Origin of the sequence: Streptomyces aurantiogriseus, from assembly GCF_014649375.1 — a bacterium.
In the GTDB taxonomy this organism is placed as follows: Bacteria; Actinomycetota; Actinomycetes; order Streptomycetales; family Streptomycetaceae; genus Streptomyces; species Streptomyces aurantiogriseus.
In genome coordinates this window covers 1-111,885 of record NZ_BMSX01000005.1, presented here as the reverse complement: position 1 = coordinate 111,885, position 111,885 = coordinate 1, and the positions used below count along the sequence as shown (strand labels likewise).

Genomic DNA, 111,885 nt, shown 5'->3' with positions numbered 1-111,885 from the left:
CCCTGGCCCGGCTGTTCGCCGGGGCACAGGGCGCCGCCGAGCCCCGCTGGGCGACCGGGGCCCGGGTGCCCCGCCTCATGAACCCCCTGGCATGGGTGGAGTGCGAGCCCTGGCGGGCGTACGACGGCGGTGACCACACCCTCGTCGTCGGCCGCGTCACCGACCTCGGCCACCGCGACGGCGACGCCCTCACCTACGCCTGGAGCCGCTTCGGCACCGCGGCCGAGTCCACCGACGGCATCGAACACCTCATCTGAACCCGACCCCGCTGATCACCTCCCCAGGAGAACCACCATGGCCGCACGCACCGGCAAGGAATACCTGGAGCGCCTCGCCGCCTCCCGCCCCACCGTCCACATCCAGGGCGAGACCGTCACGGGCGGCATCCAGGACCACCCCGCCTTCCGCAACGTCGTCCAGACCTACGCCGAACTGTTCGACCTCCAGCACTCGGACGAGCACAAGGACGTCCTCACCTACACCTCGCCCACGTCCGGCGAGCCGGTCGGCACGTCCTTCCTCACCCCGAAGACCCCGGACGACCTGGTCAAGCGCCGCAAGGCGTTCAAGGTGTGGGCCGACCACAGCAACGGCATGCTCGGCCGCACCGGCGACTACATGAACAGCTCCCTCATGGCGCTCGCCTCGGCCGCCGACTGGTTCGCCCAGGCGAACCCGGCCTTCGGCGAGAACATCCGCCGCTACTACGAGAAGGTCCGCGAAGAGGACCTGCTGTGCACGCACACGCTGATCCCGCCGCAGGTCAACCGGTCCGTGGCCGGCACCCAGCAGGCCGGCGGCAAGCTGGCCGCGCGGATCGTGAAGGAGGACGACAACGGCGTCGTCATCCGCGGTGCGCGCATGCTCGCCACCATCGCCCCGTTCGCCGACGAGATGCTGGTGTTCCCCTCGACCGTGCTGCGCGGCACTCCCGAGGACAAGCCGTACTCCTACGCCTTCGCCATCCCCAACGACACCCCCGGCCTGCGCTACATCGCTCGCGAGCCCCTCGACTACGACCGTCCGCGCCACGACCACCCCCTCGGCTCGCGCTTCGAGGAGTCGGACTGCGTGGTCGTCTTCGACGACGTCCACGTGCCCTACGAGCGGTGTTTCGCCCTCGGCGACGCCGAGCTGTGCAACGGCTTCTACTCGCAGACCTCGTCCGTGGTGCACATGACCCACCAGGTCGTCACCCGCACCACCGCCAAGACCGAGTACATCCTCGGCCTGGTCTCGCTGCTGACCGAGGCCATCGGTATCGAGCAGTTCCAGCACGTCCAGGAGGACATCGCCGAGATCATCACCACGCTGGAGATGCTGCGGGCCTTCCTGCGCGCGGCCGAGGCGGACGCCGAGGTCAACGAGTACGGAGTCCTCACCCCGGCTTTCGCCCCGCTCAACGCCGCCCGCAACCTCTACCCCAAGCTCTACCAGCGCTTTCCGCAGATCCTGCGCAAACTCGGCGCGTCCGGCCTGATGGCCACCCCGACCGAACTCGACATCCAGGGCCCCGCCGCCGCCGACATCGAGGCGTACCTGCAGTCGGCCACCCTGACCGGCCCCGAGCGCGTCAAGCTCTTCCGCCTGGTGTGGGACACCTGCATCTCGGCGTTCTCCAGCCGCCAGGCGCTGTACGAGTACTACTTCTTCGGTGACCCGGTGCGGATGGCCGGCGCGTATGTGAAGAGCTACGACCGTGAGCCGTACAAGGCCAGGGTCCAGGCCTTCCTCGACCGCGCCTGATCCCGGGCGGACGACATGACGCACCCGCTCGGAAACCCCCCGTCGAAGATCATCGCTCTGCATCTCAACTACCCCAGCCGCGCCAAGGAGCGCGGCCGGATCCCCGCCCATCCCTCCTACTTCCTCAAGCCACCCTCGTCGTTGGCGGGCACCAAGGAGGCGCTCGTCCGCCCCGAGGGATGCGAACTCCTCGGCTTCGAAGGCGAGATCGCCCTCGTCATCGGCTCGCGCGCGCAGCGAGTGAGGCCCGAGGACGGCTGGCAGTACGTGCGCTGGGTGACCGCAGCCAACGACGCGGGTGTGTACGACCTGCGGTACGCCGACCGCGGCTCCAACCTCCGCTCCAAGGGCGCAGACGGCTTCACACCGGTCGGGCCGCGACTGCTGGACGCACGCCGACTCGACCCGGCCGCCCTCCGGTTGCGGACCTGGGTCAATGGCGAACTGGTCCAGGACGACACCACGGACACCCTGCTGTTCCCGTTCGGCGAGCTGATCGCGGACCTGTCGAGGCAGGTCACCCTGGAGCCGGGGGACGTCATCCTCACCGGTACGCCGGCCGGAGCCTCCGTGGTCGCCCCCGGTGATGTGGTCGAGATCGAGGTGTCCGGCAACGGGCTGTCCACCGGACGCCTGCGCAATCCCGTCGCCGCCGGCCCCGCCCTGGAGCCGTACGGGGCGATGCCCAAGGCCGATCCGGCGGAGCGCGAGGCCGCGTACGGGACGGCGTACACTCCCGCGCCCCTGCTGGACAAGCGGGTTGAGGAGGGACTGCGCTCGGTCGCCGTCGCCACCCTCAGCGCACAACTCCGTGCTCGCGGCCTGCTGCACATGTCCATCGACGGCGTCCGCCCCACGCTGCCGGACCGGACCATGGTCGGCGTCGCGCACACCCTGCGCTACCTGCCGCTGCGCGAAGACCTCTTCAAGAGGTACGGCAACGGCATGAACGCCCAGAAGCGGGCGATCGAGGAGCTGCGGCCGGGCCACGTGCTCGTCATGGACGCCCGCCGCGACACCTCCGCGGGGACCCTCGGTGACATCCTCGCGCTGCGTGCCCAGATGCGTGGGGCGGTCGGGGTCGTCACCGACGGCGGCCTGCGCGACAGCGCCGCGGTCACCGAGCTCGGCCTGCCCGTCTACCACGGCGGGGAGCACCCCTCCGTCCTGGGCCGCCGCCACGTCCCGTGGGACACCGGCGTGCCCATCGCCTGCGGCGGCGCCCTGGTGCAGCCCGGCGACCTGATCGTCGGTGACGCGGACGGTGTCGTGGTCGTACCACCCGAGCTGGCCGAGGAGCTGATCGCCGACTGCCGGGAGCAGGAGCTGCGGGAGCGCTTCATCACCGAGCAGGTGAGTGCCGGGCACAGCGTCGACGGGCTGTATCCCCTCGGTCCCGACTGGCGCGAACCGTTCGAGCAGTGGCGCCGCAGCCAGGACCCCTCACAAGCCTCGCAAGGAGAATCCGCATGAAGTTCCGCAGTGACCCGTCCGCCATCCGCGGATCCATCGCCCCGGTCGTCACCCCGTTCACCGACGAGGGCGCCGTCGACCACGACAGCCTGCGCTCCCTGATCCGCTTCCAGCTGGACTCCGGTTCGCACGGCATCTCGCTCGGCGGTTCCACCGGCGAGCCCAGCGCGCAGACCGTCACCGAGCGGATCGCCGCGATGCGTACGGCCGTCGAGGAGATCGGCGACCGGGTGCCCTTCCTGCCCGGCACCGGTTCGCACAAGCTGAGCGAGACCCTCGAACTGACAGCCGCCGCCCAGGATCTGGGCGCGGACGCGGCCCTGGTGATCACCCCCTACTACGCGCGCCCCACCCAGGAGGCGCTGTACCAGTGGTATGCCACGGTGGCCCGGGAGTTCCCGGACCTGCCGATCGTCGCCTACAACGTGCCCTCCCGCACCGCGGTCGACATCGCCCCCGAGACGGTGAAGCGGCTGTTCACCGACTTCGACAACTTCGTCGGAGTCAAGGAGACCACCAAGGACTTCGAGCACTTCTCCCGCGTGCTGCACGCCTGCGGCCGCTCGCTTCTGGTGTGGTCCGGCATCGAGCTCCTGTGCCTGCCGCTGCTCGCCCTGGGCGGCGCCGGCTTCGTCAGCGCCGTGGCCAACCTGGCGCCGGGCGCCGTGGCCAGGATGTACGAGCTGTGGGAGGCGGGAGACGCCGAAAGCATGGCCGGCGCACGGGACCTGCACTACCGCCTGCACCCGCTGGTGGACCTGCTGTTCGTGGAGACCAACCCGGCCCCGGCGAAGTGGGTCCTCGCCCAGCAGGGACGGATCGCCTCGCCTCACGTACGGCCGCCGCTCATCACGCCCACCGCCCCGGGCCTGACCCGTATCCGCGCCCTCCTCGCCGACGGCGGGGACCTGACGCAGCAGCTCGGAACGCAGCAGCAGAACGGAGCCGACAAGTGAGCACCGCCCCCGAGGGCCTGCCCTCGACCATCCGGCACTGGATCGGTGGCGAACTCGTCGACGCGGCCGACGGCCGCACCTTCGACGTCACCGACCCGGTGTCCAACACCGTCTACACACAGGCCTCACGCGGTGCGCGGGACGACGTCCAGCGGGCCGTCGAGGCGGCGCAGGCCGCCTTCCCCGGCTGGTCGTCCATATCCAACCGTGAGCGCGCCCGCGTCCTGTACCGCATCGCCGACGCCGTCGAGGCCCGCCACGACCGCCTCGCCCGCTTCGAGTCGTACGACTCGGGGCTGCCGATCACCCAGGCCAAGGGCCAGGCCCGGCGCGCCGCGGAGAACTTCCGCTACTTCGCCGACGTCATCGTCGCACTCGGGGAGGAGGCCTTCCGGCAGGGCGAGGAGCAGTTCAGCTACGTCGTCCGCACCCCGGTCGGGGTCGCCGGCCTGATCACCCCGTGGAACACCCCGTTCATGCTGGAGAGCTGGAAACTCGCGCCGGCCCTCGCCTCCGGCTGCACGATCGTCCTCAAGCCCGCCGAGTGGACGCCCCTGTCGGCTTCGCTCTGGCCGGAGATCTTCGCCGAGGCGGGTGTGCCGGCCGGAGTCGTGAACATCGTCCACGGCATCGGTGAGGAGGCCGGGCAGGCCCTCGTCGACCACCCGGACGTGCCCCTGATCTCCTTCACGGGCTCGACCGACACGGGCCGCCACATCATCCGTTCCTCGGCCGAGCACCTCAAGACCACGTCGATGGAGCTGGGCGGCAAGTCCCCGGTCGTCGTCTTCGCCGACGCCGACCTCGAAGCGGCCCTGGACTCCGTGGTCTTCGGCGTGTTTTCGCTCAACGGCGAGCGCTGCACAGCGGGTTCCCGGGTGCTCGTCGAGCGCTCGCTGTACGAGGAGTTCACCCGCCGCCTCGCCGAGCGGGCCGAGCGGGTCAAGGTGGGCCCGCCCTCCGACCCCACCACCGAGGTGGGGGCACTGGTCCACACGGAGCACTACGAGCGCGTCCTGAACTACGTCGAGATCGGCCGGAAGGAGGCCCGGCTGGTGGCGGGTGGCGCCCGCCCTGACCACCTCACCGAGGGCAACTACCTCCAGCCGACCGTGTTCGCCGACGTGTCCCGTGACGCCCGTATCTTCCAGGAGGAGATCTTCGGCCCCGTCGTGGCCGTCGCGCCCTTCGACGACGAGGCCGAGGCGATCGAGTTGGCCAACGCCACCCAGTTCGGCCTGGCCGCCTACATCTGGACCTCGGACCTCAAGCGCGGCCACCGCATCGCGCACGCCGTCGAGTCCGGCATGGTCTGGGTCAACTCCCACAACGTCCGCGACCTGCGCACCCCCTTCGGGGGAGTCAAGGCCTCCGGCGTCGGCCGCGAGGGCGGCGCCCACAGCATCGACTTCTACACCGAGTCCAAGATCGTCCACGTCGCGCTCGGCGACGTCCACACCCCTCGATTCGGAGCCGCCTCATGAGCACCCCGGCACCCGACGTCGTCCGCTCCGCCTACGCCCAACTGGCCGTCACGGACCTGGCCAAGGCCCGCTGGTTCTGGGTGGACATGCTCGGATTCCACGTCCAGTACGAGAATGCCGACTCGCTCTACCTGCGTGGGACCGACGAGCTCACTCATCACTCCCTCGTGCTGCGCAAGGGTGACATCGCCGCGCTCGACCACCTCTCCTACCGCGTCCGCACCACGGAGGACGTCGACAAGGCGGAGAAGTTCTTCACCGAACTCGGCCGCCCCGTCAAGCGGTTGAAGAAGGGCGAGGGCACGGTCGGAGTCGGAGACGCCGTACGCGTCGTCGACCCGCTCGGCTTCCCGGTCGAGTTCTTCCACGAGATCGAGCGTGGTGAGCGCCTCATCCAGCGTTACGACCTCCACCGCGGCGCCCAGATCGCACGCCTCGACCACTTCAACATCTGCACCCCCGACATCCCCGCCGCATACGCCCACTACAGGTCCCTCGGCTTCGGCTGCTCGGAGACCATCGAGGGTGACGAGCACGAGCTGTACGCCGCCTGGATGTACCGCAAGCAGACCGTCCACGACGTGGCCTTCACCGGTGGCGCGGGCCCCCGCCTGCACCACCTCGGGGTGGCCACCCACGAGTCCCACCAGGTGCTGCGGACCGCCGACATCTTCGGCGCGCTGCACGAGGAGAAGCACATCGAGCGCGGGCCTGGCCGGCACGGCGTCTCCAACGCCTTCTACGTCTACCTGCGCGATCCCGACGGCCACCGGGTGGAGATCTACACCTCCGACTACTACACCGGCGACCCGGACCACGAGACGTACCGGTGGAACGTCCACGACGACCGCCGCCGCGACTTCTGGGGCAACGCGGTGATCGAATCCTGGTACAAGGAGGCGACCCCGGTTCTCGACCTCGACGGGCGGCAGCAGCCGGTGAGCAGCTCCCTGCTGGACGAGTCCGCCGTCCAGGTGGGGGCCGACGGACTCGGCTGACCGCGTGGAACATCAAGTCGAAGGCGCAGCGGCCTTTTTGGCCTACCGGTTCTCGCTGACCGCGATGTGGGACATGAGTTCCCACGCGGTGGGGGGCGAGTCCGGTAGTGCCACGTGGAGACGCGGAGCGATATCATAGTTTGGTCGGCGGGAAAGCCGTAGTTCGAACGAATTGCAGTGCCGAAAAGTCGGCTGCGGAGTCCGTCCCGTGTACACGGATCTTCGCTTATAATACCGCCATGATGATGAAGGGGGACGACAGGCAGAGCAAGGCGCGGCCGATGAGCGACAAGGCCTATGAGACGCTCCGCGAGGCCATCGTGAGCTGCGAACTGGCGCCGGGGGCATGGATCAAGGCGTCCGAGCTCGCGGAGTCGCTCGGCCTGGGCCGGACGCCGACGATGCAGGCGCTGCAGCGCCTGGAGGCGGCCGGGTTCGTCCGCCCGGTGAAGCGCAAGGGCTGGCAGGTCACGCCGATGACGCTGCAGAGCGTCCAGGACATCCTCGAAGCCTTCGAACTGACCGCCCCGTCGCTGGTGGTGTTGATCATCCGCAACGCCACTGACGAGCAGATCGCCACGTTGGGTGAAAAGGTGATCAGGTCGGCGCCGGGACGTCCCGCGACTGAAGTCAAGCCTGATTTGAAGGCAGCCCCGATCCGTTACCTCGTCCAGATTTGCGGCAATCCGGTAATGACGGAAATGGTGCTGCCCTTGGCGACGCATATGGAACGAGTTCTCAGTTTCGGACTGCTGCATGATGATAATTTCCTGGACCCCGCTTACGTCCGCTGGCGCAACGTCCTTTTGGACGCTATGGCGGCCCGCGATGAGAAACGTGCACGGGAGGCGGTCCTCAAAGTGATCCACGTCGGCGCGACGGAGATCAACCGGATTCTTCAGGGCGCACAGTCCATCCGGTCGGTTCCCCTGAACATCGAACGCGCCTCCTGATCAGATCGAGATCCCGCCGTCGACAGGCAGTACGACGCCGGTGACGTATCCCGCTTCCTGGGAGGCGAGGAAGCCCACCGCGGCGCACATCTCGGAAGCGTCGCCGAACCTGCCCAGCGGGATGCCTGAGGCCAGTTCGGCCTTCTTGTCCTCCGGGATGGAGGCGACCATCCGGGTCTCGGCGTTGGGGGAGATCGCGTTGACGGTGACTCCGAACCGGGCCAGTTCCTTGGCCGCGGTCCTGGTGAACCCGATGATGCCCGCCTTGGCGGTGGCGTAGTTCGCCTGACCGGTGTTGCCGTGCAGGCCCGTGTAGGAGGTGACGTTGACGACGCGGCCGTAGCCCCGGGCGCGGAAGTGCGGAACGCAGGCGCGGGTCAGTCGGAAGGTGCCGCCGGCGTGGACGGCCAGGACGCTCTCCCAGTCGTCGTCCGTGAGCTTCCACAGGACCTTGTCGCGCAGGATTCCGGCGTTGTTGACGATGATGTCGATCCGGCCGGTCTCGGCGATGACCTGCTCGACGGCCTGGTCGATGTCCGCGGTGCTGCTGACGTCACCGGGGATGGCTCGTGCTCCGACCTCGGCCGCGGCCTTGCGGACTTCCTCGCCGTCGTAGTCGATGAGGAAGACGTCGGCACCGGAGTCCGCGAAGAATCGGCCGAGTTCGAGACCGATACCTCGCGCACCGCCGGTCACGATCACGGACTGGCCGGTGAAGTCGAACGACAGGTTCATCGCGAGCTCTCTCCTGAGAACGGGTGAAGTGTCAAGGTCCGACTCACGGGGTATTCGGCGCGAACCGGCGGAGTTCGCGGCGCGCGAGGGACATCTTGTGGACCTCGTCGGGCCCGTCCGCGATACGCAGCATCCGCGCCTGGGCGTAGAGCTCGGCGAGGGGAAAGTCCTGGCTCACGCCACCGCCGCCGTGAGCCTGGATCGCGTGGTCGATGACCCAGGTCGCCATCCGCGGTGCGGCCACCTTGATGCCCGAGATCTCGATCGCCGCGCCGCGGTTGCCGACGGTGTCCATCAGCCAGGCCGTCTTCAGCACCAGCAGGCGGGTCGTCTCGATACGTATGCGTGCTTCCGCCACCCAGTCCTGGAAGATGCCCTGCTCGGCGAGCGGTTGACCGAAGGGGATGCGCTCGTGGGCTCGGGTGCACATCAGGTCGAAGGCACGTTCCGCCATGCCGACCAGGCGCATGGCGTGGTGGATCCGGCCGGGGCCGAGGCGCGCCTGGGCGATCGCGAAACCGCCGTGCAGCTCGCCCAGGAGGTTCCCCCGAGGGACCCGGACGTCGTCGTAGACGATCTCGGCGTGACCGCCGTGACCGCTGTCGGAGTATCCGAACACACTGGTCGATCGCAGGACTTCCACTCCGGGAGTGTCGAGCGGGACCACGACCATGCTGTGGGTGCGATGGCGTTCTCCGCCCGGGTTCGAGCGGCCCATCACGATGGCGACCTTGCAGGCGGGGCTCATCGCACCGCTGGACCACCATTTGCGGCCGTTGATCCGGAACCCGTCTTCGTCCTCGGTGATCCGGGTATCGATGTTGTTCGCGTCGGAACTGGCGACCTGGGGCTCGGTCATCGAGTAGACGGAGCGGATCTCACCGTCGAGCAGGGGCTCGAGCCACCGCTTGCGAACGGACGGCGTGGCGAACTGCGCGAGGATCTCCATGTTGCCGGTGTCGGGCGCGGAGCAGTTCAGCGCTTCCGGCATGATCCACGGGCTGCGGCCGGTGATCTCGGCGACATGCGCGTACTCGAGGTTGGTCAGGCCGGCGCCCCGCTCTCCGGGAAGGAAGAGGTTCCACAGACCACGGTCACGGGCGGCCTTCTTGAGCTCGGCCATGACCGGCGGGGTGTCCCACGGCCCGATCTCGGTCTTCTGCTGCGCGTAGACCGGTTCCGCGGGGATGACGAACTCGTCCAGGAATCGGGTGGCCCGTAGCTTGAGATCCCGGATCTTCTCGGTCTCCGTGAAGTCCATGGTTGCTCTGTCACGTCCTCTTGTCGGCGGGCTCAGGGCCCGTGCCTGCCTGTGGTGGGCTGTCGCGGAGTTGCCGCCGCAGGATCTTTCCCGTCGCGGTCTTGGGGAGCTCGTCGACGATCTCGACGAGGCGGGGGTACTTGTAGGCCGCCATGTTGTCCTTGGCGTACCGGATGAGTTCTTCCGGCGCCGCCGTCGCGCCGGGCTGCAGCGAGACGAAGGCTTTGACGGTCTCGCCGCGGTAGGAGTCGGGGACTCCCACCACGGCCACCTCCCGGATCGCCGGGTGGGTGTACAGCAGATCCTCGACTTCTCGTGGCCACACCTTGTACCCGGAGGCGTTGATCATGTCCTTCTTGCGGTCGACGAGGTAGAACCAGCCGTCCGCGTCCATGAAGCCCACGTCGCCGGTGCGCAGTTCGCCGCCGGGAAAGGCCGCCGCGGTTTCCTCGGGCCGATTCCAGTAACCGGGGACCACCTGGGGGCCGCTGATCGCGATCTCGCCGACCGCGCCGACCACGCATTCCTCGCCGTCGTCGTCCAGGACGCGGGCGACGGTGCCGAACAGCGGCACCCCGATGGACAGCGCACCCGACGTCGGGTCGACCGGCGCCTTGGCGCCGAGTGGTGTCCCGTGGGTCGGCGAGTTGGTCTCGGTCAGCCCGTAGATGTTGTGGATGTAGATCCCGGTCTTGGCCTGGAAGGCGTCATTGACGGCGGGCGCGATCGGCGCGCCACCGGAGTACACGATCCGCAACGACGAGAAGTCCTCTGCCGGCTTGTTCGACTCTTCGGCGAGCCGGGTGAGCGCGGTGATCGCGGCGACTGTGAAGGTCGGGCGGTGTTCGCGCAGCGCGTCCAGCATGACCGCGGGATGGAAACGATGGGTGAGCACAAGCGGGCAGGCCAGCAGCAGCGACAGACCGACATGGCCGACCAGACCGGTGATGTGGAACAGCGGGGCGATGCCGAGCACACTGTCGGCCGAGGTGAGGCCGAGCCACTCGCGGAAGTTGTAGCAGCCGTACACCATCGTGAGGTGGGTGTTCATCGCGCCCTTGGACCGGCCGGTGGTCCCCGACGTGTAGGTCAGCACCGCGATGTCATCCGGTTGCGGGGGCACCACGCCGGGGCGGCGTCCGTCATGGACCTCGATGAGTGACAGCAGGTCGAGCGTGCCGTCGGCGGCGGGCAGGCGTGGTGTCTGCAGCACTCGTTCGTCGTTGCGGGCCTGCCAGTCCAGTTCGGAGGTGGTGATCACCGTTTCGACGCTCGTCCGCCCGGCGGCGATGACATCCCGCGCGATATCCCGGTACAGGCTGTCCAGGCAAAGAAGTGCCTTCGCGCCGGAGTCGGCGAGCAGGTACTCCAGTTCCCGGGCCTTGTTCATCGGGTTGATGGCGACCGCGGCGCCGCCGGCCTTCCACGCCCCGAGCAGACCGATGACGAAGCCCGGATCGTTCTGCACGTAGACGGCCAGCCGGTCGCCGCGCTGGAAACCGCTCTCCAGGAGGACCAGCGCGAGCGCGTCGGACGCCTGGTCGAGTCGGCCGGTGGTGACCTCGCCGTCGAAGTAGCGGAGCGCGACCTGATCGGGTGCGCGCGCGACGGACGCGCGGAACAACTCGAGCATGGTGTGGTGCTCGGGCTCGATACTGGCCGGCTGACCTGGGCGGTAGTGGGCCAGCCACGGCAGGTCTTGGTATGTGTTCACCTGAGGCCCTCCGGGGCTACTGAGGTTTCAATACCGCTGAAGAGAGATGTCACCCGGTCGAGGTTGTCCTCAGATGTGCCGGGCGGCAGGCCTCGCGCCATATGGTCCTTTGGCGATGGGTCAGGCGGGACGGTCGGAGACGGAACGACTGCCGTGCTGGCGCGCGGCAGTCGCAGAATGCCGCTCCGCTCGCTGATCACCTTGGCCGCGGTTCACCGCGAGTCCTCCCGCGCTGCCACGACCTCGTTCCGGAGGATCCCGACCCCCGACACCTCGATCTCGGTCACGTCGCCGGGCGCAAGGAGACGCGGCGGGTTCGCGGCCAGTCCGATACCGCCCGGAGTTCCGGTGGCGATCACGTCGCCGGGAGCCAGGGAGGTGAACCCGGTGACATACCCCAGAATCGCCGTGAAATCGAAGACGAGTTGGTCCAGTGTGGCGTCCTGCCGCAGCTCGCCGTTGACCCGGGTGGTGAGCCGTACCGATCCGAGGTCGTCGAACTCGTCCATCGTGACCAGGTACGGACCGAAGGAACCGACGCCGCGGAAGTTCTTGCCGGGCAGCCACTGGCTGTTGTGCAACTGCCAGTCCCGTGCGCTCAGGTCGTTGTAGCACGACAGTCCCGCGATCGCCGCCCGTGCGTCGGCGTCCGTCTCGATCACCGACACATGACGTCCGATGACGATCGCGACCTCTCCCTCGTAGTCCAGCTGCCTCGTGTTCGGCGGATGGACTACGGGCTGTTCGTGTCCGACCTGGGTGTCGGCGAAGCGGCTGAAGACGGTGGGGTGCTCGGGCTTGTCGACGTGCCCCGTCTCCTCGCGGTGGTCGACGTAGTTGACGCCCACACAAAGGATCTTCGCCGGGTCCGGGACCGGCGGGAGGTACTCGATCTCGGCCAGCGAGTGGGTGGCCTCGCGGCCCGCGCTGAGCCGCTCCAGTCGGCCCGTGAGATCGCGTTCCAGGAGTTCTCGGATCGAGGTGGCCTCTCCGCCGAGTGTCTCGGCGCCGTCGATGACGCCGTCGGCCGCGAGGACGCCGAACGACACCTTGTCGCCGATGCGATACGTGAGCAGCTTCATCGGTGCTTCTCCTCATGGATTCCTGGCCGGAAGCGAGCGGGACGAGTCACGCCGAGTCGCGGCCTGATCAGGCGCTCTTGCCATGCGTGCGGACGTGATCCGCGTCAGGTGTCCGCCCGAGCCCGTGCTCTTCGACCGCGGCGCGCAACCGCGCCGTGTCGAGGCCGACGACTTCGACGTGGAACCGCCCTGAGTCGTCGGAGTCCTCCCGTGAGACCGGCCGGTCGGGGTCATCGGTGATACGGACGAACATCTGCGATTCTCCCTGCACTGTGAGCCGCGACGCGCTGTCAGCCGCGACCGACGCACCCAACGTCCGGCGAGGTTCAGGGCGTTCAAGCCGCGGCCGGCCCGGCGGCGGCCGTATAGCGGCGACGGTGGAACACCAGCGGTATCTCCCCCGGTACCGCATCGAGGTCGGCGACCTCACCGATGACGATGAAGTGGTCCCCGGCCTCGTGCAGGGTCGTGATCCGGCAGTCGATCCACGCCGCCACTCCCTCCAGCACCGGCGAGCCGGTCACCGGTGCCGGACGCCAGGACAGGCCGGCGAACTTGTCGGCGCCACTCGTGGCGAACGCCTGGGAAACGTGCTGCTGGTTCACGGTCAGCACGTTCGCGCAGAAGGCGCCGGCCTGTCGTATCCGTGGGAAGCTGGTCGACGTCGCCGCGGGCAGAAACCCGACCAGTGGTGGATTCAACGACACCGCGAGGAAGCTGCCGACGGCCAGCCCGACCGGCTCGCCGCGGTCCATGGCGGTCACCACGACAACGCTGGTGGGCACCGCGGAGAGGACCTCGCGGAAACGGGTGGCTTCCAGGGGCGCCTTGCTCCCGGCAGAGCGGCTCTGTGAGGCCGGCGATGATGTCCATGCCATTGTGGGTGTCCTTTTCCGGTCAGGCGGGGACCAGGTCGTCGCTGAAGGCGCGCACGGCAGGCAGCACCTCGGCGGCGAACAGTTCCCTGCTGCGGCCCAATTCGAGTGGGAGCCTCCTGGATCGGCTCTCGGCGGCCGGACCGCAGGTACCGCAGCCATGCGCGAACCGTCCGGCGACGTCCTTGGGGAGCCAATGTGAACGTAACATAGACATGTCTAACTTGAGAATAAACATTTCTATTGACAGTTGAGATCTGTCGTGTTGCGATCTGAAACATGGTTGCTCAGCGGTCAATCGGACGCCCGCGGGCCTGCCAGTCGGAGGACACCATGACCGAGTTCGATCCAGCCCGTACCGCCGTGATCAACATCCATTGGCAGTACGACATCGTGACGCCCGAGGGTGCTTTCGGACCGTTCTTCGCGGAGGGCGTGCAGCGGCACGGCGTCATCGCCAAGAACGGGCTGTTCACCCGGGCGGCCCGAGCGGCGGGAGCCTCCGTGATCCACATCCGGACGGCCTTCCGGCCCGGCTACACCGATCTGATCATCAACTGCCCTCTGCTGGCCCTGGTGGAAGAGCGCAAGGCCCTCGTCGACGGAACGCGCGGCGCTGATCTCATCGAGGAACTCAGCCCCGAGCCCGGCGAGTTGGTCATCACCCACACCCGCCTCACCGGCTTCCACGGCACCGACCTCGACGGGATCCTGCGCGGGAAGGGCATCGACACCGTCGTCCTCTCCGGGGTCGCCACCGACCACTCCGTCCAGGGCACCGCCCGCGAGGCGGTCAACCACGGCTACCGCAGCCTCATCGTCTCCGACGCGTGCTCGGCGGCCAACGACGAGGCGCACCAGGCCGCCCTGGACACCTTCACGCTGCTGGGCGAGAACGTCACCACCCAGGACGTCGTGGCCGCCTTCTCCCGATAAGCCGCGCACACCACGAGAACCAGAACCACACCAAGACGCAGGAGTAGGCCGATGTCGCCCGTCACACCGCCGACCCGCATGCAGTACATCCGCCCCTTCGACCCGGACCAGGCCATCGACACGGGGTTCCCCGGCTACCGCGCGCAGTTCCTCTCCCATCTGGAGAGCGCGATCCTGATCAACAGCCACATCGAGGAAGGCGGATGTGGCCCCGGTCTGCACTACCACCACGTCGACCAGCTTTACTACCTGGTCGAGGGAACCATGAACGTCCAGCTGGGGCACGAGGTCCAGCACATCAGTGCCGGCACCCTCGTGTTCATCCCGGCGGGGCTGGCACACCGCAACTGGAACGACGGGCCGGGCGCCGAGACCCACTTCGAGATGCTGATCCCCGCTCCCGGGCCGATGGCTCAGCTGGCGTACATGGTGGACTCTCCCGACGACGTACCGGCCTCCCACCGCACCGACCACCCCGGCTACACCCGGCGAGTCGATCCCGACACCCTGGACGAGCCGATGCCGGGTCTCAAGATGGTCGCTCTGGCCGGCCCCGCGACCGGCGCGCGGCACACCGTCGTCAACTACATGGAAGTCGCTCCCGGCGGGGCCGGGCCGGGCACCCACATCCACGCCTTCGACCAGTACTACCTGGTGCTGGAGGGGGAACTGACCGTCGAGGTCGCTCTGGAGAAGCATGTCGTCGGCCCCCGCACGCTGGTGGTGCTGCCCGCCGGCGTACCGCACCGGCAGTACAACGCGGGCACGGTGGCAGAGAAGCACATCTCGGTTCTCTCACCCGCGCCGGAGCCGGTGAAGCCCTGGGACAGCGGTGTGGACTTCAGCGCCAACGGCGACGACGCCACCGGCCCGCAGTCCGTCTTCGAGGAGATCGGAGCGCGGCGGTCATGACCGATCTGCACGGTGGGTACCGGCCGCGCCCGGAGCGCCTGGCGTTGAAGCGGGGCGCGGTGGACTTCTCCGACGACGCCGGTGTGGCTGCGATCATGAAGCTCGTCGCGGGCGCGGAGCTGCCGCCGGTGGCGGAGACCGCCGACGATCCCTTCGTGGGGATCACGACCGACGGGCAGCCCCTGACCGACCTCTTCACCCTGGCCGACGAGGGTGCCCCGACCGAGCAGGCGGTGCACAACGCACGGGGTTATCTGGATCAGCTCACGGCAGCGCAACAGGCGCTTGGCGTGCTGCCGGTCGACGCCACCGAATGGCGGATGTGGTCCAACGCGTTTCTGACGTTCCCCGAACACGGCCTTCTGTTGCAGGAGTTGCCCGGGACCGCGCGTGACGCGGCGCTGTCGGTGATCGAAGCCACCATCAGCCCCGAAGGCTACGAGCTGCTGCGCGAGGCGATGCGTCTCAACGCCGAACTGGGCAAGTTCGTCGGCAAGTACCCGGACACACTCACCGAGTACTGCTACCGGTTCACCCTGTTCGGCGAGCCGTCGCTCAAGCAGCCGTGGGGCTGGCAGCTGGCGGGTCACCACATCGATCTTCACGCGCTCTTCATCGGCGGCCAGTTGGTGCTCACACCGACCTTCCTCGGCGTGGAGTTCGGCGGTGAGGCCGTGTTCTCCGACCATCGCGAGCGCGCCCGGGAGTTCATGGACTCCCTGAGCGCGGCGCAGCGCGACCGGGCCCTGCTGTACGGCTCGATGCTGTCCGCGGACCTTCCCCCCGAACTGTCCGGCATCGTGGACGGCCGCCACCGCGCGGCAGCGGGCCGGGACAACCGTGTGCTCCCCTATGTCGGGTTGGAGGGCGACCGGCTGACCCCGGGCCAGCGGGAGCTGCTGTTGTCGCTCACCGACCCCTATCTGGAGACCCTGCCCCGAGAGCCTCGTGCGCACCGCCGCAACCAGATCGAGCGCTTCCTCGACGACACCCACCTGGGATGGATCGGGACGTGGGAGCCCGGCGCGCCCTTCTACTACCGGGTGCACAGTCCGGTCGTGCTGATCGAGTACGACAACCACGCCGGCATCTTCCTCGACAACGACGAACCGGAGCCGTACCACGTGCACACCATCGTGCGCACCCCCAACGGCGGCGACTACGGCAAGGACCTGCTGCGCCAGCACTACGCACACCAGCACCCCACCACGTGACGGAGTAACGCGTTACGGAAGGAGAACCGCCATGGACGTCGGTTTTCTGTTCAACATCCGCCGTCACCCCGAGGAACAGCGCAGCCTGCAGCAGGTCTACCAGGACCACATCGACGATGTCGTCCACGCCGAGCGGCTCGGATTCACCCACGCCTGGGCCGGCGAACACCACTTCGCCTGGGACCAGGCGACGCCCGGACTGTTCCCGGTGCTGGCCGCGGTGGCCCAACGGACCAGCCGGATCCGCATCGGCACCCATGTGACCGTGCTGCCCTACCACCATCCGCTCCGGGTCGCCGAGGACGCCGCGGTACTCGACATCCTCTCCGGGGGCCGATTCGAACTCACGGTCGGCGCCGGGTCGTTCTACGAGGAGTTCCGCTCCTACGACGTCGACGCAGCCGAACGTTTCGGCCGCCTCTACGAGGGGCTGGACATCATCCTCAAGTGCTTCACCGAGGACGAGTTCAGCCACGAGGGCAAGTACTTCACCTTCCCCGACGTGCGGATGACCACCAAACCGCTGCAGGAGAGGCTGCCCGTCTGGGTCGCCGCCAGCGGTCCCGTCGGAGTGAAGCGTGTCGCGCGCCGAGGACTGAACATCGCCGGCGCCTCCGCGTTCGGTCCGCAGCTCATGGAACTGTTCGACAGCGAGCTGCGCGCCCACGGGCACAACCCCGCCGACCACGGGTCAGGGCTCCTGTCCATGGTGCACGTCGCCGACGACGAGGACCGGGCGTGGGCCGAGGCCGCCCGCGGAGTCCACCACTGGCTCACCTTCCTCGCCGGCCATGAATGGGTCGGCCTGGAATTCACCGGCGGCAGACTCGACGTGCCCGAACCCGCCCCACTGCGCGACTGGGCCGCCAACTCACCGATCCCGTACCACGTCGGCACGCCCGACCAGGTGGCGGAATCCCTGCTCAAGCGGGTCCGGTCGGCGCGTAACACGAACCTCGCCCTGTCCTTCCGCCAGGTGTTCATGGACACGGCCGCGGTCCGCCGCTCCATGGACTTGTTCGCCGAACACGTCCTGCCCGAACTCCGGGCCTGGCAGCACCCCACGAACACCGCCGACCTTCAGGTAAATGATCAATGAGTTCAGGAGACATGCCATGCGTGCTGCAGTAGTGAACAGCTTCGGCGGACCCGAGGCCGTGGAGATCGTGGACACCGACGTTCCGGAGCCGACGGCGCGAGAAGTGCGGATCAAGGTGGCCGCGGCCGCGCTGAACCCGTGCGACGTCGCGGCGCGGTCCGGGGTCTACGGGGGAGAGGGGCAGCAGATAGGGCTCGGCTGGGACGTCGCCGGGACGATCGACGCGGTCGGCGAGCAGAGCGGCTGGAACGTCGGCGACAACGTCGTGGCGCTCCTCTTCGGCCTGGTCAAGCCGCTGGGCACCCATGCCGAATACGTCGTCGTACCCGCGGACGCCGTCGCCAAGGCGCCCACGACGGTGGACTCGGCGCACGCCGCGACTCTGCCGCTGAACACACTGACCGCGCTCCAGGCCCTGGACCTCCTGGAGTTGACGGAGGGGCAGTCGCTCCTGGTGACCGGCGCCGCGGGCGCGGTCGGCGCGTACGCCGTGCAACTCGCCGCCCGCCGCGGGCTCGTGGTGACGGGGCAGGCGCGGGAAGGTGACGAGGAGTTCGTACGGTCGCTCGGGGCGGCGCACGTCACGAGCGGGGAGCCGAAGAGCGTCGACGCGGTTCTCGACGCGGCGGTCCTCGGTGAGCAGGCCCTCGCATGGGTGCGGGACGGCGGCGCCTACGTCGGTCTCCTGCCGCCCCTGCTGCCGCCGGCGGAGCGTGGCGTGCGGACCAGCGCCATCGAGGTGAACGCCGACGGGGCGAGTCTGGCCGAGCTGGTCCGGCTCGCGGACGAGGGGGCGCTGACCCCTCGGGTGGCCGGGACCTACGTCCTGGAGGACGCGGTCAAGGCGCACGCCCGGTTCGCGGAGGGCGGGGTGCGGGGGCGGTTGGTGCTGCTGCCCTCGTAGGGCTTGGTCCTCCGCCCCCTTGATGGCCTGGCGGATCTCCTGCCCGGCCCGGGGATTCGCCCGCCGGGACACCGGCCGGGCACGTGTCTCAGATCGCATGACAGAAAGGTTCGGCCGAGCCGAACACAGCGCCGTTCCCACGGATCGAGGTTCCTATGACCACCATTTCTGACCTGTCTGACGTTGCCGGCGCCGACTCCGCCGCCGGCCGCGACCGGCTGCTCGCCGCCCTGGACGCGAGTGCCGACGCGCTCCAGGTCGAAGGCCCGGCGTGTGACGACGCAGGCATGCTCACGGATCGCACGATGGAGTTGCTGCGAGACAGTGGCCTCAGCTGGATGTATGTCAGCAAGGACCTGGGTGGCCTGGCGTTGACTCCCAGCGACTCAGCCCAGGTCCTCGAACGCTTCGCCTACATCGACGGGTCGATCAGCTGGACAGGAGGAATCTTCGCGGGCGTCGGCTACCTCACGGCGTTCTTCGACAAAGCCGTCGAGAAATCACTTCTGGCCGACGGGGTGCCGAACTTCTCCGCGACCGCCTACCCCAGCGGACGCGCCGTCCGGGTCGAGGGCGGCTACCGGCTCACCGCTTCCTACTCGTACTGCAGCGGGCTTCCGAACGCGGACTATGTGCTCTGCAACTCCCTGGTCTTCGATGGCGACCAGCCCGTCCCCGGCCCTCCGTTCATGTTCCTCGTACCGGCCTCGGCGACCACCCTCCGGGGCAACTGGGACACGATCGGGCTCCGCGGCACCGGCTCCGTCGACTTCACCGTGACCGACTACTTCGTTCCGGATCACCATGCCGTCCCGCTGTTTGGCGACACCGCAGCCGGCCTGCTGGCAGTGGTTCATCTCGGGCGCCAGACGTGGGCGTCCGGCACCACCCGTCGACTCCTCGACGAGATCGCCGCCTTCGCGAGCCGTGAACCCAAGCCGGGAGCGACCCGGCTCGCGGACAACCCGGTTTTCCGCACCGAGTACGCGGACTTCGAACTGGCCTACCGCTCCGCTCGCGCATTCGGGGCCGAAGTCTTCGCCGAGATGGACGCCACGGTGGCACGTGGGGAGCCCCTCAGCCGTCGGCAGACCACTCTGCTCGCCGGCGCCAGCGTGCACATGCACGACATCTGTCGGGATCTCGCCCTGTGGGCGTTCAACAAGGGCGGAGGCACCGCACTGCGCGCCGGAACGCTTCAGCGCGTCATCCGCGACGCCATGTCCGGTTGTCAGCACGCGGTGATCAGCCGCAGCCAGCTGCCGGACATCGGTCATGAACTCATCGGCGCGCCGCCGGAGCTGCAGTGGATGGGAACGGCACTTGTCCTGCCTCCCGGTCTGTGACAGCGCCCGTCCATGAAGTGGCGGCCTGATCAGTGACAGGACTGGCGACGTTCCGTACTCGACGTGCGGGCGTCGCCTTTTCTGATCGCGCGTGACGGTGCGTCGCGTGTCCGGCGCGATGTCACTGGAGCGCCCGGGGCCGTGCGCCGAAGTGGGCGGTTAGTTCGGGATCCCGAACTAACCGCCCACTTTCATGGCGCTATGGCGTGACTCACGGGGTGACGAGGGTGGCGTCCGGGGGAAGCTGGAAGTCCGATCCGCGAGCGAGGAAGTCCGCGATGAGGGCGGCCAGATCCTCGGCGCGGTCGCCCTGCACGTCGTGCGCGGCATCGTGAAGGAGGACGAAGCTGCAGTCGGGCATGAGACGGGCGAAAGTGCGTCCGTTCTGGGGCGGTATGAAGCCGTCCTTGTCGCCGAACACCACAAGGGTGCGAACGGAGCTTCCAGGCAGACGTTCGGTGATCTGCTGCGAGTAGTCGGGGTTCGCTCCCTCGAGCCTGGAGATCAACGCGAACATCCGAGCCTGGGATTCGGGGTGAGGCGGTTCGAAGACCGGGGGCCGCTCGGGGTGGACGCGAACCTTGCGCAGGGCTTCCTCAGGCGTGACGTCCGCCTGTGATGAAGGGTCGACACCTTCGCGGAAGGTACCGGGTGCCTCGAGGACCAGTGAGGCCACCCGTTCTGGGTGATCGAGGGCGATGTTGAGGGCAACGTCGCCGCCGAGCGTGCTTCCGAGCAGGTGGAAGCTTTTCAGTCCGAGGTCCTGGGTCGCCTGGTAGACGGTGTCGGCCAGTTCGCTGAGTGTTCGGTCGCGGCCGTCGTCGGGCTCGTCGCCCCATCCGGGTAGCGCGAACAGGATGACGTCGTACTTCTCGGCGAGGCGGTCCAGCATGGGGGAGAAGCGGAAGCCGGCGGCGCTGTGGATGACGACGAGGGTGTCGCCGTCACCAGCGCGGAAGTATCGAATGGGGTGGCCGTCGGCTTGGGCGATGCCTTCGGTGAAGGCGGAACCGTACTTTGCGGATGCGGATGTCATGGGGCCAACTTTCGATCACATGGAAGCTGGGTGATCCTGCTCGGGAATCCTCGGGGCCGGCCGTCGTCCCGACGACGGGTCCCCCCTGGAGTAGACGGCCTCAGAGGCCTCGTAGGCCTCATTGAGACATGTTTAAATGACCGTACGTAAATATTTCAATGCGTCTCTACAGGTGTCAAGCATCTGACGGGCTGCCGTGGCGGATCACAGGTCTGTTCTCTCGAAGACCCGCTGCGTCAGCCGTCCAGCCCTCCGCGCTTGACGAGCTGGCTCGCGATGACGTTGCGCTGGATCTCGTTCGTGCCCTCGCCGACGATCATCAACGGGGCGTCGCGGAAGTACCGTTCGACGTCGAACTCGGTGGAGTAGCCGTAACCGCCGTGGATGCGAACGGCGTTGAGCGCGATCTGCATCGCGGTCTCGGAGGCGAAGAGTTTGCTCATGCCCGCCTCCATGTCCACGCGGCGGCCCTCGTCCGCCTCCCGTGCCGCGTACAGGGTGAGTTGCCGCGCCGCGGTCAGTGAAGTCGCCATATCGGCCAGGTAGTTGCCGATCGTGATGCCCCCATGCGTGGCTCGGATGGCGGCGGAAGGGAGAACGTCTTGGACATCAAGCAGCTCAAGGCGATCGTCACGGTCGCCGAGGTGGGCAGCGTCACGCGCGCCGCGGAGCTGCTGCGCCTGGTGCAGCCCGCGGTCACCCGGCAGATCCGCACCCTGGAGCAGGAGCTGGGCGCCCCTCTCTGCGAACGGACAAGGACGGGCATGCGGCCCACCGAGGCCGGGGCGATCATGGTCGACCGGGCCCAGCGCGCCCTGAACGAGCTGGAGCGGGCCCGCGCCGAGGTGCAGCCGACCCCGGAGCCGCCGGCGACTTCAAGCACGTCAGCCTCGAACTCGGCGGCAAGTCCCCCAACATCGTCTTCGCCGACGCCGACCTCGACGCCGCGGTCAACGGCGCCGTCTCCGGCATCTTCGCCGCCACCGGGCAGACCTGCATCGCCGGTTCCCGGCTACTGGTGCAGGAGAGTGCGCACGACGAAGTGGTGGGCGGGCTCGTGGAGTTGGCGGGCACCGCGCGCATGGGCGATCCCATGGACGAGGCCACCCAGGTCGGCCCCATCACCACCCCCACCCAGTACGCCAAGGTCCTCGACTACATCGAGATCGCCCGGCAGGAGGGCGCCCGACTCGTCCTCGGCGGCAAGGCCGCCGACCGGGGCGGCTGGTTCGTCGAACCCACCGTCTTCACCGGCGTGAGCAACGGCATGCGCATCGCCCAGGAAGAGATCTTCGGCCCCGTCCTGTCCGTCATCCCCTTCAAGGACGAGGACGAGGCGGTGGAGATCGCCAACGACAGCCGCTACGGCCTCGGGGCCGGCGTGTGGACGAGCGACATCTCCCGTGCCTTCCGCATGGCCGACCGCATCCGCTCCGGCACCGTCTGGGTCAACACCTACGGCGCGGTCAGCTACCTGGCTTCCTTCGGCGGCTTCAAGGACTCCGGCATCGGACACGAGAACGGCATCGTCGCCCTCACCTCCTACCTGGAGGACAAGACCGTCTGGATCAACACCGGCGCGCCCGCCGGCAACCCCTTCGTCCTGCGCTGAGAGAACCTGCGGCGGCCGACAGGGACAGAAGGACAGACGCACAGAAGGACACACGGACGATGCAGCCCACTCCGCCCTCACTCGCCTCATACCTGGAGTCCTGGACTCCCGGGCCGGTCACCGACGAAGACCCCCTGCCCACCGGGCCGGTGGCCGCCCTCTCGGCGGTCCTGAACCTGCCCGACCCGGTCGCGAAGGCCGGGGATCCGCTCCCCCCCCCCGCTGTGGCACTGGCTGTACTTCCTCAGCTGGCCCGCCGGGCGGGATCTCGGCGCCGACGGCCACCCCCTCGACGGCCACTTCCTGCCGCCCGTCCCGCAGCGGCAGCGCATGTGGGCGGGCGGCCGCTGCGAGATCGCCCGGCCGCTGCTCCTGGGCGAGCCGGCCGAGCGGACCAGCAGCCTCGGCGCGGTGACCGCCAAGCAGGGCCGCACCGGAGATGCTGTTCGTCACCGAACGCCGTGAGTTCCGCCAGCACGGCCGTGTCTGCCTGGTGGAGGAACAGGACATGGTCTACCGGTCCGGGCGCACGGCGGGACAGCACCCGGCCGCCCTCGACGAATCCGCCTTCCCCCACCCCGACAGCCCGTGGCAGCTTCCGCTGCGCACGGATCCCGCCCTGCTGTTCCGGTTCAGCGCCCTGACCGCGAACGCCCACCGCATCCACTACGACGCCCCGTACTGCCGGGACGAGGAGGGCTACCCCGGAGTCGTCGTCCACGGCCCCCTGCTCGCCCTGCTCATGCTCGAGCTGCCCCGACGCCATGCCCCCGACCGGCCGTGGCGCTCACTGTCCTACCGGCTCCGGCGGCCGGTGTTCGCCGGCGAACACCTCATCGCCTGCGGCACTCCCGCGGGCGGCGGCGCCGAGCTGCACGTCGCCACCCACCGGGAACACCGGCACGCCACGGCCGAGGTGACCTTCGCATGACCGCGCCCCACGACCGGATCGCCACCGCGACCAGCCTCCTGTTCGTCCCGGGACACCGGCCCGACCGCTTCGACAAGGCGGCTTCCTCCGGTGCCGACCTGGTCGTCATCGACCTGGAGGACGCCGTCGCCCCCGAGGACAAGGACCGCGCCCGGGACAACGCCGCCGCCTGGCTCGCCCTCGGCAACCAGGCGGTCGTACGGATCAACCCGCCCGGCACCCCCTGGTCCGAGAGCGACCTCGCCGTGGCCGCCGACCACGGCTGCCCGGTGATGGTGCCCAAGGCCGAGGATCCGACGGTACTCACGGAACTCTCCGCCCGTACGGCCGGACGGTGCGCCCTCGTGCCGCTCATCGAGACGGCCCTCGGCGTCGGGCGGGCCCGCGAGGTATGCGCGGCACCCGGTGTCGTCCGGGCGGCCTTCGGCAACGTCGACCTCGCCGCCCAGCTCGGCGTCGCCCACGACGACCACGCGGCACTGACCTACGCCCGCTCCAGCCTGGTCCTCTCCTCGGCCGCCGCGGGCATCAGCCCGCCGATCGACGGCGTCACCACCGCTGTACGGGACAGGGAAGCCCTCGGCTCGGACATCGCCCACGCCCGACGCCTGGGCTTCACGGGCAAGCTCTGCGTCCACCCGTACCAGCTCCCGTACGTGACCGACGGATTCGCCCCCACCGCGGACGAACTGCACTGGGCCCGCGCCGTACTCCAGGCCGGTGACTCCGTCACGACTGTCGGCGGCCAGATGGTCGACAGGCCCGTCCTGGAACGCGCACGGCGCCTCCTGGCACTCGCCGCCCGCGCGTAGGGCGCGCACTCACTCGGCGCTTTGCCTGCGCTGCTCGATGAACGCCTGCAAGGTGTTCAGCCTGTGCTGCCGCGCGTAGCGCTCGACCTTGTCCGGTTCCGCACCCCGTTCGATGAGCGACAGCAACTCCTCGTGCTCCTCGACCGATTGGAGCGAGCGTGCCGGTACGAAGTCGAAGGGGGACCTTCTGATCCGGTCGAGGAGTTGCAGCTGCTTGCCGACCATGTTCAGCAGGTCGGTGTTCGGGCACCTGCTGCGCAGGATGGCGTGGAACTCGCCGTTCAGCCTGGCGAAGCTGACCGGGTCGAAGGATTCGCGGCTCCGGCGCATCTTCTCGTTCACCTCGCGGGCCGCCTCGAGGTCGTCCTCGGTGAGGTGCGGACCACTGAGCCCGACGGCGGCACCGTCGACCACCGCCAGCGCTTCCGCCGCCGTCTCGTACTGCGTCTCGTCGATCGCGACCCGGGCGCCGACGTTCCGCTCGAAGGTGACGTAGCCTTCGGCTTCCAGGAGCCGCACCGCCTCGCGTACCGGGACGGCGCTGACGGAGAACTCACGAGCCAGTTGTTCGAGGACCAGACGGTACCCCGGGCTGTAGGTGCCGTCCATGATGCGCTCGCGAAGTGCGCGGTAGACCAGCTGTGACTTCGACAGGCGAGTCGGTTGTGCATCGGGGGAAGGCATCGGTTCATCCTGCCGGTGGGTCTGGAACGTACAAGGGGCACAGCCGGCCGGGCGGGGCACCGGCATTCCTCAGCATGTCATCCCTCTGCGGGCACGGTGGACCGAGTCCGGCGGGACAGATGGTGATCGCTGTTCTTCGACTGTTCGTAATGGTCGATCAGCAGTGTGTGTCCCAGGTCGTTGTGATAGTCCCGCCAGACCGAGTGGATGTGATTGCCGCTGTCGATCGCGTTGTCGAACTCGATGAGCAACGTGTCGGTCTGGATCCGGTAGTAGTGCGACGTTCCGTGCTCGATCCCGCCCGCCCAACAGAAGAAGATCTTGTCGTCGTTCGTACCGTCGAGCGTGCGCAGATAGGTGTCGGCCAGTTCGTCGGGGATGCGGCCGACGTAGGTCCGGATGAGGTCCTTGACCAACGCGGACCCCCGGCTGTCCAGGTCGCATGCCGCCACCCCGCGCGGCCGGTCGGCCTCGAACTTGAGCGCCTCCCGATCCGCGTCCGAGATGCGGTAGCTGGGGATGCCCAGGTCGACGTAGTCGGGCAGCTCGACGCGGCCGATGCGCGGCACCTGCCGGGTGACGTAGTCGGCGGGAGCCACGTCGTGGATCACCGTCGCCTTGCGGTGTGCGTCCGACATGCCGTGCAGCAGTTCGAAGGCGAGTTCCTCGTCGTCCCTGAGCGGGTGGAAGACACCCGAGGGAACCGGCTGCGCACCCATGTTGCACGGTGTGACCGTCAGGTAGCGCTGACCGATGATCGTGTAGCTCAGGGAGAGGTGATGACCGAGGACTCGCCAGCCCCATGTGTCCTCGAAGCCGGGGCGGCCGAAGAACGAGAAGGAATAGTTGTCGGGATCGCGGAAGTCACCTGCGATGACGCCGAGGCCGCGCTCATGGACCTCCTTTTCGCGCAGCATGTTCTCCATGGCCATGATCTGCAGCGCTTGGCTGTAGCCCCGTGTGCTCAGGCCCGAAGCCAGCAGGTGCTGGGCCAGGGTTCGTTGGTGGCCGTGAAGCATCGACATCGCGATCCCGGTGCGATCGGGCTTCGGGATGAAGTCCCAGTCGAGGCGTCGGGGATCGGACATGGGATAAGAAGCGATGGCACGCTGCTCGGGCGTCAGTGAGTTCAAGAGCGCCCACGTGGTGAACAGCATCCGTTTGATGGTGTCGGGGGCCTCGTATGGCGCAGTCACCTGGGTGAGTCCTTGGCTTCTCTGGGTGGACATGGTGTCGATCCGGCAGTGCGGGCGACGGCTACCCGCGCGGGGTGGGGCCCGTGGCCTGAGGGGCAGGGTGCCCGTATGCCGCCGCCTTCGCGGCTGCGTCGGCCTGTGGAGCCGGCAGTAGCGATCCGACGCGGTAGTCGTCCTTGGCGATCGACGTGCGCAGGCGGCCGGTCGACGTTCGAGTTCCGTTCACGTGAGTGCCGGCCACTTCGACCTCGACCACATCCCCGGGCTGTGCGACGGAGGAGCCGGCTGGCGTGCCGGTCAGGATCACGTCACCCGGCTGCAGCGTCATGAACCGTGACAGATCCGCGATCAAGTAGGCGAAGTCGAACAGCATGTCGTCCGCGACTCGCGCGTCCTGCTCCAGCCGACCGTTCGCGTAGGTCTGGAGGTGCAGGCTCGAAGGGTCGAGCTGTGCCGCGTCCAGTATGGCCGGGCCGATCGGGGTGCATCCGTCGAGGCCCTTGGAGTGGACGTTCGACCCGGGGTCGGCATAGCGCAGGTCGTACAGGCCGAAGTCGTTCGCCGCCGTCACCCCGCTGACGTGTCGCCAGGCGGTGTCACGGCTGACGCGGTGCGCTTCGGCTCCGATGATGAGGGCGATCTCTCCCTCGAAGGCCAGGAGTTCACAGTCGGCGGGCACGCCGAGCACGGAATCGGAGGGCGCCAGGGTTGACGGCGCCTTGAGGAAGTACGACGGGAACGCGGGCGTCCTGCCGCGCTGATCGGCGCGACTTCGGTAGTTGAGGTGGACGGCCACCATCTTCGAAGGCCGATCGTGGAGTGGGTTGATCACCAGAGCGTCCTTTCGTCATCGCAGCGACTGAGGGTGGGCCGGTGGACCCGGTCCGCGCCTGACTCGCTGGCGTCATGCATGGTTTCATATCTGCAATCGTATATGATGTTACCTCACGATTGGCGGGAGGGTACATGCTCGAACATGCGCGCATCGAGGAGATCGCCGACGAGTTGGCCAAAGCGGGTCACAGCCGCACGGTGGTGCCTCTGCTGACGGCCCGCAACCCGGGAATGACGGTTGAGGATGCCTACGCCGTGCAGAGGCTGTGGTCGCGGCGGCGTGAAGAGGAAGGTCACACCGTTGTCGGACACAAGATCGGCCTGACGTCCCGGGTGATGCAGGAGGCGACCGGCATCGCCGAGCCTGACTACGGCGTCATCTTCGACGACATGGTTCTTGAGAGCGGTGCCGACGTCCCACACGACAATTTCTCCAACGTGCGAGTCGAAGTCGAACTGGCCTTCGTGCTGAGTCGGCCGCTCACGGGACCGCGCTGCACGGTCTTCGACGTTCTCGCCGCAACCCAGTACGTCGTACCGGCGATCGAGATCCTCAACTCCCACATCGAGCTCGCGGGACGAACAATCGTCGACACGATCAGCGACAACGCGGCCATGGGAGCCATGGTGGTCGGTGGTCGTCCCGTGCCCGTCGGCGACATCGACCTGCGGCGCGTCGGCACGCTCCTCTACCGCAACCAGACCATCGAGGAGACCGGCCTCGCCGCCGGCGTGCTGGGCAACCCCGCCAACGGAGTCGCGTGGCTGGCGAACAAGCTGTTCCAGCACGGCACGACGCTCAGCGCAGGCCACATCGTGCTCTCGGGATCCTTCACCCGTCCCCTGTGGGTCGAGCGCGGTGACACGATCCATGCCGACTACGGGAACCTGGGGGCGGTCACATGTCGCTTCGTCTAGACCCGACATTCGCTTCGGTGCTCGCCGACGCGGACCGGACACTGATCGGGATGTGGGTATGCAGCGGCAGCCCCCTTGTCGCCGAGATCTGCGCCGGCAGTGGCCTCGACTGGCTGCTCATCGACACGGAGCACAGCCCCGGCGACCTCATGACGCTGCAGAGCCAGCTGCAAGCAACCCACGCCTACCCGATCACCCCGGTGGTACGGCCCCCCAGTGCCGACCCGGTCATGATCAAGCAGTATCTCGACCTCGGCGTCCAGAACTTGCTGATTCCGATGATCGACGATGGTGCGCAGGCCAGGGAGGTGGCACGAGCCGTCACCTATCCACCGGAGGGGATCCGCGGGGTCGGCAGCGCGCTGGCTCGCGGGTCGCGCTGGAACCGGGTGCCGAACTACTTGGGACAGGCCCGGGAAACGCTCTCGGCGTATGTGCAGGTCGAGTCCGACACCGCGGTGAAGAACATCGCGGAGATCGCCACTACACCCGGCATCGACGGCGTCTTCGTCGGCCCGTCCGATCTGGCGGCATCCATGGGGTTGTTGGGCCAACAGGATCACCCGGATGTCATACACGCCGTCACCACCTGCATCACGGCCGCGAGGCGTGCCGGAAGGAAGGCCGGAGTGAACGCGTTCGCCCCCGCCCTCGCCCAGCGCTACATCGAAGCGGGTGCCGACTTCATCCTCGTCGGCGCCGACGTCGACCTGCTGGCGCGGGGCAGTGAGCGGTTGATGTCCGCCTACACGGGGGGAGGCACGTCGTGAACGGAGGAAACCGAGTCACGAAGGGCACCCGAGCCACGTTGGACGCCGAAGTGCGGGACAAGTTGAGGCACACTGCCGTTGCCACGATCAGCGCGGAACTGCGTCAGCGGGGCTACCCGGACATGTCGATCGACGGCGTTCACTCCCGCTTGCCGGGCAGCAAGCTCATCGGCCCTGCTCGAACGCTCCGCTTCGTCGCCTACCGGCCTGACCTCTCCGATGAGTACGGATCCGGTTACAACGCCCAGAAACAAGCCTTCGACGACCTCCGGGCCGGCGACGTGCTGGTGATCGAGGCACGCCAGGATCCCTCCACGGGGACGTTCGGCGATGCTCTCGCCCTTCGCGCCAAGGTGCTCGGCGCTTCCGGAATCGTCAGCGACGGTGGCGTTCGGGACTCGGTCGCTGTCGCTGACATCGGCCTTCCGACCTTCACCCAGTCGGTTCACCCCGCGGTCCTCGGCCGACGCCATGTCCCCTGGGAGAGGGACACAACGATCACGTGCGGGGGAGTGGCGGTCCAGCCCGGGGACATCGTGGTCGGAGACGACGACGGTGTCGTCGTCATCCCGGCACACCTCGTCGAAGAGGTGGCCGACGCCGCGGCCGACCAAGAGAAACAAGACGCCTGGGTGGCAGAGCGGATCGCGGAAGGGAATCCGGTCGAGGGACTGTTCCCTCCTACTGGTCGCTGGAAGCAGGGGTTCGACAAGTGGCGCGAGAGTCACTGACAATGCCGGGCAGCCTGCGACGCTGACTGTCCGTCCGGATCTGGTCGCTTCACAAGCGCTTCCGGCCCGCCATGGGGTGCGGGCCGGACGACGTGTTGTACGGCGGTGTCAGCCCTCGAAGTGGCGCTGGAGGCCGTTCCAGACCGCGTCGTAGTCCTCCTGAAGCGTCGGCAGCGCGAGGGCGGCGGCGGTCGGGATGATGGGCAGTCGGGTCTCGAACAGGAACGTGAGCCCGTTGTCGATCTTGCGCGGCTTGAGCTCCGCCGTGCTGGCGGTCTCGTAGGTCTCACGGTCGGGGCCGTGCGAGGCGAAGCAGTTGTGCAGGCTGGCGCCGCCGGGGAGGAAGCCTTCGGCCTTCGCGTCGTAGGTGCCGTGCACGAGTCCCACGAACTCGCTCATGACGTTGCGGTGGAACCACGGCGGACGGAAGGTGTTCTCGGCGACGAGCCAGCGGTCCGGGAAGATCGCGAAGTCGGCGTTCGCCGTCCCGGGGATTCCGCTGGGCGAGGTCAGCACGGTGTAGATCGACGGGTCCGGGTGGTCGAACGAGATCGTGCCGATCACCATGAAGTTGCTGAGGTTGTACTTGTAGGGCGCGAGGTTGCCGTGCCAGCCGACGACGTCGAGGGGGGAGTGGTCGTAGTCGGAGACCCACAGGTTGCCGAGGTACTTGTTGAAGACCTGTACCTCCTCGTCCCGGTCCTCGAAGGCCGCCGTCGGGTACTGGAAGTCCCGGTGGTTGGCCAGGCCGTTGGCGCCGATCGGGCCGAGCTCGGGCAGCCTGAAGATCTGGCCGTAGTTCTCCAGGATGTATCCGCGGGCCACGCCGTCGGGCAGCTCCACCTTGAAGCGGAGGCCGCGGGGAATGACGAGGATCTCGCCGGGAGAGACCGCGAGGACGCCGAGTTCCGTGGCGACGCGCAGACCGCCCTGCTGCGGGACGATCAGCATCTCGCCGTCGCTGTTGACGAAGTACTCGCGGTCCATCGACCTGGCCGCGGCGTACATGTGGATGGCGACGCCCGACTGTGCGCGCACATCGCCGTTGCCGCCGATGGTGAACAGCGACTCGACGAACGTCTTCGGCTCGGCCGGGAACTCGTAGGGGTCCCACCGCAGGCGGTTGGGGGCAGGGGCGGCGTTCGCGATCGGGCTCGCGGCCAGGCTGCCGGCATCCAGCTGCTGGAACGGGGAGTGCTTGGCGGAGGGGCGGATGCGGTAGACCCACGTACGAAGGTTGTCCTGGCGCGGCGCCGTGAACGAGGTGCCGCTCAGCTGCTCGGCGTAGAGGCCCAGCGGTGCCTTCTGCGGGCTGTTGCGGCCCTGTGGGAGGGCCCCCGGGACGGCTTCGGTGACGTGCTGGTTGCCGAAACCCGAGAGATACGCGAGGTCGCGCGCGGAAGCCGGTCCGGTGGTGTTGGTGACTGACGTGTCAACAGTGGTCATGAGTGTCTCCATGAGGTGTTCGGGGGCCTGGGGCGGGCTCAGGTCGCCTCCAGGACGCTGACGTAGTTGGCCACCGCGAGCCCGCCCATGTTGTGCACGGCGGCGCGACGCGCTCCCGGCAGCTGCATGTCACCGGCGGTGCCGGACAGTTGCATTGCCGCCATCACGTGCTGGGAGACCCCGGTGGCGCCGACCGGGTGGCCCTTGCTCTTCAACCCGCCGGAGAGGTTCACCGGCAGACTGCCGCCCCGGAACACGGTGCCCTCGTCGAGCGCGACGCGCCCCTTCCCTCGAGGTGCGATTCCGAGCACCTCGTACATCACCAACTCGGCGATCGTGAAGCAGTCGTGCAGTTCGATCAGGTCCAGGTCACCCAGTTCCACGCCGGCCATGCGTTTCGCGCGGTTCCAGGCTGCGGCGCTGCCGGCGAACTCGACGGGGTCGCGTTTGTCGGCGGGCAGGAAGTCGTTCGCCTGGCCGAAGCCGATCAGCCGGACGGGGCTCTGGGCCGCGCCGCGGCTCGGCGCGGTCGTGAGGACGAGGGCCGCCGCGCCGTCGGAGACCGGCGAGCAGTCGGTGCGCCGCAACGGACCGGCGACGACGGGGTTCTTGGGCGAGGTCGTCGCGCAGTACTCGGGGGTGAGCTCCTTGTGGAGGTGAGCCCACGGATTGGCCAGGCCGTTGCGGTGGTTCTTCGCGGCGATCCGCCCGAGAACGTCGTCCAGGCCGCCGTAACGCTCCTGATAGGCCTCGGCGACCGTGGCGAACAGCCCGGCGAAACCGGTGCGGGACTCCTGGCCGGCGAGCTCGTAGTCGGCCCCGAGCAGGGCGGCACCGACCTGCTCCGCCGGGGCGTGGGACATCTTCTCGGCGCCGATCACCAGGACGGTCCGAGCGGTGCCCGCGAGAAGGGACTTGACGCCGCCATGGACGGCCGCCGAGCCGGAGGCGCAGGCGTTCTCGACCCGGGTGGCGGGTACGCCGAACAAGTCGTCGGAGATCTGGAGTGCCAGGGACGAGGCGAAGGCGAGTGGCCAGAGGCCCGAGTTGAACTGGCCGAACCAGATCTCGTCGACGTCCCCGGCGTCGATCCCCGCGGCGGCGATCGCGTCGCCGGCGGCTGCGATGACGAGGTCTTCGAGGGACTGGTCACGCAGTGAGCCGAAGCGCGTGTGCCCCCAACCGGAGATGACGATGTCGGTTCCGAAGGTCTGGGCGAGAGTCATGCCGCCGCCTCGTATGCGGAGCCGACGGTGAACTCGGCCTCGGTGACGGCACGGAGCTCGTCGACCGTCACCCCGGGGGCGGTCCGGGCAAGCACCAGGCCGCCCTCGACGACGTCGAAGACGGCGAGGTCGGTGATGACACGGTCCACGACGCCGACACCGGTCAGCGGGAGGGTGCACTTGCGGACGATCTTGGAGGAGCCGTCCTTGGCGAGGTGGGTCGTCAGGGCGATCACGCGGCGTGCTCCCGCGACCAGATCCATGGCTCCGCCCATGCCTTTGACGACGGATCCCGGGATGCTCCAGTTGGCGAGGTCTCCGGAGCCCGACACCTGCATGGCTCCCAGGATCGTGAGGTCGACGTGCCCGCCGCGGATCATCGCGAAGGAGGCGGCCGAGTCGAAGATGCTGCCGCCGGGCAACACCGTGACGGTCTGCTTGCCCGCGTTGATCAAGTCGGCGTCCTCGTCCCCCTCGTAGGGGAACGGGCCCATGCCCAGAAGACCGTTCTCACTCTGGAGGGTGACCTTCACGCCCTCGGGGAGGTGGTTGGCGACCAGGGTGGGGATGCCGATGCCGAGGTTGACATAGGCGCCGTCTCTCAGTTCGGAGGCGGCGATGGCGGCCATCTCGTCACGCGACCATGTCATGACAACTCCTCTTCTTCACACGCGGCTCTTCTTGCTCGGCTTGTGCGGCACGCGCTCACGCGGACGTCTTGGCCCGCTGCCGCGTGGTGCGCTGCTCGATGTGCTTGAACCGGCTCGACGTCCGTATGACGCGCTGGACGTAGATGCTCGGCGTGACCACGTGGTCGGGATGGATCTCACCCTCGTCGACGACCTCGTCGACCTCGGCCACGGTGACCCGGCCGGCCGTCGCGACGACCGGGTTGAAGTTGCGGGCGGTGTAGCGGTAGACGAGGTTGCCGGCGGTGTCCGCGCGGTGGGCCCGCACCAGCGCGAGGTCGGCGACCAGGCCCCGTTCGAGCACGTACTCGACTCCGTCGAAGACCTCGGTCTGCTTGCCCGCCGCGACCTCGGTGCCCACCCCCGTGCGGGTGTAGAAGGCGGGGATCCCGGCGCCGCCCGCACGGAGCCGTTCGGCCAGGGTGCCCTGGGGGTTGAACTCCACCTCGAGCACTCCGTCGAGGTACTGCTGCGCGAAGAGCTTGTTCTCACCCACGTAGGAGGCGATGACCTTGCGGACCTGGCCGCCCTCGATGAGGACGCCGAGGCCGATCCCGTCCACCCCCATGTTGTTGGAGATGACGGTGAGGTCCCGGACGCCCGATGCGCGGACCGCCGCGATCAGGTCGTCGGGGATGCCGCTCAGGCCGAACCCGCCTACGGCCAGGGTCATCCCGTCGGACAGCAGTTCGTGCAGCGCCTCGGTGGCGGTGGGGTGAATGACAGCCATGTCGGTTCCTTTCACGGCCGGTTCGTCGGCAGAGCGGGAGGGGACGGGGAGTTGAGGATCGGCTTGGGCGAAGGGGGAGACGTCTCAGCGGTTCTGGCGAAGTCCGGCGCGGTACCGCGCCCCGTAAGGGGCGCGGGGCTGTATCGATATGCGGCTCCGCCGCGATGGGGGTCCCCCCCGCTCATGGGGGTCCCCCCGCTCGAGCGAAGCCGAGAGTGGGGGAGGAGCCGAGAGTGGGGAAGCGACCAGCCCCCACCGGCCCGCGGGTTTGTCACCGTTCATCCAGCGGAGCGCCTCAGTGCCGTTCGACGACCGGCTCGGACGCGAGCACCTCTCCCCGCAGGCACAGCTCCTCCACGAGCCCGAGGACCGCGCCTTGAGAGGTGGCCGTGCCATAGACGTAACGGTCCGGCCGGACGACCGCCCAGGAGATCCCCAGCTGGGAGGCCCAGTCCACGAGGGTGCCGTCGAGGTCGACCACCTCCGCGTCCGCCGTCCCGGTCGCCGTACGGCCGTTCTCGCCACCGGTCGATCTCCTGACAGCTACGTGCCGGGCACCGAGTGCTCGGCACGCGCTCTCGAAGAACCGTCCGGTGCCGTCGCCTGCGCAGGCCCGGGATTCGTCGTCGTTCTCGATGCTCACGACGGCGAACCAGTCGCCCAGTACCTCGTCGAGGCGGACCCGGTCACCGCCCGCGTCCCTCACCCACGGCTGAGGGAACTGGGTGCCCGCCGCCACGTTCGGCGGCGACGCGATCAGCCCTGCCGACAGCGGCGGTATGACCTGCTGCCGGGTGGGGTCCGGACGCAGTCGGCGTGCCTCGCGGAGCCGGGCGTCCCGAGCCCTCGCGCGGTCCGGATCGAGCTCGCCGATGATCTTGCCGAACTCCTTCGCGAGCCCGACGACCTCGCGCACGTGCGGACGCATTTCGGCCTCGTAGGTGTCCAACACGTCTTCAGGCCAGCCGCGCTTGGCGACGGCGTCGAGTTTCCAGGCGAGTCCGGCGGCATCCCGGATTCCGGAGCACATGCCCTGCCCGAGGAAGGGCGGCATCTGATGAGCCGCGTCGCCGGCGAGCAGGATGCGTCCGCGTCGCCAGTTGTCGGCGACCAGGGCGTGGAACCGGTAGACGGCGACCCGGGCGATCTCGACAGCGTCGACATCGACGAAATGGGACAGGACCCTTCTCAGCACGGCATCGTCTTTGAAGTCCTGGGGGTCTTCCGACGGAAGCACCTTGATCTCCCAGCGCCGGAGCGAGCCCGGTCCGATGATGAAGGAGCCCGGCCGGGAGGGCTGACAGTACTGCGTGGCCCTGGAGGGAAGGTCGGTGTCGGCGACGAGGTTGGCGTCGACGATCACCCACCACTCGTCGAAATCGAGGTCGGTGATCGTGGGCTCGACGAGTGAGCGGGTCCGGCTCCTCGCGCCGTCGCAACCGACCAGGAACTCCGCCTCGACGCGTTCCGTCTCTCCGTCGTGCTCAAGGACGACCACGACCGAGTCCGCGTTCTCGGCCGCGTCGACGAGCGAGGTCCCCGGTCGCTGTTCGACGTTCCCGTAGCGCTCCAGCTCCCGCCTCAACCGGGATTCGAGCCAGGGCTGGTAGAAGAGGAAGTTCGCTTCCCAACCCAGCGGGTTCGGAGGCGGAGCCGGGTAGAACGTCTTGATGAGTCGGCCGTCGACGCCGAGATAGTCCGATCCCGGATGAGGGATGCTCTCGCGTGCGACCTCATCGGCGATGCCGATGGCCTGGAAGGTTCTCATCACCTCGTGATCGGCGGTGATCGCCCGGGGCAGCGGATACACCTCGTGCGCGGGGTCCACGATCAGGACGCTCCACCCTCTGCGAGCGAGGAGATGGGCGAGAGTGACCCCGGTCGGGCCCATGCCCGCGATCACCGCGTCGTACCGCTTCATCGCCGCTCGCCCGCAGGCTCGCCCGTCTTGTTCATCGCCGTGATGCGGTGCTCGAGCGGGCCGAAGACCGACTCTCCGTCGGAGAAGGCCTCCATTTCGAGCACGTCGCCATGACGGAGCCAGGGGGTGCGTACGGCGCCGTAGGTCGAGGTCTCCCAGATGCGCACCTCGGCGAGACATCCGTGCCCGCTCTCGGCGCCCTCGTTGGAGACCGCGCCCGCGCCGAGGATGGTGCCGGCGGCGAGGTCTCGCGTACGAGCGGCGTGGGCGATGAACTGCGGGTACGTGAAGTACATGCCGGTGCCCGAGTCGGGTTCGCCGACGATCGATCCGTTGCGGCTGGTCCGCACCCGGAGGTGGACGCGCTCACCGTCCCACCGGCTGCCGAGCTCGTCGGGGGTCACCGCCGCGAGGGCGAAGCCGCTGGTCGGCTTCGCCTGGAGGAATCCGAAGCCCTTGGGAAGCTCGGTCTGCGTCAGGGTCCGCAGCGTGTAGTCGTTGAGCAGGACGAACAGCTTGATGTGGGCCCCCGCCTGCTCGACGGGGGTGCCCATCGGAACGTCGTCGAGCACGACCGCGATCTCGGCCTCGTAGTCGAGACCGAGCTCCTCGTCGGGGATCACCATCTCGTCCCGGGCCTTGAGGAAACGGTCGGACAGGCCCTGGTACATCAGGGGCTCCGTCTCCCAGTTCGGCGGCATTTCCGCCCCTCGAGCCGCTCGCGCCTTGCGCATGTGGTCGAGGTAGCCGGAGCCGTCGAGGAACTGGTGGCTCCTGGGAAGCGGACTCGCCATCTCGAGGTCGTCGACGCGCAGGGCGCCGGTCACGCCGTCCCCGTCGAGGGCCTCGCTCAGTTTCCGCAGCGGCTCCTCCACCTCGGTCCAGTTCTCGAGCGCGGCCTGGAGCGTCGACGCGATCCCGGTCGCCGGCACGGCACGGGTCAGTGTGCGATCGAGGACGACGAGAGTGCCGTCACGGCCTCCTTCAACCAAACTGCCCAGCTTCACTGTGCGGTCCTTCCCAGTCGGTCGGCTTTGCGTCACCCATTGAAGAGACCGTCCGCACAGCTGTCAGGAGAGGTTTCCGTTTATCGGAAAGACGGTTCTCCCTCCTCTTTCGTGCGGCCACTGGGCTGTTGCATGGGCTGCTCTTGACTTCGGAGGTCCAAGGGATCCACTATCCGGACCATGCCGCAGACAGGAGCCGTGGGCTCGCTCAAGCGTGGAGTCGTCGTACTGAAGGCTCTCGCGAGCGCCGGGCCCGGCGGTCTCGCGCTGACCCAGATCGCCGAGAGATGCGGCCTGCCCCACTCGTCCGCCCACCGAGTCCTGAGCCAGCTCCGCGAAGCTCATCTGGTGCGCCAGGACGCACCCGACGGCATGTACTCGCTCGGACCGCTCGCCTTCGAGCTCGGTGTCGCCGCCGCCCAGCAGTTCGACATCCGGAGCCGTAGCCGCCCTGCCCTGGTCACGCTCGCGACCGAATTGGGTGACACCGTCTTCCTCATGATGCGCAGCGGGTCGGAGGCCGTCTGTCTGGAAGTCGAAAGCGGCCCGGCGCCCATTCAGGTCGTCACCCTGCGCATCGGCAGCCGCCGTCCGCTCGGTGTGGGCGCCGCCGGTCTCGCCATCCTCGCGGCCATCGAGCAACCGGAACGCGACGACGTGCTGAGCGACGTCGTGGAGCCGCTCGAGCACGACTGGGGGATCACCGAACAGACCCTCGACGAGCTCATCGCCCAGACCCGACGCCAGGGCTTCGCCTACATCGAGGACCAGATCACTCCGGGCGTCGCCGCGGTGGGGATGCCGATCCTCGACCTGTTCGGGCAGCCGGCCGGCAGCGTCGGCGTCGCGGCACCGATCAGTCGCATGCCGACGGCCCGGGTGCGGGACGTGGCCGACGCCGTGGGACGCGCGGTCGGCCACATCCAGAATCGGCTCTTCGCGCACGGATCACGAGCTCGGCGAACCAGGTGATCGTGACCTCGTCGAGCGCGCACGTGCGCTGCTGCTCGATCTCGACGCCCCGCCCCTTCCGGGGACCTGCTCGCCGGCCACTGGGACGACCTGCCGCGTCGTGCCGGGTCGCTGAAGTACGGCCACGCCACCGGCGCATCGGCGCGGCTCGCGGCCGCCCGTGGCGCTGACGGCAGGTCAGCCGGGCGCGATGCGGAGGCCCTGCCCCTGCGGTGTGGCCGACGCCCGGCTCACCGGAACGCGTCGGGCAAGGTCGCCGCATGGCGGGAGTTGACCTGGCGACACTCCGCGCGGGGCCTCGGGTCTGCTCAGCAGTCGCTCTCGGGGGCGAGCGCCTCGCGCTGAGCCGTCTGGGCCACCCGCATGAGGAGATGGCGGAGTTGGCGGGCGTCGTCCTCGTCGAGGTCGGCGAGCAGGCGTGCCTCGGCGAGGGAGAGGCTGTGTTGGGCGCCGCCACGTCCGGCCCCTGGGTCCGCTGGGCCGCTCTGGTCGAGCGGCGCCCGCGAGTGCTGTCCCTGGTCGCACTGGTGGTGATGGTCACCCTCACCCTTCCCGTGTTCTCCCTGCGCCTGGGGTCGTCCGACGCGGGCAACAACCCGGCGTCCACCACCACCCGCAAGGCCTACGACCTGCTGGCCGACGGGTTCGGCCCCGGCTTCAACGGGCCGCTGCAGCTGGTCGCCGAGGCCCCCTCGGCCGCGGACAAGGCCGCCCTGACGGAACTGTCCGCCCGGCTGGAGAACGTCGAAGGGGTGGCGAGCGTCAACGCGATGCCCATCCGGCCCGGCTCCACGGTGGGCATCGTCCAGGTCGTCCCCACCACCTCCCCCCAGGACGAGGAGACCTCCGACCTGATCGACCGCCTGCGCGACGAGGTGATCCCCGCAGCCGAGAAGGGCACCGCGCTGAAGGTCCACGTCGGCGGACCGACCGCCATATTCGACGACTTCGCGACCGTGCTCACCGGCAAGCTGCCGCTGTTCATCGCGGTGATCGTCATCCTCGGCGGGCTGCTGCTCATGCTCGCTTTCCGCAGCCTGCTGATCCCGGCCGTCGCGGCGGTGATGAACCTGCTGGCCGCCGGAGCCTCTTTCGGCATCCTGATCGCGGTGTTCCAGTGGGGCTGGGGCTCGGCAGGGCGGGTCCGGTGGAAGCCTTCCTCCCCGTGATGATGATCTCCATCCTGTTCGGCCTGGCTATGGACTACCAGGTGTTCCTGGTCAGCCGGATGCACGAGGAATGGGTGCAGACCAAAGACAACGCCCGAGCGGTGCGCGTCGGCCAGGTGGAGACGGCGCGGGTCATCACCGCCGCCTCCGCCATCATGGTCTGCGTCTTCATCGCCTTCGTCTTCGGCGGCCAGCGCACGATCGCCGAGTTCGGTATCGGCCTGTCTGCCGCGGTCGCCCTGGACGCCTTCGTCCTGCGCACCATCCTGGTCCCGGCATCCATGCACCTGTTCGGCAAGGCCAACCGGTGGCTCCCGGCCTGGCTGGACCGCAGGATGCCCCACCTCCCCGTCGACCCGCCCGACGAACCCCTCCCGGCCCCTTCGCCGGACAGCCCCACCCCGGAACCCGAGCCATCCACCCGCCCCTGAAGACCGTTCCGCACAGCGAGGTGGACAAGGCACTTGTGTTCATCAACCTCCTCCATCAGGCCGCAGCGCGACCGCTCCCGTCCCGCGACCGCCCAAGCCACGTCCGTCGTCTGACCCCTACCTAGGTGAGTGTTATGACCAACCTGCTCATCCTCGGCGGCAGTGGCCGCACCGGAATCCATGTGCTCACTCAGGCCGCCGCACGCGGCCACCGGGTCCGCGCGCTGGTGCGCAACCCCGACACCGTCCAGGCTCCGGTCGGCGTCGAGCTGATCCAGGGCACGCCCTCGAACATCGACGACATCCGCAAGGCCGCCCAGGGCAGCGAGGCGGTGATCAGCGCGCTCAACAACTCCCGTGCATCCGACAACCCCTGGGCCAAGTCCGTCAGCCCACCCATGTTCATGACCGACGCCACCCGCAACACCCTGACCGTGATGGGCGAGCAGAACATCCGCCGGATCGTCCTCACCTCCACGCAGAACACCGGAGACGGCCGGGCCTCGGTCAACCCGGCCTTCAAGGCCCTCGTCAAGCTCTCCAACCTCAAGGCCACCTTCGACGACCACGACGGCGTGGACGAGGCCGTGCGCGCCTCCGACACCGACTGGACCCTCGTCCGGGCGGTCTTGCTCGCCGACAAGCCCGTCGTCACCCCGGTGCGGGCCGCCGAGGCCGGGACCGACAAGCCGGGCACGCGGATCAACCGCGCCGACCTCGCCGGCTTCCTCCTGGACACCGTCGAGCAGGGCACGTGGAGCCACAAGGCGCCGGTCGTCTGGAACGCATGAGGATGAACACCCCGCGCCCGTCATGTCTGCGATCGGAGGACGACCATGTCCTCCGATCGCTGCCTTGGACGCCGGCGCCGGCTGTGGGTCGGCGGACGGCACCTGGGAGCGGTTATTGGGTCAGGGACAGTCTGTAAGCTCCGGTCGGCCACCAGGATCATGATCGGGAATCGAGCCCGGGAGGCATCATGCGGAACAGTGGGGGACTGAGGCGGCGAGCGATCGGCGGTTTCAACGCCTGGGTCGTGAGACTCCGTTCGTCGCGTCGGTGGGGGAGGTGGGTCCGTCGCTATCTCACCGTCGTCACATACACGGGGCGGCGGTCGGGACGAACGTTCAGTACTCCGGTGGCCTACCAGCGCAAAGGCGACATCGTCACGATCGCCGTGGCCTTCCCTGACGCCAAGAACTGGTGGCGCAACTTCACGGGGGACGGGGGCCCGATATCGCTCCAGCTGGAAGGGTCGGATCGAGAAGGCCATGCCGTCGCCCAGCGAGGCGACAAGGGCCGCGTCCTCGTCACCGTACGGCTGAACGACACACCGCGACCATGAAACGGCCGCGGGTATCGCGGTGAAAACGTCATGCCCGAAGGCGAGTTGGTGGCCGTGCGGGCCCGGACGGCCGTGGAACGGCCGCGTGTCCGGTGTGCGGGACGCTGTCGGCTCGGGTGCACAGCCGGTACGCACGTCCGCTCGCCGACAGCGCGGTGCTGATCGAGTGACAGGTCCGGCGGTTCCGAGGCGGCGAACGTGCCTGTCAGCAGGCGGCGTTCGCGGAGCGGCAACGGCGACCGGCACGACGACGTCGCCGGCGCTCAGTCCATGCGGATGATTCCCCGGCCCAGTGCGGCGGTGACGGCGGCGGTCCGGTCGCCGACGTCGAGCTTGGCGTAGATGTGCAGCAGATGGGTCTTGACCGTGGCCTCGGACAGGCGCAGGGCGCGGGCGATCTGCTTGTTGCTCTGCCCGCGGGCCACGGCGGACAGGACTTCGAGTTCCCTGCCGGACAGGCCGGCGCCCTGGTCGCCGCGCATATGGGCGAGGACCTTGGCGGCCACCGAGGGCGACAGCGCCGCGCCTCCCCGGGCGGCGGTACGGACGGCCTCGCACAGCTCGTGCCGTCCGGTGTCCTTGAGCAGGTAGCCGACCGCGCCGGCGTCGACGGCGGCAGTGATGTCGGCGTCCGTGTCGTAGGTGGTCAGGACGAGCACCCGCACCTCGGGGTGGGCGGCGCGGATGGCGGCGGTCGCGGCGGTGCCGTCCATGCCGGGCATCTGCAGGTCCATCAGCACGACGTCGGGCGCGAGTGAGGCGGTCTGGTGCAGTGCCTCGGCACCGGTGGAGGCTTCGCCGACGACCGTGAGGTCGGGCTGGGTGGAGAGCATGGCGGCAAGCCCGTCGCGGACCACGGGATGGTCGTCGGCGAGGAGGACCCGGATCGTGGGACCGGTCGAAGCCCTCATGACGCCGGGGCCATCCGGTCGGTGCCCGACACGGCGGCTGAGGGTTCGGAGGACGGAGGCTCGGCCGGGAGCGGCACCGTGACGGCGACGGTCGTACCCTCGCCCGGGGTGCTTTCCACCGCGAACGTGCCGTGCAAGGCGGCGATGCGCTCCCGCATGGTGATCAGCCCGATGCCCGTATGCCGGGAAGCGGGTGCGAAACCGGTGCCGTCGTCCTGGATGTCGATCGCCAGGACATCACCGAGGTAGGAGAGCGTGACCGACACGCTCACCGGGCGGGCGTGGCGCCGGGCGTTGGTCAGTGCCTCCTGCACGACGCGCAGCAACTCGCCCTCGGTGCTGGGGGGCAGGGCGACGGGCCGGCCGGTGACGACCGTGTAGGCCTCGGTGCCGGTCTCCTCCGCCAGCCGGGCGGTGAGTTCGCGGACCGCGTCCGCCAGGTGCGTGCGGTCCAGCGGCGCGGGGCGCAGGGCGTGCACGAGGCGGCGGCTCTCGGCGAGGTTGTCCCGGGCCGTGCGCATGGCCTGCTCGACGCGACGGGCCGCAGGGGAGTCGGGGGGCAGGTCGTCACGTGCGGCGTCCAGCAGCATGGCGATGGACGCGAACCCCTGGGTCAGCGTGTCGTGGACCTCACGGGCCAGGCGCTGGCGTTCGGCCAGGGTGCCCGCCTGGCGTTCCGCCGCGGCTCGTTCTGCCTGGGTGGCGGTGAGCTCGTCCAGGAGCCGCTGACGCTTGTGGCTCTCGTGGTCGAGGGTGGCGACGTAGCAGGTGATGGTGACGGCCACCGCGGTGCCGAGCACGCAGCCTGTGAGCTCCCGTACGTCGACGGATCCGTCCGTGGTGAGGCTCTGCCACGACCAGGCGGCGCCCAGCACCAGCACTCCGCCGGCCGACCACCAGGCCCGCCGCAGCCAGTACGGGCTCAGTACCGCCACGGCGACCGGGAGGAACGCGGGGTCCACCACGGCCATGAACGCCCACCCGGCCAAGGCCCCGACGAGGTAGGGCAGCGGCGGGCGATCGGCTCCGCCGCGCAGCGCGATCCAGTACGCGTACCAAAGGGCGAGTCCCACCGCCGGGCCGATCCGCGACAGCGCCGCGCCGATCGTCATGTCCGCCCCGGCCAGCGCACCCGGCACGGACAGGGCGAGCACGGTGGCGAAGAAGGCGTGCTGCCCCACAGCCTTCCACCGCTCCCACTCCCACGCCTGTTGCAATGCCATGACCATCAGAGTAGGCGCAGCCGCGTAGCGGGAGAATCAGCCGGCCAGTGGGGGCGGGTCCACCGATCGGTGGACGAAGGGCGCGTCGATCGGTCGATGTGCGGGACGGGCGCGGGCGGCGACGATCAGCCCCGCGGCCGACGGCCTTCTCTCCACCGCACCTTGTGAGGAACCACCAGTGAACCTGGCCTTCATTCCCAGCCCGTCCATCAGTGAGGTCCACCTGGGGCCGCTGCCGCTGCGCGGCTACTCACTGATGCTGATCCTCGGCATCGCCGCCGCGGTGTGGCTGGGCGGCCGTCGCTGGGCCGCACGCGGCGGAGAGAAGACCGTCGTGACGGACATCGCCCTGTGGGCGGTCCCGTTCGGCGTGGTCGGCGCCCGCCTCTACCACGTGATCACGTCCAGCGAGCCGTACTTCGGCAAAGGCGGCGATCCCCTCAAAGCCCTGTTCGTCTGGGACGGAGGCATCGGCATCTGGGGTGCCATCGCCGGCGGGGCTCTCGGAGCCTGGATCGGCTGCCGCCGCAAGGGCGTTGCCCTGTCCGCGTTCGCCGACGCCGTCGCTCCCGGCATCGCGCTGGGCCAGGCCATCGGCCGCTGGGGCAACTGGTTCAACCAGGAACTGTACGGGCGGGCCACCACCCTCCCCTGGGCCCTGGAGATCGACCCCGCACACCGGCCGGAGGCCACCCCGGACCTGGCCACTTACCATCCCGCGTTCCTGTACGAGTCGTTGTGGTGTCTTGGGGTGGTCGCCCTGGTCGTGTGGGCGGATCGCCGCTTCCGCCTCGACCGGGGCCGGACGTTCGCCGTGTACGCCGCCGCGTACACCGTCGGCCGCTTCTGGATCGAGTACCTGCGGGTGGACGAGGCCCACCACATCCTCGGCCTGCGCCTGAACGACTGGACCGCCCTGCTGGTCTTCGCAGCTGCCGTCACCTATCTCCTGGCTGCGACACGGCGCGCAGCCGACAGGCGTACCGGCGTCAACGCCGGCCGTCTCCTTCAGCAAGTGGACGCCACCAGTAGCGCCAAGAACTGACCATGTTCCCTCTCACAATCTGGAGTTGCCATGTCCCCTGTCTCTGAGACGCTTCCCTCACGTCGGGGTCCGCTCGTGGTGGCGGGAGGTGTGGTCATCGCCATCCTGCTGTCCTCTTTGGTGAACGCGCTGATCGCGGTGCTGGCGCACGCGCTGGGTGCACCGGATGACTTCGACCCGTTGGAGCCCTCGTCGTACATCTTCCTGACCACGCTGGGAGTGCTGGGAGGAACCGTCGGATGGGCCGTCGTCCGCAGGTTTTCCCGCGATCCCGAACGGCTGCTCCGCCGGCTCGTCCCCTCGGTCGTCGTGGTCTCCTTCGTTCCGGACTTCTTCCAGTTCGGCGACGGCGAGGTGACCGGTGTGGTGGCACTGCTCCTGATGCACGTCGCGGTCGCGGCGATCGCGGTGCCGACGTACCGCAGGGTCATGCCACTGAGCTCGGTGCGCTGACCACGCGCCGGCCCGGCCACGTCCGCCCCGCTGGTCAGGCCGCCCGGCCACCTGTGCCAAGGCCCGCCTCCACCCGATCGTGTCAGAACTCCCCTCCCTCGTCGCCCGGTTGTCCCTCTCCCACCCGGAGCTCGCCATGCCCGCCCTGCTGGATCCCGTCCTCGACCTGCTGATGCTGCGCGGAACCGTCACGGCCACCGAGCCGATCGCCGCCCGCATGCGCCGGCTCCGTATCGAGGGCGACGCGCTCGCCGGGCTGGCGGTGCGGCCCGGACAGCAGGTGCGCGTACTGGTGGGCAACGGGCTGACCCGGCGTACGTACTCGGTGTGGCACTACGAACCCGCCGGTGCCGTCGAACTGTGCGTGCTGGATCATCCGGGCGCCGGGCCCGGCGCCCGGTGGGGGCGGACCGCCGAGGTGGGAGACCAGGTGCGGCTGAGCAGGCCGGAGGGCTCCTTCGTGCTGCGCCCGGACGCCACGCACCATGTCTTCGCCGGGGACGAGACTGCGGCCGTCGCTTTCGGGGCGATGCTGGCCGCGCTCCCCGAGGGCGCACGGGTCTCGGGCTGCGTGGAGACGGAGACGCCGGCGGACCGGCTGCCGCTTGCCCACGGCGCCCGCCTCGACTGGCTGGTCAGGGGCGATACATCGCTGCCGGCCTCGGTACGACGACTCGCTCCTCCGCCCGGCGGCGTCGCGTATGTCGCCGGGGAGGCGCGGACCGTGCAAGCGGTGCGGCAGGTGCTCGTGCGGGAGGCAGGCTGGGACCGGCGGTCGGTCCTCACCAAGCCGTTCTGGGCGCCGGGCAGGCGCGGGCTGGAATGACGACAGGACCCTACGTCACAAGGATCTCGGACCGCAGCATCGCGTCGATCAGTGGTGCGACCTCATCGACGATCCGGCCTCGGTGCTGGTCGTTCGACGTGCGGCGCGGCGGCGCAGCCAGCCCCTGGGCCGAGAGGTACTTGCGGACCGTCCTGCGGCCAAACCCCGTCTCCCTCGCCTTTCTTGGGTACTGCCATCGCCGACTCGGCAGGGCGGCGGGGCCCACCGCGCAGCCGGAGACCTCGGGACTCGGCAGGACACGCGGCGCGGGAATGCTCCCACTGCCCGGCCGTGGTACCGCAGTACCACGGCCGGGCCGTCATTGACCCCGCGGGTACCACCGTTTCCGATTCACCGACTCCTAGCGTGGCAGGAAAGCAAGCCAGGAGGGGATCGGTCCCCGGGCGCAGGGGGAAACAATGACAGGGCCGCAGAGCACTGAGTGGATCCAGACCGGCACGGACGACACACACCCGGCGCCGGCTGCTCGCAGCCCACTCGCCTCCTTCGCCTGGTTCGTCCTGTGCGGCGGCGGAGTCAGTCTCGCCGCCAGCGCCGCGGTGCCGTGGACGGCCGAGCTGTTGCCGTGGCCTGTGGCGAACGCGCTGATCACAGTCGTCACGACCCTGCTGTGCACGGAACTCCACGCACTCGTCACTTTCAGGACCGGACGGCGTGCAGGATGGCGCCGGCACCTGCAGTCCGCGGGGTCGGCCACGGCCGCATACGTGGTGACCACCGCCGCGGTGCTCACACTCGACGCGCTGCAACCGTCGGCCGGGATGTTCTGGCAGCAGGCCGTCTATCTCGGTGCCTCCGGGGCCGCCGGAATAGGACGCTTCCTGGTGCTGCGCCTGGTCGTCTTCGCCGACAGTCGGAACACCGCCGAAGTGCGGGCGCGGAGTCCGTTCCAACCGGAGGACGATCCCAGCAAGCCGACCGGCCTCGGCAGCGACGAGTCCCTCGCCGAAGCGGGCGCGCCGCCCACCCGGTCAGCCCGCTGGCACGGTGCGTCGGCCGACCAGTGGCGCGGTTCGGGTCAGTTGGCAGCGGCGAGAGCGATGAGTCCGGCCGCGAGCACACCTGGCGCCTCCTCCGGCGTGAGGTGTCCGGTGCCGGGCTGACCGCGGGGGCCGTGCCGGGGGTCCCCGCCGGCCGGTGCCAGGTGGTCGGCGACGGTGCGGCAGGCGGTGTGCAGTGATCACGGACCGGGGCCGGAAGACGGCGCTTGGCCGGCGCCGGCTCCTTGGTCGTCGTGCGATGCGGGCCCGGAGCAGTGTGTCGGTTCCCGCGATGACCACCAGTACCTGGTGTCGGTACGGGTGCGGAGGCATCGCAGGTGGTCACCGTCCGGCGTGCCCGCAGAGCACGGCCTCCGTGGCGGGACCTCGTCCGGTCACCGCGTAATGGGAGTCGCTCCGCCGCCGTTCCGCGCGCGGGAGGACGCACTGTCCCACTTCCCGACCACGGCAGGCGGCGACCAGACAAGTGCCGGGGCCGGTACGGACGTTCCACTCCAGGTGGTACCGCGGTACCACCGCGTCCGCGTCATTGCTCCCCTGGGTACCAAGATGCGCGGCTCCCGGACTCCTAGCGTTTCTGGTGAACGAAGCCCGGTAGGGGCCAATAGCCAGATGCGAGGTAGTGACCATGATCGAAGCACAGCAACTGACGAAGCGGTACGGCGAGAAGACGGCGGTCGACCGCCTGGACTTCGTCGTCAAGCCCGGTACCGTCACCGGATTCCTCGGCCCGAACGGGGCCGGCAAGTCCACCACCATGCGCATGATCGTCGGCCTGGACGCACCGTCCAGCGGCAGTGTGACGGTCAACGGCAAGCGCTATGACCGCCACTCCGCGCCGTTGCAGGAGATCGGCGCGCTTTTGGAGGCCAAGTCGATCCACCCGGGCCGGTCCGCGTTCGACCACCTGATGGTGCAGGCCCACACCCACGGCATTCCGCGCCGCCGGGTGGAGGAGGTCATCGAGATGACCGGGCTGCAGGCGGTGGCCAAGAAGCGCGCCGGTGCCTTCTCCCTCGGCATGGGGCAGCGGCTGGGCATCGCCGCGGCGCTGCTGGGCGATCCGGCCACCGTCATGCTCGACGAACCGGTCAACGGGCTGGACCCCGACGGCGTGCTGTGGATCCGCAACCTGCTGACCGGGCTTGCCGAAGAGGGCCGTACCGTCTTCGTCTCCTCCCACCTCATGAGCGAGATGGCACTGGTCGCCGATCACCTGATCATCGTCGGACGCGGACGTCTGCTGGCCGACACCACCGTGCAGGAACTGGTGCGCCAGTACGGCGGGGACGCCGTGACCGTGGCCTGCGACCAGCCCGCCCGTCTGCGGGAGGTTCTCTCCGGCCCCGGTGTCGAGATCACCGGCGAGGTCGGCTCCGATCATCTGCACGTGGCCGGCCTGTCCGCGCGTGCCATCGGCCTCAAGGCCGCCGAGCACGGCATCCCCCTGTTCGAGCTCAGCTCCAGGACCGTCTCCCTGGAGCAGGCGTTCATGGAACTGACCCACGACGCCGTCGAGTACCACGGCGCCTCCACCGTCGACACCCCTGGGAGGGCGGCATGACCACGATGACCGAGACCCACAACGCCACCACGACGTCCCCGTCCTCGCCCGAGGCCGCACAGCCGGCACGTCCGCGGTACAAGGTCACCGGACTGCGGGTGCTGCGCTCGGAGTGGGCCAAACTGTGGACCCTTCGTTCCACCTGGATCACCCTGGCCCTGGGCCTGGTGTTCCTGATCGCGTTCGGTGTCATCGCCGCCGCGCAGTACGGGTCCGGCAGCGGCCTCGACGACGGCGGACCGGGCGGGGACCTGAGCAACGCCGACGCGCTGGGCCTGTCCCTGTTCGGTATCTCCCTCGCGCAGATGGCGTTCGGCATTCTGGGCGTGATGGTCACCGCCGGCGAGTACTCCACCGGCATGATCCGCTCCACACTCGCCGCCGTCCCGCGCCGGCTGCCGGTGCTGTGGTCGAAGTCGGCGGTGTTCGGACTGGTCACTTTCGCCGTCGGCACCATCGGCGCCTTGGTCGCCTTCCTGATCGGGAACGAACTGGTCTCCGGCACCGCGGCGGAACTCTCGCTGTCCGACTCCGGCGTCGTCCGCAGCCTGCTGGGCGCGGGTGTGTACCTCGGCCTGATCGCCGTGATCGGCACCGCGCTGGGCGCGCTGTTCCGCTCCGTCGCGGGCGGCATCTCCGTCCTGGTCGGCACGCTGATGCTGGTACCCAATCTGACCTCGCTGCTGCCCAACTCGTGGGAGGACGACGTCAACAAGTACCTGCCCACCAACGCGGGTGAGTCGCTGTACTCGCTGACCCACGACGCGGCGAGCCTGTCGCCCACCGCCGGACTCCTGGTCCTGCTCGGCTGGAGCGCGCTCGCACTGGCCGGCGCCGCGTACCGTCTGGTGCGGAAAGATGCGTAACCCGGCCCTTCCTCTCGGGCGGTGCGGTACCGGCCTGGCCGGTACCGCACCGCCCGGCCGTTCTGAGCCACGATGGACAGGGGACACCCCATGAGCACCGACGACGCCACCCTGCCGGGGACGGCCTCCCACCCGTCACCGGGAGGAATCGAGGCCAGGTGGGACCACCCCCTGGTCAGGCGGGCGTCCTGTATCGGGCAGCGCTTGAGGGAGATCGACCGGAAGCGTCCGTGGCTGCTGGACGCCGGTCTGGTCGTCGTCCTGATTCCCATGCTGTGCTTGCCCGACCTGATCTCCCCGGAGCAGCCGGAGGAATTCGACGTCGACTTCACCCGCCTGCCCTGGCCGGGGACGGTCGCGCTGCAGGCGGGCCTGCTGCTGCCCCTGCTGTGGCGGCGCAGAAGGCCTGCCATGACCTTCGCCATGATCGCCGCGGTGTTCTTCGTCGTGTGCGCGCTGGGGGTCTGGCTACGCGCCGGGATGGCCGTGCTGATCGCCCTCTACAACCTTGCGCTGCACGGGCGGCCGCGCCATCTGCCCGTGGCCTGCGCCGCGCCGGTCCTCGCCATGGGGCTGGTCGCCGTGCGGCTGAGGGGCGAGGTGTCGATCGTGGACGGGATGTTCTTCCTGGGCACCACCGTCGTCGCCGCGGTCGCGCTGGGCCTCGCCGTACGCGTTCGACGCGCCCAGCTGGCGGCCCTGCACGACCGCGCGGCCCGTCTGGAGATCGAACGCGACCAGCGCAGCCAACTGGCCGCCGCCGCCGAACGCACCCGAGTCGCCCGCGAGATGCACGACATCGTCGGCCACAACCTCTCCGTCATCATCACCCTCGCGGACGGCGGCGCACGAGCGGCCGACCTCACCCCCGAACGCGGCAAACAGGCCCTGCTCATGATCGGAGACACCGGACGCCAGGCACTGGGTGAACTGCGCCGCACCCTCGGCGTCCTACGCGACCAGCACACCGCCGACACCGCCGAGCTCAGCCCGCAGCCCCGCCTCGCGGACATCGACGCCCTGTGCGCCCGTATCCGCGCCGCCGGTCCGCAGGTCGTCTACCGCACCAGCGGCGAGTTGGACAACCTCGACCGTGGTGTCCAGCTGACCGTCTACCGTATCGTCCAGGAAGCGCTTACCAACGCCCTCAAACACGCGGGCCGCGACACGCGAATCGACCTGACGGTGACCGCCCGGGACATGGAACTGCGCATCGACGTCCACGACACCGGCCCGGTTCAGGGAGCCGCCCGGCCGGAACCACCCCGCGACCAAGGACAAGGCCTGACCGGTATGAGAGAGCGCGCCGCCCTGTACAACGGGACTGTCACCGCAGGACCGGCTCCCGGCGGAGGCTGGGCGGTGCGGGCCGTCCTCGACCTCAGCCCGATCAGCGGTCTCCACCGTCCTGCCCACGCGGGTGGTGCCGAATGACGACCGTGCTCATCGTGGACGACCAGCCGCTGCAGCGCTTCGGCTTCCGCATGCTCCTGGAGAGTTCCCCCGGCACCGAGGTCGTCGGCGAGGCGGAGCACGGCGGTGAGGCCGTCCGCATGGCCGCCGAACTCCGTCCCGACGTGATCCTCATGGACGTCCGGATGCCCGGCATGGACGGTATCGAAGCCACCCGCCGCATCATCGCCTCCGGCGGTCGCTCCCGGGTCCTCGTCCTGACCACCTTCGACCTGGACGAGTACGCCCACGCGGCCCTGCGCGCGGGAGCCAGCGGCTTCCTCCTCAAGGACGCCCAACCCGATGAACTCCTGGCCGGGATCCGCGCGGTCGCGGGCGGCGACGCCGTCATCGCCCCGGCACTCACGCGCCGACTGCTGGACACCTACGCCCAGCACCTGCCCCAGGCCTCGCCCAGCCGCACACCGGACGACGACCCCAGGGTCCGCTCGCTGACCGAACGCGAACGCGAGATCTTCGTCGCCATCGGTCAGGGCTGGACCAATGGTGAGATCGCCGAGCGGCTGGTGCTGTCGGAGTCCACCGTGAAGACCTATGTCGGCCGTGTCCTGGCGAAGCTGGGAGCCCGCGACCGCATCCAGGCCGTCATCCTCGCCTACGACCTGGGCCTCGCCCGCCCGAGCGCCCCCGAGTGAGGAGCGAGGGACCTGTGGCGCTTGCCCGGCGCCGACGATGAGCGTCCGGCGTCACGCGCGTAGTCCCTCCTCCTCGACGTCCACCGGTTCGAAAGGCCTCCGAACTGCACGGACGCGCTCGGCTGACGTCAGAAGTCACGACAGGTTGCGCCTTCAGGAGGGCTGAATCGCCAAGGGCAGGAGCGACGAGGCCTATGGGACGCTCCGCGATGCATCGTGCGCTGCGAACTGGTGAGTGGCGCCGGGCAAGTGATCGGCAGCGAGTGGACGCCGGTCGAGCGCGACTTGACGAAACGGAAGTGCCGGCGCGTCTTGACGAACGTCGCGTTGAACCCCGTCACGCCACGCTCATGCCATGGGCATTGCCGGTGCGCCAAGTGCGGTCGTTCGACGTCACCCGCGGACGGCCCGTCGTGCGATGTGAGGTCCGGAGCAGTGCGTCGGTTCCCGCGATGACCACCAGTACCTGGTGTCGGTACCTGTGCGGAGGCAGGCGGAGGTCGTCGCCGAGCATGCGCTCCAGCCCGTCTCCAGCGCGACATGGGTCGATCGCACCGCGGCGCTCGTGTCCACCAGTGCGGGAGGAGGCACACGGCCGCGATGGCGCACTGCGGAGGACAGCGCGATCACGCAAGCCCAACGAAGGGCCGCACACCCGAGCTCGGTCCATGGTGAGCGTGTCCACGAGCACCTCAAGGCCGTCGACCAGGCTGGCAGGGGACTCCAGGTGGTACCGCGGTACCACCGCGTCCGCGTCATTGCTCTCCTGGGTACCAAGATTCGCGGTTCCCGGACGCCTAGCGTTTCTCGTGTACGAAGCCCGGTAGGGGCCAGTTGAGATAGCTCACACCAAGGAGAACTCCCGTGTCCAAAGTGATCGCTGTCTTCGGTGCCGGTACGGGCCTGGGCCTGTCCGTTGCCCGCCGGTTCGGCAGGGAAGGCTTCTGTGTTGCCCTGGTGGCCCGCCGCAAGGAGCGGCTCGACGCCCTGGTGGCACAACTCACCGACGAGGGCGTCGAGGCCGCCGCCTTCCCCGCCGACCTGTCCGATCCCGCGCGGGTTCCCGCCCTGGTGGACGCCGTACGCGACCACTTCGGCCGGATCGACGTCGTCGAGTACGGGCCGACCGGCGCCGACCAGGCATTCGCCCCGGCCGCCCAGCTGGACGCGGCCACCCTGGAAAGGATCTCCCGGGTGCTCCTCCTGACCCCGGTGGAGGTGTTCCGCGCCGTACTGCCGGAGATGACCGAACGCGGCGACGGCGCCCTCCTGATGACGACCGGCTACTCGGCCGTGCTGGGCGTGCCTCACCTCAGCGGCCCGGGCCCGGTGATGTCCGCCGCCCGCAACTACGTGTACTCGCTCAACGGCGAACTCGCCGGCACCGGCGTCTACGCCGGCACCCTCACCATCGCCGCCATGATCACCGGCAGCGAGGCGGCCGAGGCAACCGCCAAGGGCGACATCGAGCTTCCGGACACCGGCGTGGAGTTCCCTGTCGTCCACCCGGACGTACTCGCCGAGCACTACTGGGACATGTACACGCGGCGTGACCGAGTCGAGCAGGCCCACCCGGTGGAGTTGACCCCGCAGGCCGCTGTCCCCGCGTTCACCCCGCAGACCGGCGCCACCGCGTAACCACCGGGAACCGCACGCCAGTGGCCGCCCGGAGCCGCGCAAGCCATGGCTCCCGCGAGGCTCCCGGATTGATTGTGTGCCGAGGAACCCGGTCTCAGCAGCAGGACCAGCCCCCTCCATCGAACGGCTCACCTTCCATCCCTAACTGCAGTCAGCGGAAGTACGGAACAGTTTCGTTCACTTGTTAGCCGTGTGCATCTCTGTAGAACACCCCCACAAGGAGTGATCATGCGCAAGACCACCGTTGCGCGGCCGCCGTCGCCGCCGCGCTCATCGCCTCGCTCACCCTGGCCGCGGGAGGATCGGCCACCGCGACCACCGCCGCCGGCCCGGCCGCGGCGCACAGCACCACATCCAAGCAGGGGCTGAAGCAGACCAGTCTTCCGGTCGCCGTCGACCCCGCCGCGGACCTCGCCGCCGACCCCAACAAGCTCAACGAGTCCTGGTACCTGACCGCGCACGTGACCGCCGGAGGTCACCGGTACGGACTCCTGGCCCACTTTCTGAACACTGGCGACGCCAAGCAGGGGCGCGTCGTCTCAGCCATGTCGATCACCAATGAGGACACCGGCTGGTACGCCAAGTCGAATATCACTCTCCCTTCCCGGACGGGTCTGTCCGACAAGCAGGGCGTGGACATCCACACCGACAACATCACCTGGACCGGCGACACCAAGGAGCAGAAGCTGCGGGCCAAGGTCCCCGAGGGAACCTTCGACGTCACGCTCCGTCCCCAGGGGAACGTCCTCTACAACGCAGGGACGGGGTACTACCCCATGTTCGGCGACACGAAGTACCCGAACTACCAGTACGCCTTCCCCGCCGTGGACACCTCCGGGACGCTGACGCTCAACGGCCGCACCGAGAAGGTCCGCGGGCAGTCCTGGCTGGACCGCCAGTGGGGCCCCCTTCCCAACTTCGCCACGGTCAAAGCCTCGTGGACCTGGATGAACATCAACCTGTCCAACGGCGACAAGGTCAGCCTCTGGAAGACGGAGAGCGACAAGGAGAACACCTGGGCGACCGTCCAGAAGCCCGACGGCACCCAGACCGTCGGCGAGGCGATCGTCACGCCTGACGAGTCCACCCGCTGGACCAGCCCGGACTCCGGCAGGAGCTTCCCCACGCGCTGGAAGGTCACCATCCCGGGTGAGAACGCCAAGCTGAACGTCAAGGTCTACGCCGAGAACCAGGAACTGGTGCCGGGCCGCCTCGAAGGCAGCGCCGCCGTCACCGGCACCTACGGCCACCGCCCGGTCACCGGCTCCACCTACATCGAGGTCACCGGCCGCTGAACGACGGCGGGGCGAACCCTCCTGCCCGCCCCGCGCACAACTCCCGGCACTGCAACGAAGACCACGGCCGCGCAGGCGCTCTACCGGCGTCCGCGCGGCCGTGGTCCCGCATCCCCGCGGCCGACCGCCCCGAATTCCCGCCCGGCCGGCCGCGCGGCCAACATCCTGTCGGCCAGGGCCCAGTGAGGCACTCGATCTTCGACAGGTGGTGACCGGAGCCGCCATCGGCCAGCTCGCCAGGTGGGTCCCGGCGCCCCTTCGCTTCTTGACCAGATGCCGAATCCGACCTAGCTTTCTATTGGACCGTATTCTGGTTCACTGGTCCGAATTGCGGACCGCCTCTGCCTTCGGATTGGCGGTGCTCAACAGGAGCGATGAAAAGATGTTTCCACGAGGGAACCCATTGGAATTCAGGCCCTCGACCTGCTGGACCGCAACGTGGTCATGGACGAGGGGGCCGGCCCTGCCGCTCTCGAAGCGCTCGTCCGGACCACGATCGAGCGGGCCTGTGCCGTAGGCGGGGAAGCACCTGATCTCGCGGCCGCTCTCGATCAGGCCCTCACCCGGCTCGTCGAGGTGACCCGGACGATCCACACCGCCGACGTGCCCGCCGGCGTTCGCCTGGCCAACGCGTCGTTGTATCTGGAGGCCGCCGGGCATGCCGTCGTGGCCTGGATCTGGCTGGAGCAGCTCCTCGCCACCGGCGACGGCGACGATTCCCTCCGGCAGGGCAAGCGGAAGGCCTGCCACTACTTCTACCGCTATGAACTGCCCCGTACCGCAGCGCAGTTCGACCTCCTCGCGAGCCTGGACACGACGACGCTGGATGCCGATGCCACATGGTTGTGAAGGGACGAAACCGATGACATCACCGGTCCGTATCGAGTACGACACCGACGGCGACCTCGCGGTCGTCGTACTCGACAAGCCGCCGCTGAACCTCTTCGACGAGGCGGTGTTCACCGCATGGGAGCAGGTCGTCGACGAGCTTGCCGCCGTCACCGATCCGGCGCGCCCCGGTCGCGCCAGAGCGGTGCTGGTCGAGGCTCGGGGCAACGTCGTCTCCGGGGGCGTCGACGTGGCGGTGTTCGCCGCGATCGCGGAAAGCCCCGGTGCGGTGCAGGACGCCGAGACGCTGTTCAAGCGACTGCTGCGGATCGTCCAGGCGTTGGAGGATCTGCCGGTGCCGACGGTCTTCGCCGCCCACGGGCTGACCCTCACCGCGGCGTTCGAGATCGCTCTGGCCTGCGACATCCTGCTGGCCGCGAAGTCCGCGACCTTCGGGCTGGTGGAAACCGTCGTAGGGCTGACACCCTCGATGGGAGGGCCCCAGCGCCTGGCCGAGCGCGCCGGGCCGGCCAGAGCCCGTGAACTGATCTACACAGGGGAGCGCTATGCGGCGGCCACCCTGGAGCGCTGGAACGTGGTGAACCGCGTTCTTCCCGACGAAGGCTTCACCGAAGCCGCGCGGGAGTACGCGCGCCGCGTCGCCGCCGGCCCCACCTGCGCCCACGCGGCGACCAAGCGGCTGGTCGCGACGGCGGTCCGCGACGGTGTGCGGGCCGCGGACGACGCCGTTCCGGCGGTGTCCGGTGCCCTCTTCGCCACCGACGACCTGCGCGACGCGGTCGCCTCGTTCCTCCGCGACGGCCCCGGCAAGGCGACCTACAACGGCCGATGACCTGCCGATGATCAGCATCGGCAGGTCTCGAAAGCCGGTCCGGCACAAGCGTCGCGGGTACAACCTCGGGTCCTGGTGCGGCGGCCCGTGCTCCGCGGCAGTGCCTGCGCCGGTCCGCCGACCGCGCGTACGCCGACGAACTTGCCTGAGGCTCGATCGCGGTGGACGCGCGGAGCGCGATCGGTCGGCGATCCCGTCCGGTCGCGTGGCCCGGTTCCGCCCGCACGACCGGACGGTCATCCCCCCTGCGGCGGATCCACGAAGAGGTCGAGCTCCGGATCCTGACCCCCGCCGTACCGGGCGAGATCCGTGATGCCGGCTGCGGTCAGGACGTCGGCGTCGACGAGGGTCTGGCCGGTCTGTTCACGCGGTGGGCGGGAGAGCACGGCGAGGGCCGCGTCCGCCATGATCTCGGGGCCGCGTGACCGGGAGGCGAGGCTCTCGCCGCCGAGGACGTTGGCCACGGCGGCGGTCGCGATCATGGTCTGCGGCCACAGGCAGTTCGCGGCGATGCCGTGCTCCGCGAACTCGGCCGCCCAGCCGAGGGTGAGCAGCGTCATTCCGTACTTCGAGACGGTGTAGCCGGGATGGGCGCCGAGCCAGCGCGGGGCGAGGTTGAGCGGCGGCGACAGGGTCAGGACATGGGCGTGGTCGGACTGCTTCAGGTACGGCAGGCAGGCCCGGGTCAGCAGGAACGTGCCCCTGCTGTTGATCGACTGCATGAGGTCGAAGCGCTTGACGGGCAGTTCCTCGGTTCCCCGCACATCGAGGGCGCTGGCATTGTTGACGCAGATGTCGACGCCGCCGAACCGGTCGACCGCGGTGGCGACCGCGCGCTCGACGTCGGCCTCCTCGCGGACGTCGCCGACCACCGCGACGGCGGATCCGCCGGCTGCCTCGATCTCGGCGACCGCCGTGTGCACGGTGCCCGGCAGCCTCGGGTCGGGTGTGTCGGTCTTGGCCAGGAACACCGCGTTGGCGCCCTGGCGGGCCGCGGCGGTGAGTATGGCGAGTCCGATGCCACGGCTGCCGCCGGACATGACGATGGTCCGGCCCTTCAGTGATGTCCCCATGCCGGGGTGCTCCCGTCGTCGATCGTGCAGTGGGTGTCAGCAGCCGGTGAAGCGCGGGGGCCGCTTCTCCAGGAAGGCGAGGGCGCCTTCGCGGAGGTCGTTCGAGGTGCGGCAGCGGGCGACGGCCTCGATCGCGCGGCCCAGCGCGGCGCTGCCCGCCGCTTCGTCGCCCTCGCTCAGGCGGCGGACGGCTTGTACGGCCGCCTTGGCGGCGCGGACGGACAGGGGGGCGTTCGCCGCGATGGTGGCCGCGAGTTCGTCGACGACCTTGCCCAACTCGTCGGGTTCGACGACCCGGTCCACCAGGCCCACGGCGTACGCCTCGGCGGCCGGCAGCCGGCGTCCGGTGAACAGCAGGTCGCTCGCAACCGACGGCCCCACGGTCTGGACGAGCGCGGCGGTCTGCGCCAAGGGGTAGCCGACGCCCAGGCGGGCGGCCGGGATGGCCAGGACACTGCGGGTGTCCGCACAGCGCAGGTCCGCGCCCAGGGCGAGGGCCATACCCGCGCCCAGGCAGTAGCCGTGGATGCGGGCGATGACGGGCACCGAGAGCGCCGACAGCTGTGTGAACAGCGTCGTGGCCGCGTCGTCCGCCGCCTGCCGTGCAGCCTCGTCCTGGTGGCCCGGGAACTCGCTGATGTCCGCGCCGGAGACGAAGGCCTGTTCGCCGGCGCCGCGGAGGACGACCACGCGTACGTCCTGGTCCTCGTCCATCGCCCGGAGTGAGGCGGCGAGTTCGGTCATCATCGCCACGGACAGCGCGTTGCGCCGGGCCGGGTTGCTGATCTCCACGGTGCCGACCGCGTCCCGTACCTCGGTGCGGATCCGTGGCGAGGAGGTCTCGGTCACCGCGGTCATCCGGCCTTCTCCGCCACGAAGCGGTTGCGCAGCGCGCCGATCCCCTCGATGCGCACCTCGAACTCCGAGCCCTCGCGCAGGAGCACCTTCGGCTCGCGCACGAACCCCACCCCCGCCGGAGTGCCGGTGAGGATCAGGTCACCCGGCTCCAGAGTCATCACGGTGGTGATGTAGGCCACCAACTCCGGTACACCGAAGATGAGTCGGGAGGTGCGGTCGTCCTGGAGCACCTCCCCGTCGAGCGTGCCCCTGATGGCGAGGTCGGGGCGTGAGCCGCCGAGTCGGGCGGCGGGCACGACGACCGGGCCGAGGGGGGTGAGACCGTCCCAGGCCTTGCCGGCGACCCGCCCCGGCGTATGGAACTGGAAGTCACGGACGGAGACATCGTTGGCCGCGGTGTACCCGAAGATGATGCTCTCCGCGTCCTCGGCCGCGATCCGACGTCCGCGGGCGCCGATGACCACGGCGAGCTCGCTCTCGTAGTCGATCTGGTCCGACTCCGGTGGCAGGGCCACTTCGGCGAAGGGCGCGGCCAGTGAGGTGTGCCATTTCGGAAAGAGATCGGGGTGAGCCGGTCCCGTGTCCCGGCCGCCCTCGTGCACGTGTGCCAGGTAGTTCTGGCCGATGCAGATGACCTTGCCCGGGCGTCCGACCGGGCTCCGCAGCCGATGGTCCGGCGCGTCGATCACGGCGCCGGCCTCGATGGCCGCCGGGTCGCCCTGAGCCGCCTCCAACAGCGGGGGCAGGTCGTCGAAGACCTGGCCGTCCACGAGGGCGAGGCGCGCCTTCGCCGCCCCGTCCCGCCGCAGCGCGACCACGGGGCCACCGCCGTGCAGGACCCGGGCGAGGCCGAGTCCGTCCGTCCAGTCCGCCGGTGAAGCGGGCGTCGCAGTGGTCATGAAGGTGCCCTCCTGATTCATTTTCGCGTCTCGGCGCTGCGGGCGGCCGATGTGGTCGCATCCGTCCTCGCGTGAGCGGCGCCGGCCGTGGCCTCGTCGGCATCGTGCACGCCGACGACACCGACCTCGACCAGGGCGGCGATTTGCTCGTCGTCGTATCCCAACTCGGCCAGCACCGCGACGGTGTCCGCGCCCAGTTCGGGTGCGCGGCCACGGGCGCGCGGCGCCCCGTCGGCGACGATGGGGGTGTTCACGATCGTCGGCTCCGCGAAGCGCTCCTCGTCGTGCACGAACAGGCCGCGCGCGGCGAACTGTTCGTCGGAGAGGATGTCGCTGATGCCGTTGACCGGACCGCAGGGGACCCCTGCCGCACGCAGCGCGCCCATCCAGTGATTCCGGGGAGCCGTGGCGAAACGTGCCTGGATGATCTCCGCGAGGGGCGCCCGGTGCAGGAAGCGTTCGTACTCCGTGGCGAAGCGTGGATCGTCGCGCAGATCGAGCTCCAGGACGGCGCACAGCGCCTCCCACGCCCGGTCGACCGCACCGAGCACGAGAGTGGCGCCGTCCTGGCAGGTGAACGCCTCGTAGGGTGCGGCCAGGCGGTGGGCCGTGCCCAGCGGGGCCGGTTCCACCCCGGTCGCCACGTAGTCGGCGACCTCCCACAGCGACCAGGCGGCCACCGAATCCGCGAGCGCGACGTCGATGTACGCGCCGCCACCACCGGCGCGTGCGCGCAGCAGGGCGGCCAGGACGCCGATCGCTCCCCACATGCCGGTGCCCACGTCGGATATGGGGAAGCCTGCCTTGGCCAGTTGCCCGTCGATCGACCCGGTCACGGACATCAGCCCGCTGTAGGCCTGTGCGATCAGGTCGATGCCCTTCGCGTCGCGCATCGGGCCGAACTGCCCGAAGCCGGAGATGGAGCAGTAGACGAGGTCGGGGCACTCCGTCCGCAGATCCTCATAGCCCAGTCCGAGCCGCGCCATCGCGCCCACCCGGAAGTTCTCCACCAAAACGTCGCTGCGTCGAGCCAGGGAGCGCACGATGTCGGCGCCGGCGGGGGACTTCATGTCGACCGCGAGGCTCTGCTTGTCGCGGTGGGTCAGGTCGAAGGGGATCGACCTGCGCTCCGGGCCCATCCGCCGGGCGCGCATGCCGTCACCCTTGACCGGTTCGATCTTGAGAACGTCCGCGCCGAGGTCGGACAGGATGGTCGTGCAGTAGGGGCCGGCCAGTGCCCCGGTCACATCCAGGACGCGTACGCCTCGTAGGAAGGCCGGGCCAGGCTCGGCGGACTCCGTTGTCGCTGTCATGGCGCCCTTCGTTTCTTCGGTCCGCGATGTGGACCAGTGGACCGCAATAAGGACCTCCTGCAAACTTAGGCCCGGCATTCCAGAAGCGTCAAGCAGGATGCCCCTGGGGCCCGTCAGCCTGGGCCCTACGGCACCGCGGGCTCACCGCCAGGCGGAATCCGGTGCCCTGGCGCTCTGGGTGTGCTCGACGGCGAGGAACAGGCCCGCATCCGGTGATCCTGGGGCGGTCGAATCCGGCCAGTGGGTGGCGGCCTCGCTCCCGCGCCGGGGGCGGGCCTGCCCATTCGTGCCGTTTGCGTGCCTGAGGAGTGGTCGACTCGGGAACGAACAGTGCGTCTCGGCCGAAAGCGACTGCCCTCAGGATCGGGTGTCGACCCCGCTCGCGCCGAGTGGTGCAGGGATCGGACGACTTCGCTGCGGTGACCGCCTCCGCGTCAAGCGCCGTCGAGTTTCCTGGGGTGGTGTCGACGCCGTTCCGGGTCATGGGAGCGGCCTCTGCCCGAGAGCCGGCCCTGTCGACATGCTTCCAGAAGTTCCCCGTGCCCGGGCGGCTGGTTCGTCGGCCAGCGCGACGCCTCCACACCCCTCACGCGTCCCGACATCGGTCTCTTCGGGGGCGTATCCGGGGCGGAACGGGGGACCGTGCTCGTCGATGACCTCCTGTCCCGACTGTCCCCGCGCCGCGATCGCCACCTCGACAGTCTGACCGCCGACGGCCTCGTCGGGGCCGCCGTAATCGCACCCCTGTACAGGGAAGCACTGAGGAGCACCTCCCATGGCCATCGCCATCTCCGCCACCTGGACGGCCCAGCCCGGCAAGGAGGACGTCGTCCGCGAAGCCCTGGCCAAACTGGTCCCAGCCACTCGTGCCGAACCCGGATGCCAGGCGTACGTCGTTCACCAGGAGGCGCACGGCGAATACCCGCACTTCACGAAGTACGCGGTGGGCCAGGCTGCTCCCGTGTTGGCGGACCGCTCCCACGAGTTCACCACCGTGCTCGATTTCTGACGCGTAGCGCCGCGAGCCGGGTGTGATCCCGGAACTCCCGACGATCACGAAGGACCTGCCGAGGGCCTACGCCCAGCAAGGCCGTGCGGGGCGCGATCCGGCGCGAGACCGCTCGGGGGGCAGCCGCGCATAGGCCGCGCAGGTCCTTCGCCCGTCCGGTTCGCGCCGCCACGTTCTCGTGAACTGTCGCTTCGAGTATGGGCATGGCCTGAATTTCTCCGGGGGGTCGAGCCTGCGGTGTCGCAGTGCCCAGGTTCGCGGGCCTCAGAGGCATCCTTCCCACCTGCTTGACGCCTCTGGAACGGCGGGCCTAGGTTTGCCGGAGGTCCCTATCACGGTCCACTGGTCCATAATGCGGACCGCGCAAAACGAAGGGCGCAATGACAGCGACAACGGAGTCCGCCGAGCCCAGCCCAGCCTTCCTGCGAAACCTCGCGGTCGACATGAAGTCCCCCGCCCGCGCCGACATCGCGCGCTCCCCGGTACGAGGCAGCGACGTCCCGTACAGCGGCCTGAAGTCCGTCACCGGGACCACCGGCGGGCAACTCGCCGAGACAAGCTTCCCCGCACCCGACACGGGCACCGAATCGCTGCCGGCCGGCCTCGGGCCGGACCGCGACGCCGTTGACGACCTCGCCGAGCTGGGCGTCGTCGGAAGGAGTCATCATGCCGAAACCGCCTGAGACCGACGTGCAGCACGCCACGCGGTTCCGCCGCTACGTTCCCGCCCCCGACGACCCGCGCGTCGCCGGCCTGCACGAGCACACGGCTCGGACGTACGCCGACGCCCGGCTGAGCGTTCCGGTGCTCGCCGAGGTGGTACGCCAGTGGCGCGAGAGCGCGGACGAACCGTACGTCGGCATCACCACCGACGGCCGCGTCCGCCACGGCGTCTACGACCTCGGGGCGGTCCCCGACGCCGAACGCCCGCCCACCGGGGCGATGCTCCGCGCGGTCGAGGAGATCCGCCGCCACACCACGCAGGAGCAGTGGCAGCGGCTGACCTACCCGCTGGACGCCCCGCAGTGGCGGACCTGGAGCAACCCCGAGGTGCTGCTGTACGACAACGGCCTGCGCCTGGAGGAAGTGTCGGACCGGACTACGGATGCGCTGCTGGGGCTGGTGAGGGCGACCCTCAGTGAAGAGGGCTACACCGTGGTGCGCCATCTGATGAGGCTCAACGGTTTCCTCGGCGAGCTCACCGGCATGACCGGGGTCATGAATCCCGGCAGCTACCAGTTCGCCGTCTTCGGCGAACCGTCCCTGGACCAGCCGTGGGGATGGCACCTGTACGGGCACCATGTGTGTGTCAACGCGCTGGTGGCGGGGGACCGGATGGTGATCGGCCCGGTCTTCCTCGGTGCCGAGCCGGACAGCACCGACGTCGGCCCGGAGGCCGGCGTCCGACCGCTGGGTGTCCGGGAACAGGTCGGGCTGTCGTTCGTCAACAGCCTGACTCCCCGACAGCTCTCCCTGGCTCGCAGCTACCCGGACGTGCGTGATCCACGGATGCCGGAAGGACGGGTGCACCCGGTGGAGGAGCGGTTCCTCGCGGGCGCGTTCCAGGACAACCGTGTGATCCCGGTGGAGGGCATCCGCGCCACGGAACTCGACGGCGAACAGCAGCAGTTGCTGCTGGCCGTCATCGAGCAGTACAGCGACCTGCTGCCCGAAGGCCCACGGGCGGCCCGCATGCGCGAGGTGCGTGCGCACCTTCCGGAGACGTACCTGACCTGGATCGGCGGCGTCGACGACGAGCAGCCGTTCTACTACCGGGTGCAGAGCCCGGTGGTGCTCGTCGAGTTCGACCACCACGCCGGCATGTTTCTGACCAATCCGGTCCCGGCCCGCTTCCACATCCACACCATCCTGCGGCTGCCCAACGGCAACGACTACGGCCGTCTGCTGTGGAAGCCCGGTACCTGAGGAGACCGACTCCCACCTGAACCCTCGCCGACCGCCTGCCGCGCGCACCCGTCCGGACACCGCAGGCGTCGGCGGTCATTGAGCCGCACGTCACGCCAGCCCCGGGCCGCGGGGATCCCGTGACTCCCCATGCCACACCAGGAGCCGCTATGGACATCAATGTCGACGTCGCCATTGTCGGGTACGGGCCGGGAGGTGCCGTGCTGGCTTCCCTCCTGGGACAGCGAGGCCACAAGGTGGCCGTGCTGGAGAAGTTCCCGGCCCCCTACAACCTGCCCCGGATGAGCACGCTCGACGGCGAGATCGCCCGTGTCCTGCAACACGCCGCCGACCCCGCCGAAGCGCTCAAGGACTCCCTGCCCCAGGTGACCGGCAGCGTCTACGGTGCCGACGGCAAGCCGGTTCTCGTGGACGACTGGAGCAGGACGGTGTGCGGCCACCCTCTCCACCTCAGCCTCCACCAGCCCAACATCGAAACCGCCATGCACGCTCGCGTCGACGACTGCCCCTCCGCGCAGGTCTACTGGGGGGCGCCCGCCACTGGTGTCGAGGACCTCGGTGACCGGGTCGTCGTCACCGCCGCCAGGACCGCGGACGGTGAGCCGATCCGCGTGAACGCCCGCTACGCCGTCGGTATGGACGGGGGATCGAGTTTCGTCCGGCAGGCGGTCGGCATCAGCATGGACGTGATCCATCACCATGACGACGAGTGGCTGCTGACCGACTTCGACATCATCGATCCCGAGGTCGCCACCCCATCGACCGAGATCCACCTGGACTGCCCCCGCGCCTACTACTGGGGCCCGAACGGCGACCGGCGATGCCGCATCGACATGAGGCTGCTCCCCGACGACCCCGCCGAGGTCCGCACCGAGGAGCACGCACTGGGCTTCCTGCAGGACAAGACCGGCATCGGCCCGCAGTCGGTGCGCATCACGCGGCATGTCACCTACCGGTTCCGCTCCGAGATCGCCGACCGGATGCGGGTGGGCAACGTCTTCATCGGCGGTGACGCAGCCCATCTCATGACCCCCGGTATGGCGCAGGGATCGTGCAGCGCGATGCGGGATGCCATCAACCTCGCGTGGCGTCTCGACCTCGTGCTCGACGGCAAGGCCTGCGACTCGGTTCTCGACAGCTACGGCCCGGAGCGGCTCGCCCACGTCGCCCCCCTCATCCAGGGTTCGCTGATGACGTGGACCCTGACCACGGAATCCGACCCGGCCAAGGCCGCCGCCCGCGACGCCTTCCTGCGCTCCGGCGAGGTGCCACTCCCGCCGATGCCGACGCTCACGACCGGATTCCTTCAAGGTGTGGCCGAGGGCAGCCTGGCTCCGCTGGCCGGCTCACTGAGCCCGCAGGGACGCGTCCGTATCGGTGAGCGCAGCGGGCTGCTCGACGACCTCGTCGGCTTCGGCTTCCAGCTGGTCAGCCGGATCCCGGTCGCGGAGTCGCTCACGCCGGCCCAGACCGACCCGCTGGAGCGACTGGGCGTTCATGTCGTAGTCCTCGGTCCGGACCACGTCGAGGACGTCGACGGCACCTACCGAAGATTCCTGGACGACCACGGTCTGGTCGCCTACCTCAGCCGCCCGGACTTCTACCTCTTCGGCACCGCGGCGACGGCGGAGGACCTCCCCGCACTCATCGACGCCCTGGCCGCCGCGCTGACACAGACCGAACTACCTGCCTCTTCCGCCACACTGCCACCCGTCGTCCGGCGGCCCGGAGCCGCCTTCACCCGGGCGACGGTCCCGGTCGCCGGATTCACCCTCCACTACGCCGAAGCAGCCCCCGCGGCCCCCCTGGGCACCATCGTGTCACTGCCCGGTTCCGCCGGCCTGGAGATGTCCACCGCCAAGGACCGCCTGGCCGAGCGGTACCGGGTCGTGGAGATCAACCCCCCGGGCTGGGGGGACCGGACGGACGTGTCCCGGCCGATGCCCCAGAGCGAGATCGGGGCGTTGCTGGCCGAGGCGGTCGGGCATCTCGTCGACGGGCCGTTCGTCCTGCTGGCAACCTCCATGGGCGGCGCCAACGCGCTGCACATGGCCGCGAGGATCCCGGACCGGGTGCAGGGCATCATCCTCGAAGCGTCCATGGCGCCGAGCCGACCTGAAGACATGCGCCCCCTGCCGACAGGCGCTCCTGCCATACACCCCAACAAGCCCTGGGCGACGCCAGGCTACGTCACCCACCAGATGGCCAACCGGATGCGGATGATCCAGCAGACGCCCCCGGACACGGACGCCACCGAGGCGATCGCCGTCGTGCGTGAGCGTGGGATCCCGGTGCTGGGGCTGCTGGGCAGCGACGACGAGATCCTGAAGCCGTCCCAGGAGGAGACCTTCTGCACCGTCCTGCCCGAGGGGGAGTTCCGCCTGATTCCTGGCGGGTGGCATGACCTGCAGAACACCACACCAGAGAAATTCGTCGATCTCGTCGAGACCTTCATCGCAGACCGGGTCAGTTCTGCCATGAGTAATCGGTGAGGCCCTCGTATGCCGGACCAGCCGATCCGCCGCAAGCGAATGACGGCCGAGCGGTGGGTCGAACTGCTCACCACCGCCCTCGACGTGATGCGCGAGGTCGGCTACGAGGCCTTGACCATGGAGGCGGTGGCGGTCCGGGCCCGCTGTAGCAAGGCCACGCTGTACCGCATATGGCGCGGCAAGCCGCAGATGATCGTGGCGGCGCTGTACGCCACGCGGCGGGTGGACACAGGCGCGATCGACACCGGCACGTTGCGCGGTGACCTGCTGGCCCTGTGCGGTCAACTGGTGGCGGATGTGCAGCGGGACACCGAGTTGTTGGCGGCGCTCGCCCACGCCGTGCTCATCGACCCGGAACTCGCATCGGCCATGCGCACGTCGCTCGTCGAACCCGAGTCCGCCGCGCTGGACGGTTTCGTGGATCGGGCCGTCCAGCGCGGTGAACTGGCCGCCCGCCCGGCCGCCGCCGAGTTCCTGCCGCAGCTGATGTTCGTCGCGCTGATGGCCCGGCCGCTGACCGAGGGCGCCTTCCTCGACATGGACTACGCGACGCGCTACATCGACCTGGTGATCATGCCCGCACTGCTGACCAACTGCCCTGTTGTTCCTCCCTCTTTCGAGTCATGAGGCATGTCCCGACGAGTCGCACGGACGACGTTCGCCCGGCTGCGACGCCCGGCGCGCGCTGTCGCTCCACCGGCCGGAAGCCCCAGCACGTCCGGTACGCACCTGGCAGTCGTCGGGCTTCGTCAGCGGCGCGCGAGTTCCGCCGAGATCCGCGCAGTCGCCTCCATCACCAACTGTCCGTACGGCTCGTGGAGATCATCGGTGAGTCGGTAGCTGGGCAACGAGATCGACAGGGCGGCCACGGGCTGTCCCTGTCGATCGGTGATTGCCGAACCGATCGCGGAGACGTCCGGTCGCCACCGCCCCGGGTTGATGGCAAAGCCCCGTCCCGCGACGGCCTCAAGCTCGGCGAGAACCTCGTTGCGGGTAAGGCGTGTGCCGGTGGCCAGATCGACGACGGGCGGGATTCGGGCGACTCGCTCCGAAACCGGGAGGTGGGAGAGGTAGGCCCAGCCCGACGCCGTAAGGATCATGGGAACCCGCTCGCCGACCTGCGCGACCGTTTGAACGGGCCGGGTGGACGGCACCTTGTCGATCAGGACCAGCGACTCGCCGTCCGGGACGGACAGGTGGATGTTCTCGTCGGTTCGTCGGCCGAGATCTTCGAGGACGGGGCGGGCTCGTTCCCGGAGGTCGTCCTGAGTCATGACCCTTGCTCCGACCGCGAGCGCCCGGGCAGTCAGGACCCAGCGTTGTTCTCCCGGTGCTCCCTGCGGGGCCAGCCAGCCGGCCTCGCCGAGAGTGCGCAAGATCCTGTGGACCGTCGCCTTCGGGATTCCCAGCGACCTCGCGAGGGCGCTGATACCGACGGGCTGTGACAGGGCCACGGCCTCGAGGACATCGAGGGATCGCAGCACCGACTGCATTCCCTGCCGAGTGTCCGACGACTCACTCACGCTCTCTCCTTTGGTGGTGGACCCCCTGTCATCGTAGTGAGGGCGCCAGCTGGTCCGGCCGGCGCACGCGTCCTTCGACACCACTTCGGATTTTGGGCTCAAGTAGCTGAGCACGCCCTGGTACGGAACCTGCACGCTTCCTCCGCGCGGTCCGCCTGCAGACCATCAACGTCGACCACGAGGCGACCGCGCGAGATCCACAGGCGGCGAGCGGCCTTCCCGCGTCCGGAACCGGGTCAACCCGCTTGTCCTGCCGGGGAGAGAGCACTGCTCCCGCCCGAAGACGACCCCAGGAACACCGTTGTCCTCAATCGAGCGGATCCCTGAGAGGGGGTTTCCGGCGGTGCTCCCCGCCCACGATCGTGTTGCGGAGGATCCCGAGGCGCTCGACCTCGACCTCCACCACGTCGCCGGGCCGCAGCAGCCAGGGCGGTGTGCGGGCGTAGCCGACACCGGACGGGGTGCCGGTGGCCAGCAGGTCACCCGGGTGCAGCGTGACGGTGCGCGAGATGTGGGCCAGCGTCTCGCCCACCTGGTGGATCATCTGGCTGGTGGAGGCGTCCTGGACGGTCCTGCCGTTGACCCGCGTCCGCACTCGCAGCCCGTCCCGCAGGTCACCCACCTCGCCGGCGGGCACCATGGGGCCCAGCGGGCCGGAGCGGTCGGCGTTCTTCCCGAGGATCCACTGGGAGGTCAGTTTCTGCGCCCGCCGCGCGGTGACGTCGTTGAACGTCGAGTAGCCGACCACGGCCTCGAGCGCCTCGGCGGGGTCCGCGTCCGCCAGCCTCCGGCCCACCCAGGCCACGATCTCGCCCTCCCAGTCGAGACCGTCCTCGGTGGAGGGCACGGGTATCTCGGCCCCGCCGACCGTCAGCGACCGCGTCCACCGCGCGAACAGCGTGGGGTGCTCGGGCAGTTCCTGGTCCCGGTAGGACCCTTCGGCGGCGTGTTCGAGGTAGTTCAGACCGACGCACAGCATCTGTGCCTCCGGCAACACCGGCGGCACCAGGCGCGCCTCACCCACGGGCACCACCTCGCCGGTCGGCTGGCGGGCCAGCCATGTTTCGGGCTCGGCCCAGAACTCCCGCACTCCGGCCACCACGGTGAGCCTCTCACCGTCCGGCGACAGGTTCGCAACCCGCACCTCGTCGCCGTACGCCACTCCAACGATCTGCATCCGCACTTCTCCGCTCGGGGAAGACAGTAACGCCATAACTTCTAAAGGTTATAATCTTTATGATTGAATGCCGTTATGGTTACCGAGAACCGCGCCCTGCTGGCCGGCCTGAGCGCTCCCGGCGGCACACGGGCCGAACAACTCGCCGGCGCCCTCGAAGACCGCGTCCGCGGACTGAGTCCCGGCTCCGCGATCGGCACCATCGAGGAGGTCCGGCAGGAGTCGGGTCTGGCACGCGCCACGGTCAGCGAGGCCATCCGGCTCCTGCGTGACCGTGGGGTGCTCGAGATTCGCCCCGGTCGCGGCGGCGGACTGTTCGTCGCTGACCAGAGTCCGGTCGTGCGGCTGCGTCACACCCTGCTCAGCGTCGTGGGGGAGCCGGGAGCGGTCGCGGACGCCATCGAGCTCCGCAACCATCTGGAGGAGCTCGTCGCCGTCGGCGCCGCCCGGAGCGCGGGTGCGGGCGACATCTCGCCGCTGCGAGCCTGCCTGGACGACATGGCGGCCGCGCCGGACTGGGACGCCTTCATGCGGGCCAACTGGGCGCTGCACGAGCGCATCGCGCAACTGTGCCCCAACGCGATGGCCCGCGCGGTCTACGTCGGCACGCTCGGCCACCTCACGTCATCGACCGCGCGCACCGACGACCGGGACGCCGGCGCCTACCGGGCGAGGCGGCTGCGGATCCACGTCGACCTGGTGGAGGCGATCGCAGCCGGGGACGAGGACGCCGTTCGCGCGGCCGTCGCGCGCCACAACCACACCGACTGAACGTACGGGGTCAGGGGAGCCGTCATGCCATCAGCCGAGTACCGCACGTACCTCTACCCGTCCAACTCGCCGCGCCTGTCCTCGATCAGAGGCCTGGACGCCTACGCATACCGGGAGGCGGCCAAGGCGGACCCGTTCACCGGCGGGCTGATCCGTGGCTGGAAACCCCTGCAGCTCGCCGACTTCCGTGGAGTGAGCGAGGACGGCACGCCACGGCCCGAGGTGCACGCCTGGGAGCCGGCCCGCCCGGGTGAGGAGGCACCCGTCGCCGACATGGTCGCCGCGGCGCGGGACCTGCTGGCCGCGCTCGACGAGGACGCCCGTGCCAAGCTGTGCCACCCGGTGGACGGGGTCGAGTGGCAGACCTGGGCCAACCCGGAGTTCCTGCAGTTCGACACCGGTATCCGCCTGGAGTTCCAGCCACCGGAGGTCCGCAAGAAGGCCCTCGCCCTGGTGGAGGCCTCGCTGAGCCCCGACGGCTTCCGCCTGGTGCACGACATGATGCTGATCAACGGCTTCCTCGGCGAGGTCGTGGGTCTGCAGAGCATCCTCAACGAGTTCAGCTACAACTTCGCGCTCTACGGCAATCCCGACCCCACCGTCCCGTGGGGCTGGCAGCTGTTCGGCCACCACTGCGCCGTCCACTGCCTGGTCGTCGAGGGGCGCATGGTCGTCAGCCCCGTCTTCCTCGGCGCCGAACCCAACGAGATCGACGACGGTCCCCACGCCGGCAAGGTGGCCCTGACCGACCGGATCCGGCTCGGCACGGACCTGATGGCCGCGCTCCCGCAGGACCAGCGCGCCACCGCGACCGTGTACGAGCACATGGTCGACCCCGCCATGCCGCCCGGCCGCATCCACCCCGGCGACGAACGGCACCTCGCCGGGGCCTTCCAGGACAACCGGGTGATCCCCCTCGAGGGCCTGCGGGCCGCGGACATGCCCGAGCAGGCCCGGGAGATCCTCCTGGAGATCGCCGAGTCGTTCGTGTCCCTGCTGCCCGACGGTCCCCGCGCGGCCCGGGTGCGCGAGATCCGCGGCCACCTCGACGAGACCTGGTTCTGCTGGATCGGCGGGCACGAGGTGGGCGATGTCTTCTACTACCGACTTCAGTCGCCGGTGCTGATCGCCGAACTCGACCACCACTGCGGCGTCTTCCTCGACTACGACACCCCCAAGCCGTTCCACATCCACACCGTGCTGCGCACCCCGCACGGCAACGACTACGGCCGCGCCTACGTGCGCGCCTGGCAGGCACGGAACGCCTGAGGGGTCCTTGCACTCCGAGCGGAGAAAGGCGGTGCATCCTCGCCGCAGAGGCTTCTTTCGCTTCGGAACCGGAGGATCGGAACATGACGAGCCCATGGTTCCGACCCAAATCGGTGGCCGCGGTGCAGCATGAGGTCATGGGATGGGTCCGACGGTGCCGCGAGCCCTCCGGACTCACACCGAGCCGGGCTGTCCGTACGCGCGCGACCAGTACGCGGCAGGGGGGCGTAGAACGTGGGGGGCCGCCTTCGTCCCGACGGCACTCCGCGGCGGTTGACGTGCGTGCTCCCCAGCAGGAGCGAAGCCGGCGCTCGTTCGGCCTGGTGCTCGATACGACGTTGGAGTTGTTGGCGGCGAAGGTGTACGCCGACCAAGGTGTCCGTCGGCTCCGTCTGCACCCACGTCGATGGCAAGGACGACCTGTTGCGTGCCGCGCAGAGCAGGTTTCAGGAGCGGATGACGGCCGCGCACCGTAGCCTCATCGAGCCGGAGCGCTGGGAAGGCCTGCCGCTGGATGACAGGGCGGTCGCGGAGGTGGGCTGCCGGTTACACGGACCTGCGCGACCGCTTCATCGGGCTGTTGCCCAGCCCTCGGGGCGCGGAGATCCGGCACCCGGATCCCGTCCGTGCGGTCGGCTCCATCCAGGATCATGCGGTACTGGGCCACGTTCACCGGGCGGGGCGACCCCAACGGCCACGGCCAACCCGACTGGCCGACGTACCAGGGCGGTGGCAACAGCACCGTGCAGCTCAGCCCGGACAACGTCTCGACCATGCCGGACTACGCGGCCGAACACCACTGCGCCTTCTGGCGCACTCTTGGACGGGCATAGCTGAGCATGCCCGCGGCGACGCGCGGTCTCCGGCCCGGCGTTTCCGGCGGGCTGGGGCAGGGCTTGATCGCAAGCACCCTTGAGCGGTTTCGTTCGGGCCTTACGCCATGGTCTGGTCGAACTCGTCCTTGTCGAGAGCGCGATGCGGCAGGGGAGTCGGATGGTCCCGGTCGTGGCGCAGGCCGTCCAGGAGGAGGACGAGGTAGCGCCTCCACACGGCGGGGGCGACGGTTCGGCTGTGCTCGGTGACGGCTCCGAGCATGAGCTGGAGGAGGGGGAAGTCGGTGGATTCAAGGTCGCCGCGGAGCTGGCCGGCCTGCTGGGCGCGTGCGATGAGGGCGCTGACCGCGGGGATGAGGCGGTCCCGGGCTGCGGCCACACGGATCTTGCCATGCAAGCCCTCCAGGAAGGCTTCCCTCAGCCCGCGGTCTCCGGCGAAGTCCTCGGCGGTGGCCAGGAAGAACTGGACGAATCCGTCCCAGGGGTCTTCGTGGGTGAGCGCCTGTTCGGCCAGGGCGATGAGATGCTCCGCGCCCTCTTCGAAGACGGCTTCGACGAGTTGCTCGCGGTTGGCGAAGCGGCGGTAGGCGGTGCCGACGCCGACGCCTGCGTGACGCGCGATGTCGTCGATCGTGACATCGAGTCCACGTTGGGCGAAGACTTCCCGGGCGGCGACGAGGATGCGCAGCCGGTTGCGTTCCGCGTCGGCCCGAAGGGGGCTCGGGTGTGGCTCCGGGGATGGGGTGGGGTCGATCCTGCGGCTCATGGATCCACTGTATCCCGCATGTGGAGATGACTTCTCCAGTTTTGCTGCTAGGGTGGACCGCAACTGGAGATCGCTTCTCCAGTTTGGCGGTCGAGTCGCCGCGCGGCTCGACCGGGCGTTCGTCATGCGCCCCCCTCCCGTGCGGCAACGTTCCCTCCATCCGTATATCCAATGGGAGTACGAAACAGTTTCGTACATATCTGAGCCATACGTGCACCCGAGCAGGACACCTCCACAAGGAGCCTCCATGCGCAAGACCACCGTCGGCGCGACCGCCGTCGCCGCCGCGCTCATCGCCTCGCTCACCCTGGCCGCGGGAGGATCGGCCACCGCGACCACCGCCTCCGGGCAGGGGCTGAGGCAGACCGGTCTTCCGGTCGCCGTCGACCCCGCCGCGGACCTCACCGCCAACCCCGACCGGCTCAACGAGTCCTGGTACGTGACCGCGCACGTGACCGCCGGGGGTCACCGGTACGGATTCATGGCCAACCACCTGAATTCCGGTGACGCCAAGCAGGGGCGCACCTTCTCAACCGTGTCGATCATCGACGAGGACACCGGCTGGTACACCAAGTCGGAGATCGCTCTCCCGCCCCGAACCGGCCTTTCCGACAAGCAGGGCGTGGACATCCACACCGACAACATCACCTGGACCGGCGACGCCAAGGAGCAGAAGCTGCGCGCCAAGGTCCCCGAGGGGACCATCGACGTCACGTTCCGCCCGCAGGGGAACGTCCTCTACAACATGGGGACGGGGTACTTCCCCATGTTCGGCGACGCGAAGTACGCGAACTACGAGTACGCCTTCCCCACCATGGACACCTCCGGAACGCTGACCCTGCACGGCCGCACCGAGAAGGTCCGCGGGCAGGCCTGGCTGGACCACCAGTGGGGCCCCCTTCCCGACATCGCCTCGGGCAAGGCCTCGTGGTCCTGGATGAACCTCAACCTGTCCAACGGCGACAAGGTCAGCCTCTGGAAGACAAAGGAAAGCAAGGAGAACACCTGGGCGACCGTCCTGAAGCCCGACGGCACGCAGACCGTCGCCGAGGCGACCCTCACGCCTGACGAGTCCACCCTGTGGACCAGCCCGACCACCGGCAAGAAGTACCCCACGCGCTGGAAGGTCACCATCCCGGGCGAGCACGCCAAGCTCAACGTCAAGGTCTACGCCAACGACCAGGAACTGACGGTCCCCGGGCCCCGCTACGAAGGCAGCGCCGCCGTCACCGGCACCTACGACCACCGCCCGGTCACCGGCACCACCTACGTCGAGCTCACCGGCGGACAGTAGCCGTCCACGGCCGCTGCACAACGGCTCGGCCACAAAACCCTCCTGCCTGCCCCCGCACTGCCCAACCGCCCTATCCGTTCTTCCGGCTCTGGAGACTTCCTCATGCCTCGAACCCCCGTCGACACGACGGACGCGGCCACCGTGTCCGCCCTCCCGTCCGCCGACGCACCGCCTCCCCACCGCTGGTGGATCCTCGTCGTCATCGGCGTGGCCCAGCTGATGGTGGTGCTGGACGCGACGATCGTGAACATCGCCCTGCCCTCGGCCCAGAAGGACCTGGGCTTCTCCGACGGGGACCGGCAGTGGGTCGTCACCGCCTACGCCCTCGCCTTCGGCAGCCTGCTCCTGCTCGGCGGCCGCATAGCCGACCTGTTCGGCCGCAAGATGACCTTCCTGGTCGGCCTGGTCGGCTTCGCCGGCGCCTCGGCCCTGGGCGGCGCCGCCACCAGCTTCGAGATGCTCGTCGTCGCCCGCGCCGGGCAGGGCGTGTTCGGTGCCCTGCTCGCCCCGGCCGCCCTGTCCCTGTTGACCACGACCTTCACCGATGCCAAGGAACGCGCCAAGGCCTTCGGCGTGTTCGGCGCCATCGCCGGCGCCGGCGGAGCCATCGGGTTGCTGCTGGGCGGCGTGCTGACCGAGTACCTCGACTGGCGCTGGACCCTGTACGTCAACCTCGTCTTCGCGGCCGCCGCCTTCGTCGGCGGCGTGCTCCTGCTCCAGCGCACCACCCGCGACAAGTCCGCCACCCTCGACATCCCCGGCGCCATCCTGGTCGGCGGCGGCCTGTTCTGCCTGGTCTACGGCTTCTCCAATGCCGAGAGCCATGACTGGAGCTCCCCGCAGACCTGGGTCTTCCTCCTCGCCGGAGCCATCCTGCTCGCGGTCTTCACCTGGTGGCAGACTCGCGCCGCCCACCCCCTGCTGCCCCTGCGCGTCCTGCTCGACCGCAACCGCGGCGCCTCCTTCATCTCCGTTCTGATCACCGGCGCGGGCATGTTCGGCGTCTTCCTGTTCCTGACCTACTACCTCCAGCAGAGCCTGGGCTACACGCCCATCAAGACCGGCCTGGCCTTCCTGCCCATGGTCGCCGGCCTCATGGTCGCCTCCACCCTGGCCACCACCGCGCTGATCCCCCGCATAGGCCCCAAGGCGATCGTGCCGCTGGGTATGGGTCTCGCCGCCGCCGCCATGGTCTGGCTCACCACCCTCGACCTGAACAGCAGCTACGCCACCGACGTCATGCCCCCACTGGTCGTGGCGGGCCTCGGCCTCGGCCTGGTGATGGCCCCGGCCATGAGCCTGGCCGTCGCGGGTGTGGCCGCCGAGGACTCCGGCGTCGCCTCCGCCGCGGTCAACACCATGCAGCAGGTCGGCGGCTCCCTCGGCACCGCCCTGCTCAACACCCTCTTCTCCAGCGCCGTCACCGACTACCTCGACGGCAAGAACCCAGCGGACCCGGCCGTCCAGGCGCAGGCCGGCCTTGAGGGCTACTCCACCGCCTACTGGTGGTCAGCCGTCTTCTTCGCCGTCGGCCTGGTCATCAGCGTCGTCCTGTACCGCCGCGGCGTACCCACCCAGGACCCCGACGCAGCGCCCGTCGTCCACATGTAAGACCCCGACCGGCCCGCGACCGCCCCCACCCTCCGCGACGGCCCGCCGCAAACCCGGCGGGCCGCCTCGGCCCGGCGCCTCAAGCACCCTCGCCGATGACGTCGCATCTCTCACACCCGGCAAGGAGAACGACCGGCATGGCCTCCGTACTCATCGTCAACGACCAGTCCCTGCAGCGACTCGGCCTCCGAATGCTCCTGACCACCGAGCCCGACCTGACCGTCGTCGGCGAAGCAGCCGGCGGAGCCGAAGCGGTCCGCCTGAGCGCCGCACTCCGTCCCGACGTCGTCCTGTTGGCCACCCCTCCTCCCGACACGGCCGGTATCGAGACCATCCGACGCATCACCCGACCCGTACGCCTTCTCCCCGACGCCCCCGACTCCGCCAGAGCGGTCCGGCTTCCGCCCCGCGTCCTGGTGCTGGCCCCAACCAGCCACGAGGGACAGGCCTGCGCCGCGCTGCGCGCCGGAGCCGGCGGATTCCTCCTCGACAACGCCGACCCAGACCAACTCACCGCCGCCATCCGCATCGTCGCCGCCGGAGACGCCGTCATCACCCCCGGCCTGACCCGCGCACTCATCGACGCCGTCCGCCAACAGCGCACCCCCCACCCCCTTGAGCAGCACATCGGGCCCGACACCTTCACCGGACGCGAACGCGACGTCCTCCTCGCCGTCGCCTCGGGCTGGTCCAACGCCGAGATCGCCGCCCGGTTGTCCATCGCCCCGACCACCGTCAAGTCTCACGTCAGCCACATCCTCGCCAAGATCCAGGCCCACTCCCGCGTCCAGGCGGTTACCTACGCCTACGAGTCCGGCCTGGTACGGCCGGCAGCCTGACATGTGAATCGGCGCCGGGACCATCCCGTGCTCGGCCGGCGCATGAAGCACGACTTGGTTCCCTGGTGACGAGCTGAGCGGTCGGCACCCTCCGAACTGGTTCGCGCAGAGGGAGGGTGCCGTCGGCAGGGGTGCCCGAGGTTTCCTCAGTGGATGTGGGATCCGCCGTTGACGTCGTACGTCGCGCCGGTGAGATAGCCCGACTCGGGCCGTGCGAGGAAGGCGATGACGTCGGCCACGTCCTCGACACCTCCGATGCGGCGTACCGGAACGTCCGCGATCATGGCCGCCTTGCGCTCCTCGTCCAGCTTGCCCTGCGTGATGTCGGTGTCGATCAGGCCTGGAGCGACGGAGTTGACGGTGACTCCGGACGGGCCGAGTTCGCGGGCGAGGGCGCGGGCGAAGCCCAGGAGGGCGGCCTTGGCGGCCGAGTAGGCCACTCCGCCGAACACGCCGCCGCCGCGTTCGGCGGAGACGGACGACAGGAAGACGATGCGGCCGAAGCCGCGCTCGGCCATGCCGGCGGCCACGCGGTGGGTGACCAGGAAGCTCCCCCGGACGTTGACCTCGAAGAGCTTGTCCCACTCGGTGGGTGTGACGTCGAGGAAGCGGGTCGGGGACGTGATCCCCGCGTTGTTCACGAGGACACCGATCGGCGGGAGGGCGGCTTCGGCCTCCCCGATTGCTGCGTCGACGGCGTCGGCGTCAGTGACGTCCGCGGCAAGTCCCAGGGCTTGCACCCCGTGCCGGGCAGCGACTTCCCGGGCGGTGTCCTCGGCGGCCTCCTTGTCCAGGTCGAGGACGGCGATGTGGTAGCCGGCGGCGGCCAGAGCGTGCGCGGTGGCACGTCCGATGCCGCGACGGGAGCCCGCTCCGGTGACGACGGCCGTACGGGGGGTGTGCTCGGTGGACATGCGGTTCTCCTGAGGAGAGGGAAGAGGGAGGAACAGGGATCAGAGTTCGCGGCGGACGCGTTCCTTGATCGCGGCGACGGAGAGGCCGTAGCGGTCGTGGAGGGTGGGCAGTGCGCCCGCGGCGAGGAACTCGTCCGGGAGGCCGATCGGGACGATGCGTGCCGTCTGCTGGGCGAAGGCCAGGCAGGACGCCACGGACTCGGCGAGGCCTCCGACGACGCTGTGGTTTTCGAGGGTCACGACGAGGCGTCCCTGGGCGGTCTCCCGTAGCACCGTTTCGCGGTCGAACGGTTTGATCGTCGGTACGTGGAGGACGGCGACGTCCACGTGGTCGTGCGCGAGTTCCTGGGCCGCGGTCAGGGCACGGACGGTCATCAGGCCGGTGGAGATGAACAGCACGTCGCGTCCGCCGCGCAGTTCGGCGGCGCGTCCCAGGCGGAAGGTGTAGTCGTACTCGTCCAGGACGGTGGGGACGGCTCCGCGCAGCAGCCGCATGTAGGTGGGGCCGGGGTGGGCGGCCAGTGCGGGGACGGCCTGTTCGATGTCGACCGAGTCGGCGGGGTCCACAATCGTCAGACCGGGCATGCCACGCAGGATGGCCAGGTCCTCGGTCGCCTGGTGGCTGGGGCCGTAGCCGGTGGTCAGGCCAGGAAGGGCGCCGACGACGTTGACGTTCAGCTGCGGCTCGGCGATGTCGAGGCACAGGAAGTCGTAGGCGCGGCGGGTGGCGAAGACGGAGTAGGTGGAGGCGAACGGGGTCAGGCCCACCTCGGCCAGGCCCGCGGCCGCGCCGAGCATGACCTGTTCCGCCATGCCCATCTGGAAGAAGCGGTCGGGGTGGGCCTCGCGGAAGACGTGCATGTCGGTGTACTTGGCCAGATCCGCGGAGAGTCCGACCACGTCGGGGCGTTCGTCGGCGAGCCGGGCCAGCGCGTGACCGAAGGGGGCCTTGGAGGTGCGCTGCCCCTCTTCGGCGATCGAGGCGATCATCGCGGAGGTGGTGAGCTTGCGCTTCGGGGCCTGGGTGGGTGCTGAGGTGTTCATCGAACGGGTCCCTCTCCCTGCGTGGTTGCGTGGGCGGAGCCGGATTCCGCTCGGTGACGCTCCGTCAGCTGGTCGCGGGCGAGCTGCCATTCGTGTTCTTCGACGCGCATGAAGTGCGCCTTCTCCCGCGTCTCCAGCATCGGTACGCCGCATCCGATCCGGGTGTCGCAAATGAGCACGGCCGGCGATCCGCGGTGCTCGCGCAGGCTGTCGAAGGCCGCTACGAGCGCCTCGACGTCGTTGCCGTCGACCCGGATCGCGTGCCAGCCGAACGCCTCCCACTTGGCCGTGACCGGCTCGGTGCGCAGCACACCCTTGGTCGGGCCGTCCGCCTGGAGGGCGTTGACGTCGACGATGGCGGTGACGTTGTCCAGCCCGTGGTGAGCGCAGGCGAGCGCCGCCTCCCAGGTGGAGCCCTCGTCCAGTTCGCCGTCGGAGAGCAGGTTGTAGACGTGGGCGTCGCTGCCCTGGTGGCGCAGGCCGAGCGCCATGCCGGTGGCGACGCCCAGGCCGTGGCCCAGGGAGCCGCCTGAGATCTCCATGCCGGGTGTGTAGGAGGCCATGCCCGACATGGGCAGACGTGAGTCGTCGCTTCCGTAGGTGGCGAGTTCGCCGACGTCGAGCACGCCGGCCTCGGCGAGCGCCGCGTACAGGGCGATGGCGTAATGGCCGATCGACAGCAGGAACCGGTCGCGCTGCGGCCATTCCGGATCGTCGGCACGGTGGTTGAGGACGTCGTTGTAGACGACGGCCAGGATGTCGGCCACGCCCAGTGCCTGTCCGATGTAGCCCTGGCCCTGGGTTTCTCCCATGTCCAGCGCGTGTATGCGGATGCGGTAGGCGGAGTCCTTCAGGGCGCTGACGCGCCGGGCGAACGACACCCCTGTCTCGGGCGCCTGGGTGGACATCACGTTGATCCTCATCTCTTGACCAGTGGGCGGCGTCTCTCAGCGGGAGGCGGGGAGGGCGGGTTCGGCGGATGCGGTGACGGCTCGGTCGGCTTCACGGCGCTCGTGCTCGCCCCACGTCTCGCGTGTCACCAACGTCGCGACGAGGCCCAGCACCCCGTAGCAGCTGAAGAGAACCGCGGGACCGATCCATCCGGTGGCGGAGTAGAGCGCGGTGGCGATCATGGGAGTGAACCCGGAGACCACGGCGGAGAGCTGGTAGGCCAGGGAGGTTCCGGCGGTGCGGGTCCTGGTGGCGAACAGCTCGCAGAACCAGGCTCCTTGGACACCGGCCAGCGAGTTCTGGCAGACGGCGTAGCTGATCACGAAGGCGATCATGATGAGTGCCGCGGCTTCGGTGTTGACGAGGAGGAAGAGCGGGATGCCCCATACGACGCTCACCGCGCAGCCGAAAAGGTAGACCGGGCGGCGGCCGACCTGGTCCGACAGGCGGCCCCAGAGCGTGGTGGCGGCGATGCCGAGGGCGGCGGCGGTGACCAGGGCGGTCAGGCTGGTGGTGCCCGAGACGTCGGGAGCGTCGCCGTCGTCCAGGTAGGACAGGACGAAAGTGACCGAGACGGCGTACCCGGCAGTCTCCGTGATCCGCAGGCAGAACGCCCGCAGCACGTTGCGCCAGTCCTCCCGTATGACCTCCAGCAGCGGGTTCTTGACGACCTCGCCCGACTCCTTGAGCTCCTCGAACTGGGGCGACTCGTCGATCTTGAGCCGGATGAAGATGCCCACGGCGATGAGGACGGCACTGAGCAGGAACGGCACACGCCAGGCCCAGTTGTCGTCCAGGGTGTGCCGGCTGAGCAGGAAGGCGAGGTTGGCGAGCAGCAGCCCCACCGGGAATCCGGCCTGCGTGATGCCCGTGTACAGGCCGCGCCGTCGCCACGGGGCGTGCTCGAAAGTCATCAGGATGGCGCCGCCCCACTCGGCGCCGAACGCGAGCCCCTGGATCACGCGGACGACCACCAACAGGATCGGCGCCCAGATCCCGACCATCTGATAGGTCGGCAGACACCCGATCAGCACGGTCGCGATGCCCATCAGCAGAAGGGAACCGACCAGTACGGGCTTACGGCCGATCCGGTCCCCGAGGTGACCGGCGACGATGCCGCCCAGCGGCCGTGCGGCGAAGCCGATTCCTAGCGTCGCGAAGGACAGCAGGGTGGCCGACAGGGGGTCGGAGTCGGGGAAGAACACGTCGCCGAAGTAGAGGGCCGCGGCTGTTCCGAAGCCGATGAAGTCGTAGGTCTCGATGGTCGCGCCGACCCCGCATCCGACGGCGACTCGAAGACGCTCCGGCGACCCCTGCGCCGCCTGCTGCGGCGCCTTGAACTCAGCCATGCCGATCCTCCTTGATCGTAGGCGGGCCAGCCGTCCCGGGGCTGCCACTCTTGGCTGTCGACTGTTAACAGTCGAGAGTCGATGCTGAGCCCGGCGGCAAGACGTGTCAACCCGCACGGCGGGAATCGGTGCAGACTGCCGACTGTCAACAGATGGCCGCTGTGCGGGCTAAGATGATCGCTCTGTGATGTCGAAGGAGGGTTCGACCGTGTCCGGTCAGGCGCTTTCCAGTCTCACCCGCTCGAAGACCCTCCGGGAGCGCGCGCTCGTGGCCCTGCGGACGGCCATCACCACCGGCCAGTACCGCCCGGGCGACCACCTCGGCGAAGTGGAGATCGCCGAGCACCTGTCGGTGAGCCGTGGCACGGTGCGCGAAGCACTGCGCCACCTCCAGCAGGAAGGGCTCGTCACCGCGGGAGCACGCGGCATGCTGCGCGTGTCCCAGCTGACCCCCACCGAAGTGCGGGAACTCTTCCAGGTCCGGGAAGCGCTGGAGGGGCTCGCGGTGGCGCAGATCATCGCGTCACCGCGTAGGCAGGAAGCAGCCGAAGCCCTGCGCAAGGCCCTGGAAAAGCTCCACGACGCCTTCGAATCAGGCGCGGATCTGACTGCGAAGGTCGAGGCCGATCTCGGCTTCCATCTCCTGCTGTGTGAACTGTCCGGCAACTCGATACTCCTGAAGACCTGGCGGCAACTCGAAGGACCCATGCGCGTGGTCATCATGAGCGCCGCAGGCGAACGCCGTGATGTAGCCATGTCCGCGACCTCCCACGCGCCCATCGCCGACGCGATCGCACGCGGAGACGCGGCGGCGGCCAAGGAGATCCTGCACGCGCACATGACCTCGGCCATCGAGCAGCTGGGCATCGAACACGAAGGCACCCGTGAGACCGCCTGACCCTGGACTGACACCTGCCCCTGCTGGACTGACTCTGGACGACGTGACAGGACGTTGCAGTGTGTTGGTGCGTCCGGGGGAGCCGTCGGCCCGGCACGGTCTGCCCGTCGGCCGACGGTGATCGAGACGCGCGGCCGGGCGTCCGCGCACGCGGGCGACGATCGACCTCCCTGGCGAAGAGCCGTTCGTCGCGGCCCCGGCCCACCACACCTTCAGGGCGGCGGACCCAACGCGGTAGCCCACACCGGTTGCCGCCCCGACCTCGCGCCGGGTCGGCAACCGGGGCCCGTGGCGCAGTTCGGGCCGGCCAGGTACGTCCGGTGTGGATGATCAGGAACGAACTCGCGTCACGCGCGAGTCACCCCCGTGACCTCAGTCAGGAGCAGCGCGGGCCGATCGGAGGTCTGCGGCCAGAACGCCGCTGCGTTTGAGCGCGGTGATCACGAGCGTGGTGTCGACGGCTCTCGCTCGGGCCAGGGCCGGGGAGCGCGTGACGAACTCGTGCAGGGCTTGCCTGCTGGGCAGGATGATGTCGGCGATCACCTGGTATTCACCCATGATGGCCGCGGCGTACCGCACGCTGGAGTGGGACAGGAGCGCGTCACCGATCGTGTCGACGTCGCCTGGCGACGCCTTGATCCACATCACGGCTTCGACCGGCAGGCCGAGCTGCTGCGGCTCGACGACGGCCCGGATCGTCAGAGTGCCCGCCCGCCGCAGCGCCTCCACCCGGCGCCGGGCTGTGGCTTCCGACACTCCCACGGTCCGGCCCAGCCGGTCGTAGGACATGCGCCCGTCCGTTGCCAGGGCCCGCACGATGGCGCGGTCGTCGCTGCTCAATGGTGTGACGGGGTCGTCGGGTGACTGCGGGGGCGGCTGGAATTCCCGTAGGGCGGCGACTTGCTCGGCGGAGATCAGGTCGGGCTGCCACTGGAACCCGGTGCGGAAGTACTTCATGACGGGCAGCGTCGACATGGCCACCAGGCCCGGTGTCCCGGGCAGGTCGTCGTAGAGCAGGGCGGGCAGCGCGCCGGGTGCGGTGCGGATCTCGGTCACGCAGTCCACGGGGCCGGTGAGGGTGTAGGCGAAGGTGGTGTCCGGCCTGCGGGCCAGGGCCGAGGCGGTGATCTTCAGGGTCTGCGGCGTGCTGCGCACGCTGATGATCGAGGCCGCACCGGGTGTGTGCCATCCGGCGACCACGACAACTCCCGATTCCAGCAGGAGCGTTCCGCGGCGGCTGACCGTGCGCTCCGCCTCGCCGAGCACCTCGGCGATGCGGCGCCAGGACGCACGCCCCTCGACCTGTAGGGCACCGACGATGCGGCGGTCCATATCCTCTAGCATCGGCCAATCCTATGGCCAGATCCGTCACCTTCAAGGCATCCATTGCCTGATTCCTGCTGAGGGCTGGACTCTGTGTGCCACCCACCCGTCCCCTCAATGGGTGCGACTCGAGAGAGACGCCATGTGCAGCAGAACGACCATGTCGGCGCCTTGCCGCTTCGATCTTCGGAGGACCTCATGACGACGACCGAGGCGAGTACGGCGACATCCCCCAAGCCCACGCGGATCACCCGCATGCAACGGCGGGTCCTGGCCGGCGGCAGCGTCGGCCAGTTCGTCGAGTTCTACGACTTCACGCTCTACGGCCTGTCGGCCGTCACCCTCTCCCAGCTGTTCTTCCCCCGTGAGAGTGCCCTCGCGGGTCTGCTCGTCACCTTCGCCACCTTCGGCGTCGCGTTCGCGGTGCGGCCGCTCGGCGGGCTGTTCTTCGGTGCTCTGGGTGACAGGATCGGCCGCCGCAAGGTCCTGTACTTCACCTTGCTGTCCATCGGCATCGCCACGGCCGCGATCGGAGCGCTTCCCACGTACGCGTCCATCGGCGCGCTCGCTCCCACCCTCCTGGTGCTGTGCCGACTCGTGCAGGGCTTCTCCGCGGGCGGTGAGTCCGTGGGCGCACCGACCTTCGTGTTCGAGCACGCCCCGGTGCACCGCCGCGGCTGCTGGCTGAACATCACCCTCGCCGCTACCGCCCTGCCCTCCGTCGTGGCCGGCACCCTGATCCTGGTCCTCAGCAACTCCATGAGTGACGACGCGTTCATGTCGTGGGGCTGGCGCATCCCGTTCCTGCTCGCCCTTCCGGCGGCGTTCTTCGGCCTGTGGATCCGCCTGCGCACAGAAGAGAGCGAAGTCTTCCAGCGGATCAAGGCCGAGACGGCGGGCCGCAAGCGCACTCCGATCCGCCAGGCGTTCCGCGAGAACAAGGTCCGGATGCTTCAGGTCGTCTTCGTGCTCGGCCTGACCGCCATGGGCTTCTATTCGCTGGCCGGCTATTTCGTCACCTACGTCCAGACCGCGGGCGGTCTCAGCCGGGAACAGTCACTGCTGCTCAACGCGGCAGCCATGACGGCGTACACGGTGCTGCTGCCCATCGGCGGCGTGATCGGCGACAGGGTCGGCCGCAAGCCGATGCTGATCGCGGGTTCTGCCGCGCTGGCCGTGCTCTCCGTCCCGTGCTTCATGCTGGTCACCAGCGGATCCTTCCTGCTGGCCGGTCTGGGGCAGCTGCTCTTCGTCGTCCCGCTGTGCGTCTACGGCGGCGGCTGCTACGCGTTCTTCGTGGAGATCTTCGACACGGAGACGCGCTTCACCTCGGCCGCCATCAGCTACAACACCGCCTACGCGGCCTTCGGCGGAACAGCCCCGCTGGTCGGAACCGCCCTCGTGGGCGCCACCGGGGTCGCCGCGTCTCCCGGCTACTACCTGGCAGGGGCCGCCGTCGTCGTGCTCCTGCTGGTGACGCTGACCCGGCTCCCGGAGACCCGCGGCCGGAACGCCTGACCACGCCGAATCCCCTGGGCCCCGTCCCTGTGGCAGCGATCTGCCCGCACCCGGGACGCCGGACATCCATGTCCCGCATAGCAGCCGCCCGTTACAGGGAGCGAGGCTACAGGGGAGTTCGGCATTCATCCGACCTGACCTTTCCCCTCGCGGACACCAGCCGTACGGCCGACCGCTCCACCCAGGGCATGGGTGTGTCCGCGGTGTCCGCGAAACCCATCATGCGAAGGAGCGACCGAGCGTGAAGTGCAGCTCAAGGACCGGCATCGAACTCTGGGGGGCTCTGCCGACTCCCTTTCTCCCGTCCGGGGAAGTCGATGAATCCGGCCTGCGACGCAATGTGCACCACTGCATCGACGCGGGGCTCGACGGCGTCTACTGCAACGGTCTGATGGGTGAGGGCTGGGCCCTCAGCCACGACGAGCGCAGGCGCGTCGTCGAAGTCATCGTCGACGAGGCCGCCGGCCGCCTTCTGGTCACCCCCGTCACCTCGGCGCCCTCGCTCGACGAAACCATCGCCCTCAGTGCCCACGCCCAGCGGGTCGGCGCCGCCTACTCCGTGCTGGAGGTGCCCGCGGCCGCCGATTCGGACCAGGATGTGCTCGATCACTTCGACGCGGTCTTCGCAGCGGTCGACATGCCGTTCGTGATCTTCAACCCGGGTAAATCCGGTACACGCGAAAGCACGCTTTCCCTGAAGGCGTTCGCCGCACTGTGTGAGCGTCCGAACGTGAAAATCCTCAAGACAACGGCGGATCCCCACTCCAACAACCAGCTGCGGGACATCGCGAAAGGAACCGGCGTCCGCGTTTCGGATCCCCTGGAGGAACACTTCTTCGAGAACCTGCTCGAACACGGCCAGGCGCTGCTCTACTGCGACCCGGAAGGCTACCTGTACCAGTCAGCACACCACCGGCCGATCGAGGAGTACATACGCCTCTGCGGCGAGGGCCGCGTACAGCAGGCGAAGGAGGTCTTCGATTCGCTGTCGGCCGTCCGGCAGGTCTACCGGAAGTGGATCATCGGCCCGCTGGAGAACGGACACATGCCGAACGCGGCGCTGAAGAAGTGGTGTGAGCTGGTCGGCATGGCCGGCGGATCCGTCAGGCATCCGCTGAAGGAGCTCACCGCCGCCGAGTCCGCCGAGCTGGAGCACGATCTGAAGCAGGCGCTGGGGACCCGCCGTCCGGACTGACCCAGCGCCCACCCCGACATCTGCCTGCCTCCCTTCCACCCCGCTGCCGCCACATTCCAGTACCCCGACGTGACCTCGCGCGACTCGGCATGCCGTCTTCCACGTCCCCTGGCCGACCGGCCCACCACGCTCCGGTACTCAGCAGCCCCACGACCAGCCATCCCCTGCACCAAGGAACCCCACACCATGACCAACCACATCACGCACTGGATAGCCGGCCGGCCCTGGTCCGGCACCGCGGAACGACAGGGTGCCGTCCACGACCCGGCGACCGGCACGGTGACGGGTCAGGTGGACTACGCGTCGGTCGCCGAGGTCGACCAGGCCGTCAGCGCGGCGGCGGCCGCCTTCACCGGATGGCGCAGCACGTCCATCGCCAAGCGCACCCAGATCCTGTTCGCCTTCCGCGAGCTGCTGCACGCCCGCCGCGACGAACTGGCCGCGATCATCGTCGCCGAACACGGCAAGGTGCATTCCGACGCCCTCGGCGAAGTGGCACGCGGCATCGAGGTCGTGGAGTACGCCTGCGGCATCCCGCACCTTCTCAAGGGCGGATTCACCGAGCAGGCGTCCACCGGAGTCGACGTCTACTCCGTCCGCCAGCCGCTCGGCCCCGTCGCCGTCATCTCGCCCTTCAACTTCCCCGCCATGGTGCCGATGTGGTTCTTCCCCCTCGCCATCGCCGCCGGCGACACCGTCGTCCTCAAGCCGTCCGAGAAGGACCCCACGGCCGCGAACTTCCTGGCCGCCCTGTGGAAGGAGGCCGGGCTCCCCGACGGCGTCTTCAACGTCGTGCACGGCGACAAGGGCGCTGTCGACCGGCTCCTGCAGCACCCCGACATCAAGGCGATTTCCTTCGTCGGCTCCACGCCTGTCGCCCGTTACGTGTACGAGACCGGCACCCGGTACGGCAAGCGGGTCCAGGCTCTCGGCGGCGCCAAGAACCACATGCTGGTTCTGCCCGACGCCGACCTCGACGTCGCCGCCGATGCCGCTGTCAGCGCCGGTTTCGGCGCCGCGGGCGAGCGCTGCATGGCCGTCTCCGTCCTGGTGGCCGTCGACCCGGTCGGCGACGAACTGATCGAGAAGATCAAGGACCGGATGGCCCGCCTGAAGGTCGGCCCCGGGCGCCTGCCGAGCTCCGAGATGGGCCCGCTGATCACCGGCGCTCACCGCGACAAGGTCACCTCCTACCTCGACGCGGGCATCGCCGACGGTGCCACTCTCGCCGTCGACGGACGCGAGCACCCCGTAACGGGCGGCGACACCGCTGACGGCTTCTGGCTCGGCCCGACCCTTTTCGACAACGTCAAGCCCGGTATGTCCGTCTACGACGACGAGATCTTCGGCCCGGTCCTGTCCGTCGTCCGCGTCGCCTCATACGACGAGGGCCTGGAACTCATCAACGCCAACCCCTACGGCAACGGCACCGCCGTCTTCACCAACAGCGGCCGTGCCGCCCGCCGCTTCCAGAACGAGGTGGAAGTCGGCATGGTCGGCATCAACGTACCGATCCCGGTTCCGGTCGCCTACTACTCCTTCGGCGGGTGGAAGGCATCCCTCTTCGGCGACACCCATGCCTACGGCGAGGAAGGCGTGAAGTTCTTCACCCGCAGCAAGGCCGTCACCCAGCGATGGCCCGGCCCGACCCATGACGGCATCGACCTCGGTTTCCCCACCAACACCTGACGGCCGACGGGAGAGCCGCAGGCGGTCTGCGGCGGCACAACGGCGCACACGTCGCCGAACGTGATCGGGAAACCACCCGGAAGTCCGTTCAGAGGCTTCCGGGTACGGACGCCGCGCGCCCAACGGGCCTCGGGCGAAGGCGATCGGGGCGGACCCGGCGACGGCTCGGTCACCGCAGGCCCCCCCGCGACGAGCGACGGTCCGGGGGCCGCTCGGCTGCGCGCGGCGCGTCCTGCGGTCCGGGCTGTCCGTGCGCCTGGTTCAGGCGGCCGGTTCCGACCGGTCCACTCGACGGCCCGCCCGGTACACCGCCCGGACGTACCGTATCGCGGTGATGTCGTGTGCCGGATTGCCGCCGACGGCCAGCAGGTCGGCGTCGTATCCGGGTGCGAGCCGTCCCTTGCGGTGCCCCAGCCCGCAGGAGTCGGCCGCCAGTGAGGTCACGGAGACGAGCGCGGCGGTGTTCGTGGCGACCCGCGAGGCGAAGCAGGCGAGGTCCTTGGGTAGGACGTCGTGCGGTTTGAACGGGCCGACCCCGGCGTCGGTGCAGCAGACGACGCGCACGCCACGCGCGTGCATGGCCGCCATGTTCTCCCACATGGGTTCGAGGATCGCCAGCACCTCGGTGGGCATCCCGTCCATCGGTTCGACGACGGTGCAGCCGACGAAGACGCCCGCCTCGGCCATGGCGTCGATGGTTCTCGGATCAGGGCGCACCCCGGAGCGGGTGATGAAGGTGCAGTGTTCGATCCCGTCCACGCCAGCGGTGACCGCGTCGGCGATTCCGGCCGCGCTGTGGGCGTGCGCCGTGACGCGCAGACCGAGTTCGTGCGCGGTACGGGTGATCGCCTGCAGTTCGGCCAGGGTGTACTGCGCGCTGCCGGGGTCCGAGCCGGCCGTGGTCATGCCGCCGGTGGCCATCACCTTGATGAGATCGACTCCGTGCCGGGCCCGTTCCGTCACCGCGCGGGCGGCCTGCTCGGCGCCGTCCGCCTCGCCGCCGAGATACCAGCAGTGCCCGCCGGTGCGGGTGATGGGCGGTCCCGAGGCGACGATGTGCGGGCCATCCTCGTACTCCTGCCGCAGGCGCAGCGCCAGATACCCGCGGTCACCGAGGTCACGCACGGTGGTGACGCCCGCGCGCAGGGCCTGCCCGGCATGCGTGCGCATACGGGCCAGGACCGTCGCGTCGTCGTCGCCGAGCATCTGCTTCTCGGTGCGGCCCAGGGGGTCGAACGCCAGATGGCTGTGGGCGTCCACCATCCCGGGCAGCAAGGTGACGTCGCCCAGATCGGTCAGCGGCACCCCGTCGGGCGGGGCGGCGCCCGAAAGGTCGACGTCGGTGATCGCCCCGTCCTCGACGAGGACCATGACCGGGCCGTCGTGCACGGTGTGCCCGTCGAAGACGCGGTGGGCGCGGACTGCTGAGCGACGCTTCATGGGGGTCGGTCTTTCCCTTGGGCAGGTCGGCAAGGCCGAGAGCACGGGTGTCAGTGCTTGGTGTCGGTTGAAGCGGTCGGGGCGGGCCGGGGGGTATCGGCTCGCCCCGACCCAGCGGGGCACAGGGGGAGTTGAACCGCGGTGCGGTCCGTGCCCCGCGCCCATGGCGCTCGCACCGGTCACATGGCGAGCGTCTCCTTCGGCGCCGCGTCGTCCTCCTTGCGTCCGCCGGGGCGCCGGCCGAGCTTCTTCGCGACCTCGGCGCGCTTGTGCTCTCGCTTGGCCTTCGCCTCGTCCTTGCGGATCCGCTCGGCGGCCTCCTCCATGGCCTTCAGCTCGGCTCGTACGCCGTCGGCCGGGCGGCGCTCGAGGACGGCGTCGTAGCGCATGGCCAGCAGGTCCAGGGCCTGCGTGTCCCTCTCCGCGACCTCCGCCAGGATGGCCGTGCCACCGGGTGGGACGTGCTGGACGAAGGCGCCGACGGCAGTGGTGGTTTCCTCGGCCCGCTTGTAGTCGCGGCCTTGGCCGATCAGCGCGCCGACGCCCAGGCCCATCAGGACGCCGAGGGGTCCGCCGAGGATACCGACCAGCGAGCCGACCAGCCCGCCGACCGCCGTGTTGCGTCCCTCCTCGGTGTCCATTCCCTCCGGGACACGCACCGCGCCGTCCTCGAGGCGCTCGATCAGAACGGCGGCACGGACCTCCGTCGTGGCGGGGCTGAGGTGCTTCAGGTCACTGAGCGCCTGGTAGGCGGCGGCACGATCGGCGAATCGCAGGGTGACGGCGTTCTCGTTCACGGACATGAGCTCTCCTTCGGTCGGCGGACCCACACCGGGCCCAGGTCTGACGGTGGACGGCCACGGCACCGGCTTCGGCGGGACTTCCACCTCCATCTGTGAGACAGTATGTATCGAAGAGGAGTTGTGAGTCAATACGTCTCACAAGTTGCCGAGAAAGAGGTGTTCCGATGCCCCGGACCAACGACGACCCACGCGCTCTGCGCAGCCGCGCCGCCGCCCTGGCCGCCGCCACCGAACTCCTCGTCGAAGGCGGTCCCGAGAACGTCACCCACGCCACCGTCGCCCGACGAGCCGGAATCGGCCGTGCCACCGTCTACCGGCACTGGCCCGACCAACAGGCCCTCCTCATCGACGCACTCGCGGGCGACGTCCGCCCCCTGCTCGCCTTCGACGACAGCCCCGTCCGCGACCAGTTGGTGACCCAGGCGGAACAGATGGCCCATCGGCTCAACCAGCCAAGCGCCGTGTCGATCCTCGCCACCGTCATCCAGCGGGCCGAGCGGGACGAGGACGCGCGGCGCATCCGCGAGGAGATGTTCGGCCGGGCCGACGAAGACTTCACCCGCGTGCTGGCTGCCGCCGTCGAACGCGGTGAATTGCGCCCCGGTGCCCAGGAGCACGCCAGGGATCTCATCGCCCGCATCATCGGACCGCTGCTCTTCGAGCGCTTCCTGCACGGCGTACACCTCGAGAAGGACCTGGTGGTCAGCCTGGTCGACGCCGCACTCGCGCCCTGGCTGCCGAACGCGTGACCGTCCGACGCGGTCCGACGCCGTCAGCCGCCGAACCGCGCACCGCTTCCGCCGTCTCGCCCGAGGCCGCGGGGCCGGACTCCGTATGCCGTCGGCGCATGCTCGGCCCTGGGACAGTGCGTGCCGCGCACAAGGCACCGAATACCGTCCCCGGCCTCTCGCCCGTTTCGCCGGACCGCGCTCGGGGGGCGGTTCATCGACGGCATCGGCCGGAGCCGCTGCCTTCCGTGGCGACCAGTCGGCCGGCGTCGCAGCCGCAGCCGTCGGTGCGTTCGTACCGCGCCCGCCGTCCAGAGCCGTCGCGGGTCACCCTCGACGACGTCGGCCACACGTTCGCGGCGGCCGCGGTGACGCGCACGGTACTCGTGACCACCCGGGCCGCACGGAGCAGGCCTGGCGGCGACCACGGCCCGGAAGGCGAGCGAGTGCCGAGGGAACCCCCTGGGTGAATGCGGCGAGGGTGAGCCCGCATCAGGCCCACCCTCACCATGCGGGGCAGGGGGGAACTGCTCCGCGTCTGTGGCGCCCCGCCCGGCTACGCGGCGCTCATCTGCCTCAGCACCGCGACGCCGTCCGAGGACTTCCGCGCGGCTTCGGCGCGCTCCGCCGCGCCAGTCCGCCGCGCTTCTTCCTTCCCGGTGCTGTCGGCGGCCCTTTCCACCGCGTGCAGCCCACCGCGTACGGAGTCGGCCGGGAGGCGCTTCAGGGCTGCGCCGTACCACAGCGCCAGCATGTCCAGGGTGTCGGTGCCGGTTTCCCTGACCTCGGAGAGGATGACCGTGCCGTCAGCTGGGGCGTGTGCGATGCAGGCGTCGGCCGCTGCGTTCCGCCCCGCCACACCGTCCACGCCCTCGGTGACGCGCACCGCGCCGTCCTCCAGGCGCTCGATCAGTACGGCACCGAGGACCTCAGTGCTGGCGGCATTGAGGTGCCTCAGGCCGCTCAGCGCCTGGTAGGCGGCGGCGCGGTCGGTGAAGCGAAGAGTGATGACGTTCTCGTTCATGGGCATGAGCCGTCTCCTCGGACCCGGCGGCAGGCCCATGGCGGACCTGCGACTGACGGTGCTCGATCGGCAAGGCGGTTGTCCGACCAGCTGTGAGACAGTGTGTATCGAAGATGAGTGTGAGTCAAACCGTCTCACAGATTTCCTGGAAGAGGTGTTCCGATCCCCGGACCAACGACGACTCTTGCGCCCTCCGCACCCGCGCCGCCACCCTGGCCGCCGCCACCGAACTCCTCGCCGAAGGCGGCCCCGAGAACGTCACCCACGCCACCGTGACCCAACGAGCCGGAATCGGCCGTGCCACCGTCTACCGGCACTGGCCCGACCGGCAGACCCTCCTCATCGCCGCACTCGCGGGCGGCGTCCGCCCCCTGTTCGCCTTCGACGACAGCCCGTCCGCGACCAGCTGACGGCCCAGCTCCAACGGCAGACCGACTGGCTCAACCAACCGGCCTCCGCGTCCATCATGGCCACCGTCGTCGAACGAGCCGAGCGGGACGAGAACGCACGGCGCATCCGCGAGGACGTCGTCAGCCGCGTCGACCAGCACTTCACGGACGCGCTGAGCGCCGCCGCCCGACGCGGCGAACTCCGCCCCGGTGCCCAGGTACACGCCAGACAACTCATGGCCCGCATCGTCGGACCCTTGTTCTTCCGGCGCTCCATGCTCGGCGAACGGCTCGACAAGGACACCGTGGCGGGCGAGGTCGACAGCGCACTGGCCCCCTGGCTGCCGAACGCGCGACAGAGCGGCAGAAGGCCATCACCTGGTTCGCCGTCCGGAACACCGACGCCGGGGTACCGTCGGTCACCCGCACCGGTCCGGCCTCGCCCAGACCGCCCGGACACAGCTGAGTGAGCCTCCCGTCGGCGGCCGGCGCCGCCGGCACACCACAAGCGCGTTGGCAACGGTCGTCCTCGCTCGGGTGGCGCGAAGGCGCTCATCCCACCCCTCACGTACGCGCGGGCGGAGGTCTCGACGACACCCCCACGGCCTGCACCCCTGCCACTCTCACCTTCGTACGTACGGCTGGGCTGACGCGCCGCGTCACGGCGGCACCCCGCGCCAGGCCCACACAGGACTCGGGAGAAGCTTGGGGTCAACGGCGTCTCACATCCCCCAACGTCGAAGGAGAGACCCGAAGATGAAGAACCGTCCGACGCGTCGGCATCCGTCCCGCAGGACCCTGATGAGCGGGACCGTGCTGAGCAGCCTCGCCCTGGCCGCGGGAACAACTGGCACCGCGCGAGCGGCGTCTGCCGCATTGCCCGCCCGCACCGGCCGAGCGGCAACCCCCGAGTCGTACACCGCGATACCCGTCGCCCCCGGTGGCGGCCCCACCCCCACCGACCGTGTGCACGTCCTCAGGATCGGCCCCAGGGACGCGGCCACCGTGCTGGTGCTGGTGCCGGGGATGTTCGGGGCCGCCAATGACTTCCGGCTGATGGCGAGGGATCTGGTCGCGGCCGTGCCCGGGTTGCAGGTGTGGGCGTTCGACCGGCGGGAGGAGAACCTGGCGGATCGGGCCGGGTTCGGCGGCTCCGACCCCGCCGGCTACTACCTCGACGGTCACTACCGATCCCAGGACCCCGCGGCCTCCGCCTTCGCCGCCGGGTGGGGGCTCTCGCTCACTCTCTGCGACCTCCGCGCGATCGTGCTGGCCGCCCGGGCCGGCGGCACCCGGCGCGTGGTGCTCGGTGGGCACTCCTGGGGTGCGACCACCGCACTGGCGTACGCCGCCTGGGACTTCGCGGGGCGCCCAGGGTTCCGGGAGCTGGCCGGGCTCGCTGTGATCGACGGTGGGGTGCTCGGGGCGTTCGACGGGACCGGTACGCCCGTGCAGGACTCGCCGGAGGAGGTTCGGCAGCGGCTCGCGGCGATCGAGGGCGGGGCTGTGTTCGACATGACCCTGAGCAGAGTCGGGCTGGGCAGCCGGGCCGAGAGCACCCAGATCTGGTACCAGCTCGCCGGATGGTACGCCCACCAGGACCCGGGCGGCCGTTCCATACTCCAGCCCCGGCTGCCGGCCGCGCTGCTGCCCTCGTTCCCGGTGAGCAACGCGGCCCTGCTCGGCCTCCTCGTCGACGCCGGGTTCGGCTGGCCCAACGACATCACCGTCCACTCCGGGCACTTCGCCGAGAGCGCGGACAGCGATGGCGTACGGGGGTGGGTCGATGACGGGATCACGCCCATCTCGCGGGTCGCCGAGGCGTACGCCGGTCCGGTGCCCGGTGTCTGGGAGTGGTACTGGCCCGCCCGGCTCTCCGTGGACCTCGACGTCACCGACGTCTACGCCGACACCGACCTCGCCCGCTCCCTGGACCTGCGGCTGTACCACGGCGCCGGCATCGACGTACCGCTCTACGCCTTCGGGACCAGCTACTCCAAGGGCACGGTGGTGGAGGGGGCCCGCAAGGTCGCGGCCGGCTCCAGGGTGCCGTACGGCGTCTACGAGTCGGACAACGGCATGAACCACCTGGACCCGCTGTTCGCTGCGACGGACCGCAACACGGCTACGCACAGCCTCGCGGAGTTCCTGCGCAAGGTGCCCTCCGCGACCCGCTGAGGCGAGCCGAACCGAGGCGACGCGGATCTTCCGCTTCCCTCACCTGTGCGCTCCACCAGGCACACACACCTCGGACACCCGGCACGTTCCGTCACTCTTCTCAACGTCACGGCCGCGAGAAGAGGCGGACCGTCGCCGAGTCGGTGGGCACGTGGTGCACCACCATCGCACCTTGTCCGGCGGACATGTCAGGGATGCCGGCGGCTAGCAACTTTTGTCGGCGCCCTGCCTGTTCCAGCGCCCTGCCTATGCGGAACGAGTCGCTTTCACCAGCCAGGTGGTGCTGCGCAGGCGGACCCCGTCGGGCGTCTCGAAGGGGCCGGCTGTTGCCCTGAGCGCGGACCGCGCGGTTTCCACGGTCCGGCTTCGGTCTCGTCGACGGGTCCGCGGAAGGCGCCCCAGGCGAGGATGAACTCTGCGGCAGCGGCGGCGCCCAGATACACCCCACGCACCTATCTCTCCGCGTCCTTGGCCCCTTGTTCCTCCGGCGCTTGATGCTCGCGGAACGGCTCGGCAAGGACACCGTCGTAGGCGAGATCGACACCGCACTCGCCCCCTCGCTGCCGAACACGTGACACGGTGGCGTCTCTGGGGGTGCATGGCAAAGGACCGGGTCGCAGACCCGGCCCTTTGCGTTGGGTGGGGCCGAGAGTCCGAGCAACGACCCGCTCGCGCCAGCTGCCTTCGAAGAGGGTGGGCACCGCGGCATGGCTCGCCGCCGTCTCGGGCCGTGACCACCCCGGACCCCGAGCGGGATGCCAAACTGGACCGGATCGAGGAAGTGCTCGCCTTCCTGCACGGCGACCGGGCCAGTCGCCTCCTCCAGCAGGGCGGCCTGTGGCCACAGTGGTGCCAGGACGCGGTGCTCTTCGAGTGCGGGCATGCGCAGGTAGTCGTAGAAGATGCCGGGACCACCGGAGTGCGCCACGCATACCGGGCCGCGGCCGTGGACGTGATAGCGCTGGACGATTCCGCCCATCCGGTTGGAGCGGGTGCCGGGGGAGAGGGGGTCGGTGTGGGCGGTGGATGTGCTCATCGGGATCTCCGTAGGTCCGCAGGGGCAGTGACACCGACAAGACGCTCCGGAAACCGAGAAGTTTTATCGCCGTAATGTGATCTGGGTCATGTTGGCGGGGTGTGGAGCTGGCCCCGGGACTCAGGCCGCGGCAGGCGCAGGCGGCGGCTCCGGGCGTGCCGCGTGGTAGAGGGAGACCCGGTCGAAGCGGCCGCTGTCCAGCGACATGATCCAGGCGACACCGGGCGGGCAGTGATCCGGGTCGTCGGGTGGGCTGACCAGCTGCATCTCCCAGACGACCAGCGACCGCCCGGCCACCACGTGCAACGGACGCTGGCGCACCCCCGCCGAGGGATCTCCGTACACCTGTCGTTCTCACCGCGCTCTCTGCCGTGGCGCTGATCGGTGTCACGGCAGGCACGTCGCAGGCCGCGACCCGGCCGGGATGGGCGGACACGTCCTCGCTGTCCGTCCGTGTGCACGGTCTGGCCTCGGGCGCGGGGCAGCGCTACGCGACGGTGATTCTCACCCACAAGACCCACAAGACCGTCCGGACCGAGGGATACGTGGGGCTGCAACTCCTCAACTCCCATGGCAAGGACGTGCCCACGCGTGTGGTCCGCGACCTGGTCGGGCCGAGCTGATCACCCTCAAGCCGGGGCAGAGCGCCTACACCCGGTTGCACTGGGGAGATGTGCCGGCTGCGGGTGAACCGACCAAGGCGGAGCAGAACCCCACCCGCCTGGAAGTCACCCCACCCGACTCCGTCCACCATCTCAACACTGCGTGGAAGCTGGGTGAGGTCCTCCAGAAGGGCCGCATCGACATCACTCCTTTGGCGAAGGGTACCGGCCCGACGTTCTGATGGCGCACATCGCCTGGTCACGTGGTCAGCGTTCGCCCATCGCCTCATGCGGCCGCGGTGAGGCCTGGAGAGGCCTGCACCGGGTGCAGGCCGTAAGGTGGCGGTGCCGGTGGCAAGGCAGCCCCGCTGCCGCCGAGCCCGCGCAAGCGCCGCCCGGGACGTGCGGCAGAGGCTTCAGCCGTGGACGCACGACCGACCGCTACGGCACTCGGGGCGGCTCGTGGCGTTCGCAGCGCCCGTGATGATCCTCAAGGCGGCCGCGGCGCGCCGGGCCGACATCCCCAGCCCTCGCAAGATCACCTCGTGGATCATGCGACCCCGGGAGACGCTCACCGAAAGCCAGGACGAGCGACTCCTTCAAGTCCGGCTCGCATGCCCGGACATCACCCGGGCCTGCGATCTCGCCCGGGCCTTCGCCGACCTGCTCCGCCACCAGCGCGGATACCTGCTGCTGGAGTGGATCCGCCAGGCCGAGCAGGACGCACCGAAGGCCATGAAGGGCTTCGCCGGCTTCCTCCGCCAGGACCTCGACGCCGTCACCGCCGGCCTCACCCTCCCCTGGAGTTCCGGCGTCGTCGAAGGACACGTGAAGCGGGTTAAAAACGCTCAAACGAGCCATGTATGGCCGAGCCTCGTTCGCCCTCCTCCGGACCCGGATTCTCACCCAGCCAGGAGGGCTGTAACTCATGCTCGCCTCATGCGACGAGCCTGGTGGCAAAGGCCGCTATCAGGGTGTCCGCCCTCAGCAGCAGCTCAGGGTTGGAAGTTCCCGCCACGCGGACAGAAACCTCATTGCCACCCACGGCCTGCGCGAGGTGCACTTTGAGGCGATGGTCCGATCCGACGAGTGGATAGCTGTACCAACAATCCGGGTGCTCATCATCGGTGGCCTCAAGGCCGAGTTCGACCGCCTGCCAGTCGGCGCCATCGAAGTCGCAGCCGGCGTAACGCGCCAAGAGAGCCAAGAAGGGCTGGACGTTCTCGATCCAGATCCAGCCCTCCACCGCGCGTTCCCGGTCGCTCTGTGCCATCCAGTCAGAGTGCCACATGCGGCACGTTCGCTCCCCGCCATATGTCCGTTCACGGAACTGCAGACAGAGCCTTGAAAACGGCCGGGGTCGCTCCTCGCCTCGCTTCGTTGGCCCTTGAAGTGAGTGGGGAGAGTGGGGAGCGAAGAGCAGGTCTTGATCGCCTGCGGATAGGTTCGGGCCATGACTGGTGACTGGCGGATGGACCGGATCGGGGCTGCTCTGCGGGGCGAGAACCCGACCGTGCTGCGGCGGCTTGAGTCAGGATTTGCGGTGATCGGCGACGTTCAGTTCCTGCCGGGCTACTCGGTTCTCCTCGTGGATGAACTGAATGCTCAGCGGCTGTCTGACCTGCCGAGGGCCAAGCGGCTGTCGTTTCTGTCCGACATGGACCGACTCGGAGAAGCGGTTGAGCGGGCCTGTCGACAGCTGGACCCTGACTTCCGCCGGGTCAACCTGGAGATCCTGGGGAACACTGATCCGTTCTTGCATGCCCATGTCTGGCCGCGCTTCGAGTGGGAGCCAGCCGAGCTGGTGGGCAAGCCAGTGTGGCTGTATCCGCGTGAGCGGTGGAGTCACGAGCGGTTCAGACTTGGCCCGCAGCACGATGTGCTGCGGGACGCGATCGGTAGCGAACTGGACCGGTTGCGTTCGATGAACTGACGGTGTGGGCCCGCCGACCGTCAGGTCGGCGGGCCCGTGATCAGTGACGGTCGGTGGACGTCATGGAGTCCTTCGCAGCGGAACGATGTCGGGGATGGCCGTGGGGACAGAGGGGCGGGCGGCTTCCGGGGTCGCCAGAAGCGCGACATGGGCGGCGACCCCCGGCCGCTGAAGGAGTTCCGTGACTGGGAGGCCGAGCACGACCGCCTGGCCGCGAGCGACCTCACCTCCACCTCCACGGACTCCGAGGTGGAGGCCTGGGCCGACCGAGAGGAGGAGAGCGGGCCCTGCAGACGGCGACCGCCGCCTTCCGCCGAGCGATCAGCGAGCCCGGCGTCATGGACGCCTTCGATGCTGAGTTCGGCGGACTGCCTCCCGTCGCGCACGACACCTCGCGGGCGGCCTGACCTGTGCCTCCCGTCGTGCACGTCGACTACCGGTGGTTCCTCGAGCGCCAGGAAGAGATCCTCCGGGACGACCTGACCGTCAACGACTTCTCTGTGCTCGTCGGCATGGCCCAGCGCCACCGGGTCGACCCGCCCCGGCATGATCAGCACCATCCCGACGCCTTCTGGCGGGCTGCGGTCATGCTGGAGGAGTGCGTGCTGCTGCGGCCGCTCCCGGCCCGCAATGAGGTTTACGGATATGGCGTCGCCATCGCCTACATCGAGGCCTCCGGAGAACGCGTGGACACGAAGTTCGAGCTCTGGCGGGAACTGATCTACGACATCCGGGGGCTGCGGATGGACTCGTACGGCATCGCCGAGAGGCTGCGTTCCTGGCGCCAGGCCTAACCCCGGCCAGGAACTGTACGAGCAGCTTGTGCGCGATGCGCGCGAGCGGCACGAGGATCCGACCGTGTATGCCGGACGCGTCTTGGCCCAGGAGCTCGACGAGGCGCGGTTCCTCGAAGGCAGTGCTCTCTTCCTCAGCACGCCCGGTGTCCGCGAGGAGTTCGCCAGCCGGTTCGCCCGCAGCCCGGCGCGGCCGCGGCGTAGTGGGTCTCTCGGTAATGCCGTCCAGACCCTAAGCTCCGTCCGGTGGAGACGCTGCTGATCATCACGGCTGCCGCCTTGTGGGGCTGCGGCGCGGGCCTGCTCATATCCCGTCCCGTATCCCGTCCCGCGGACCGGTTCTCTGTGCCGCCCGAGGAACCGTGGCGGTCGGCTTGCCCGGCCGGCCATCCCCTCACCGGCACCGGCGGCGGCTGGCTGGGGCGTGCTCGCTGCGCCGCCGGGGACACCTACGGGCCGAGCACGCTCTCCGTCGCCTCCGTCACGGCCGTGGTCTGCGCGCTGCTGGCGGCCGCCACCGGGGCCCGCCCCGAGCTGGTGGTCTGGCTGCTGCTCGCCTCGGCCGCCGTGCTGCTCGCCACCGTCGACTTCGCGGCACATCGGCTGCCCGACGTGCTCACCCTGCCGCTCGCCGCGGCCGCGCTCGCCTTGCTGGGCATCGCCGCGGTGCTGCCCGCCGCCGGCGGCAGCTGGACGTCCGCACTGCTCGGCTCCCTCACCCTGGGCGCCTGCTACTGCGTGCTCTTCCTCCTCAGCAAGGGCTTCGGGTTCGGCGACGTGAAACTCGCCCTCGCCCTGGGCGCTGTCCTGGGCTGGTACGGCTGGGCGATCGTCCTGGTCGGGACGTCGCCGGGTACCTGTTCGGCGCGCTGTACGGCATCGGCCTGATGCTCGCGGGCCGGGCCGACCGTGCGAGCAGGATCCCGTTCGGCCCGTTCCTGCTCGCCGGGACGCTGGCCGCCGTGCTCTTGGGCTCCCACGCTTCCCCCGCCAAGGCGGATCCCAGCAAGCGGGGGAGAAGGTCGTCGACGAGCTTGACGCAGCGGGGTGCTCCGATGCGGCGGGCCAAGAGCAGGGACCGGGTGGCGGGTGACGGTGATCTCGCTGGTGAGTGTATCCCGGTGTCATGCGGTATCCCGATGGGGGTGGCTTGACCGCGAAGCAGCGGGCCCGGCGGGAGCAAGCGGTTCGAGGCTGCCGAGTTATTCGCGCAAGGGGTGACACCGCCGCAGGTCGCGCGGCAGTTACGGGTCTCACGGAAGTCTGCCTGTGCCTGGCATGCCCTGGCGAGAGGACGTTGAGGGGCTGCGGTCCAAGGGGCCGTCCGGGCGTCCATCACGGATGAAGCCCGAGTGGCGGCCTGGCTGGGGTTGCGTCCATGGAGGTGGTGTACGGGTTCGACCTGATCCGGGGGTTTGCTCCGGCGTCGGGATGATGCCCGCAGAGATGAACGGCCACCGGCTGATCTTCGAGGTGTCGAAGCCCGAAGGCGACCAGCACGATGACCGCACCCGACACTCTGCCCCTGAGGTCCGGCAGTTACTTCCCGCACTGGCTTCTCGAACGACGACGGCGGGCCGAACAGGCCCTCATCTCGGTGGTCGCCACCGCCTACCTGCTGGGTGTCTCGACCCGCCGCGCCGAGAAGCTCGCCGAGTCGCTCAGTGTCACGCAGCTGTCGAAGTCGCAGGTCTCGGCGATGGCCCGGCACCTGGACGAGCAGGTCGCAGCGTTTCGCAACCGGCCCTTGGACGCCGGACCGTATGCCTTCGTCTGGGTGGACGCGCTGATCCAGAAGCTCCGCGAGGGCGGCCACATCATCAACGTCCACGCCCTGATCGCGGTCGGCGCCGACGCCGACGGCCAACGCGAGATCCTCGGCCTCGACGTCGCCACCGTCGAGGACGGCGCCGGCTGGCTGGCCTTCCCGCGCTCATTGATCGCCCGTGGCCTGTCCGGCGACCAGCTGGTCATCTCCGGCGCCCACGCCGGCCTCGTCGACGCCATCGGGGAGGTGCTGAGCCGGGCGGAGCAGACTGCCGTCGGCCGGCTACCGGCTGGCGCCACGGATACCCGCGACGGATCTGTGAACCGCAGGGCCGCGCACTCACTCACCGTTGATTCCGGGTTCGTTCCTGCTTGCAGTATGCGTCCAGGACGTCCTGGCGGAGCAGGAAACCGAAGCCCGCAGACTCCAGCCGTAGGCCCAGTTGAGCTTCATCGATACCCAAGTCGGCTGCGGCGTCCGCCAGATGCCAGCCCATGGCTGCCAATCGGCTGAGAAGGTGGCCGCGACGGACCTGATTCTCCGACAGTCGAAACGTCTTGAGGTAGGCGATTCTGCCCCTGTCGTCGGTGATGGCCTCACCGATGTGGTTCTCCTGCTTGGGACGGAACGCCGGCAGGAAGCGGGAGAGGGTGAAGCGTCCCATCCGGTAGACCGTCTGCCAGGTGTACATGTGCTCCAACAGGCCCGTGGCCATGGTCGTGTCGTGAAAATGCGTCCAGGCGCGTTCCTGGTCGGCGACTGCCGTGCGCAGATGGGCCAGGGAGCGGATCTGCGCGTCAGGGATGCGCGCCTGGAACTCCTGCACCGGGGGCATCAGCGTGGCGTAGTGGTGGATCAGCTCGCCGTACAGGTCCTGCAGGAGGGTCGGGTGGAGTGCGCGGTAGTCGTCGGGATGCGGGACCGCGAACACGGCCGCGAGTGCGTCGGCTACGTAGAGCATCACGCCGCACTGGTTGGGATGGATCTCGAAGATGCGCAGTGCGTCGCCGAGTCCGTGTACTTCGGTACCCACGTACGCTTCTTCGACGCGAGGGGAGAGCCCTTGCCGGATAGCGCGCTGCGACCACTCCTCCCAGGCGATCGAGGGGCCGCCGAAGTGCAGTGCCAGGTAGCCTTCCAGTGCCAGGTGCATGGGGAGGAACCGCAGCCGGTCCTTGGCCTGGCGGCGGGCCATTCTGTGGTGGAAACGCAGGCCCATCGTGGCAGCGGGAGCCGAGTTGCCGTCGGCGGACATCTGGGTGCCGTAGGCGGCTGCCGGCGTACCGTCATGGGTCCACGTGGCGACGAATCCGTGCGGGATGTAAGAGACGTAGGCCTGGCGTGGGCCGACCTCGACCAGACCTGCCGCGTCGCCGTAGAGCTGCGGGCGCAGACGGAGATCGTCGACAGGTTCGTCACGCACGAGCGGCACCAGACGGACGGCGCCCCAGACCTGGGAGGGGATGGTGTCCAGTCCGGTGAGGTCCAGCGTGGTCATCGCGCCTGCCCTTGGTTGTGGCCGCTCAACATTCGGGCCGCACGGGTGTCCAAGTAAGTGATCAGTTCGGCCAGGCCGGTCCGGCCTTCCGTGAACTGGGCGAGTTCCACCAGCGCGGGAAGGTCCTCGGCGTCACGGATGCCCGCGGTGGGCACCGTCACGGACAGTCGGCGCACGTCGAAGTCGACCGCGTCGTAGACGGGGTTGACGTGCACGATGCTGGTGCGACGCTCGGGGTCGAGCCGGGTCCGCCAGATGCGCAGCACTTCGGCCGCCAGGCCGGGGGGTGCGTTGTCCCATCCGTCGGAGACGATCACCAGCCTGGACGGGGTGGTGTCCAGCGCGTCGAGGATCCGCCGACCCAGAGGCGTCGGCCCGTACGGATAGGTCAGCAGCACGTCGGTCCGCCCCGATGTCCACAGCCCGGTGTAGTCGCCGGCAAGGGCTGCGAGCAGGTAGTGGCAGGCAAGGGCCACGGCCAGCGGTCGACGACGCTTGTGGGCTGAGCCGAAGGCGGAGAAGCTGTCGTCCAGGACGGCTGTGACCTTGCCCCAGCTCCCCCTGTGTGAGCCGGCCACCCGATCTGCGGCCGACTCCAGGGCATGGGTCAGCTCATGACGTCGGCGCAGGCGGTCTTCGACCGGTAGCGACAGCACATAGGCGGCCAGCCTGGTCAGGGGCATTCGGGTCAGGTCTGCTTGTACACCTCTGGCCCCGCGCTTGTGCGCGGACTCCTGCAGCCGCAGGGTCTCCAGGCGGGTCATGCGTGGGGCTATGCGCTGCAGGAAGACATCCCGGGGGATGCCGTGCTTGGCGGCGAAGCCCTCGGCAGCCGTGAAGGGCAGCTCGTACAGCGCAGCCTTCTCGTAGTGCGCGCGGCGCCATGTCTCCAGGAGGGGTGTCGCATAGCGCTTACGGGTCAGCGGCGCGAAGACGAACGGTCCCAGCTCTTCGGCGGCGGGGGCCAGGTGTGCGTGGCGAAGCGCCCGCTTGAGTCCGCTGCGGTATTTCACGGCATCGAACGCCAGGTCCGGGCGGGCGGACAGCCAGTCACGCATGATCGCGCGGGTGCGGCGGTTGTTCACCCTGGCCCGGCGCAGTGCGTCGAACAGCCCGTACACGCGTTGCGGCGGCAGCATCGCCAGACGGCACGCGATCAGACGGCCCTCGCTGCGACGCTGGTCGGCAGTGGCCTCATGGGTGGTCTCCAGCAGACGCCGGATGATGAGGACCGCGTTGTAGTCGTTGATGTCGAGCGCAAGGACTCCAGCGTAGAGGTCACGGTAGTTGCCCAGCATGTACGCATGAAGAAAGTCCAAGGACAGCCGCTGCTCGCCCGCGTCGCTGCGGAACTCACGCTGGCCGGTGGAGGTGATCGCCGCGTTGACGAAGAGCAGGACATCGTCGGCCGCGATGAGGTCCCCGTACGAATCCATCCGAAACTTCCTCATGGGTGCGGGTGCCGGCCGGGGAATGGGGGCACGAGCTGCGAATCGTTGCTTCAGAGGCAGGTTCCGGAAGTCGCACCGGAGTCCCGCGGCCGGCATCAGGACCGTAACAGAGCGGGCGACAAGCCCTCTACTGACTTCCGTCACCGCGCCGGCATGGGGCGATTCCCGGTCGCGACAGCGTGCGAGGACCGTGGCATGGCTCAACTTCATCGAGTTCACTCCCGATCTCATGCCGGGCCCCTCGCTCAGCGACCGGTCGATCGGCCGCCTCCAGCAGCCGGACCCGATTGCGGGCCGCGTCGGACCGCTCCGTGACCGGAGAGGGCAAGCCGGACGTCGCTTCCTGCTCCTGGGGCAGCCGTGCGTCGGCGCACGGGGATGAGGTCATGCCGGTCCCACGCGCTCTCGGGCTTCCCGGCTGCGTGAGGAACTGCGTCCTGGCCTTCTGTGTTGCGATGGATCGGTGTTCCCGCCCCGGTCAGCGGGACGCCCGTCCCGCCGTGCCGGGCCGCGGAACGGCTGGCACCACCACGTCACCCTCGTCTCCGCCGCCCACGCCTTCTGCACCCTGCAACGAGTGGCCCAAGACCCAAGAGACGCGGCGCAGGACTGAGCCTCTACCAAGTAGTCCGCGAACCGCAGACACTCCTCGCCCTCTGGGCCGACGCCTGCCCCACCTGCCGCCGCCACATACCCACACCACTACGAACCTGACCACCCTACTGGTCCGGCAGGCTCGCGAGCTCCGACGCCCACCGCCGCATCCCTGGGTTCTCCGCAACGTCGGCATAGCGCTCGAACTGATCTCGGCATTGCCGCCGAAGGATGCCGCCGGCGATGGTCGGGACTCGGGTGAACTCCTCCCTGGGCCGCAGCGGCTGCCATACGGCCCCGACGTTGGCTGCGCCATCGCTCGGGGATTCGAGTCCGAACCAGACCTCCGAGACCCCCATCGCAAGAGCGGCTCCAAGGCACATCAGGCACGGTTCCAGGGTTACGGCAAGAACCAGCGGGTCGGAACGCTCTCGCCACCCCAATCGCTGATCAGCATCGATCATTGCCAGCAGATCGGCGTGGATCAGCCGCCGGTCAGGCGTCTGTTCCTGTGTGTATGCCCGCCCAACGACTTCACCCCCCATGGCCACGACCGCGCCGATCGGCAGCTCGCCCGCCGTCAAGCCTTCCTCGGCGACCTCGATGGCCAGGCCGACCAACTGTTGGGGGGTCATACTGCGCGGCTCCAGAGGGTGATCCATTTGTCAGTTCCCAGCTCGAGGTTTCTCCCTCACCGCATCGGCAGATCGATCAACATGCATCACATCCATGCGGTTCAAGAACCGTCCTGACGAGCCGGGTTCAGGGCCGGCCAGCGGCAGGGGCAGGCGTGAGGTGACCCCATCGCGGGGATCACCTCACGCGGGGTGTTCCAGCTCAGCGGCTCAGCACGGTCTCCTGCTCCACGCCAGCTTCGCGGGGTTGCGTACGTAATAGAACCCGGTGATGAGGCCGTCCTCGATCCGCATCGCCACGACGCTGTCGATCTCCCCGTTGCGCCGCACCACAAGTCCTGGCCAACCGTTGATCTGGACCGGCTCGACGGAAGCGTCTGCGCCGAGCCGGGTCAAGCCGATGCCCAGCAGCGCAGCCACGTTGTCGGCCCCCAAGACCGGGTGCAGCGTGGCCCGTTTGGCTCCGCCGCCGTCACCCAGGTAGACGACATCCGGCGCGAGGAGGTCGAGCAGGTTCTGCAGATCGCCCGTTTCGACCGCCTGTTGGAAGGCCCGTATCGCGGCTCGGTTGTCGGCCGGGGAGACGGTGGCGCGCGGCCGGCGCGCGGCGACATGCGCCCGTGCCCGATGGGCGACCTGACGGACCGCGGCGGGGCTCTTGTCGACGACTTGAGCGATCTCGTCGTAGCCGAAGTCGAAGACCTCACGCAGTACGAACACCGCCCGCTCGGTCGGCGCGAGCGTCTCCAGCACCAGCAGCATCGCCATCGAGACGCTTTCGGCCAGTTCGACGTCCTCGGCCACGTCGGGCGCGGTCAGCAGCGGCTCGGGCAGCCACGGGCCGACATAGGACTCTCTGCGTCGGCTGAGCGTGCGCAACCGGTCCAGCGCCTTCCGCGTGGCGATCCGCACCAGGAACGCACGCTGATCCCGCACCGAGCCGAGATCGACGCCCACCCAGCGCAGCCAGGTCTCCTGCAGGACGTCCTCGGCGTCGGCGGCTGAGCCGAGCATCTCGTAGGCGACGGTGAACAGCAGGTTGCGGTGGGTGACAAATGCCTGGGTGACCGAGTCGAGCTCGCCGCCGCGAGCGGAGCGAACCGCGCTGCCCGTCGTCCGTTCCCTGCACTCACTCATCGTCGGCTCCTGCCTGTGTGTTCTCCACTGCGCTGCCCACACAAGACGCCGGTGGCCGCCGCTTTGTGACACCCATGAGCAATGGCCCAGGTCACACGCATGCGTTGTCACAGGGTCCGGGTCGCCGGCGTCTGGTGGGCATCAGGACGCCGCGCAAACGATCCGCGCGGCAGGCAGCACCACAAGTGAGGACGAAGTCATGGCACATATGAAGGCGCAGGCCCCGGCAGCCGACTCGCGCCGCTGGGCCGCGCTGTTCTTCATCGGGCTGGCCCAGCTCATGATCGTTCTGGATGGCACGGTCGTGAATATCGCGCTGCCGTCGCTCCAGCGGGATCTGGCGATCTCCGACGGCGACCGGCAGTGGGTCATCACCGGGTACACGCTGGCGTTCGGCAGCCTGCTGCTGCTCGGCGGCCGGATCGCCGACTACACCGGCCGAAAGCGGGCCTTCCTGATCGGACTGCTCGGCTTCGCCGGCGCGTCGGCGCTCGGCGGCACGGCGGACAACTTCGAGATGCTGCTGACCGCCCGTGCCCTTCAGGGCGGGTTCGCCGCGCTGCTCGGGCCGTCCGCGTTGTCGCTGCTGACCGTGACGTTCACCCAGCCCAAGGAGCGCGCCAAGGCGTTCGGGATCTGGGGAGCCATCACCGCCATGGCCGGCGGGGCGTTGACCGACTATCTGGACTGGCGCTGGTGCCTGTACATCAGCGTCCCGATCGCCCTGATCGCGGCGGTCGGCGGGTACATGATGCTGGCCGAGTCGCGGCGCGAGGGCAGGTCCCGGTTCGACGTCCCCGGTGTGTTGCTGGTGACCGGCGGGCTGGTCGCCATCGTCTACGGCACCAGCCGAGCCGAGTCCGACGGCTGGGGCTCCACGACGGTCATCGCTCTGCTGGCCGCCGGCGCGGTCCTGCTCGCCGCGTTCGCCTTCGTCGAGGGCCGGGTGGCGCAGCCGCTGCTGCCGATGCGCCTGATCGTCAACCGCACCCGCGGCGGCGCCTACCTGAGCGCGGGACTGGCCATGGTCGGCATGTTCGGGGCGTTCCTGTTCATGACCTACTACCTTCAGATCATCAAGGGATACTCGCCGATCAGGACGGGCGTGGCCTTCCTCCCGATGACCGTGGCGGTCCTGCTGTCGGCCGGCGGGCTCGCCACCCGGCTGTTGCCCAAGGTCCCGCCGCGGGTGCTGATCGTGCCGGGCATGCTCCTCGTCTCCTGCGGCATGCTGTGGTTCCTCACCATGGAGACCGACACCGCCTACGTCGAGGGCGTGCTGGTGGCGGGACTCCTGCTCGGCTTCGGAGCGGGCATGATCATGCCGGTCGCCTTCAACTACGCCACTCACGGCGCCGACCAGGGCGACGCGGGCGTTGCCTCGGCCGGCGTCAACACCGCGCAGCACGTCGGTAGCTCGATCGGAACCGCGCTGCTCAACACCATCGCGGCCGGCAAGACAGCGGACTACCTGACCTCGCATGCCTCGCAGGGCAGGAGCCCGGCCATCGCCAAGCAGGCATTGCTGGAAGGCTTCGAGACGGCCAGTACGTGGGCCGCAGGGATCCTCCTGGCCGGCGCGCTGATCGTCGCCGTCCTGATGAACACCCCGCGCCCCGAACTCCCGGCCGCCACCGAGGACGTCGAAAGCCCGGATGGCGCCGAGGACGCCAAGAGTGCCGAGCCGGCGCTGCCACATCCCTGACCCCTCCGGGAGAGGCCCAATGCCGGAACGGGCCCCGAGGGAACTACGCGCGCAAGGACGACCCACCCGCAGACCGGCGCGCCCTGGTCATCCGGACCAACCTCGAAATCAACAGCTGACGGACGATCTGCACCACAGACAACCGCCTATCATCAGCATGAGCCACAGCCCGCCGTCAGCACACTGATCAGCAACTGCCTGATGGCGCAGCTTCATTGACCTGCTTCTGCCTGGCACTACGCGACACGCGAGTCCGAGAATCTGCGATCCGGCCCGGCTTCACCCGACCGAGAGAGGCCCAAAGGGTTGCGGCATGTGTTGCGCTAGCTGTTGCGCCAAGGTGAAGCGGTAGCCGTTGCGTGAACCTGAGGGAACCCGTCCGTACCGGGTTCCCTCAGGGAACCTGATGGAGCGTCGAAGGAGCCTGCCATGCCCACCGCCCCGCACATTGCACTCGACTCGGCCGGAGCCGCGGCCGTCGACGGCCGCCACATCCGGGCCCTGACCTTCCAGTCCGTACGAATGGAGTACCTACGGCGGGTGCTCGGGGAGCTGAGCCTCGCGGCGGCCGGCAGCCGGGCGCTCGTCGTCGGCAGCGGGCGCGGCCTTCTGGCCCGCAGCCTCGCCCAGCTCGGTTTCGAGGTCGTCGCCGCCGATTCGTCCCCTGCCGCGACGGCCCTGGCCCTGGACGCGGACGACGGGTCGGGCGTCACGTACCTGACGACGCCCGCGGAGAAGCTCGACCTCCCGGACGCCTCCTTCGACCTCGTGTACTGCGCCGACACCCTCGAGATCACCGAACGGCCGGACGCGGTCCTCGTGGAGGCGGCGCGCGTGCTGCGCCCCGGCGCGGCCTTCGTCTACGACACGGTGAACCGCACCCCCGTGTCCCGCCTCATCTACCTCGGTGCCTTCCAAGCCTTCCCGGGTACACGGATCATGCCCCGGGGCCGTAACGCCGCGCGCCGGCTGCGCCGCCCGGAGGAGCTTGCCGAGTCCCTCGACCGGGCGGGGCTGTCCGCGAAGGACATCTCGGCGTTCAAGCCGCGCGACGTACGCAGTCTGGTGCGCGCGACGCGCGGGCGCAGGCGTGGCACGCTGACGGACGATCAGCTGCCGGAGCTCGTCGACATGGTGCTCGAGCCGGAGAGCAGCCCGGTGGTGACGTACCTGGGGTATGCGGTTCGCCGAGCATGAGCCACGCTCCGGGCCCCGGACCGGCCATTCCGGGCGCACCCCTTCCAGTCGGGATCCACGGTGGCGAGTTGTGCGGCCCGGAGTGCGGCGCGCTCAGGTTCTTGCGGAGGCCGCTCTTCGTGCGGAGGTTGGTCATGTGCTGCCCGATGAGCACCATCGTCTCGCCCTGGCCTCATACCGCGTCCTGTCGGGGTGCAAGGTGTCCAGCGGCCCGCTGGTATGAGCACAGCGCGGCGAGCTTGGCTTCCCAGGCTTCCTCACCGGGCTCCCACACCATCCCGGCCCTGGGCAAGTCAAGCAGTTCCTTGCGCCGTGGCTCCCGTTCCCCGGCCCGCAGCGCCGTGCGCTGCTGGTGCACCCACCTGCCCGGTGGAGACGCTTTCATCGTGCCCACGGTGGTCTCAACGTCGTAGGGAACGGCACGCAGGCCGGTGATCTCGTTCTCCGCGTTCGGCCGCAGAACGCCGGTCCTCAGGCAGGACATGTCCGCATATCCTTCGGACATGGTTGATCAATGCTCGGTCGACGTTGGCGGGGTCCGGCTGGCCTATCAGATGTCGGGTCCGCCGGATGCTCCGCCGCTTGTCCTGTTGCACGCGCTGGGCGAGGACGCCACCGACTGGGAGGCTGTTGCGCCCGCCCTGGCCCGGAGTCGACGGGTGTATGCCCTCGATCTTCGCGGTCACGGCCGAAGCGACTGGCCGGGGGAGTACTCGCTCGAGCTCATGCAGGCCGATGTGCTCCGGTTCCTGGAGGCGCTGGGACTTGGCCCAGTGGATTTGATCGGGCACTCCATGGGTGGGATTGTGGCCTACCTGCTCGCGGAGGACCATCCGCTGCGGGTGAGCCGGCTCATCCTGGAGGACGTTCCGCTCCCGCGTCCCCGGGAGCCAGCCACCCCGACCAGGCCGGACAGTGCCCTGCCCTTCGACTGGGGGATGGTGCTGGCGGTCAGGCGGCAGATCGACGTGCCTGACCCCAGGTGGCTGGAGCGACTCAGCCAGATCACCGCCAAGACCCTCGTGCTCGCCGGCGGCCCGCACAGCCATGTTCCCCAGGATGGCGTCGCCGAGTTGGCCCGCCGCATCCCCGGCGGGCAAGTGGTCACCGTTCCGGTGGGACACCTGATCCACCGCGCAGCGCCGGAGGCGTTCATGGAGTCGGTTTCGGCGTTCTTGGAGGGATGACTTCCGTCCTGCCCTCCACCCGACTCGGGACACTCCGACGGCTCCATCGGCGCCGGGGCGGTTCCTCGTCGGATGCGGTCAGGACTGGGGAGGGTTGCGGCACAGGCAGAACGGATGCCCGGCCGGGTCGAGGTAGACCTGCCAGCCGTAGCCGGACTCGCCGACGAAGCTCTTTTGGAGGGTGGCGCCCAGCTTGATCACCCGGCGCTGCTCGGGCTCGAACTCGTCCACTTCGAAGTCGAGGTGGAACTGTTGCGGATGCTCCTGGCCCGGCCAGCTGGGCCGCTGATAGTTCTCCACCCGCTGAAACGACAGCTCGACGCCGTCGTTGCGCAGGTTGACCCAGTCCTTGGTGCTGATATCGGTGTTGATCTCCCAGCTCAGCAGCTCGGCGTAGAACTCGGCCAGCTTCCAGGGGTCGGGGCAGTCGAGGATGACATCGGTGAACGTCAGCATCCGATCATCATAAATCGCGGCGATCAGTCGGCGCAGTGCTGGGCAGTTTTCAGGGGCTGTGTCCGCGTCGTTTGCGGTGGCTGATGCGGGCCTGATGCTGGTGTCGTCGGCCCAGTGTGACCAGCGCAGGATGTCCTCGGCCGGCGTCGGGCGCCGAGCTTTGAGGCGGGTGATCAAGCGTCTGATCGCGGCGAGGCCGGGGTGGATGAGTTGGGAGGATCCGTTTCCGCTTTCCCCATGTCCGGCTGGCGGGCCCGCAGGACGGTCAGGCAGGCGTGGGCGGCCATGGCCAGGGTCATGTGGCGGTGCCTTCCGCACGACTTCGCTCCGTGGGAGACGGTCTACCGCTACTTCGCCGCCTGGCAGAAGGAAGGAGTCTTCGACCAGCTCAATGGCCTGCTGCGGCGACTGGTGCGCGAGGCCGAAGGCCGGGATGCCATGTCGTTCCGTGCGCGTCCTGTGGCCCGCCCCACGCGTTGAACGCGTCCCGCAGTCCATCCGAGGCGTCCTCCGGCAGACCGCGGTCCTCGGTCAGCGGCCGGAAACCGAAGGAGTTGCGGACGCCGAAGAGGCAGGCGAGGGCGTCATAGACGTTGCCGGTGTTGAGGAGGAAACGGTCAATGGCGGCGTGCCATACCGCGTCCTCGTCGTCCTCTCCCCAAATCCGGGCCAAGGGTCTGCACTCGATCATTCCGCTCACGTCGGTGGACATGTCCGCAGTCTGCCGAGAGGGGACAAGGCTCGTCGCCTGGATTTCGATGCAGAACCTGACCGGTGGGCCGGGGTGGGGCGACCTCGTAGAGTCGGCCGTCGTGGATCAGGGCCCACAGGACGTTGACTCTGCGGCGGGCGAGGGCGATCACGGCCTGGGTATGGCGTTTGCCCTAGGCGCGCTTGCGGTCGTAAAACGCCCGGGAGTTGGGGGCGTAGCGCACGCTCGTCAGGGCGGACATGTAGAAGACGCGCTGGAGCCCCCGGTGGTAGTGGCGGCCGGTGCAGGTTGCCGTTCCGCTTCCGGAATCGTGCGGTGCCGAAGCCAGACCGGCGAACGCCGCGAGCCCCCGGCGCCCAGGACGGCCATGAGCCGCGGACCCAACGCGACATGCTGCACGACCATCTCGCAGGGAGGCCAGGTCCCGGAGCTGAGTCGGGTCACGTCGAAGGTTCGCCGAGCAGGAGCCGGGGGTTTCAGGCGAAGCCGCTGTCGGCACGTCGACCGGTGGTGTCAGCGGATGTGGTGCTGTTTCCAGAAGGGCCCGAGGTCTTTGCCAGTGGCCGATTGGGCGGCCTTCTTGAACGCGGTGGTGGTGGAGACGCCGTACCAGTGGTCCTGTGCGTACCGCTTGAGGAGTCGCGCCATTGCGGCGGCCCCGATGGTGCGTTCCAGGTCCGCGAGCGCGCAGGAACCGGCCGTATAGACGAGATGGTACTGGTCACGGTGCGCGGCCCAGTAGGCCATCGAGTCGGTGAGCGCGGTTCGGTCGTTCGGCCAGTAGACGTCGGACCAGCACCCGCGGGTGTCCCAGCCGTAGAACCGCGCGTTGGCGTACTGGGCGAAGCTTTCGTCCAGCCATGGCGCGCTGTACTGGTCGTTGCCCACGATGCCGTACCACCACTGGTGCGCCACCTCGTGGACGACGGCGCTGCCCTCGTCGGTGGTGCCGAGGAGGACCAGGCCGGGGTACTCCATTCCGCCGCCGAACTTCTCGGTCATCACGAGGTCGATCTCGCCGTAGGGATAGCGGCCGAACTCCTTGCTGAACCGGTCGATGGCATTGACGCCGTCCCTGCGGGTCAGGCGTACTCCAGCGGCGGGCGTGTTCGGTGCCCAGTACGACTTCACGCGTACGCCCCCGGCGGAGGTCTCACTCGCCGTGCGAAACGGGCCGGCCGCCCAAGCGAAGTCCCGTACCTGGTGCGCGATGCTGTGTGTGATGGCGCGTCCGGGTTCTCCGGCCTGAGTCCAACTGCGGCCGGTCGCAGGGACCTTGAGCGTCGACGGGTGGTCGATGCGAACCTGGAAGTCACTGGCCAGGCTGTAGAAGCTCTCGCCGATCGGCGCATAAGGGTCGAGGTGCCACCCCTTCGCGTCGTGCACAGCGAGTACGGGCAGGGCGTTGCCCAGGAAGCGGAACGCGCCCTCACGGCCGAAGCGGTCGTTGCGCTCGGGCACCGTGATGGATACGTCGAAGGCGATGCTCGCCCGCTTTCCGCGCGTCAGCGGTTTCGGCAAGGTGATGCGCAGTGCCGTGCACTTCACGGTGAGGCGGCCCGGATCGCCGCCGCGCACGTTGGACACTCTGACAGGAGACGGTCTTCCGGGCGTACCGCACCCGTCGACTCCGTTTCCCCACAGCCGCAAGTACACCTCGCGCAGGGGTCGTTCGGTGGCGTTGCGGAACGACACCCGCTGCCGGCCACTCCAGTGGGAGCCGTCGGCGTCGCCGCGCACGGTCACGTCGTAACGCAGGCGATCGGGAGTCGCGGTCTCGGGGGGCCGCGCCTCGCCCCGGGGCTCTGTGACAGCTCCGGCGGCAGTGGCACCCGCCGTCATGAGCACTACCAGAAGAACAACCAGCAGACGGCGAACGGCTGTTAAGGACCACACAGGTAGGGACGACATGTGAGCCGATCGTGCCACATCGCATGGACAGTACGTCCCCGTCTGCTAGAACCGAGGGGACACGCTCCGCTTCGGCGGGTGTCACTCCTGGAGCGGCTACCTCTTCCGTACGGCGGGCATGCTGGTGAAGAGCGCGCGGGCAGCCGGTGTCCGCCCAGTGGAGGTGACCGCCGATGGCGGGCGCGACATTGAGGAAGGGGCCGTTCAGGAGTGACGACACCCGGACGGGGAGTCAGCTGGCCGAGCTCCCGCCCGGGCTCCGGGGCACGGCGTCTCTATGAGGTCGAAGACCTCTTGTAGGCACCGCAAACCGGGGGATTGATGAAGCTGTTGTACGTGCAGACCCGGATGTATATGTACCGGTTCTCGGCCACGTTCGGGCGGCACGTGATGGATACGCCGTAGCTCAGGAAGGTGGCGCTGGCCAAGCCGCCATTGGTTGCAGTTGTGTCGGCGGTTGCTGTGCCGACTTCAGCGAACGTGATGGCTGACGTTGCTGCGGCAACTACGGCGAAACTCCTGATGCGTCGCACTCCGGGCCTCCAGTGGCGTTGCGCTGGAATGAATCAGGCGGGGACATGCCGTGCAAAATAGAAACAGAGTCAAAGGTTAAAAGGTTGTCTCACGTGGCAAGTTTCGCGAGCTTCTTGTAGCAGGTCAGGGCGGCGGCCATGGCCAGGCCTCGGCTCTGCCAGTCGTTGCGGACCACGTACGGGATCTTGAGACCACGAGCAGCCCATGGCAGGCTCATGCCGCATGATCGATGAATTCGCGAAAGACAACCTGCACGGAAGACTGCGGCGGGACCGCAAGGCGCTGCTCTGGAAACTCGACGGCTTGTCCGAATACGACGCCCGCCGGCCTTTGACAGCGACCGGGACCAACCTCCTCGGCCTGGTCAAACACGTGGCCACCGTCGAGGCCAGGTACTTCGGCGAGGTCTTCGACCGCCCTTCCCCGGAACCGCTGCCCCGGTGGCAGGACTCCAACGGCAGCGATCTGTGGGCGACCGGGGACGAGACCCGCGATCAGATCATCGGGTTCTACCGGCGTACGTGGGAACACTCGGACGCGACGATCAACGAGCTTCCCCTCGACGCCCCCGGCCACGTGCCGTGGTGGCCGGAGCCTTATGCCGACACGAACCTGTTCGCCATCATGGTCCATGTCCTCGGCGAGTCCATCCGGCATGCCGGGCACGCCGATATCCTGCGCGAGGGCCTCGACGGCCGGACCGGGTTGCGCGCCGAACACGAGAAGCAGATCGACGAGGAAGCCCGTGCAGCCCACTGCGCGAAGATCGAGCAGGCCGCCAGGTCGGCCGCACCAATCAAGGCTTAGAGGTCCTAACAAAGGCGTTGGACATGGCGGTGGGTGATCAGGCAGACGGCGA

At 69.2% G+C, this 111,885-nt stretch carries 106 protein-coding genes and 10 pseudogenes (1 of these 116 only partly in view); 69 read left to right on the top strand and 47 right to left on the bottom strand.

Annotated features, from left to right (window positions below; translation table 11 throughout):
- The 7 genes from IE263_RS12880 to IE263_RS12850 all read left to right on the top strand — a co-directional run.
- Positions 1-257 carry the 3' portion of a flavin reductase family protein gene (locus IE263_RS12880; protein ID WP_189935588.1) on the top strand. The gene continues 247 nt to the left of window position 1, outside the view, so the window shows 257 of its 504 coding nt (coding positions 248-504); its start codon lies beyond the left edge, outside the window; it ends in the stop codon at positions 255-257.
- Between the two features lie 37 nt (positions 258-294).
- On the top strand, positions 295-1,746 hold the full coding sequence (gene hpaB, locus IE263_RS12875) for a 4-hydroxyphenylacetate 3-monooxygenase, oxygenase component (RefSeq protein WP_189935586.1): 1,452 nt from the start codon (positions 295-297) through the stop codon (positions 1,744-1,746).
- Positions 1,747-1,761: 15 nt separating this feature from the next.
- Positions 1,762-3,219 carry a fumarylacetoacetate hydrolase family protein gene (locus IE263_RS12870; protein WP_189935583.1) on the top strand — a complete coding sequence of 486 codons (1,458 nt, stop codon included), beginning with the start codon at positions 1,762-1,764 and terminating at the stop codon, positions 3,217-3,219.
- Positions 3,216-4,175, top strand: a complete 960-nt coding sequence (gene dapA / locus IE263_RS12865) for a 4-hydroxy-tetrahydrodipicolinate synthase (protein WP_189935581.1) — start codon at positions 3,216-3,218, stop codon at positions 4,173-4,175. The genes IE263_RS12870 and dapA overlap by 4 nt, the downstream gene beginning before the upstream one ends.
- Positions 4,172-5,659, top strand: coding sequence for a 5-carboxymethyl-2-hydroxymuconate semialdehyde dehydrogenase (hpaE, locus tag IE263_RS12860; protein ID WP_189935579.1), 1,488 nt, complete (start codon positions 4,172-4,174; stop codon positions 5,657-5,659). The genes dapA and hpaE overlap by 4 nt, the downstream gene beginning before the upstream one ends.
- Positions 5,656-6,657 (top strand): 3,4-dihydroxyphenylacetate 2,3-dioxygenase, encoded by a 1,002-nt coding sequence (gene hpaD, locus IE263_RS12855; protein WP_189935577.1) that lies wholly within the window; start codon positions 5,656-5,658, stop codon positions 6,655-6,657. Before hpaE ends, hpaD begins: the two co-directional genes overlap by 4 nt.
- Before the next feature lie 239 nt (positions 6,658-6,896).
- Entirely contained in the window at positions 6,897-7,610 is a 714-nt protein-coding gene (locus IE263_RS12850; protein ID WP_189935574.1) for a GntR family transcriptional regulator, read from the top strand.
- Here IE263_RS12850 and IE263_RS12845 read toward each other — a convergent pair whose 3' ends face one another.
- The 6 genes from IE263_RS12845 to IE263_RS12820 form a co-directional block, all read right to left on the bottom strand.
- Complete coding sequence (locus tag IE263_RS12845; protein WP_189935572.1) at positions 7,611-8,345, bottom strand: SDR family NAD(P)-dependent oxidoreductase; 735 nt, start codon at positions 8,343-8,345, stop codon at positions 7,611-7,613.
- 43 nt (positions 8,346-8,388) lie between these two features.
- Positions 8,389-9,606, bottom strand: a complete 1,218-nt coding sequence (locus IE263_RS12840) for an acyl-CoA dehydrogenase family protein (RefSeq protein WP_189935570.1) — start codon at positions 9,604-9,606, stop codon at positions 8,389-8,391.
- A gap of 10 nt (positions 9,607-9,616) precedes the next feature.
- The gene (locus IE263_RS12835; RefSeq protein WP_229910946.1) at positions 9,617-11,320 is read right to left on the bottom strand and encodes a class I adenylate-forming enzyme family protein; all 1,704 of its coding nucleotides are present in this window, start codon (positions 11,318-11,320) and stop codon (positions 9,617-9,619) included.
- Between the two features lie 212 nt (positions 11,321-11,532).
- On the bottom strand, positions 11,533-12,402 hold the full coding sequence (locus IE263_RS12830; RefSeq protein WP_189935568.1) for a fumarylacetoacetate hydrolase family protein: 870 nt from the start codon (positions 12,400-12,402) through the stop codon (positions 11,533-11,535).
- 67 nt (positions 12,403-12,469) lie between these two features.
- The gene (locus IE263_RS12825) at positions 12,470-12,655 is read right to left on the bottom strand and encodes a hypothetical protein (RefSeq protein ID WP_189935566.1); all 186 of its coding nucleotides are present in this window, start codon (positions 12,653-12,655) and stop codon (positions 12,470-12,472) included.
- 82 nt (positions 12,656-12,737) lie between these two features.
- On the bottom strand, positions 12,738-13,280 hold the full coding sequence (locus tag IE263_RS12820) for a flavin reductase family protein (protein ID WP_189935565.1): 543 nt from the start codon (positions 13,278-13,280) through the stop codon (positions 12,738-12,740).
- A gap of 330 nt (positions 13,281-13,610) precedes the next feature.
- On the opposite strand from IE263_RS12820, the gene IE263_RS12815 reads away from it, so the two are divergent.
- From IE263_RS12815 to IE263_RS12790, 6 genes are all read left to right on the top strand, one after another.
- Positions 13,611-14,213: a cysteine hydrolase family protein gene (locus IE263_RS12815; protein WP_189935563.1), complete on the top strand. Its 603-nt coding sequence runs from the start codon at positions 13,611-13,613 to the stop codon at positions 14,211-14,213.
- Positions 14,214-14,264: 51 nt separating this feature from the next.
- On the top strand, positions 14,265-15,125 hold the full coding sequence (locus IE263_RS12810; RefSeq protein WP_189935561.1) for a cupin domain-containing protein: 861 nt from the start codon (positions 14,265-14,267) through the stop codon (positions 15,123-15,125).
- The gene (locus IE263_RS12805; RefSeq protein WP_189935559.1) at positions 15,122-16,339 is read left to right on the top strand and encodes a DUF3500 domain-containing protein; all 1,218 of its coding nucleotides are present in this window, start codon (positions 15,122-15,124) and stop codon (positions 16,337-16,339) included. The genes IE263_RS12810 and IE263_RS12805 overlap by 4 nt, the downstream gene beginning before the upstream one ends.
- Before the next feature lie 31 nt (positions 16,340-16,370).
- A complete protein-coding gene (locus IE263_RS12800) occupies positions 16,371-17,438 on the top strand; it encodes an LLM class flavin-dependent oxidoreductase (protein ID WP_189935557.1) in 1,068 nt (355 codons plus the stop codon).
- 16 nt (positions 17,439-17,454) lie between these two features.
- Positions 17,455-18,342 carry an NADP-dependent oxidoreductase gene (locus IE263_RS12795; protein WP_189935555.1) on the top strand — a complete coding sequence of 296 codons (888 nt, stop codon included), beginning with the start codon at positions 17,455-17,457 and terminating at the stop codon, positions 18,340-18,342.
- A 155-nt stretch (positions 18,343-18,497) separates the two neighbouring features.
- Positions 18,498-19,688: an acyl-CoA dehydrogenase family protein gene (locus IE263_RS12790; protein ID WP_189935553.1), complete on the top strand. Its 1,191-nt coding sequence runs from the start codon at positions 18,498-18,500 to the stop codon at positions 19,686-19,688.
- A gap of 211 nt (positions 19,689-19,899) precedes the next feature.
- On the opposite strand, the gene IE263_RS12785 is transcribed toward IE263_RS12790, so the two are convergent.
- Both IE263_RS12785 and IE263_RS12780 read right to left on the bottom strand, forming a co-directional pair.
- Positions 19,900-20,724, bottom strand: coding sequence for an alpha/beta fold hydrolase (locus tag IE263_RS12785; RefSeq protein WP_189935551.1), 825 nt, complete (start codon positions 20,722-20,724; stop codon positions 19,900-19,902).
- Between the two features lie 236 nt (positions 20,725-20,960).
- Positions 20,961-21,281, bottom strand: a pseudogene (locus IE263_RS12780) (acyl-CoA dehydrogenase family protein); the annotation flags it as partial.
- A gap of 9 nt (positions 21,282-21,290) precedes the next feature.
- Here IE263_RS12780 and IE263_RS48420 point away from each other — a divergent pair.
- The 5 genes and pseudogenes from IE263_RS48420 to IE263_RS12760 all read left to right on the top strand — a co-directional run.
- Positions 21,291-21,497, top strand: a pseudogene (locus IE263_RS48420) (LysR family transcriptional regulator); the annotation flags it as partial.
- Positions 21,467-22,336: an aldehyde dehydrogenase family protein gene (locus IE263_RS12770; protein ID WP_189936265.1), complete on the top strand. Its 870-nt coding sequence runs from the start codon at positions 21,467-21,469 to the stop codon at positions 22,334-22,336. The pseudogene IE263_RS48420 and the gene IE263_RS12770, both read left to right, overlap by 31 nt.
- Positions 22,337-22,540: 204 nt before the next feature.
- Complete coding sequence (locus IE263_RS50395; RefSeq protein WP_506005094.1) at positions 22,541-22,801, top strand: hypothetical protein; 261 nt, start codon at positions 22,541-22,543, stop codon at positions 22,799-22,801.
- Complete coding sequence (locus IE263_RS48415) at positions 22,776-23,267, top strand: HTD2 family dehydratase (protein WP_229910945.1); 492 nt, start codon at positions 22,776-22,778, stop codon at positions 23,265-23,267. The genes IE263_RS50395 and IE263_RS48415 overlap by 26 nt, the downstream gene beginning before the upstream one ends.
- Positions 23,264-24,079 carry an HpcH/HpaI aldolase/citrate lyase family protein gene (locus IE263_RS12760; protein ID WP_189935549.1) on the top strand — a complete coding sequence of 272 codons (816 nt, stop codon included), beginning with the start codon at positions 23,264-23,266 and terminating at the stop codon, positions 24,077-24,079. The genes IE263_RS48415 and IE263_RS12760 overlap by 4 nt, the downstream gene beginning before the upstream one ends.
- A 9-nt stretch (positions 24,080-24,088) precedes the next feature.
- Here the strand turns inward: IE263_RS12760 and IE263_RS12755 are convergent, their stop codons facing one another.
- The 3 genes from IE263_RS12755 to IE263_RS12745 all read right to left on the bottom strand — a co-directional run bounded on the left by IE263_RS12755 (position 24,089) and on the right by IE263_RS12745 (position 26,791).
- A complete protein-coding gene (locus tag IE263_RS12755) occupies positions 24,089-24,763 on the bottom strand; it encodes a GntR family transcriptional regulator (RefSeq protein ID WP_189935547.1) in 675 nt (224 codons plus the stop codon).
- 77 nt (positions 24,764-24,840) lie between these two features.
- Positions 24,841-25,959: a DUF3500 domain-containing protein gene (locus tag IE263_RS12750; RefSeq protein ID WP_189935545.1), complete on the bottom strand. Its 1,119-nt coding sequence runs from the start codon at positions 25,957-25,959 to the stop codon at positions 24,841-24,843.
- Positions 25,960-26,020: 61 nt separating this feature from the next.
- Entirely contained in the window at positions 26,021-26,791 is a 771-nt protein-coding gene (locus IE263_RS12745; RefSeq protein ID WP_229910944.1) for a fumarylacetoacetate hydrolase family protein, read from the bottom strand.
- A gap of 134 nt (positions 26,792-26,925) precedes the next feature.
- Here IE263_RS12745 and IE263_RS12740 point away from each other — a divergent pair, with 134 nt between their 5' ends.
- From IE263_RS12740 to IE263_RS12730, 3 genes are read left to right on the top strand one after another with little or no spacing between them, the layout of a single operon-like run.
- The gene (locus tag IE263_RS12740) at positions 26,926-27,711 is read left to right on the top strand and encodes a 2-keto-4-pentenoate hydratase (RefSeq protein ID WP_189935543.1); all 786 of its coding nucleotides are present in this window, start codon (positions 26,926-26,928) and stop codon (positions 27,709-27,711) included.
- 17 nt (positions 27,712-27,728) lie between these two features.
- Positions 27,729-28,481, top strand: a complete 753-nt coding sequence (locus tag IE263_RS12735) for an HpcH/HpaI aldolase family protein (protein ID WP_229910943.1) — start codon at positions 27,729-27,731, stop codon at positions 28,479-28,481.
- Positions 28,482-28,519: 38 nt separating this feature from the next.
- Positions 28,520-29,212: an RraA family protein gene (locus IE263_RS12730; RefSeq protein ID WP_229910942.1), complete on the top strand. Its 693-nt coding sequence runs from the start codon at positions 28,520-28,522 to the stop codon at positions 29,210-29,212.
- 108 nt (positions 29,213-29,320) lie between these two features.
- Here IE263_RS12730 and hmgA read toward each other — a convergent pair whose 3' ends face one another.
- The 6 genes from hmgA to IE263_RS12700 form a co-directional block, all read right to left on the bottom strand.
- Positions 29,321-30,658: a homogentisate 1,2-dioxygenase gene (gene hmgA / locus IE263_RS12725; RefSeq protein ID WP_189935537.1), complete on the bottom strand. Its 1,338-nt coding sequence runs from the start codon at positions 30,656-30,658 to the stop codon at positions 29,321-29,323.
- Between the two features lie 38 nt (positions 30,659-30,696).
- Entirely contained in the window at positions 30,697-31,884 is a 1,188-nt protein-coding gene (locus IE263_RS12720; protein WP_189935535.1) for a thiolase domain-containing protein, read from the bottom strand.
- On the bottom strand, positions 31,881-32,534 hold the full coding sequence (locus IE263_RS12715; RefSeq protein ID WP_189935533.1) for a CoA transferase subunit B: 654 nt from the start codon (positions 32,532-32,534) through the stop codon (positions 31,881-31,883). The genes IE263_RS12720 and IE263_RS12715 overlap by 4 nt, the downstream gene beginning before the upstream one ends.
- A gap of 55 nt (positions 32,535-32,589) precedes the next feature.
- On the bottom strand, positions 32,590-33,303 hold the full coding sequence (locus tag IE263_RS12710; protein ID WP_189935532.1) for a CoA transferase subunit A: 714 nt from the start codon (positions 33,301-33,303) through the stop codon (positions 32,590-32,592).
- 295 nt (positions 33,304-33,598) lie between these two features.
- Positions 33,599-35,224 carry a bifunctional 3-(3-hydroxy-phenyl)propionate/3-hydroxycinnamic acid hydroxylase MhpA gene (gene mhpA, locus IE263_RS12705; RefSeq protein ID WP_189935530.1) on the bottom strand — a complete coding sequence of 542 codons (1,626 nt, stop codon included), beginning with the start codon at positions 35,222-35,224 and terminating at the stop codon, positions 33,599-33,601.
- Complete coding sequence (locus IE263_RS12700) at positions 35,221-36,231, bottom strand: fumarylacetoacetate hydrolase family protein (protein ID WP_189935528.1); 1,011 nt, start codon at positions 36,229-36,231, stop codon at positions 35,221-35,223. Before IE263_RS12700 ends, mhpA begins: the two co-directional genes overlap by 4 nt.
- A gap of 180 nt (positions 36,232-36,411) precedes the next feature.
- Between IE263_RS12700 and IE263_RS12695 the strand changes: the two genes are divergently transcribed.
- The 4 genes and pseudogenes from IE263_RS12695 to IE263_RS49715 all read left to right on the top strand — a co-directional run bounded on the left by IE263_RS12695 (position 36,412) and on the right by IE263_RS49715 (position 40,148).
- Positions 36,412-37,203: an IclR family transcriptional regulator gene (locus IE263_RS12695; protein WP_189935526.1), complete on the top strand. Its 792-nt coding sequence runs from the start codon at positions 36,412-36,414 to the stop codon at positions 37,201-37,203.
- A gap of 458 nt (positions 37,204-37,661) precedes the next feature.
- A pseudogene (locus IE263_RS12690) lies at positions 37,662-38,803 on the top strand (MMPL family transporter); the annotation flags it as partial.
- A 134-nt stretch (positions 38,804-38,937) separates the two neighbouring features.
- On the top strand, positions 38,938-39,594 hold the full coding sequence (locus IE263_RS12685) for an NAD(P)-dependent oxidoreductase (protein ID WP_189935524.1): 657 nt from the start codon (positions 38,938-38,940) through the stop codon (positions 39,592-39,594).
- Between the two features lie 347 nt (positions 39,595-39,941).
- Complete coding sequence (locus IE263_RS49715) at positions 39,942-40,148, top strand: hypothetical protein (RefSeq protein ID WP_308430612.1); 207 nt, start codon at positions 39,942-39,944, stop codon at positions 40,146-40,148.
- Positions 40,149-40,411: 263 nt separating this feature from the next.
- On the opposite strand, the gene IE263_RS12675 is transcribed toward IE263_RS49715, so the two are convergent.
- Complete coding sequence (locus IE263_RS12675; RefSeq protein ID WP_189935520.1) at positions 40,412-41,059, bottom strand: response regulator; 648 nt, start codon at positions 41,057-41,059, stop codon at positions 40,412-40,414.
- Positions 41,056-42,282 (bottom strand): sensor histidine kinase, encoded by a 1,227-nt coding sequence (locus IE263_RS12670; RefSeq protein ID WP_189935518.1) that lies wholly within the window; start codon positions 42,280-42,282, stop codon positions 41,056-41,058. Before IE263_RS12670 ends, IE263_RS12675 begins: the two co-directional genes overlap by 4 nt.
- A gap of 178 nt (positions 42,283-42,460) precedes the next feature.
- Between IE263_RS12670 and lgt the strand changes: the two genes are divergently transcribed.
- The 12 genes from lgt to IE263_RS12610 all read left to right on the top strand — a co-directional run bounded on the left by lgt (position 42,461) and on the right by IE263_RS12610 (position 54,780).
- Positions 42,461-43,327: a prolipoprotein diacylglyceryl transferase gene (lgt, locus tag IE263_RS12665; RefSeq protein WP_189935516.1), complete on the top strand. Its 867-nt coding sequence runs from the start codon at positions 42,461-42,463 to the stop codon at positions 43,325-43,327.
- Positions 43,328-43,357: 30 nt separating this feature from the next.
- Positions 43,358-43,780: a DUF6069 family protein gene (locus IE263_RS12660; RefSeq protein ID WP_189935514.1), complete on the top strand. Its 423-nt coding sequence runs from the start codon at positions 43,358-43,360 to the stop codon at positions 43,778-43,780.
- A 136-nt stretch (positions 43,781-43,916) separates the two neighbouring features.
- On the top strand, positions 43,917-44,606 hold the full coding sequence (locus IE263_RS12655; protein ID WP_189936261.1) for a siderophore-interacting protein: 690 nt from the start codon (positions 43,917-43,919) through the stop codon (positions 44,604-44,606).
- A gap of 419 nt (positions 44,607-45,025) precedes the next feature.
- Positions 45,026-45,730, top strand: a complete 705-nt coding sequence (locus tag IE263_RS49710) for a GtrA domain-containing protein (protein ID WP_189935512.1) — start codon at positions 45,026-45,028, stop codon at positions 45,728-45,730.
- A gap of 526 nt (positions 45,731-46,256) precedes the next feature.
- A complete protein-coding gene (locus IE263_RS12645; protein ID WP_189935510.1) occupies positions 46,257-47,192 on the top strand; it encodes an ATP-binding cassette domain-containing protein in 936 nt (311 codons plus the stop codon).
- A gap of 5 nt (positions 47,193-47,197) precedes the next feature.
- On the top strand, positions 47,198-48,058 hold the full coding sequence (locus IE263_RS12640; RefSeq protein ID WP_189936259.1) for an ABC-2 transporter permease: 861 nt from the start codon (positions 47,198-47,200) through the stop codon (positions 48,056-48,058).
- Between the two features lie 90 nt (positions 48,059-48,148).
- Positions 48,149-49,492 carry a sensor histidine kinase gene (locus IE263_RS12635; RefSeq protein ID WP_189935507.1) on the top strand — a complete coding sequence of 448 codons (1,344 nt, stop codon included), beginning with the start codon at positions 48,149-48,151 and terminating at the stop codon, positions 49,490-49,492.
- Positions 49,489-50,166 (top strand): response regulator, encoded by a 678-nt coding sequence (locus IE263_RS12630; protein WP_189935505.1) that lies wholly within the window; start codon positions 49,489-49,491, stop codon positions 50,164-50,166. Before IE263_RS12635 ends, IE263_RS12630 begins: the two co-directional genes overlap by 4 nt.
- Before the next feature lie 864 nt (positions 50,167-51,030).
- Entirely contained in the window at positions 51,031-51,804 is a 774-nt protein-coding gene (locus IE263_RS12625) for an SDR family NAD(P)-dependent oxidoreductase (RefSeq protein ID WP_189935503.1), read from the top strand.
- Between the two features lie 461 nt (positions 51,805-52,265).
- Complete coding sequence (locus IE263_RS12620; RefSeq protein WP_229910941.1) at positions 52,266-53,099, top strand: lipocalin-like domain-containing protein; 834 nt, start codon at positions 52,266-52,268, stop codon at positions 53,097-53,099.
- A gap of 444 nt (positions 53,100-53,543) precedes the next feature.
- Positions 53,544-53,948, top strand: coding sequence for an acyl-CoA dehydrogenase C-terminal domain-containing protein (locus IE263_RS12615; protein ID WP_189935501.1), 405 nt, complete (start codon positions 53,544-53,546; stop codon positions 53,946-53,948).
- A 13-nt stretch (positions 53,949-53,961) separates the two neighbouring features.
- Positions 53,962-54,780 carry an enoyl-CoA hydratase/isomerase family protein gene (locus IE263_RS12610; RefSeq protein ID WP_189935499.1) on the top strand — a complete coding sequence of 273 codons (819 nt, stop codon included), beginning with the start codon at positions 53,962-53,964 and terminating at the stop codon, positions 54,778-54,780.
- A 236-nt stretch (positions 54,781-55,016) separates the two neighbouring features.
- Here the strand turns inward: IE263_RS12610 and IE263_RS12605 are convergent, their stop codons facing one another.
- From IE263_RS12605 to IE263_RS12590, 4 genes are read right to left on the bottom strand one after another with little or no spacing between them, the layout of a single operon-like run.
- Positions 55,017-55,853, bottom strand: coding sequence for an SDR family oxidoreductase (locus tag IE263_RS12605; RefSeq protein WP_189935497.1), 837 nt, complete (start codon positions 55,851-55,853; stop codon positions 55,017-55,019).
- Positions 55,854-55,889: 36 nt separating this feature from the next.
- Positions 55,890-56,711: an enoyl-CoA hydratase-related protein gene (locus IE263_RS12600; RefSeq protein ID WP_189935495.1), complete on the bottom strand. Its 822-nt coding sequence runs from the start codon at positions 56,709-56,711 to the stop codon at positions 55,890-55,892.
- Positions 56,708-57,610 (bottom strand): fumarylacetoacetate hydrolase family protein, encoded by a 903-nt coding sequence (locus IE263_RS12595; protein ID WP_189935493.1) that lies wholly within the window; start codon positions 57,608-57,610, stop codon positions 56,708-56,710. The genes IE263_RS12600 and IE263_RS12595 overlap by 4 nt, the downstream gene beginning before the upstream one ends.
- Before the next feature lie 17 nt (positions 57,611-57,627).
- Positions 57,628-58,923: a CaiB/BaiF CoA transferase family protein gene (locus IE263_RS12590; protein WP_189935491.1), complete on the bottom strand. Its 1,296-nt coding sequence runs from the start codon at positions 58,921-58,923 to the stop codon at positions 57,628-57,630.
- Positions 58,924-59,698: 775 nt separating this feature from the next.
- Between IE263_RS12590 and IE263_RS12585 the strand changes: the two genes are divergently transcribed.
- From IE263_RS12585 to IE263_RS12565, 5 genes are all read left to right on the top strand, one after another.
- A complete protein-coding gene (locus tag IE263_RS12585; RefSeq protein ID WP_189935489.1) occupies positions 59,699-59,932 on the top strand; it encodes a putative quinol monooxygenase in 234 nt (77 codons plus the stop codon).
- A gap of 380 nt (positions 59,933-60,312) precedes the next feature.
- The gene (locus IE263_RS12580; RefSeq protein WP_189935487.1) at positions 60,313-60,615 is read left to right on the top strand and encodes a hypothetical protein; all 303 of its coding nucleotides are present in this window, start codon (positions 60,313-60,315) and stop codon (positions 60,613-60,615) included.
- Positions 60,599-61,858: a DUF3500 domain-containing protein gene (locus IE263_RS12575; protein ID WP_189935485.1), complete on the top strand. Its 1,260-nt coding sequence runs from the start codon at positions 60,599-60,601 to the stop codon at positions 61,856-61,858. The genes IE263_RS12580 and IE263_RS12575 overlap by 17 nt, the downstream gene beginning before the upstream one ends.
- A gap of 149 nt (positions 61,859-62,007) precedes the next feature.
- Positions 62,008-64,350, top strand: coding sequence for a bifunctional 3-(3-hydroxy-phenyl)propionate/3-hydroxycinnamic acid hydroxylase (locus IE263_RS12570; protein WP_189935483.1), 2,343 nt, complete (start codon positions 62,008-62,010; stop codon positions 64,348-64,350).
- Positions 64,351-64,359: 9 nt separating this feature from the next.
- Positions 64,360-64,977 (top strand): TetR/AcrR family transcriptional regulator, encoded by a 618-nt coding sequence (locus tag IE263_RS12565; protein ID WP_189935481.1) that lies wholly within the window; start codon positions 64,360-64,362, stop codon positions 64,975-64,977.
- Positions 64,978-65,099: 122 nt separating this feature from the next.
- On the opposite strand, the gene IE263_RS12560 is transcribed toward IE263_RS12565, so the two are convergent.
- Both IE263_RS12560 and IE263_RS12555 read right to left on the bottom strand, forming a co-directional pair.
- On the bottom strand, positions 65,100-65,843 hold the full coding sequence (locus IE263_RS12560) for an IclR family transcriptional regulator (RefSeq protein ID WP_189935479.1): 744 nt from the start codon (positions 65,841-65,843) through the stop codon (positions 65,100-65,102).
- Positions 65,844-66,180: 337 nt separating this feature from the next.
- Positions 66,181-67,050 (bottom strand): fumarylacetoacetate hydrolase family protein, encoded by an 870-nt coding sequence (locus IE263_RS12555; RefSeq protein WP_189935477.1) that lies wholly within the window; start codon positions 67,048-67,050, stop codon positions 66,181-66,183.
- Between the two features lie 75 nt (positions 67,051-67,125).
- On the opposite strand from IE263_RS12555, the gene IE263_RS12550 reads away from it, so the two are divergent.
- The 3 genes from IE263_RS12550 to IE263_RS12540 all read left to right on the top strand — a co-directional run bounded on the left by IE263_RS12550 (position 67,126) and on the right by IE263_RS12540 (position 69,923).
- Positions 67,126-67,821, top strand: a complete 696-nt coding sequence (locus IE263_RS12550) for a FadR/GntR family transcriptional regulator (protein ID WP_189935475.1) — start codon at positions 67,126-67,128, stop codon at positions 67,819-67,821.
- A gap of 24 nt (positions 67,822-67,845) precedes the next feature.
- Positions 67,846-69,090, top strand: coding sequence for a DUF3500 domain-containing protein (locus IE263_RS12545; protein ID WP_189935473.1), 1,245 nt, complete (start codon positions 67,846-67,848; stop codon positions 69,088-69,090).
- 650 nt (positions 69,091-69,740) lie between these two features.
- Positions 69,741-69,923 (top strand): carboxylesterase family protein, encoded by a 183-nt coding sequence (locus tag IE263_RS12540; RefSeq protein ID WP_189935471.1) that lies wholly within the window; start codon positions 69,741-69,743, stop codon positions 69,921-69,923.
- A gap of 100 nt (positions 69,924-70,023) precedes the next feature.
- Here IE263_RS12540 and IE263_RS12535 read toward each other — a convergent pair whose 3' ends face one another.
- The gene (locus tag IE263_RS12535; RefSeq protein ID WP_189935469.1) at positions 70,024-70,689 is read right to left on the bottom strand and encodes a TetR/AcrR family transcriptional regulator; all 666 of its coding nucleotides are present in this window, start codon (positions 70,687-70,689) and stop codon (positions 70,024-70,026) included.
- Between the two features lie 247 nt (positions 70,690-70,936).
- Between IE263_RS12535 and IE263_RS12530 the strand changes: the two genes are divergently transcribed.
- The 3 genes from IE263_RS12530 to IE263_RS12520 all read left to right on the top strand — a co-directional run bounded on the left by IE263_RS12530 (position 70,937) and on the right by IE263_RS12520 (position 74,433).
- Positions 70,937-71,983, top strand: coding sequence for a lipocalin-like domain-containing protein (locus IE263_RS12530; protein ID WP_189935466.1), 1,047 nt, complete (start codon positions 70,937-70,939; stop codon positions 71,981-71,983).
- A 102-nt stretch (positions 71,984-72,085) separates the two neighbouring features.
- Entirely contained in the window at positions 72,086-73,594 is a 1,509-nt protein-coding gene (locus IE263_RS12525) for an MFS transporter (protein ID WP_189935464.1), read from the top strand.
- A gap of 137 nt (positions 73,595-73,731) precedes the next feature.
- Positions 73,732-74,433 (top strand): LuxR C-terminal-related transcriptional regulator, encoded by a 702-nt coding sequence (locus tag IE263_RS12520; RefSeq protein ID WP_189935463.1) that lies wholly within the window; start codon positions 73,732-73,734, stop codon positions 74,431-74,433.
- Between the two features lie 146 nt (positions 74,434-74,579).
- Here the strand turns inward: IE263_RS12520 and IE263_RS12515 are convergent, their stop codons facing one another.
- Genes IE263_RS12515 through IE263_RS12500 form a run of 4 tightly spaced genes read right to left on the bottom strand, consistent with a single transcriptional unit; the run spans position 74,580 to position 78,691 of the window.
- Positions 74,580-75,347 carry an SDR family NAD(P)-dependent oxidoreductase gene (locus IE263_RS12515; RefSeq protein ID WP_189935461.1) on the bottom strand — a complete coding sequence of 256 codons (768 nt, stop codon included), beginning with the start codon at positions 75,345-75,347 and terminating at the stop codon, positions 74,580-74,582.
- Positions 75,348-75,386: 39 nt separating this feature from the next.
- Positions 75,387-76,391, bottom strand: a complete 1,005-nt coding sequence (locus IE263_RS12510) for a transketolase family protein (protein ID WP_189935459.1) — start codon at positions 76,389-76,391, stop codon at positions 75,387-75,389.
- Entirely contained in the window at positions 76,388-77,299 is a 912-nt protein-coding gene (locus IE263_RS12505; RefSeq protein ID WP_189935457.1) for a transketolase, read from the bottom strand. Before IE263_RS12505 ends, IE263_RS12510 begins: the two co-directional genes overlap by 4 nt.
- A gap of 39 nt (positions 77,300-77,338) precedes the next feature.
- Complete coding sequence (locus IE263_RS12500; RefSeq protein WP_189935455.1) at positions 77,339-78,691, bottom strand: MFS transporter; 1,353 nt, start codon at positions 78,689-78,691, stop codon at positions 77,339-77,341.
- A gap of 208 nt (positions 78,692-78,899) precedes the next feature.
- Here IE263_RS12500 and IE263_RS12495 point away from each other — a divergent pair, with 208 nt between their 5' ends.
- On the top strand, positions 78,900-79,589 hold the full coding sequence (locus tag IE263_RS12495) for a GntR family transcriptional regulator (RefSeq protein ID WP_189935454.1): 690 nt from the start codon (positions 78,900-78,902) through the stop codon (positions 79,587-79,589).
- A gap of 372 nt (positions 79,590-79,961) precedes the next feature.
- Here IE263_RS12495 and IE263_RS12490 read toward each other — a convergent pair whose 3' ends face one another.
- Positions 79,962-80,921 (bottom strand): Lrp/AsnC family transcriptional regulator, encoded by a 960-nt coding sequence (locus IE263_RS12490; RefSeq protein WP_229910940.1) that lies wholly within the window; start codon positions 80,919-80,921, stop codon positions 79,962-79,964.
- Between the two features lie 189 nt (positions 80,922-81,110).
- Here IE263_RS12490 and IE263_RS12485 point away from each other — a divergent pair, with 189 nt between their 5' ends.
- The 3 genes from IE263_RS12485 to IE263_RS12475 all read left to right on the top strand — a co-directional run bounded on the left by IE263_RS12485 (position 81,111) and on the right by IE263_RS12475 (position 85,314).
- Positions 81,111-82,430: an MFS transporter gene (locus tag IE263_RS12485; protein WP_229910939.1), complete on the top strand. Its 1,320-nt coding sequence runs from the start codon at positions 81,111-81,113 to the stop codon at positions 82,428-82,430.
- Between the two features lie 241 nt (positions 82,431-82,671).
- Positions 82,672-83,625, top strand: a complete 954-nt coding sequence (locus IE263_RS12480; protein WP_189935450.1) for a dihydrodipicolinate synthase family protein — start codon at positions 82,672-82,674, stop codon at positions 83,623-83,625.
- Positions 83,626-83,811: 186 nt separating this feature from the next.
- A complete protein-coding gene (locus IE263_RS12475; RefSeq protein ID WP_189935448.1) occupies positions 83,812-85,314 on the top strand; it encodes a CoA-acylating methylmalonate-semialdehyde dehydrogenase in 1,503 nt (500 codons plus the stop codon).
- A gap of 261 nt (positions 85,315-85,575) precedes the next feature.
- Here IE263_RS12475 and IE263_RS12470 read toward each other — a convergent pair whose 3' ends face one another.
- Both IE263_RS12470 and IE263_RS12465 read right to left on the bottom strand, forming a co-directional pair.
- Complete coding sequence (locus IE263_RS12470) at positions 85,576-86,754, bottom strand: metal-dependent hydrolase family protein (protein ID WP_189935446.1); 1,179 nt, start codon at positions 86,752-86,754, stop codon at positions 85,576-85,578.
- A gap of 179 nt (positions 86,755-86,933) precedes the next feature.
- Positions 86,934-87,557 carry a DUF456 domain-containing protein gene (locus tag IE263_RS12465; protein ID WP_189935444.1) on the bottom strand — a complete coding sequence of 208 codons (624 nt, stop codon included), beginning with the start codon at positions 87,555-87,557 and terminating at the stop codon, positions 86,934-86,936.
- 164 nt (positions 87,558-87,721) lie between these two features.
- Here IE263_RS12465 and IE263_RS12460 point away from each other — a divergent pair, with 164 nt between their 5' ends.
- A complete protein-coding gene (locus IE263_RS12460; RefSeq protein WP_189935442.1) occupies positions 87,722-88,306 on the top strand; it encodes a TetR/AcrR family transcriptional regulator in 585 nt (194 codons plus the stop codon).
- A gap of 535 nt (positions 88,307-88,841) precedes the next feature.
- Here the strand turns inward: IE263_RS12460 and IE263_RS12455 are convergent.
- Positions 88,842-89,315 (bottom strand): hypothetical protein, encoded by a 474-nt coding sequence (locus tag IE263_RS12455; protein WP_189935440.1) that lies wholly within the window; start codon positions 89,313-89,315, stop codon positions 88,842-88,844.
- A 107-nt stretch (positions 89,316-89,422) separates the two neighbouring features.
- Here IE263_RS12455 and IE263_RS12450 point away from each other — a divergent pair, with 107 nt between their 5' ends.
- From IE263_RS12450 to IE263_RS12440, 3 genes are all read left to right on the top strand, one after another.
- A complete protein-coding gene (locus tag IE263_RS12450; protein WP_189935438.1) occupies positions 89,423-89,719 on the top strand; it encodes a TetR/AcrR family transcriptional regulator in 297 nt (98 codons plus the stop codon).
- Positions 89,626-90,168 carry a TetR-like C-terminal domain-containing protein gene (locus tag IE263_RS12445; RefSeq protein ID WP_229910980.1) on the top strand — a complete coding sequence of 181 codons (543 nt, stop codon included), beginning with the start codon at positions 89,626-89,628 and terminating at the stop codon, positions 90,166-90,168. Before IE263_RS12450 ends, IE263_RS12445 begins: the two co-directional genes overlap by 94 nt.
- A gap of 286 nt (positions 90,169-90,454) precedes the next feature.
- Positions 90,455-91,876 (top strand): alpha/beta hydrolase, encoded by a 1,422-nt coding sequence (locus IE263_RS12440; protein ID WP_229910938.1) that lies wholly within the window; start codon positions 90,455-90,457, stop codon positions 91,874-91,876.
- A gap of 1,156 nt (positions 91,877-93,032) precedes the next feature.
- Here IE263_RS12440 and IE263_RS12435 read toward each other — a convergent pair.
- A complete protein-coding gene (locus tag IE263_RS12435; protein WP_308430611.1) occupies positions 93,033-93,257 on the bottom strand; it encodes a hypothetical protein in 225 nt (74 codons plus the stop codon).
- A gap of 26 nt (positions 93,258-93,283) precedes the next feature.
- On the opposite strand from IE263_RS12435, the gene IE263_RS49980 reads away from it, so the two are divergent.
- The 3 genes and pseudogenes from IE263_RS49980 (at position 93,284) to IE263_RS49970 (ending at position 94,439) form a co-directional block, all read left to right on the top strand.
- The gene (locus tag IE263_RS49980; RefSeq protein ID WP_373311982.1) at positions 93,284-93,535 is read left to right on the top strand and encodes a DUF4232 domain-containing protein; all 252 of its coding nucleotides are present in this window, start codon (positions 93,284-93,286) and stop codon (positions 93,533-93,535) included.
- Positions 93,454-93,756 carry a DUF4232 domain-containing protein gene (locus IE263_RS49975; RefSeq protein ID WP_373311976.1) on the top strand — a complete coding sequence of 101 codons (303 nt, stop codon included), beginning with the start codon at positions 93,454-93,456 and terminating at the stop codon, positions 93,754-93,756. The genes IE263_RS49980 and IE263_RS49975 overlap by 82 nt, the downstream gene beginning before the upstream one ends.
- A gap of 241 nt (positions 93,757-93,997) precedes the next feature.
- A pseudogene (locus IE263_RS49970) lies at positions 93,998-94,439 on the top strand (ISL3 family transposase).
- 12 nt (positions 94,440-94,451) lie between these two features.
- Here the strand turns inward: IE263_RS49970 and IE263_RS12420 are convergent.
- Entirely contained in the window at positions 94,452-94,787 is a 336-nt protein-coding gene (locus IE263_RS12420; protein WP_189935436.1) for a hypothetical protein, read from the bottom strand.
- Positions 94,788-94,967: 180 nt separating this feature from the next.
- Here IE263_RS12420 and IE263_RS12415 point away from each other — a divergent pair, with 180 nt between their 5' ends.
- The 5 genes and pseudogenes from IE263_RS12415 to IE263_RS12395 all read left to right on the top strand — a co-directional run.
- The gene (locus IE263_RS12415; RefSeq protein WP_189935434.1) at positions 94,968-95,447 is read left to right on the top strand and encodes an HIT family protein; all 480 of its coding nucleotides are present in this window, start codon (positions 94,968-94,970) and stop codon (positions 95,445-95,447) included.
- A 422-nt stretch (positions 95,448-95,869) separates the two neighbouring features.
- On the top strand, positions 95,870-96,241 hold the full coding sequence (locus tag IE263_RS12410) for a toxin Doc (RefSeq protein ID WP_373311964.1): 372 nt from the start codon (positions 95,870-95,872) through the stop codon (positions 96,239-96,241).
- A 246-nt stretch (positions 96,242-96,487) separates the two neighbouring features.
- Positions 96,488-97,227: pseudogene (locus tag IE263_RS12405) on the top strand (prepilin peptidase); the annotation flags it as partial.
- 140 nt (positions 97,228-97,367) lie between these two features.
- Positions 97,368-97,600: pseudogene (locus IE263_RS50335) on the top strand (helix-turn-helix domain-containing protein); the annotation flags it as partial.
- 166 nt (positions 97,601-97,766) lie between these two features.
- A pseudogene (locus IE263_RS12395) lies at positions 97,767-98,270 on the top strand (transposase); the annotation flags it as partial.
- Between the two features lie 82 nt (positions 98,271-98,352).
- Here the strand turns inward: IE263_RS12395 and IE263_RS12390 are convergent.
- The 4 genes from IE263_RS12390 to IE263_RS12375 all read right to left on the bottom strand — a co-directional run bounded on the left by IE263_RS12390 (position 98,353) and on the right by IE263_RS12375 (position 103,324).
- Positions 98,353-99,507, bottom strand: a complete 1,155-nt coding sequence (locus IE263_RS12390) for an ARPP-2 domain-containing protein (RefSeq protein WP_189935430.1) — start codon at positions 99,505-99,507, stop codon at positions 98,353-98,355.
- A complete protein-coding gene (locus IE263_RS12385; RefSeq protein ID WP_189935428.1) occupies positions 99,504-100,943 on the bottom strand; it encodes a hypothetical protein in 1,440 nt (479 codons plus the stop codon). The genes IE263_RS12390 and IE263_RS12385 overlap by 4 nt, the downstream gene beginning before the upstream one ends.
- 734 nt (positions 100,944-101,677) lie before the next feature.
- Entirely contained in the window at positions 101,678-102,187 is a 510-nt protein-coding gene (locus IE263_RS12380; protein WP_229910937.1) for a nucleoside deaminase, read from the bottom strand.
- 210 nt (positions 102,188-102,397) lie between these two features.
- Positions 102,398-103,324 carry an RNA polymerase sigma-70 factor gene (locus tag IE263_RS12375; RefSeq protein ID WP_189935424.1) on the bottom strand — a complete coding sequence of 309 codons (927 nt, stop codon included), beginning with the start codon at positions 103,322-103,324 and terminating at the stop codon, positions 102,398-102,400.
- 199 nt (positions 103,325-103,523) lie between these two features.
- Between IE263_RS12375 and IE263_RS12370 the strand changes: the two genes are divergently transcribed.
- Entirely contained in the window at positions 103,524-105,029 is a 1,506-nt protein-coding gene (locus IE263_RS12370; protein ID WP_189935422.1) for an MFS transporter, read from the top strand.
- A gap of 429 nt (positions 105,030-105,458) precedes the next feature.
- Positions 105,459-106,226, top strand: a complete 768-nt coding sequence (locus tag IE263_RS12365) for a class I SAM-dependent methyltransferase (protein WP_189935420.1) — start codon at positions 105,459-105,461, stop codon at positions 106,224-106,226.
- Between the two features lie 44 nt (positions 106,227-106,270).
- Here IE263_RS12365 and IE263_RS12360 read toward each other — a convergent pair.
- A pseudogene (locus IE263_RS12360) lies at positions 106,271-106,689 on the bottom strand (Helicase associated domain protein); the annotation flags it as partial.
- A gap of 40 nt (positions 106,690-106,729) precedes the next feature.
- Between IE263_RS12360 and IE263_RS12355 the strand changes: the two are divergent.
- Complete coding sequence (locus IE263_RS12355) at positions 106,730-107,413, top strand: alpha/beta fold hydrolase (RefSeq protein WP_189935419.1); 684 nt, start codon at positions 106,730-106,732, stop codon at positions 107,411-107,413.
- Positions 107,414-107,491: 78 nt separating this feature from the next.
- On the opposite strand, the gene IE263_RS12350 is transcribed toward IE263_RS12355, so the two are convergent.
- The gene (locus IE263_RS12350; protein ID WP_189936254.1) at positions 107,492-107,869 is read right to left on the bottom strand and encodes a VOC family protein; all 378 of its coding nucleotides are present in this window, start codon (positions 107,867-107,869) and stop codon (positions 107,492-107,494) included.
- Between the two features lie 173 nt (positions 107,870-108,042).
- Positions 108,043-108,183 (bottom strand): annotated as a pseudogene (locus tag IE263_RS12345) (IS701 family transposase); the annotation flags it as partial.
- Here IE263_RS12345 and IE263_RS49965 point away from each other — a divergent pair.
- Positions 108,164-108,307 (top strand): annotated as a pseudogene (locus tag IE263_RS49965) (transposase); the annotation flags it as partial. The pseudogenes IE263_RS12345 and IE263_RS49965 sit on opposite strands and share 20 nt — an antisense overlap.
- On the opposite strand, the gene IE263_RS48385 reads toward IE263_RS49965, so the two are convergent.
- The 4 genes from IE263_RS48385 to IE263_RS49480 all read right to left on the bottom strand — a co-directional run bounded on the left by IE263_RS48385 (position 108,258) and on the right by IE263_RS49480 (position 111,243).
- Positions 108,258-108,581 carry a hypothetical protein gene (locus IE263_RS48385; RefSeq protein ID WP_229910992.1) on the bottom strand — a complete coding sequence of 108 codons (324 nt, stop codon included), beginning with the start codon at positions 108,579-108,581 and terminating at the stop codon, positions 108,258-108,260. The pseudogene IE263_RS49965 and the gene IE263_RS48385 sit on opposite strands and share 50 nt — an antisense overlap.
- A gap of 172 nt (positions 108,582-108,753) precedes the next feature.
- A complete protein-coding gene (locus IE263_RS49485; protein ID WP_373311961.1) occupies positions 108,754-109,080 on the bottom strand; it encodes a transposase in 327 nt (108 codons plus the stop codon).
- A 14-nt stretch (positions 109,081-109,094) separates the two neighbouring features.
- Complete coding sequence (locus tag IE263_RS12330; RefSeq protein WP_373311960.1) at positions 109,095-110,423, bottom strand: M1 family metallopeptidase; 1,329 nt, start codon at positions 110,421-110,423, stop codon at positions 109,095-109,097.
- A 691-nt stretch (positions 110,424-111,114) separates the two neighbouring features.
- Positions 111,115-111,243 (bottom strand): hypothetical protein, encoded by a 129-nt coding sequence (locus IE263_RS49480; RefSeq protein WP_257548903.1) that lies wholly within the window; start codon positions 111,241-111,243, stop codon positions 111,115-111,117.
- A 5-nt stretch (positions 111,244-111,248) separates the two neighbouring features.
- Between IE263_RS49480 and IE263_RS12325 the strand changes: the two genes are divergently transcribed.
- Positions 111,249-111,833 (top strand): DinB family protein, encoded by a 585-nt coding sequence (locus IE263_RS12325; RefSeq protein ID WP_189935415.1) that lies wholly within the window; start codon positions 111,249-111,251, stop codon positions 111,831-111,833.
- Positions 111,834-111,885 lie beyond the last annotated feature (52 nt).

What these genes read in the sequence shown, in the direction of transcription:
- hpaB (WP_189935586.1), top strand. Translation starts at nt 295, where the DNA reads ATGGCCGCACGCACCGGCAAGGAATACCTGGAGCGCCTCGCCGCCTCC.
- IE263_RS12870 (WP_189935583.1), top strand. Translation starts at nt 1,762, where the DNA reads ATGACGCACCCGCTCGGAAACCCCCCGTCGAAGATCATCGCTCTGCAT.
- dapA (WP_189935581.1), top strand. Translation starts at nt 3,216, where the DNA reads ATGAAGTTCCGCAGTGACCCGTCCGCCATCCGCGGATCCATCGCCCCG.
- hpaD (WP_189935577.1), top strand. Translation starts at nt 5,656, where the DNA reads ATGAGCACCCCGGCACCCGACGTCGTCCGCTCCGCCTACGCCCAACTG.
- IE263_RS12850 (WP_189935574.1), top strand. Translation starts at nt 6,897, where the DNA reads ATGATGATGAAGGGGGACGACAGGCAGAGCAAGGCGCGGCCGATGAGC.
- IE263_RS12845 (WP_189935572.1), bottom strand. Translation starts at nt 8,345, where the DNA reads ATGAACCTGTCGTTCGACTTCACCGGCCAGTCCGTGATCGTGACCGGC.
- IE263_RS12840 (WP_189935570.1), bottom strand. Translation starts at nt 9,606, where the DNA reads ATGGACTTCACGGAGACCGAGAAGATCCGGGATCTCAAGCTACGGGCC.
- IE263_RS12830 (WP_189935568.1), bottom strand. Translation starts at nt 12,402, where the DNA reads ATGAAGCTGCTCACGTATCGCATCGGCGACAAGGTGTCGTTCGGCGTC.
- IE263_RS12825 (WP_189935566.1), bottom strand. Translation starts at nt 12,655, where the DNA reads ATGTTCGTCCGTATCACCGATGACCCCGACCGGCCGGTCTCACGGGAG.
- IE263_RS12820 (WP_189935565.1), bottom strand. Translation starts at nt 13,280, where the DNA reads ATGGCATGGACATCATCGCCGGCCTCACAGAGCCGCTCTGCCGGGAGC.
- IE263_RS12815 (WP_189935563.1), top strand. Translation starts at nt 13,611, where the DNA reads ATGACCGAGTTCGATCCAGCCCGTACCGCCGTGATCAACATCCATTGG.
- IE263_RS12810 (WP_189935561.1), top strand. Translation starts at nt 14,265, where the DNA reads ATGTCGCCCGTCACACCGCCGACCCGCATGCAGTACATCCGCCCCTTC.
- IE263_RS12805 (WP_189935559.1), top strand. Translation starts at nt 15,122, where the DNA reads ATGACCGATCTGCACGGTGGGTACCGGCCGCGCCCGGAGCGCCTGGCG.
- IE263_RS12800 (WP_189935557.1), top strand. Translation starts at nt 16,371, where the DNA reads ATGGACGTCGGTTTTCTGTTCAACATCCGCCGTCACCCCGAGGAACAG.
- IE263_RS12795 (WP_189935555.1), top strand. Translation starts at nt 17,455, where the DNA reads ATGCGTGCTGCAGTAGTGAACAGCTTCGGCGGACCCGAGGCCGTGGAG.
- IE263_RS12790 (WP_189935553.1), top strand. Translation starts at nt 18,498, where the DNA reads ATGACCACCATTTCTGACCTGTCTGACGTTGCCGGCGCCGACTCCGCC.
- IE263_RS12785 (WP_189935551.1), bottom strand. Translation starts at nt 20,724, where the DNA reads ATGACATCCGCATCCGCAAAGTACGGTTCCGCCTTCACCGAAGGCATC.
- IE263_RS48415 (WP_229910945.1), top strand. Translation starts at nt 22,776, where the DNA reads ATGCTGTTCGTCACCGAACGCCGTGAGTTCCGCCAGCACGGCCGTGTC.
- IE263_RS12760 (WP_189935549.1), top strand. Translation starts at nt 23,264, where the DNA reads ATGACCGCGCCCCACGACCGGATCGCCACCGCGACCAGCCTCCTGTTC.
- IE263_RS12755 (WP_189935547.1), bottom strand. Translation starts at nt 24,763, where the DNA reads ATGCCTTCCCCCGATGCACAACCGACTCGCCTGTCGAAGTCACAGCTG.
- IE263_RS12740 (WP_189935543.1), top strand. Translation starts at nt 26,926, where the DNA reads ATGCTCGAACATGCGCGCATCGAGGAGATCGCCGACGAGTTGGCCAAA.
- hmgA (WP_189935537.1), bottom strand. Translation starts at nt 30,658, where the DNA reads ATGACCACTGTTGACACGTCAGTCACCAACACCACCGGACCGGCTTCC.
- IE263_RS12720 (WP_189935535.1), bottom strand. Translation starts at nt 31,884, where the DNA reads ATGACTCTCGCCCAGACCTTCGGAACCGACATCGTCATCTCCGGTTGG.
- IE263_RS12715 (WP_189935533.1), bottom strand. Translation starts at nt 32,534, where the DNA reads ATGACATGGTCGCGTGACGAGATGGCCGCCATCGCCGCCTCCGAACTG.
- IE263_RS12710 (WP_189935532.1), bottom strand. Translation starts at nt 33,303, where the DNA reads ATGGCTGTCATTCACCCCACCGCCACCGAGGCGCTGCACGAACTGCTG.
- mhpA (WP_189935530.1), bottom strand. Translation starts at nt 35,224, where the DNA reads ATGAAGCGGTACGACGCGGTGATCGCGGGCATGGGCCCGACCGGGGTC.
- IE263_RS12695 (WP_189935526.1), top strand. Translation starts at nt 36,412, where the DNA reads ATGCCGCAGACAGGAGCCGTGGGCTCGCTCAAGCGTGGAGTCGTCGTA.
- IE263_RS12685 (WP_189935524.1), top strand. Translation starts at nt 38,938, where the DNA reads ATGACCAACCTGCTCATCCTCGGCGGCAGTGGCCGCACCGGAATCCAT.
- IE263_RS12675 (WP_189935520.1), bottom strand. Translation starts at nt 41,059, where the DNA reads ATGAGGGCTTCGACCGGTCCCACGATCCGGGTCCTCCTCGCCGACGAC.
- IE263_RS12670 (WP_189935518.1), bottom strand. Translation starts at nt 42,282, where the DNA reads ATGGCATTGCAACAGGCGTGGGAGTGGGAGCGGTGGAAGGCTGTGGGG.
- IE263_RS12660 (WP_189935514.1), top strand. Translation starts at nt 43,358, where the DNA reads ATGTCCCCTGTCTCTGAGACGCTTCCCTCACGTCGGGGTCCGCTCGTG.
- IE263_RS12655 (WP_189936261.1), top strand. Translation starts at nt 43,917, where the DNA reads ATGCCCGCCCTGCTGGATCCCGTCCTCGACCTGCTGATGCTGCGCGGA.
- IE263_RS49710 (WP_189935512.1), top strand. Translation starts at nt 45,026, where the DNA reads ATGACAGGGCCGCAGAGCACTGAGTGGATCCAGACCGGCACGGACGAC.
- IE263_RS12645 (WP_189935510.1), top strand. Translation starts at nt 46,257, where the DNA reads ATGATCGAAGCACAGCAACTGACGAAGCGGTACGGCGAGAAGACGGCG.
- IE263_RS12640 (WP_189936259.1), top strand. Translation starts at nt 47,198, where the DNA reads ATGACCGAGACCCACAACGCCACCACGACGTCCCCGTCCTCGCCCGAG.
- IE263_RS12635 (WP_189935507.1), top strand. Translation starts at nt 48,149, where the DNA reads ATGAGCACCGACGACGCCACCCTGCCGGGGACGGCCTCCCACCCGTCA.
- IE263_RS12630 (WP_189935505.1), top strand. Translation starts at nt 49,489, where the DNA reads ATGACGACCGTGCTCATCGTGGACGACCAGCCGCTGCAGCGCTTCGGC.
- IE263_RS12615 (WP_189935501.1), top strand. Translation starts at nt 53,544, where the DNA reads ATGGACGAGGGGGCCGGCCCTGCCGCTCTCGAAGCGCTCGTCCGGACC.
- IE263_RS12610 (WP_189935499.1), top strand. Translation starts at nt 53,962, where the DNA reads ATGACATCACCGGTCCGTATCGAGTACGACACCGACGGCGACCTCGCG.
- IE263_RS12605 (WP_189935497.1), bottom strand. Translation starts at nt 55,853, where the DNA reads ATGGGGACATCACTGAAGGGCCGGACCATCGTCATGTCCGGCGGCAGC.
- IE263_RS12600 (WP_189935495.1), bottom strand. Translation starts at nt 56,711, where the DNA reads ATGACCGCGGTGACCGAGACCTCCTCGCCACGGATCCGCACCGAGGTA.
- IE263_RS12595 (WP_189935493.1), bottom strand. Translation starts at nt 57,610, where the DNA reads ATGACCACTGCGACGCCCGCTTCACCGGCGGACTGGACGGACGGACTC.
- IE263_RS12590 (WP_189935491.1), bottom strand. Translation starts at nt 58,923, where the DNA reads ATGACAGCGACAACGGAGTCCGCCGAGCCTGGCCCGGCCTTCCTACGA.
- IE263_RS12585 (WP_189935489.1), top strand. Translation starts at nt 59,699, where the DNA reads ATGGCCATCGCCATCTCCGCCACCTGGACGGCCCAGCCCGGCAAGGAG.
- IE263_RS12580 (WP_189935487.1), top strand. Translation starts at nt 60,313, where the DNA reads ATGACAGCGACAACGGAGTCCGCCGAGCCCAGCCCAGCCTTCCTGCGA.
- IE263_RS12575 (WP_189935485.1), top strand. Translation starts at nt 60,599, where the DNA reads ATGCCGAAACCGCCTGAGACCGACGTGCAGCACGCCACGCGGTTCCGC.
- IE263_RS12570 (WP_189935483.1), top strand. Translation starts at nt 62,008, where the DNA reads ATGGACATCAATGTCGACGTCGCCATTGTCGGGTACGGGCCGGGAGGT.
- IE263_RS12565 (WP_189935481.1), top strand. Translation starts at nt 64,360, where the DNA reads ATGCCGGACCAGCCGATCCGCCGCAAGCGAATGACGGCCGAGCGGTGG.
- IE263_RS12560 (WP_189935479.1), bottom strand. Translation starts at nt 65,843, where the DNA reads ATGCAGTCGGTGCTGCGATCCCTCGATGTCCTCGAGGCCGTGGCCCTG.
- IE263_RS12555 (WP_189935477.1), bottom strand. Translation starts at nt 67,050, where the DNA reads ATGCAGATCGTTGGAGTGGCGTACGGCGACGAGGTGCGGGTTGCGAAC.
- IE263_RS12550 (WP_189935475.1), top strand. Translation starts at nt 67,126, where the DNA reads ATGGTTACCGAGAACCGCGCCCTGCTGGCCGGCCTGAGCGCTCCCGGC.
- IE263_RS12545 (WP_189935473.1), top strand. Translation starts at nt 67,846, where the DNA reads ATGCCATCAGCCGAGTACCGCACGTACCTCTACCCGTCCAACTCGCCG.
- IE263_RS12540 (WP_189935471.1), top strand. Translation starts at nt 69,741, where the DNA reads ATGCGGTACTGGGCCACGTTCACCGGGCGGGGCGACCCCAACGGCCAC.
- IE263_RS12535 (WP_189935469.1), bottom strand. Translation starts at nt 70,689, where the DNA reads ATGAGCCGCAGGATCGACCCCACCCCATCCCCGGAGCCACACCCGAGC.
- IE263_RS12530 (WP_189935466.1), top strand. Translation starts at nt 70,937, where the DNA reads ATGCGCAAGACCACCGTCGGCGCGACCGCCGTCGCCGCCGCGCTCATC.
- IE263_RS12525 (WP_189935464.1), top strand. Translation starts at nt 72,086, where the DNA reads ATGCCTCGAACCCCCGTCGACACGACGGACGCGGCCACCGTGTCCGCC.
- IE263_RS12520 (WP_189935463.1), top strand. Translation starts at nt 73,732, where the DNA reads ATGGCCTCCGTACTCATCGTCAACGACCAGTCCCTGCAGCGACTCGGC.
- IE263_RS12515 (WP_189935461.1), bottom strand. Translation starts at nt 75,347, where the DNA reads ATGTCCACCGAGCACACCCCCCGTACGGCCGTCGTCACCGGAGCGGGC.
- IE263_RS12510 (WP_189935459.1), bottom strand. Translation starts at nt 76,391, where the DNA reads ATGAACACCTCAGCACCCACCCAGGCCCCGAAGCGCAAGCTCACCACC.
- IE263_RS12505 (WP_189935457.1), bottom strand. Translation starts at nt 77,299, where the DNA reads ATGTCCACCCAGGCGCCCGAGACAGGGGTGTCGTTCGCCCGGCGCGTC.
- IE263_RS12500 (WP_189935455.1), bottom strand. Translation starts at nt 78,691, where the DNA reads ATGGCTGAGTTCAAGGCGCCGCAGCAGGCGGCGCAGGGGTCGCCGGAG.
- IE263_RS12490 (WP_229910940.1), bottom strand. Translation starts at nt 80,921, where the DNA reads ATGGACCGCCGCATCGTCGGTGCCCTACAGGTCGAGGGGCGTGCGTCC.
- IE263_RS12485 (WP_229910939.1), top strand. Translation starts at nt 81,111, where the DNA reads ATGACGACGACCGAGGCGAGTACGGCGACATCCCCCAAGCCCACGCGG.
- IE263_RS12475 (WP_189935448.1), top strand. Translation starts at nt 83,812, where the DNA reads ATGACCAACCACATCACGCACTGGATAGCCGGCCGGCCCTGGTCCGGC.
- IE263_RS12470 (WP_189935446.1), bottom strand. Translation starts at nt 86,754, where the DNA reads ATGAAGCGTCGCTCAGCAGTCCGCGCCCACCGCGTCTTCGACGGGCAC.
- IE263_RS12465 (WP_189935444.1), bottom strand. Translation starts at nt 87,557, where the DNA reads ATGTCCGTGAACGAGAACGCCGTCACCCTGCGATTCGCCGATCGTGCC.
- IE263_RS12460 (WP_189935442.1), top strand. Translation starts at nt 87,722, where the DNA reads ATGCCCCGGACCAACGACGACCCACGCGCTCTGCGCAGCCGCGCCGCC.
- IE263_RS12455 (WP_189935440.1), bottom strand. Translation starts at nt 89,315, where the DNA reads ATGCCCATGAACGAGAACGTCATCACTCTTCGCTTCACCGACCGCGCC.
- IE263_RS12450 (WP_189935438.1), top strand. Translation starts at nt 89,423, where the DNA reads ATGAGTGTGAGTCAAACCGTCTCACAGATTTCCTGGAAGAGGTGTTCC.
- IE263_RS12440 (WP_229910938.1), top strand. Translation starts at nt 90,455, where the DNA reads ATGAAGAACCGTCCGACGCGTCGGCATCCGTCCCGCAGGACCCTGATG.
- IE263_RS12420 (WP_189935436.1), bottom strand. Translation starts at nt 94,787, where the DNA reads ATGGCACAGAGCGACCGGGAACGCGCGGTGGAGGGCTGGATCTGGATC.
- IE263_RS12415 (WP_189935434.1), top strand. Translation starts at nt 94,968, where the DNA reads ATGACTGGTGACTGGCGGATGGACCGGATCGGGGCTGCTCTGCGGGGC.
- IE263_RS12390 (WP_189935430.1), bottom strand. Translation starts at nt 99,507, where the DNA reads ATGACCACGCTGGACCTCACCGGACTGGACACCATCCCCTCCCAGGTC.
- IE263_RS12385 (WP_189935428.1), bottom strand. Translation starts at nt 100,943, where the DNA reads ATGGATTCGTACGGGGACCTCATCGCGGCCGACGATGTCCTGCTCTTC.
- IE263_RS12380 (WP_229910937.1), bottom strand. Translation starts at nt 102,187, where the DNA reads ATGACCCCCCAACAGTTGGTCGGCCTGGCCATCGAGGTCGCCGAGGAA.
- IE263_RS12375 (WP_189935424.1), bottom strand. Translation starts at nt 103,324, where the DNA reads ATGAGTGAGTGCAGGGAACGGACGACGGGCAGCGCGGTTCGCTCCGCT.
- IE263_RS12370 (WP_189935422.1), top strand. Translation starts at nt 103,524, where the DNA reads ATGGCACATATGAAGGCGCAGGCCCCGGCAGCCGACTCGCGCCGCTGG.
- IE263_RS12365 (WP_189935420.1), top strand. Translation starts at nt 105,459, where the DNA reads ATGCCCACCGCCCCGCACATTGCACTCGACTCGGCCGGAGCCGCGGCC.
- IE263_RS12355 (WP_189935419.1), top strand. Translation starts at nt 106,730, where the DNA reads ATGGTTGATCAATGCTCGGTCGACGTTGGCGGGGTCCGGCTGGCCTAT.
- IE263_RS12350 (WP_189936254.1), bottom strand. Translation starts at nt 107,869, where the DNA reads ATGCTGACGTTCACCGATGTCATCCTCGACTGCCCCGACCCCTGGAAG.
- IE263_RS48385 (WP_229910992.1), bottom strand. Translation starts at nt 108,581, where the DNA reads ATGTCCACCGACGTGAGCGGAATGATCGAGTGCAGACCCTTGGCCCGG.
- IE263_RS12330 (WP_373311960.1), bottom strand. Translation starts at nt 110,423, where the DNA reads ATGACGGCGGGTGCCACTGCCGCCGGAGCTGTCACAGAGCCCCGGGGC.
- IE263_RS49480 (WP_257548903.1), bottom strand. Translation starts at nt 111,243, where the DNA reads ATGAGCCTGCCATGGGCTGCTCGTGGTCTCAAGATCCCGTACGTGGTC.
- IE263_RS12325 (WP_189935415.1), top strand. Translation starts at nt 111,249, where the DNA reads ATGATCGATGAATTCGCGAAAGACAACCTGCACGGAAGACTGCGGCGG.